General features: G+C 67.9%; 76 protein-coding genes and 1 tRNA gene (1 of these 77 only partly in view). 27 read left to right on the top strand and 50 right to left on the bottom strand.

The window, feature by feature from the left end; translation table 11 throughout:
• Positions 1 to 665 carry the 5' portion of a tyrosine--tRNA ligase gene (gene tyrS / locus DTA22_RS20650; RefSeq protein WP_112300755.1) on the bottom strand. The gene continues 613 nt to the left of window position 1, outside the view, so only the first 665 of its 1,278 coding nucleotides appear in the window; it begins with the start codon at positions 663 to 665; its stop codon lies off the left edge, out of view.
• Between the two features lie 8 nt (positions 666 to 673).
• Positions 674 to 1,345: a DNA-3-methyladenine glycosylase gene (locus DTA22_RS20645; RefSeq protein ID WP_112300737.1), complete on the bottom strand. Its 672-nt coding sequence runs from the start codon at positions 1,343 to 1,345 to the stop codon at positions 674 to 676.
• 39 nt (positions 1,346 to 1,384) lie between these two features.
• On the opposite strand from DTA22_RS20645, the gene DTA22_RS20640 reads away from it, so the two are divergent.
• From DTA22_RS20640 to DTA22_RS20630, 3 genes are read left to right on the top strand one after another with little or no spacing between them, the layout of a single operon-like run.
• Positions 1,385 to 2,116, top strand: a complete 732-nt coding sequence (locus DTA22_RS20640) for an ABC transporter ATP-binding protein (RefSeq protein ID WP_112300736.1) — start codon at positions 1,385 to 1,387, stop codon at positions 2,114 to 2,116.
• Entirely contained in the window at positions 2,116 to 2,871 is a 756-nt protein-coding gene (locus DTA22_RS20635) for an ABC transporter permease (protein ID WP_037237320.1), read from the top strand. The genes DTA22_RS20640 and DTA22_RS20635 overlap by 1 nt, the downstream gene beginning before the upstream one ends.
• On the top strand, positions 2,868 to 3,494 hold the full coding sequence (locus tag DTA22_RS20630; RefSeq protein ID WP_037237323.1) for a TetR/AcrR family transcriptional regulator: 627 nt from the start codon (positions 2,868 to 2,870) through the stop codon (positions 3,492 to 3,494). The genes DTA22_RS20635 and DTA22_RS20630 overlap by 4 nt, the downstream gene beginning before the upstream one ends.
• Here DTA22_RS20630 and DTA22_RS20625 read toward each other — a convergent pair whose 3' ends face one another.
• From DTA22_RS20625 to infC, 17 genes are all read right to left on the bottom strand, one after another.
• Positions 3,495 to 3,707: a Trm112 family protein gene (locus DTA22_RS20625; protein WP_005247353.1), complete on the bottom strand. Its 213-nt coding sequence runs from the start codon at positions 3,705 to 3,707 to the stop codon at positions 3,495 to 3,497. It lies immediately after the preceding gene.
• 38 nt (positions 3,708 to 3,745) lie between these two features.
• On the bottom strand, positions 3,746 to 6,736 hold the full coding sequence (locus DTA22_RS20620; RefSeq protein WP_112300735.1) for an acyl-CoA synthetase: 2,991 nt from the start codon (positions 6,734 to 6,736) through the stop codon (positions 3,746 to 3,748).
• A gap of 106 nt (positions 6,737 to 6,842) precedes the next feature.
• The gene (gene argH / locus DTA22_RS20615; RefSeq protein WP_112300734.1) at positions 6,843 to 8,261 is read right to left on the bottom strand and encodes an argininosuccinate lyase; all 1,419 of its coding nucleotides are present in this window, start codon (positions 8,259 to 8,261) and stop codon (positions 6,843 to 6,845) included.
• A 2-nt stretch (positions 8,262 to 8,263) separates the two neighbouring features.
• Positions 8,264 to 9,463 (bottom strand): argininosuccinate synthase, encoded by a 1,200-nt coding sequence (locus tag DTA22_RS20610; RefSeq protein ID WP_005247359.1) that lies wholly within the window; start codon positions 9,461 to 9,463, stop codon positions 8,264 to 8,266.
• A gap of 47 nt (positions 9,464 to 9,510) precedes the next feature.
• Positions 9,511 to 10,053, bottom strand: a complete 543-nt coding sequence (locus DTA22_RS20605; protein ID WP_037237329.1) for an arginine repressor — start codon at positions 10,051 to 10,053, stop codon at positions 9,511 to 9,513.
• On the bottom strand, positions 10,050 to 10,997 hold the full coding sequence (gene argF / locus DTA22_RS20600; protein ID WP_112300733.1) for an ornithine carbamoyltransferase: 948 nt from the start codon (positions 10,995 to 10,997) through the stop codon (positions 10,050 to 10,052). The genes DTA22_RS20605 and argF overlap by 4 nt, the downstream gene beginning before the upstream one ends.
• A complete protein-coding gene (locus DTA22_RS20595) occupies positions 10,994 to 12,193 on the bottom strand; it encodes an acetylornithine transaminase (RefSeq protein ID WP_112300732.1) in 1,200 nt (399 codons plus the stop codon). The genes argF and DTA22_RS20595 overlap by 4 nt, the downstream gene beginning before the upstream one ends.
• Positions 12,190 to 13,116, bottom strand: coding sequence for an acetylglutamate kinase (gene argB / locus DTA22_RS20590; protein ID WP_112300731.1), 927 nt, complete (start codon positions 13,114 to 13,116; stop codon positions 12,190 to 12,192). The genes DTA22_RS20595 and argB overlap by 4 nt, the downstream gene beginning before the upstream one ends.
• Positions 13,113 to 14,357, bottom strand: a complete 1,245-nt coding sequence (argJ, locus tag DTA22_RS20585; protein WP_112300730.1) for a bifunctional glutamate N-acetyltransferase/amino-acid acetyltransferase ArgJ — start codon at positions 14,355 to 14,357, stop codon at positions 13,113 to 13,115. The genes argB and argJ overlap by 4 nt, the downstream gene beginning before the upstream one ends.
• Positions 14,354 to 15,409, bottom strand: coding sequence for an N-acetyl-gamma-glutamyl-phosphate reductase (argC, locus tag DTA22_RS20580; RefSeq protein ID WP_037237343.1), 1,056 nt, complete (start codon positions 15,407 to 15,409; stop codon positions 14,354 to 14,356). The genes argJ and argC overlap by 4 nt, the downstream gene beginning before the upstream one ends.
• Before the next feature lie 68 nt (positions 15,410 to 15,477).
• On the bottom strand, positions 15,478 to 15,876 hold the full coding sequence (locus tag DTA22_RS20575) for a hypothetical protein (RefSeq protein ID WP_112300729.1): 399 nt from the start codon (positions 15,874 to 15,876) through the stop codon (positions 15,478 to 15,480).
• Between the two features lie 44 nt (positions 15,877 to 15,920).
• Positions 15,921 to 18,407, bottom strand: a complete 2,487-nt coding sequence (gene pheT / locus DTA22_RS20570) for a phenylalanine--tRNA ligase subunit beta (RefSeq protein WP_112300728.1) — start codon at positions 18,405 to 18,407, stop codon at positions 15,921 to 15,923.
• A 67-nt stretch (positions 18,408 to 18,474) separates the two neighbouring features.
• Positions 18,475 to 19,560 carry a phenylalanine--tRNA ligase subunit alpha gene (pheS, locus tag DTA22_RS20565; RefSeq protein WP_037237508.1) on the bottom strand — a complete coding sequence of 362 codons (1,086 nt, stop codon included), beginning with the start codon at positions 19,558 to 19,560 and terminating at the stop codon, positions 18,475 to 18,477.
• A 94-nt stretch (positions 19,561 to 19,654) separates the two neighbouring features.
• Entirely contained in the window at positions 19,655 to 20,464 is an 810-nt protein-coding gene (locus DTA22_RS20560; protein ID WP_112300726.1) for a TrmH family RNA methyltransferase, read from the bottom strand.
• 41 nt (positions 20,465 to 20,505) lie between these two features.
• Positions 20,506 to 20,895 (bottom strand): 50S ribosomal protein L20, encoded by a 390-nt coding sequence (rplT, locus tag DTA22_RS20555; protein ID WP_005247385.1) that lies wholly within the window; start codon positions 20,893 to 20,895, stop codon positions 20,506 to 20,508.
• A 63-nt stretch (positions 20,896 to 20,958) separates the two neighbouring features.
• Positions 20,959 to 21,153 (bottom strand): 50S ribosomal protein L35, encoded by a 195-nt coding sequence (gene rpmI, locus DTA22_RS20550; protein ID WP_005247390.1) that lies wholly within the window; start codon positions 21,151 to 21,153, stop codon positions 20,959 to 20,961.
• Positions 21,154 to 21,210: 57 nt separating this feature from the next.
• Entirely contained in the window at positions 21,211 to 21,867 is a 657-nt protein-coding gene (gene infC, locus DTA22_RS20545) for a translation initiation factor IF-3 (RefSeq protein ID WP_081792551.1), read from the bottom strand.
• Positions 21,868 to 22,244: 377 nt separating this feature from the next.
• Here infC and DTA22_RS20540 point away from each other — a divergent pair, with 377 nt between their 5' ends.
• Both DTA22_RS20540 and DTA22_RS20535 read left to right on the top strand, forming a co-directional pair.
• The gene (locus tag DTA22_RS20540) at positions 22,245 to 22,628 is read left to right on the top strand and encodes a DUF1844 domain-containing protein (protein ID WP_005247396.1); all 384 of its coding nucleotides are present in this window, start codon (positions 22,245 to 22,247) and stop codon (positions 22,626 to 22,628) included.
• Between the two features lies 1 nt (position 22,629).
• A complete protein-coding gene (locus DTA22_RS20535; RefSeq protein WP_112300725.1) occupies positions 22,630 to 23,043 on the top strand; it encodes a DUF1801 domain-containing protein in 414 nt (137 codons plus the stop codon).
• 7 nt (positions 23,044 to 23,050) lie between these two features.
• Here the strand turns inward: DTA22_RS20535 and DTA22_RS20530 are convergent, their stop codons facing one another.
• Positions 23,051 to 23,752: a helix-turn-helix transcriptional regulator gene (locus DTA22_RS20530; protein ID WP_037237368.1), complete on the bottom strand. Its 702-nt coding sequence runs from the start codon at positions 23,750 to 23,752 to the stop codon at positions 23,051 to 23,053.
• A gap of 119 nt (positions 23,753 to 23,871) precedes the next feature.
• Between DTA22_RS20530 and DTA22_RS20525 the strand changes: the two genes are divergently transcribed.
• The gene (locus tag DTA22_RS20525) at positions 23,872 to 24,618 is read left to right on the top strand and encodes an alpha/beta fold hydrolase (RefSeq protein WP_112300724.1); all 747 of its coding nucleotides are present in this window, start codon (positions 23,872 to 23,874) and stop codon (positions 24,616 to 24,618) included.
• Positions 24,619 to 24,624: 6 nt separating this feature from the next.
• On the opposite strand, the gene uvrA is transcribed toward DTA22_RS20525, so the two are convergent.
• Complete coding sequence (gene uvrA, locus DTA22_RS20520) at positions 24,625 to 27,621, bottom strand: excinuclease ABC subunit UvrA (protein ID WP_176572849.1); 2,997 nt, start codon at positions 27,619 to 27,621, stop codon at positions 24,625 to 24,627.
• A gap of 151 nt (positions 27,622 to 27,772) precedes the next feature.
• Between uvrA and DTA22_RS20515 the strand changes: the two genes are divergently transcribed.
• From DTA22_RS20515 to DTA22_RS20500, 4 genes are all read left to right on the top strand, one after another.
• A complete protein-coding gene (locus DTA22_RS20515) occupies positions 27,773 to 28,462 on the top strand; it encodes an MBL fold metallo-hydrolase (protein WP_037237381.1) in 690 nt (229 codons plus the stop codon).
• Between the two features lie 168 nt (positions 28,463 to 28,630).
• On the top strand, positions 28,631 to 29,593 hold the full coding sequence (locus DTA22_RS20510) for a DoxX family protein (protein WP_112300723.1): 963 nt from the start codon (positions 28,631 to 28,633) through the stop codon (positions 29,591 to 29,593).
• Between the two features lie 159 nt (positions 29,594 to 29,752).
• On the top strand, positions 29,753 to 32,035 hold the full coding sequence (locus DTA22_RS20505) for a HelD family protein (RefSeq protein ID WP_112300722.1): 2,283 nt from the start codon (positions 29,753 to 29,755) through the stop codon (positions 32,033 to 32,035).
• Positions 32,032 to 32,418 (top strand): DUF732 domain-containing protein, encoded by a 387-nt coding sequence (locus DTA22_RS20500; RefSeq protein ID WP_037237385.1) that lies wholly within the window; start codon positions 32,032 to 32,034, stop codon positions 32,416 to 32,418. The genes DTA22_RS20505 and DTA22_RS20500 overlap by 4 nt, the downstream gene beginning before the upstream one ends.
• Positions 32,419 to 32,430: 12 nt before the next feature.
• Here the strand turns inward: DTA22_RS20500 and DTA22_RS20495 are convergent, their stop codons facing one another.
• From DTA22_RS20495 to uvrB, 3 genes are all read right to left on the bottom strand, one after another.
• Positions 32,431 to 32,883, bottom strand: coding sequence for a universal stress protein (locus DTA22_RS20495; protein ID WP_005247414.1), 453 nt, complete (start codon positions 32,881 to 32,883; stop codon positions 32,431 to 32,433).
• 188 nt (positions 32,884 to 33,071) lie between these two features.
• The gene (locus DTA22_RS20490; protein ID WP_112300721.1) at positions 33,072 to 33,944 is read right to left on the bottom strand and encodes an SCO6745 family protein; all 873 of its coding nucleotides are present in this window, start codon (positions 33,942 to 33,944) and stop codon (positions 33,072 to 33,074) included.
• Positions 33,945 to 33,974: 30 nt separating this feature from the next.
• Positions 33,975 to 36,137 (bottom strand): excinuclease ABC subunit UvrB, encoded by a 2,163-nt coding sequence (uvrB, locus tag DTA22_RS20485; RefSeq protein WP_005260403.1) that lies wholly within the window; start codon positions 36,135 to 36,137, stop codon positions 33,975 to 33,977.
• A gap of 77 nt (positions 36,138 to 36,214) precedes the next feature.
• On the opposite strand from uvrB, the gene DTA22_RS20480 reads away from it, so the two are divergent.
• Positions 36,215 to 36,733: a DUF402 domain-containing protein gene (locus DTA22_RS20480; protein WP_037237387.1), complete on the top strand. Its 519-nt coding sequence runs from the start codon at positions 36,215 to 36,217 to the stop codon at positions 36,731 to 36,733.
• 1 nt (position 36,734) lies between these two features.
• Here the strand turns inward: DTA22_RS20480 and coaE are convergent, their stop codons facing one another.
• Positions 36,735 to 37,949, bottom strand: coding sequence for a dephospho-CoA kinase (coaE, locus tag DTA22_RS20475; RefSeq protein ID WP_112300720.1), 1,215 nt, complete (start codon positions 37,947 to 37,949; stop codon positions 36,735 to 36,737).
• Positions 37,950 to 38,119: 170 nt separating this feature from the next.
• On the opposite strand from coaE, the gene DTA22_RS20465 reads away from it, so the two are divergent.
• The gene (locus DTA22_RS20465; RefSeq protein ID WP_005260399.1) at positions 38,120 to 38,338 is read left to right on the top strand and encodes a hypothetical protein; all 219 of its coding nucleotides are present in this window, start codon (positions 38,120 to 38,122) and stop codon (positions 38,336 to 38,338) included.
• Positions 38,339 to 38,484: 146 nt separating this feature from the next.
• Here DTA22_RS20465 and rpsA read toward each other — a convergent pair whose 3' ends face one another.
• On the bottom strand, positions 38,485 to 39,969 hold the full coding sequence (gene rpsA / locus DTA22_RS20460) for a 30S ribosomal protein S1 (RefSeq protein ID WP_037237394.1): 1,485 nt from the start codon (positions 39,967 to 39,969) through the stop codon (positions 38,485 to 38,487).
• A gap of 250 nt (positions 39,970 to 40,219) precedes the next feature.
• On the opposite strand from rpsA, the gene DTA22_RS20455 reads away from it, so the two are divergent.
• Positions 40,220 to 41,113, top strand: a complete 894-nt coding sequence (locus DTA22_RS20455; protein ID WP_112300719.1) for a class I SAM-dependent methyltransferase — start codon at positions 40,220 to 40,222, stop codon at positions 41,111 to 41,113.
• A 39-nt stretch (positions 41,114 to 41,152) separates the two neighbouring features.
• Here DTA22_RS20455 and DTA22_RS20450 read toward each other — a convergent pair whose 3' ends face one another.
• The 4 genes from DTA22_RS20450 to DTA22_RS20435 form a co-directional block, all read right to left on the bottom strand.
• Positions 41,153 to 41,914: an amino acid ABC transporter ATP-binding protein gene (locus DTA22_RS20450; protein ID WP_037237400.1), complete on the bottom strand. Its 762-nt coding sequence runs from the start codon at positions 41,912 to 41,914 to the stop codon at positions 41,153 to 41,155.
• On the bottom strand, positions 41,911 to 42,894 hold the full coding sequence (locus DTA22_RS20445; protein ID WP_037237404.1) for an amino acid ABC transporter permease: 984 nt from the start codon (positions 42,892 to 42,894) through the stop codon (positions 41,911 to 41,913). Before DTA22_RS20445 ends, DTA22_RS20450 begins: the two co-directional genes overlap by 4 nt.
• Before the next feature lie 20 nt (positions 42,895 to 42,914).
• On the bottom strand, positions 42,915 to 43,844 hold the full coding sequence (locus DTA22_RS20440) for an ABC transporter substrate-binding protein (protein ID WP_052033462.1): 930 nt from the start codon (positions 43,842 to 43,844) through the stop codon (positions 42,915 to 42,917).
• A gap of 148 nt (positions 43,845 to 43,992) precedes the next feature.
• A complete protein-coding gene (locus DTA22_RS20435) occupies positions 43,993 to 45,087 on the bottom strand; it encodes an isocitrate/isopropylmalate dehydrogenase family protein (protein WP_037237410.1) in 1,095 nt (364 codons plus the stop codon).
• 19 nt (positions 45,088 to 45,106) lie between these two features.
• On the opposite strand from DTA22_RS20435, the gene DTA22_RS20430 reads away from it, so the two are divergent.
• Positions 45,107 to 45,628: a 2'-5' RNA ligase family protein gene (locus DTA22_RS20430; RefSeq protein ID WP_037237412.1), complete on the top strand. Its 522-nt coding sequence runs from the start codon at positions 45,107 to 45,109 to the stop codon at positions 45,626 to 45,628.
• On the opposite strand, the gene DTA22_RS20425 is transcribed toward DTA22_RS20430, so the two are convergent.
• On the bottom strand, positions 45,629 to 46,534 hold the full coding sequence (locus DTA22_RS20425; protein ID WP_112300718.1) for a DMT family transporter: 906 nt from the start codon (positions 46,532 to 46,534) through the stop codon (positions 45,629 to 45,631).
• Positions 46,535 to 46,728: 194 nt separating this feature from the next.
• Between DTA22_RS20425 and DTA22_RS20420 the strand changes: the two genes are divergently transcribed.
• Together DTA22_RS20420 and trxA are read left to right on the top strand one after the other, a co-directional pair.
• On the top strand, positions 46,729 to 47,727 hold the full coding sequence (locus tag DTA22_RS20420; protein WP_112300717.1) for a helix-turn-helix domain-containing protein: 999 nt from the start codon (positions 46,729 to 46,731) through the stop codon (positions 47,725 to 47,727).
• Between the two features lie 73 nt (positions 47,728 to 47,800).
• Positions 47,801 to 48,169 carry a thioredoxin gene (gene trxA / locus DTA22_RS20415; protein ID WP_005247443.1) on the top strand — a complete coding sequence of 123 codons (369 nt, stop codon included), beginning with the start codon at positions 47,801 to 47,803 and terminating at the stop codon, positions 48,167 to 48,169.
• Positions 48,170 to 48,188: 19 nt separating this feature from the next.
• Here the strand turns inward: trxA and polA are convergent, their stop codons facing one another.
• Positions 48,189 to 50,933 carry a DNA polymerase I gene (polA, locus tag DTA22_RS20410; RefSeq protein ID WP_112300716.1) on the bottom strand — a complete coding sequence of 915 codons (2,745 nt, stop codon included), beginning with the start codon at positions 50,931 to 50,933 and terminating at the stop codon, positions 48,189 to 48,191.
• A 226-nt stretch (positions 50,934 to 51,159) separates the two neighbouring features.
• Here polA and DTA22_RS20405 point away from each other — a divergent pair, with 226 nt between their 5' ends.
• From DTA22_RS20405 to DTA22_RS20390, 4 genes are read left to right on the top strand one after another with little or no spacing between them, the layout of a single operon-like run.
• Positions 51,160 to 52,530, top strand: coding sequence for a branched-chain amino acid ABC transporter permease (locus tag DTA22_RS20405; protein ID WP_112300715.1), 1,371 nt, complete (start codon positions 51,160 to 51,162; stop codon positions 52,528 to 52,530).
• Between the two features lie 3 nt (positions 52,531 to 52,533).
• Positions 52,534 to 53,523, top strand: a complete 990-nt coding sequence (locus DTA22_RS20400) for a branched-chain amino acid ABC transporter permease (protein WP_037237420.1) — start codon at positions 52,534 to 52,536, stop codon at positions 53,521 to 53,523.
• Positions 53,516 to 54,535: an ABC transporter ATP-binding protein gene (locus DTA22_RS20395; protein ID WP_037237424.1), complete on the top strand. Its 1,020-nt coding sequence runs from the start codon at positions 53,516 to 53,518 to the stop codon at positions 54,533 to 54,535. Before DTA22_RS20400 ends, DTA22_RS20395 begins: the two co-directional genes overlap by 8 nt.
• Positions 54,532 to 55,326: an ABC transporter ATP-binding protein gene (locus tag DTA22_RS20390; RefSeq protein WP_037237427.1), complete on the top strand. Its 795-nt coding sequence runs from the start codon at positions 54,532 to 54,534 to the stop codon at positions 55,324 to 55,326. The genes DTA22_RS20395 and DTA22_RS20390 overlap by 4 nt, the downstream gene beginning before the upstream one ends.
• A gap of 68 nt (positions 55,327 to 55,394) precedes the next feature.
• On the opposite strand, the gene DTA22_RS20385 is transcribed toward DTA22_RS20390, so the two are convergent.
• Together DTA22_RS20385 and DTA22_RS20380 are read right to left on the bottom strand one after the other, a co-directional pair.
• A complete protein-coding gene (locus DTA22_RS20385; RefSeq protein WP_037237430.1) occupies positions 55,395 to 56,717 on the bottom strand; it encodes an ABC transporter substrate-binding protein in 1,323 nt (440 codons plus the stop codon).
• A 166-nt stretch (positions 56,718 to 56,883) separates the two neighbouring features.
• A complete protein-coding gene (locus tag DTA22_RS20380; protein WP_037237433.1) occupies positions 56,884 to 57,444 on the bottom strand; it encodes a TetR family transcriptional regulator in 561 nt (186 codons plus the stop codon).
• A gap of 112 nt (positions 57,445 to 57,556) precedes the next feature.
• Between DTA22_RS20380 and DTA22_RS20375 the strand changes: the two genes are divergently transcribed.
• Positions 57,557 to 58,396: an oxidoreductase gene (locus DTA22_RS20375; RefSeq protein ID WP_037237436.1), complete on the top strand. Its 840-nt coding sequence runs from the start codon at positions 57,557 to 57,559 to the stop codon at positions 58,394 to 58,396.
• A gap of 38 nt (positions 58,397 to 58,434) precedes the next feature.
• Here the strand turns inward: DTA22_RS20375 and DTA22_RS20370 are convergent, their stop codons facing one another.
• Positions 58,435 to 59,064 (bottom strand): ANTAR domain-containing response regulator, encoded by a 630-nt coding sequence (locus DTA22_RS20370; protein ID WP_005260374.1) that lies wholly within the window; start codon positions 59,062 to 59,064, stop codon positions 58,435 to 58,437.
• 100 nt (positions 59,065 to 59,164) lie between these two features.
• On the opposite strand from DTA22_RS20370, the gene DTA22_RS20365 reads away from it, so the two are divergent.
• Positions 59,165 to 59,238 (top strand) — tRNA-Leu (locus DTA22_RS20365).
• 84 nt (positions 59,239 to 59,322) lie between these two features.
• Here the strand turns inward: DTA22_RS20365 and DTA22_RS20360 are convergent.
• Positions 59,323 to 59,778: a carboxymuconolactone decarboxylase family protein gene (locus DTA22_RS20360; protein ID WP_037237439.1), complete on the bottom strand. Its 456-nt coding sequence runs from the start codon at positions 59,776 to 59,778 to the stop codon at positions 59,323 to 59,325.
• 97 nt (positions 59,779 to 59,875) lie between these two features.
• On the opposite strand from DTA22_RS20360, the gene DTA22_RS20355 reads away from it, so the two are divergent.
• The 3 genes from DTA22_RS20355 to DTA22_RS20345 all read left to right on the top strand — a co-directional run bounded on the left by DTA22_RS20355 (position 59,876) and on the right by DTA22_RS20345 (position 62,411).
• Entirely contained in the window at positions 59,876 to 60,751 is an 876-nt protein-coding gene (locus tag DTA22_RS20355; protein WP_037237443.1) for a sigma-70 family RNA polymerase sigma factor, read from the top strand.
• A gap of 105 nt (positions 60,752 to 60,856) precedes the next feature.
• Entirely contained in the window at positions 60,857 to 61,360 is a 504-nt protein-coding gene (locus tag DTA22_RS20350) for an SRPBCC family protein (protein ID WP_005260370.1), read from the top strand.
• Positions 61,361 to 61,385: 25 nt separating this feature from the next.
• Positions 61,386 to 62,411, top strand: a complete 1,026-nt coding sequence (locus tag DTA22_RS20345) for a DUF4185 domain-containing protein (protein ID WP_112300714.1) — start codon at positions 61,386 to 61,388, stop codon at positions 62,409 to 62,411.
• A 1-nt stretch (position 62,412) separates the two neighbouring features.
• Here DTA22_RS20345 and DTA22_RS20340 read toward each other — a convergent pair whose 3' ends face one another.
• From DTA22_RS20340 to DTA22_RS20280, 13 genes are all read right to left on the bottom strand, one after another.
• A complete protein-coding gene (locus tag DTA22_RS20340; protein ID WP_112300713.1) occupies positions 62,413 to 64,200 on the bottom strand; it encodes an ABC transporter ATP-binding protein/permease in 1,788 nt (595 codons plus the stop codon).
• A 199-nt stretch (positions 64,201 to 64,399) separates the two neighbouring features.
• Positions 64,400 to 64,648: a hypothetical protein gene (locus DTA22_RS20335; RefSeq protein WP_037237452.1), complete on the bottom strand. Its 249-nt coding sequence runs from the start codon at positions 64,646 to 64,648 to the stop codon at positions 64,400 to 64,402.
• Positions 64,649 to 64,752: 104 nt separating this feature from the next.
• Positions 64,753 to 65,631 (bottom strand): acyl-CoA thioesterase, encoded by an 879-nt coding sequence (locus tag DTA22_RS20330; RefSeq protein WP_112300712.1) that lies wholly within the window; start codon positions 65,629 to 65,631, stop codon positions 64,753 to 64,755.
• Positions 65,632 to 67,050 carry a pyruvate kinase gene (gene pyk / locus DTA22_RS20325; RefSeq protein WP_009473661.1) on the bottom strand — a complete coding sequence of 473 codons (1,419 nt, stop codon included), beginning with the start codon at positions 67,048 to 67,050 and terminating at the stop codon, positions 65,632 to 65,634. It abuts the gene before it with no gap.
• Positions 67,051 to 67,087: 37 nt separating this feature from the next.
• The gene (locus tag DTA22_RS20320) at positions 67,088 to 68,590 is read right to left on the bottom strand and encodes a glutamate synthase subunit beta (protein ID WP_037237456.1); all 1,503 of its coding nucleotides are present in this window, start codon (positions 68,588 to 68,590) and stop codon (positions 67,088 to 67,090) included.
• Positions 68,583 to 73,166 (bottom strand): glutamate synthase large subunit, encoded by a 4,584-nt coding sequence (gene gltB / locus DTA22_RS20315; RefSeq protein WP_112300711.1) that lies wholly within the window; start codon positions 73,164 to 73,166, stop codon positions 68,583 to 68,585. The genes DTA22_RS20320 and gltB overlap by 8 nt, the downstream gene beginning before the upstream one ends.
• 275 nt (positions 73,167 to 73,441) lie before the next feature.
• Positions 73,442 to 74,278: a TM2 domain-containing protein gene (locus tag DTA22_RS20310; protein WP_112300710.1), complete on the bottom strand. Its 837-nt coding sequence runs from the start codon at positions 74,276 to 74,278 to the stop codon at positions 73,442 to 73,444.
• Positions 74,271 to 75,335, bottom strand: coding sequence for a prolipoprotein diacylglyceryl transferase (gene lgt, locus DTA22_RS20305; protein WP_112300709.1), 1,065 nt, complete (start codon positions 75,333 to 75,335; stop codon positions 74,271 to 74,273). The genes DTA22_RS20310 and lgt overlap by 8 nt, the downstream gene beginning before the upstream one ends.
• Positions 75,332 to 76,135: a tryptophan synthase subunit alpha gene (gene trpA, locus DTA22_RS20300; RefSeq protein ID WP_005247486.1), complete on the bottom strand. Its 804-nt coding sequence runs from the start codon at positions 76,133 to 76,135 to the stop codon at positions 75,332 to 75,334. The genes lgt and trpA overlap by 4 nt, the downstream gene beginning before the upstream one ends.
• Positions 76,132 to 77,451 carry a tryptophan synthase subunit beta gene (trpB, locus tag DTA22_RS20295; RefSeq protein WP_005247488.1) on the bottom strand — a complete coding sequence of 440 codons (1,320 nt, stop codon included), beginning with the start codon at positions 77,449 to 77,451 and terminating at the stop codon, positions 76,132 to 76,134. Before trpB ends, trpA begins: the two co-directional genes overlap by 4 nt.
• A 62-nt stretch (positions 77,452 to 77,513) precedes the next feature.
• Positions 77,514 to 78,323: an indole-3-glycerol phosphate synthase TrpC gene (gene trpC, locus DTA22_RS20290; RefSeq protein WP_005247490.1), complete on the bottom strand. Its 810-nt coding sequence runs from the start codon at positions 78,321 to 78,323 to the stop codon at positions 77,514 to 77,516.
• A gap of 86 nt (positions 78,324 to 78,409) precedes the next feature.
• The gene (locus DTA22_RS20285; RefSeq protein ID WP_112300708.1) at positions 78,410 to 79,114 is read right to left on the bottom strand and encodes a TIGR02234 family membrane protein; all 705 of its coding nucleotides are present in this window, start codon (positions 79,112 to 79,114) and stop codon (positions 78,410 to 78,412) included.
• The gene (locus DTA22_RS20280; RefSeq protein ID WP_112300754.1) at positions 79,111 to 80,697 is read right to left on the bottom strand and encodes an anthranilate synthase component I; all 1,587 of its coding nucleotides are present in this window, start codon (positions 80,695 to 80,697) and stop codon (positions 79,111 to 79,113) included. Before DTA22_RS20280 ends, DTA22_RS20285 begins: the two co-directional genes overlap by 4 nt.
• Positions 80,698 to 80,756: 59 nt before the next feature.
• Here DTA22_RS20280 and DTA22_RS20275 point away from each other — a divergent pair, with 59 nt between their 5' ends.
• Complete coding sequence (locus tag DTA22_RS20275; RefSeq protein ID WP_037237464.1) at positions 80,757 to 81,221, top strand: peroxiredoxin; 465 nt, start codon at positions 80,757 to 80,759, stop codon at positions 81,219 to 81,221.
• Here the strand turns inward: DTA22_RS20275 and DTA22_RS20270 are convergent.
• Positions 81,209 to 81,988, bottom strand: coding sequence for a dioxygenase family protein (locus tag DTA22_RS20270; protein ID WP_112300707.1), 780 nt, complete (start codon positions 81,986 to 81,988; stop codon positions 81,209 to 81,211). The two genes, DTA22_RS20275 and DTA22_RS20270, sit on opposite strands and share 13 nt — an antisense overlap.
• A 178-nt stretch (positions 81,989 to 82,166) precedes the next feature.
• On the opposite strand from DTA22_RS20270, the gene DTA22_RS20265 reads away from it, so the two are divergent.
• A partial coding sequence (locus tag DTA22_RS20265; protein ID WP_112300706.1) for a MarR family transcriptional regulator occupies positions 82,167 to 82,500 on the top strand: 334 nt, incomplete at its 3' end.

Raw genomic sequence — 82,500 nt, 5'->3', positions numbered from 1 at the left:
GGGACGGTCAGACCGTGCACCGACTCGGCGTCGATGCGACGGTTCAGTTCGACGCCGGCAATGATGTTGCCCCACTGGTCGGATCCGCCGACCTGCAGCGAGCAGCCGTGACTGCGCCGCAGGTGCAGGTAGTCGTTGGCCTGGAGCAGCATGTAGCTGAACTCGGTGTAGGACATGCCGTCGGATTCGAGGCGCCGCTTCACGGTGTCTCTCGCGAGCATCACGTTGACGGAGAAGTGCTTGCCCACGTCGCGCAGGAAGTCGATGGCCGACAGCTTGCCGGTCCAGTTCATGTTGTTCTCGATGATCGCGCCGCTCGGCGAGTCGTCGAAGTCGACGAATCGTTCGAGCTGACCCCGGATCCGATCGGCCCATTCGGCCACGGTGTCGGCGGAGTTCATCGTCCGCTCACCGACGTCGCGGGGGTCGCCGATCAGACCGGTCGCTCCGCCGGCCAGCACGATGGGGCGGTTGCCCGCACGCTGGAAGCGCTTCAGCGCGAGCAGGGGCACGAGATGGCCGGCGTGCAAACTCGGTCCGGTCGGATCGAAACCGGCATAGAGCGTGACCGGTCCGGCATCGAGATCACGACGCAGCGCGTCCAGATCGGTTGATTGGGCAATGAGCCCGCGCCAGGTCAGTTCATCGATGATGTTCTCAGTCACGGTTTCGATCATCCCATCTGCTCGTCGGCGGACATCGCACGCGGGCTTCTCCGGTACGCGGACACGGCCGGCGACTCCGGAATCCAGAAGCGCCACGGCCGGTCGGCGGCCGTACTGACACCGACGCGGGGACCACTCACCCAGCCGTCCGACTCCGCGACCTCCAGTCGAACCGGCGAATCGGACTCGAACAGCGCCGCACCGTTCTCCGCGAGGGTCACGCCCGTCGCGGACCCCAGGTTGCCGGGACCGCGCGCCCACTCCGCGGGTCGCGTGACGTGGGGCCTGCGCGCCTGGACCGTCGCGCAACCGTCGAGCACTTCGCCCGCACGGAGAAGCACCCCGCCCGCGACTCCGACCGGCCCGTACGACACGTTCATGCAGAAGTGCATCCCGTAGCTGCGGTAGACGTACAGGTGCCCGGCCGGTCCGAACATCACCTCGTTGCGCGGCGTCCTCCCCCGGTACGAGTGCGATGCCGGGTCGGGCCACGGGCCGTCCTTCTCCCCGCCGTACGCCTCCACTTCGACGATGCGGATGCGGACGTCTCCGACGACCAGCGTGGATCCGAGGACGATTCGCGCGGCGTCGACGGGTTCGGCCCGGTCAAGTCGATCGATGGTCACGTCCCGATTCTCCACAACCGTTGACGACGCCACCCCGGCGGTCGCATAATTCATCAAGCAATGAATTCACCCTGTGATGAATTGAGGCCCGCCATGACCGGCAGCCCGGCGATCGACATCCGAGATCTGCACGTGCGCAGAGGCAAGAACGAAGTGCTGCACGGCATCGACGTCGAGGTGCCGAGCGGTTCCATCACCGGCCTCCTCGGACCCTCCGGTTGCGGAAAGACCACGCTGATGCGGTGCGTGGTCGGCACTCAGATCGTGGAATCGGGGACGGTCACGGTGCTGGGCTCCCCCGCAGGCTCGGTCTCGCTGCGGAGCCGCGTCGGATACGTCACCCAGTCACCCAGCGTGTATGCCGACCTCACGGTCAAGAAGAACGTCGCCTACTTCGCCGCGCTCTACGGTCAGCCGTCGAACGCGGTCACCGAAGCCATCGACGCGGTGGGGCTGACCCGGTTCGCCACCCAGAAGGCGGCGGACCTGTCGGGAGGACAGCTCGGACGGGTCAGCCTCGCCTGCGCCCTGGTGGCGCGCCCCGAAATCCTCGTCCTCGACGAGCCGACCGTCGGCCTGGACCCACTCCTACGCGTCGAACTGTGGGAACGGTTCGACGCTCTCGCCGAGGCCGGTACCACCCTGCTGGTCTCGAGCCACGTCATGGACGAGGCCGAACATTGCGCTTCGCTGCTCCTCATGCGCGACGGTTACGTTCTCGCGCAGGTCTCCCCCGGCGAACTCCGGGAGCAGACCGGTGAGACGAGCCTCGAAGACGCCTTCCTGAACCTCATTCGCGCATCACATGTCGGGAGCGAGAACTGATGAACGTCACGATCTTCGCGGCCACTGCGGGCCGGATCCTCGCGCAACTGCGAACGGATCACCGCACTGTCGCCATGATTCTGGTGGTACCCAGCCTGCTGATGGTGTTGCTGTACTTCCTGTACCAGAACGTTCCGGCGCCCCCCGGTCAGCAGTCGCTGTTCGAGCGCGTCGCGATCACGATGCTCGGCATCCTTCCGTTCGTCGTGATGTTCCTCGTCACATCGATCGCGATGCAACGCGAACGCACGTCGGGAACGCTCGAACGCCTCCTCACGACCCCGCTGGGCAAACTCGACCTGCTCGGCGGGTACGCGGCGGCGTTCTCCACCGCCGCGGCTGCCCAGGCGGCGCTGGCTTGCGTCGTCTCGTTCGGATTCCTCGGCCTCACCACCGAGGGCAGCGTGACGTGGGTGCTGCTGATCGCCGTGCTGAACGCGATCCTCGGCGTCGCCCTCGGCCTACTGTGCAGCGCCTTCGCGCGGACCGAGTTCCAGGCGGTGCAGTTCATGCCGGTGGTCGTGGTTCCCCAGCTCTTCCTGTGCGGGCTCCTCGTTCCACGGGATCAGCTCCCCACGTGGCTCGAGTGGATCAGCAACGTCCTCCCGCTGAGCTATGCGGTAGACGCACTGCAGCAGGTCGCCACCCATCCCGGCGCGACGGGCGTCATGTGGCGAGACCTGGCCGTGGTCGCCGCCTTCGCGCTTCTCGCACTGTCGCTGGGCGCCGCGACCCTGAGGCGTCGCACACCATGACCGAGCCCGCGACACGCGCAGACGCCACCCCCGGGCTGCGCACGGGACGACGCCCGGGCAACCCGGACACCCGGTCACGAATCCTGACGACTGCACGGAAGATGTTCGCACAGAATGGCTTCGACAAAACCAGCGTGCGCTCCGTGGCCACCGGGGCCGGCGTCGACTCCGCCCTGATCCACCACTACTTCGGAACCAAACGTGAACTGTTCCTCGCCTCGGTCGACATTCCCGTGGATCCGACGCAGGTGATCGCGCCGGTGCTCGACATTCCGACGGGCGAGGTCGGCAGCCACCTCGCCCGGGCCGTCTTCTCCGTCTGGGAGTCGCCGCACAAGCCCGCCGTGGTCGCGGCGTTCCGGTCCGCGATGGCGGGGAACGAACCCAATCTCATTCGCACGTTCCTCCTGGAGGTCGTGCTCCGAGACCTCGGACCACGCGTCGACGATCCGCCGGGAACCGGGATGCTGCGCATGCAGCTGGTGGCATCCCAGATGGCCGGGGTTCTGGTGACGCGGTACATCCTCGAATTCGAGCCGCTCGCGTCCCTGCCCGTCGACGACCTCGTCGCGATCGTCGGACCGACGTTGCAGCGCTACCTCACCGGCGCTCTGCCGGTGTGATCAGGCCTCGCCGGCAGCCCGCGCGAGCAGTGTCTCGTGCTCGTCCGCGCCGACGTCCCGGGCCTCGTCGATGAGGAGGACGGGAATTCCGTTCTCGATGGGATACGCCCGCCGCAGGCGAGGGTTGTAGAGCAGCTCGTCGCCGACCAACAGCAGAGGACCCTTGTCCTGTGGGCACGCGAGAATGCCGAGCAACGTCGGATCAATAACCACGGAAGTCCTCTCCAACCGTTCGGGTGAGCAGTGTCAGGTTACCGCGCACCGGCAGGCACCCCCGCCGAGCCGTTCTGAAACTCCGCGGCCACGGCCTTGGTCAGTCGCTTGTACTGCTGCGATTCCGGATCGACGTACCACACACGGGTTCCCGGCTTGGGCAGTCCGGCCGCGCTCAGCGCCTCGGCATTCGGACGGTACGAGGACCCCAGCGGGATGTCCTCCACTACCTGGATGATGTCGGGTCGCAGCGCGGGAGGAAGCACCTCGAAGGCGTCGGAGATTTCCGCCAGCCTCGGCGCCCGCCCTTCGCGGAGGGTGAACGCGGCCACGGCCAGTGTCCGGTCTCCGACCTCCACCCCGTAGGCCACCGCGAGGTCGACGCGATCGACGGACACGAGCGCATCGACGATCGGCTGAGTGAACACGGCTCCCCTCGGAGTCGCGATGACGGTCTTCCTGTGGTCGACCAGCCAGTAGTCCCCGTCGGCGTCGCGACGGAAGAGGTTCTCCGTCGGAATCCAGGCGTCGCCCGCGGCGAAGATCCCCCGCATCGCGCCGCCGGACATCTCTGCGTGCACGCCCGCCCGGCCGAGGAGCAGACCGACCTCGTCGTCCTGACATTCCCGGATGAACCCCTGCTCGTCCTCGAGCAGCCGGCCGGCGATCGGGTCGTAGGCCGCGAGCCGCACCTCGGCACTCCCCGGGAGGGGTCGGCCCTTCGCCCCGACCTTCGCGCCTGCGACGTTCGCGAGTACGACGTCGCCCTCGGTGGACGCGTAGAACTCGAGGACCTTCGCCGGTGCGAACCGCTCCGTCGTGCGACGCCACAGTCCCTGCGGCATTCCGGATCCGATGAAGAGCCGGACGGGGTGACTGCCGTCGAGCGCGAGGTTCTCGGCGTCGAGAATCTCGCGCATCATCGTCCACGTGTAGCTCACCACGGTCACCCCGTAGCGGTGGACTTCCTCGGCAAACCGCTCGGGATCGACTCCGCGTGAGAGCGCGATCCGGGAGCCACCTGCCACGGCACCACCGATCGCGGCCAGCAGACTCGACGAATGATGCAGGGGTGCAAGGCAATACACGGTGTCGCCACGGTCCAGATCGGCGGCCGAGGCCGTTCCGAACGCCGACAGCGCCCACCGGTAGTTGGTAATCTGCTTCGTCTCCCAGTGGCCGTTGGACTCACTGCAGATGATGAATGCCAGTTCACGAGCGAGACCGGGATCAGGCCGGTACCAGCCCGGCAGTGTCACGGCGGCGGGGTCGATCTTCTCGAGGTCCACGACGTTCGCCGACGGATCCACATCGAGTTCGCGCTGGTCGCCACCGCCCAGAACCAGGACCTGCATCCCGGTCGCGATCGCCGCGTCGAGATTCTCCGGGTCGGTGACGATGCGTTCGACACCGTCGATGCGGATCGCGGTGTGGACCTCCCGGCCCGGGGGCAGCAAGACAGCCACCGCACCGAGACGGGACAACGCCGCGATGGCGGCGAGCGCACTCGGCCGCGTCTGCATCACGACGCCGACGTGGGCGGCGGGACGGACACCGGCCTGGATCAGGCCGCGCACCACGTTGTCGATCCGCTGATTGACCGCCGCGTAGGTGTGGACGCGATTGTCGAAGAGGAAGCACTCGCCGCCCGGCGCCTTTCGACCCTGTTCGGCCAGCAACCGGCTGAGCGAGATCTGGGTGTGGGGCTGGATCTGACCGAGCCGGGCCAGCCGCGGCAGCGCCCGCGTGGCCTCGCCGGACAGCTCCACCGTTCCCCGCAGCGCCCCCGAAGCGAAATCACTGATCCCTTTGCCGACCCCGACACCGACCTCGGCGACCGATGCCACGGTGTGAATGATGCGGTCGCTGATGGAGACTCCGGATTCGCTGCCGAAATGTTCGTCGTAGCGCATGAGCTCGATGTTGGTGGGCCGCGGCCCGAGACCCTCGTTCCACAGCACCCACTTCCCGGTCGTGGGCCATGTGTGGGTCGCCGCAGCCGAACCGACGACGAGACCGAAATGTCCTGCTCGCAAAGTTGATTCGTACACATTCGCCCGTGGGGCGGCCCGGCGGATGCCGCGGACGGCCAACGGCTGACCGATGTCGTCGACCTCCCCGACGAACGCGAGGATGGGGCAGGTCAACTCCGCGAGCGACACCACCTGGTCCTTGATCACGAACCCGCCGGTCATCATGCGGTTGTGCACGATGAACTGCTTGAGCAACTCCGCGACGGCCGGACCGGACCACGCCACCCAGCCCTCGGTCGCGAGGAATCGTCGCTGCTGTTCCCGCGGCAACAACGCTTCCCGGTCGTGCAGCTGACGCAGGAAGTCGAGCCTCGACTTCAGTGTCTTGACGGGATCGAGGAGCTGAAAACCGGTGCGCGCCATCCACCCCGACACCGCGAGCCGGTTGAAGACGTGGTCGGCGAGGAAGCCGGCGGCGTCGGTGGCGAATCCTGCCGGGATGCCGAACGGCAGCCCGGCGAGCGTGTCGACCGGACTGCCGAACGTCACGAGGCCGGCGATGTTGCGACTGCGGCGGTACGCGGCAGCCTGGTAGGCGAACATACCGCCCTGCGAGTATCCGGACAGGTAGACGTCACGACCGGTGTGCGCCCGCACCTGGTCGATGATCTCGCTGATCGCGACGATGTGGTCGGCGAGATTCCGATCCCACCCGCCCTCTTCGGAATCCGGCGATCCGAAGTCGACAACCCACGGGTCGATTCCCATCGAGTGCAGGATGCCGACCGCACCCTGATCCCGGGTCACGTCGTACACGTCGGCCGACATCATCATCGGCGGGACCAGGACGATCGGGGGCCTTGCGTCGGCAGGGTCGGTGTCGGGGAAATACCGCCGGAGCCGGTACATCGGTGCGCGTTCGACCACCTCGAACGGCGATGTGGTGAGGTCCGTCTCGAGTCCGCCGAGACGAACTACCTCCAACCCGTTCTGCGCCGTCGCCACCACGCGACGGATCGGGCCCATCACCGTTTCGGTATTCAGTCCCACGAACACTCTCCCAGACTCTCGAACCGTGACGCACGTCTCGCTGCCGCCCGCCCTCACCCTACTGCGCTCGACGCGTCACACAGCCCCTAATCCGGGGCGTCCGACGCCGGCGTCATCGACACCACTCACGCAGCGACTCGGACAGCTGACGGACCCCGCCCAACTGTTCGGCCACACGGATACCGGCCGTACCGCCGCGGGCGTTACGCGAGGCGATCGAGCCCTCGACGGTGAGCACCTCCCGCACGTCCGGAGTGAGCGCCACGTCGACCCCGGCGAGTTCGTCGTCGGTGAGATCCTCGAGTCCGACGCCCCGCGCCTCGGCGACGCGGACGCACGCCCCCGCCGCCTCGTGCGCGACCCGGAACGGGACACCCTGACGAACGAGCCACTCGGCGATGTCGGTGGCCAGCGTGAATCCCGCCGGCGCCAGTTCCGCCATCCGGTCCGTGTGGAATTCGAGAGTGGCCACCAGTCCGGTGATCGCGGGGAGCAGCAACTCGAGCTGCGCGACCGAATCGAAGACCGGCTCCTTGTCCTCCTGCAGATCACGGTTGTACGCGAGCGGCTGCGCCTTCAGGGTGGCCAGCAGACCGGTCAGGTTGCCGATCAACCGACCGGACTTGCCGCGGGTGAGCTCGGACACGTCCGGGTTCTTCTTCTGCGGCATGATCGACGAGCCGGTCGACCAGGCGTCGGCAAGCGTGATGTAGCCGAATTCCGGAGTGCTCCAGAGAATGACCTCCTCGGCCATCCGCGACAGGTCGACGCCGATCATCGCGAGCACGAACGCCGCCTCGGCCGCGAAATCCCGCGACGACGTGGCGTCGATGGAGTTCTCGGCGGACGAATCGAAGGCGAGTTCCGCGGCGATCGCCTCGGGATCGAGTCCGAGTGACGAGCCGGCCAGCGCTCCGGAACCGTACGGCGACACGGCCGCCCGCACGTCGAAGTCCCGCAACCGCTGAACGTCACGAAGCAACGGGTGCGTATGTGCCAGCAGATGGTGCGCGAGCAGCACCGGCTGCGCGGCCTGCAGGTGGGTCTTGCCCGGCATCACCGCGGAGGGGTGCGCGGCGGCCTGCGTCGCGAGGGCGTCGACGACGTCGAGCACCCCCGCGGCCACCCGGCGGACGGCGTCCCGCAGCCACATCCGGAACAGCGTCGCCACCTGATCGTTGCGCGAACGCCCGGCGCGCAGGCGTCCCCCGACCTCGGGACCGACCCGATCGATCAGACCGCGCTCGAGCGCCCCGTGCACGTCCTCGTCGGATTCGCTCGGGACGAACTCGCCGATCGCGACGTCGGCCGCGAGCCTGCCGAGACCGTCGAGCATCGCCGCCAGGTCTTCGTCACCGAGCAGGCCCGCCTTGTGCAGCACCCGGGCGTGCGCCTGGGACGCGCGCACGTCGTACGGGGCGAGCACCCAGTCGAAGTGGGTGGACTTGCTCAGCGCCGCCATGGCGGCGGCCGGTCCGGACTCGAACCGGCCGCCCCAGAGGGCTCCTTCGTTGGTGCCGTGAGCACTCATACCTAGAGACCCAGATCGCGCTTCGCCGCGACCTTCGAGGACAGTCCGTGGATCTGCACGAACCCCTTGGCGTAGGACTGGTCGAACGTGTCGCCCTCGTCGTAGGTGGCCAGGTTGAAGTCGTACAGGGACTGGTTGCTGCGGCGGCCGTTGACGATGATCGCACCGCCGTGCAGCACCAGCCGGATGTCGCCGGAGACGCGTTCCTGAGTCTTCTCGATGAACGTGTCCAGCGCGACCTTGAGCGGCGAGAACCAGAGGCCGTCGTACACCAGCTCACTCCAGCGCTGCTCGGTCTGCCGCTTGTAGCGGCCGAGTTCGCGTTCCTGCGTGACGTGCTCGAGTTCCTGGTGGGCGTTGATGAGCACCATGGCTCCGGGAGCCTCGTAGATCTCACGGCTCTTGATGCCGACGAGACGGTCCTCGACGACGTCGAGGCGGCCGACGCCCTGAGCGCCGGCGCGGCGGTTGAGCTCCTGGATCGCTTCGAGGACGCTGACCGGCTTGCCGTCGATCGCGACGGGGCGGCCGGCCTCGAAGCTGATGATCAGCTCGTCGGGGGCCTGCCAGTTGACGGTCGGATCCTGCGTGTAGTCGTAGACGTCCTTGGTCGGCGCGTTCCACAGGTCCTCGAGGAACCCGGTCTCGACGGCGCGGCCCCACACGTTCTGGTCGATCGAGAACGGCGACTTCTTGGAGACGTTGATCGGGATCTCGTTCTCCTCGGCGAACGCGATCGCCTTCTCACGGGTCCACGCGTAGTCGCGGACCGGTGCGATCACGTCGAGGTCGGGAGCGAGCGATCCGAAGCCGACCTCGAACCGGACCTGGTCGTTGCCCTTGCCGGTGCAGCCGTGCGCGACGGTGGTGCCGCCGTGGGCACGCGCGGCCTCGACGAGGTGCTTGACGATCAGCGGGCGGCTGATGGCCGACACGAGCGGGTAGCGGTCCATGTAGAGGGCGTTGGCCTGAATGGTCGGCAGGCAGTATTCGTCGGCGAACTCGTCGCGCGCATCCACCACGACCGACTCGACCGCACCGCAGTCGAGTGCACGCTGACGCACGACCTCCATGTCCTCGCCGCCCTGGCCGAGATCGATGGCGACAGCAACAACTTCCTTGCCCGTCTCCTTGCCGATCCAGCTGATGGCGACTGAGGTGTCCAGCCCGCCCGAGTAGGCGAGTACGACGCGATCGGCCATGGTCCTTGTGCTCCTTAGGTTGAAGATCTGTAGAGATGATTCAGTTGTCAGGCGAGGGATTCGATCTTGGCCGCGAGTTCCGCCCCGCTCAACGGCTCCCGTGCCACCACGAGAATGGTGTCATCCCCCGCGATGGTTCCCACGACGTCAGGTAATGATGCCCGATCGAGTGCACTCGCCAGATAGTGCGCTGCCCCCGGGGGAGTTCGCAGCACCGCCATGTTGCCACTGGCATCGGTCGACACCAGTAACTCCCCCAGCAACCGCGACAGCCGGTCGGTTCCGCCGGAGACGCCGCGGACGGGATTTCCGTCCTCGGGCACCACGTATACCCCGGCGCCGCCGTCTGCGGCGCGAAGCTTCACGGCACCCAGTTCCTCGAGGTCTCGCGACAGCGTCGCCTGGGTGGCGTCGATGCCCTCCGCCGCGAGCAGCGCCGCGAGTTCGGTCTGGCTGCGAACCGGGTTGTTCGACAGGATCGCGACGATGCGCGCCTGCCGTCCCGCCCGTGTCGGTGCCGTCGCCGCGTTGGCGGCGCGCTGCGGCGGTGCCGCACCCGCACCTGCACGCTGCGGAGGGGCCGCACTCACGGACGGTCCCCGGTTCGCTGCGCGAGCAGCCACACGAGCAGTGCCTTCTGCGCGTGCAGCCGATTCTCCGCCTCGTCCCAGACGACGCTCTGCGGTCCGTCGAGGACCTCGTCGGTGATCTCCTCCCCGCGGTGGGCGGGCAGGCAGTGCAGGACCACCGCGTCGGCGTCGGCCTTCGCGAGCAGCGCCTCGTTGATCTGGAAGGGGCGGAACGGACCGACCCGGTCGAGCCCGTCGTTCTCCTGGCCCATCGACGTCCAGGTGTCGGTGACGAGTGCGTCCGCGCCGACGACGGCTGCCTGCGGGTCACCGGAGAGGGTGATGGTCGCGCCGGTCTCGGCGGCCCGCGCCCGGGCCGCCTCGACCACCCACGGCAGGGGTGCGAACCCCTCGGGGCTGGCAATGGTCACGTCGACGCCTGCGGTCACACCGCCCAGCATCAGCGAGTGCGCCATGTTGTTGGCGCCGTCGCCGAGGTAGGTGAGCTTCAGTCCTTTCAGCGAACCCTTGCGCTCCGCGAGGGTCTGCAGGTCGGCGAGGACCTGGCACGGGTGGAACTCGTCGGACAGCGCGTTGACGATCGGGACGTCGGCGCCGGACGCCATCGCCTCGAGCCGCTTCTGCCCGAACGTGCGCCACACCACGGCGTCGACGTACCGCGACAGGACGCGGCCCGTGTCCTGCAGCGTCTCCTCGCGGCCGAGCTGGGTGCTGCGCCCGTCGACGACGATGGCGTGACCGCCGAGCTGGGCGATGCCCATCTCGAACGAGAACCGGGTACGCGTCGAATTCTTCTCGAAGATCACGCCGACCCCGCGGGGGCCTTCGAGCGGGCGCTCGGCGAACGGGGCCTTCTTCAGCCTGGCGGCGAGCTCGAGGACCTCGGCCTGCTGCGCAGGGGTGAGGTCGTCGTCCCGGAGAAAGTGTTTCACCACGGTCGTCACTGCTTTCCCGGCTGAGAAGCCGATTGCGCGTCGTCGAGAATCGCGGGCAGCGCCGCGACGAATCCTTCGGCCTGATCGTCCGTGAGCACCAGGGGCGGAGCCAGCCGGACAACACCCGGCTGCGCGGCGTTGATCAGGTATCCGGCCTCGCGCGCGGAGTTCTCCACGGCGGGGGCCACGTCCTGAGTCAGGACGATGCCGAGCAGCAGTCCGGCGCCGCGGACGTGGTCGATCAACGGATGTCCGAGACCTTCGATGCCGGCGGAGAGCGACTTGCCGAGCGTGTCGGCGCGGGAGATGAGGTCGTCCTCGGCGATCGTCCGCAGCACGGCGAGCGCCGCCGACGCGCAGACGGGGTTCCCACCGAACGTCGTGCCGTGCTTGCCCGGCCCGAACAGGTCCGCGGCCGCGCCGGTCGCGATGCACGCGCCGATCGGCATCCCGCCACCGAGACCCTTCGCGAGGGTCATGACATCGGGCACGATCCCGACCGCCTGGTGTGCGTAGAACCATCCCGTGCGGCCGATCCCGGTCTGCACTTCGTCGAGCACGAGCAGGGCGCCGCGATCGGCGGTGATCTGCCGTGCGCCCGCGAGGTACCCCTCCGGCGGGACGACGACTCCGCCCTCGCCCATCATCGGCTCCAGGAACACGGCCGCGGTGTCGGCGTCGACGGCACGATCGAGTGCGTCGAGATCGCCGTACGGCACGTGCACGACACCCGGAGGCATCGGCTCGAACGGCGCCCGCTTGGCGGCCTGCCCGGTGAGCGCGAGAGCACCCATCGTCCGGCCGTGGAAGGAGTTCTCGGCGGCGATGATCTTCGATCGTCCGGTGGCCCGCGCGAGCTTGAACGCCGCCTCGTTGGCCTCCGTGCCGGAATTACACAGGAAGACACGCCCGGGGGCGCCCAGGTGGGAGAGCAGCTTCTCGGCCAGTTCGATCGCCGGCTCGCTGGCGTACAGGTTCGACACGTGCCCGAGGGTCGACAGCTGCGTCGTGACGGCCTCGATGATCGCCGGGTGTGCGTGCCCGAGGATGTTGACGGCGATGCCGGCGAGGAAGTCGACGTACTCCTTGCCGTCGGCGTCGGTCAGCACCGCTCCCTGACCGCGCGTGAGTGCCACCCGGGGGACGCCGTACGTGTTCATCAGAGCGCCGGACCAGCGCTGCTGGAGTTCCGGGGTTCCGGTCATGAGGCAACTCCCTCGTTAGGTGACGTCGGGCCGGGCGTGACCATCGTGCCGATGCCCTCGCCGGTGAACAGTTCGAGCAGAACGGAATGCGCGACGCGGCCGTCGATGACGTGCGCGGTGGGCACACCACCGCGGACCGCGCGCAGGCAGGCCTCCATCTTGGGCACCATGCCGGCATCGAGGCTGGGCAGCAGTTGCGCGAGCGCGTCCACGTCGATCTCGGTGGCCAGCGAATCGCGGTCCGGCCAGTTCGTGTACAGCCCTTCGACATCCGTGAGGACCACGAGCTTCTCGGCGCCGATGGCCTCGGCGAGTGCGGCGGCAGCAGTGTCCGCGTTGATGTTGTGCACCACACCGTCCGCGTCGGGGGCGATGGTGGACACCACGGGAATCCGGCCCGCTCGGATGAGATCCAGGACGGCCTCCGGGTTCACCGTCGTGACGTCGCCGACGAGGCCGATGTCGGTCGGCCTGCCCTCGACCATCACGGTGCGCTTGGTGGCGGTGAACAGGTGCGCGTCTTCGCCGGAGATGCCGACGGCGTACGGTCCGTGCGCGTTGATCAGTCCGACCAGTTCGCGGCCGACCTGGCCGAACAACACCATCCGGACGACGTCCATCACCTCGGGGGTGGTGACGCGGAATCCGCCCTTGAATTCACCTGTCATGCCGAGCTTTCCGAGCATGGCATTGATCTGGGGGCCGCCGCCGTGCACGACGACCGGCTGGATTCCGACCGTCCGCAGAAACGCCATGTCGGCGGCGAATGCCGTCTTCAGCGCGTCGTCGACCATGGCATTGCCGCCGTACTTCACGACGACGACCTTGTCGCGGAACTGCTGCAGCCACGGCAGCGCCTCCGCCAGGACGTGGGCCTTCTGGTGATCGGTGATGCCGCTGAGGGCTTCGCTGGTCGCTGTCATGACGAGTACGCCGAGTTCTCTTCGACGTACGCGTGTGAGAGGTCGGTGGTGCGGATGCTCACCGCGTGCTCGCCCAGACCGAGGTCGATGTCGAGGGAGATGTCGATGTCGCTCAGGTCCACGTCCCGCGCACCCGGTGCGCCGACGCCGTCGATGCAGACGGGGGCGCCGTTGAACGACACCGAGATCTTGTCTGGGTCCAGTTCGATCGGCGCGATGCCGATCGCCGCAAGCACCCGGCCCCAGTTGGGGTCGGAGCCGAACAGCGCCGTCTTGACGAGGCTGTCCCGCGCCACCGTCCGGGCGCCGATCAGGGCGTCGTCCTCACTGACCGCGCCGCGGACCGTGACCCGCACCCGCTTGGTGACGCCCTCCGCGTCGGCCATCATCTGATCTGCCAGATCGTCGCAGACGGCCGTCACCGCGGCGTTCAGCTCTTCCTGGGTCGGTGTCACGTTGCTCGCACCGGACGCCAGCAGCAGCACAGTGTCGTTGGTCGACGTGGCACCGTCGACGTCCAGCCGATCGAACGTCACCCGGGTGGCCGCCCGCAGCGCGGCGTCGAGTTGCGCGGCGGTCGCGACGGCGTCGGTAGTCACCACGCACAGCATCGTCGCCAGCGCGGGGGCCAGCATGCCTGCGCCCTTCGCCATCCCGCCCACGTTCCACTTGTCCGCATGATGCAGGGCGGCCTGCTTCGGCACCGTGTCGGTGGTCATGATGGCGTACGCGGCGTCGGTGCCACCCGAGATTCCCCCGGCGAGTTCGTGCACGGCCTCGGTGACCCCGGCCAGGACCTTGTCCATGGGCAGGCGGTCGCCGATCAGACCGGTGGAACACACCGCGACCTCGACGGCGCCGGTCTCGGTTCCCCAGTTGCTCAGCGCGGACGCCACTTCCTCGGCCGTCTTGTGCGCGTCCTGGAACCCGCCCGCACCCGTGCACGCGTTGGCCCCACCGGAATTGAGCACGACGGCGCGCAGCCTGCCCGTGGTGAGCACCTGCTGCGACCACAGCACCGGCGCGGCCTTGACCTTGTTCGCGGTGAAGACTCCCGCGGCAGCGAGTTCGGGTCCCTCGTTGACGACGAGAGCCAGGTCGGCGTTGCCGCTCGCCTTGATACCCGCCTTGATCCCGGATGCGCGGAAGCCCGCTGGGCCCGAGACTCCCTGGGTTCGGACCAGGGCGCCGCCGGCGACCTCCCGGGTCGGGTGCGGATCGATCGTGCTGTCACTGCTCACGGGGCAACTCCCACTGTCGAGAGACCGGCGGTCTCGGGTAGTCCAAGCGCAAGATTCATCGATTGCACGGCTCCCCCGGCGGTGCCCTTCGCAAGGTTGTCGATCACCGCGACCACGACGATCTGACCGGCGTCGGCGTCGACCGTCACCGCGATCTGGACGGCGTTCGATCCGACGACCGCACCGGTCTGCGGCAGCACGCCCTGGGGCAGCACGTGCACGAACGGTTCGTCCGCGTACGCCTTTTCGTAGATCGCGCGCACCTCGTCCTCGGACGCCGTGGTGGCCGCGGTGCACGTGGCGAGGATGCCGCGCGGCATCGGCGCCAGCACGGGGGTAAACGACACGGTGACACGCTCACCGGCGAGTTCGGAGAGGTTCTGGATGATCTCCGGGGTGTGGCGGTGCACGCCGCCGACACCGTAGGCACGGACCGAACCCATTACCTCGGAGCCGAGCAGATCGGCCTTGGGTGCGCGTCCCGCGCCGGAGGCACCGGTGACGGCGACGATCGTGACCCGCGGTTCGACGACACCCGCGGCGACCGCCGGGGCCATCGCCAGGCTCGACACCGTCGGGAAGCACCCGGGGACGGCGATGCGTGTGGCGCCGGCCAGCTTCTCGCGGGCACCCGGGAGTTCCGGAAGTCCGTAGGGCCAGCTACCCGCGTGCGGGCTCTTGTAGTACCGCTCCCAGTCCTCGGCGTTCGTCAGCCGGAAGTCGGCGCCGCAGTCGATGATGACCGTGGACTCGGGCAGCGCCTTCGCGTACTGCGCCGAATTGCCGTGCGGCAGACCGAGAAACACCACGTCGTGTCCGGCGAGCGTCTCGACGGTGGTGTCCTCGAGCACTCTGTCTGCGAGGGGAAGCAGGTGCGGATGGTGCGAGCCCAGAGTCGATCCGGCGTTGCCGCCTGCTGTGAGCGCGCCGATGACGAGCGAACCGTCCGCATACGACGGGTGCCCCAGCAGCAGACGCAGCACCTCGCCACCGGCGTATCCGCTCGCGCCGGCGACGGCAATCCTGATCGGTTTTCCCGCGTGCTCAGTCATACGATTGATTATGCATCATCATGCAAGCTAATACACACCGCGGTCTCTCGGCGGGACGGAAACCGTGGTCACTGCTTGCCGAGCGACCGCCGAATCTCGTCGAGTTTGGCCTTTCCCGCCTTCTCCCGCTTCTCCCACGCCTCGTCGAGCGACTGCCCCGAGGGGCTGTCGTGCGCGAGTTCGGAGGAGCCCATCGCCGTCCCGAACCGTCCCTCGATCCGCTCACGTACGCGGTCGAACGTCGGGACACCCCCCGGCGTGTAGTCCGGCTCGGGCACCCCGGGCGCGATGTGGGACACAACCTCCGCGGTCACCGGATCCTCGACCGGGATCGCCGCCCCCACGTCCACCGCCGCGAGCAACGCCCCGAGGCCCGGTCGACCCGCGGCCACCGCACGCACCACCTCGAGGAACTCGGCGTCGGTCAACTGACTCGCCGCCGCCACGACGTCGCGCACTTCGGTCATCGCACCGCTCCTCACCGTCCCGGGCCCTCCACCCAGGCTACGGCTCAGCTGCGCAGTTCGGCACCCACGGCAGCGGACGCCGCGGCCACGGCGGCGTCGCGGGCGGCGCTTGCCTCGTCCTCGGTCAGGGTGCGGTCGACGCCTCGGAATCGCAGCGCGAACGCCAGCGACTTCCGGCCCTCCCCGACCTGCTCACCTTCGAACACGTCGAACAGTCGGATGTCCTCGAGGAGCTCCCCTCCACCCGACCGCAGGGCGGCCTGGACCTCGGCGGCGGGTACCGCGGTGTCGACCACGACCGCCACGTCCTGGAGGACCGCGGGGAAGGGCGAGACCTTCGGCGCGGGCAGGTTCTCCACCAGCGGCAGGGCGTCCAGATCGATCTCGACGGCACTCGTCCGCGGGGGAAGCCCGGCGCGCTCGAGCACGGCGGGATGCAACTCGCCCGCATGTCCGACGACGACACCGTCCACGATCAGCTCCGCGCCGCGTCCCGGGTGCCACGGCAGGTACTGCGTCGCGCGGAATTCGACCTCGACCCCGGCCGCGGCAGCGACCGTCCGGGCGGCGGCGAACGCGTCGGTGGCGTCCGCTGCGCGGCCCGCGCCCCACGGACCGCTCGGCTCACGCTGCCCCGTGAGGACCGCCGCCACGTGCACCGGCTGGTCCGGCAACGACTGGAGCAGTGCCGTGATCTGTTCGTCGGTCGGGCGCCGGTCCACCGGCAGCGCCTCGACCGGCTTGGTGTCGGCGCCCGGCAACACGACCTGCGCGATACCGAACAGCGACAGGTCGCGCTGACCGCGGGAGACGTTGCGGGCGAGGACCTCGAGAAGTCCGGGCAGCAACGTGGTGGCCAGTTCCGGCCGATCCGATTCGAGCGGGTTGAGCACCGTGCTGGTGTTCCTGCGCGGATCCTCGGCTCCGAGCCCCCACGTGTCGAAGATCGCGGTGGGCAGGAAGACGGGGGGAAGGATCTCGACGTATCCCGAGAACGCCAGTGCACGGCCGACGGCGCGTTTGCGGCGCTGCGCAGGAGTCAGCCCACGACCCGCGGGGGCTGCGGGCAGCACCGACGGAATCTTCTCGAGCCCCTCGAGGCGCAGCACCTCCTCCACCAGGTCGGCGGGCTGCACCAGGTCGGGCCGCCACGACGGCGGGCCGGCAACGAGCTGGCCGTGGCCGCTGTCGCTGACCCCGACCTCGACGTTGCAGCCGATCTGCGTCAGCCGGCGCGCAGCGGTGCCGTTGGGGTAGTCGACCCCCGCCACGCGGTCGGGGAGGTCGATGTCCATGTGGATGGGCTCGTGCGGGGTGACCTCACCGATGTCGGTGAGCGCCGGCTCGACCCGCCCGCCGGCGATGTCGACGAGCAGCGCGGCCGCCCGGTCCAGTGCCGCGACCGGGATCTCGGGGTCGACCACGCGCTCGAAACGCTTGCCGGCCTCGCTCGACAGCTTGTGCCTGCGCGCGGTCTTGAACACCGCAAGCGGATCCCATGTGGCCGCCTCGAGCAGGATGTCGGTGGTTTCCGACCCGACCTCGGTGGACGCGCCACCCATGATCCCGGCCAGCGACACGACGCCCGAATCGTCGGCGATCACGACGTCCTCGGGGTCGAGGACGCGCTCGGTCTCGTCGAGCGTCGTCAGCTTCTCCCCCGCCACCGCGCGGCGCACGACGAGTTCGCCGCTGATCTTCGCGGCATCGAACGCGTGCAACGGCTGGCCCAGTTCGAGCAGAACGTAATTGGTGACGTCGACGGCCGGCGAGATCGGGCGGACCCCCGACAGCAGCAACCGGCGCTGCAGCCACCACGGGCTGACCGCTTTCGGATCGATACCCGTCACCCGGCGAGCGGCGAATCGCGTCGCCTTGGATTCCGGTTCGACGCGGATCGGCCACGCCTCCCCCTCCGCCGGGTACGGCGCCACCGACGCCGGGTCGGCGAAGTCGAGGTCGAACCCGCACGCCAGTTCACGGGTGAGCCCGCGGACGGAGAAGCAGTAGCCGCGGTCCGGGGTGATGTTGAGTTCGATGACGGTGTCGTGCAGGCCCATCAACTCGTTGGCGTCCGCGCCGGGGAGCGCGGTGCCCGGCTCGAGGACGAGGATGCCCGAGTGGTCCTTGCCGATGCCGAGTTCGGCCACCGAGCAGATCATCCCGTCGGAGACCTGCCCGTACGTCTTGCGGGACGCGATGGCGAAACCACCGGGAAGGACTGCGCCGGGGAGTGCGACCACCACGAGGTCGCCTTCGGCGAAGTTCCGGGCGCCGCACACGATGCCCTGCGGCTCGGCCGCCCCCACATCCACCTTGCAGAAGCGGATCGGCTTCTTGAACTCGGTGAGCTCGGTGATCTCGAGAACCTTGCCGACCACGAGGGGGCCGTCGACGGGCTCGAGCCGGTCGACTTCCTCGACCTCGAGCCCGACCCGGACGAAACCTGCGTCGAGTTCCTCGGCGGTGACGTCCCAGTCCGGGGTGGCACGCTGCAGGATCTCGGTCAGCCAGGATTGCGCTACTCGCACGTCTGCTCAGCTCTCTCGTTCGTGAAAATGTCGTGACTGTGGTGGACGGGATTCGGGTGACGCGGGGTCAGCCCTGGACACCGAAGGGCAGCGTGAAACGCACGTCGCCCTCGACGATGTCGCGCATGTCCGGGATCCCGTTCCGGAACTGGAGTGTGCGCTCGAGCCCCATGCCGAACGCGAACCCGGTGTACACGTCGGGGTCGATTCCGGAGGCGCGCAGCACATTCGGGTTGACCATTCCGCAGCCGCCCCACTCGACCCAGCCCGCGCCGCCCTTCTTGTTCGGGAACCAGACGTCGACCTCCGCGGACGGTTCAGTGAACGGGAAGTAGTTCGGGCGCATCCGGGTGCGGGTCTCGGGACCGAACAGTGCGCGGGCGAACGCGTCGAGCGTGCCGCGCAGGTGGGCCATGGTGAGGCCCTTGTCGACGGCGAGTCCCTCCACCTGAGAGAACACCGGGGTGTGGGTCGCGTCGAGTTCGTCGGTACGGAACGTTCGCCCCGGGCACACCACGTAGATCGGCACTTCGCGGGAAAGCATCGTGCGCACCTGAACCGGCGACGTGTGCGTGCGGAGCACCTGGCGCGAGCCCTCCGGTGCGATGTGGAACGTGTCCTGCATGGTCCGCGCGGGGTGATCGGGCAGGAAGTTCAGGGCATCGAAGTTGAAGTGCTCGGTCTCCACCTCCGGCCCCTCGGCGACCTCCCAGCCCATCGCGACGAACACGTCCTCGACCTGCTCGGAGATGATGCTGATCGGGTGGCGGGCTCCCACCGGCTGACGCTGCGACGGCAGCGTCACGTCGATGGCCTCGGCCACGAGGACGGCCGCGTCGCGCTCGGCGAGCAGGACGGCGCGGCGCTCGTCGAACGCCGCACTGATCCGGGTGCGGGCGACGTTCACGCGCTTGCCTGCGTCGGCTTTCTCCTTGCCCGGCAGGGCTCCGAGTCCGCGGCGGGCGAGGGCGATCGGCGACCTGTCACCCATGTGCTCGACCTTGACCTTCGCCAGGTCGTCGAGATCCGCCGCCGACGCGAACGCCTTTTCCGCGCTCTCGGCTGCCGCAGTCAGAGCGTCTTCGGTGAGCGCACTCGCATCGACCGCGCCGCCTTCGACCCCCGTGGAGGCAGCGCCCTCTTTTTTAGCCACGACCGGTGCCACTCCTTAAGTTCTTTCAGTCAACACTCTCGACGAAACCGAAACAGCTCGCCGTCAAATCCTATGCGATCCGATTTTCGCCGTTTCAGCTGTCGGTTCGCCTGCGGTTCTGGACCCGCGCGCTCGAGTACAGGCAGATCGACGCCGCCGTCGCCAGGTTGAGGCTCTCGGCTCGGCCGTGGATCGGAATCCGCACCCGGTGATCGGCTCGCGCCGAGGTCGCTGCGTCGAGGCCGTGGGCCTCGTTGCCGAACAGCCACGCCGTGGGGCGGGCCAGCAGCTCGTCGGCATCGTCCAGATCGACTTCGCCGTCGGCCGCCGTGGCGAGCAACTGAATCCCCGCCGCGCTGATGCTGTCGAGGACCGCCGCGGTGTCCCGCTCACGCACCACCGGGAGGTGGAAGAGGCTTCCGGCGGACGCACGGACGCATTTGCCGTTGTGCGGGTCGACGCTGTCGCCCGCGAGAATCGCCGCGTCCGCGCCCACCGCATCGGCTACCCGGATGACGGTGCCCGCGTTGCCGGGCTCCGCGACCGCGACCGGAACCGCGAGCAAACGAGTTCCGGGGCCTATCGCCTCCGCCAGCGGAACGTCGAGGAGATCGCACACCGCGACGAGACCCGGCGGGGTCACCGTGTCGCTGAGCGCTCGAACCGCACGGTCCGTCACCAGCGACGTCCGGACGCCGGCAGAATGCGCCCGGTCGATCAGTGTCGAGTACCGCTGCTCCGCATCCTCGGTGTAGAAGAGGTCGTGCACGGGGCGGGTGCCGAGTGCCTCGCCGACGGAGTTCTCGCCCTCCACCAGGAAGCGCCCGACCTTGCGGCGTTCCGCGGTGCGGAGCAGCTTGACAGCAGAAACGACCCGTGGGGTGCGCTCGGTGAGCGGGTCCACGGGTCGTTTCCGAGGCTCTGAAGGCCGGGGTGCTGCGAGACTCAGGCTGCTTCTCCGGCCGGAGCGTTCACGTCGGCCGGGAGCGCCGCCTTGGCGAGGGCCACGAGGCCGGCGAATGCCGCCGCGTCGGAAACGGCCAGCTCGGCGAGGTTCTTACGGTCGACCTCGATCTCGGCCAGACGCAGACCCTGGATCAGGCGGTTGTACGTGATGTCGTTCGCCCGTGCAGCAGCGTTGATACGCGTGATCCACAGCTTGCGGAAGTCGCCCTTGCGCGCGCGGCGGTCACGGTAGGCGTAGGTCAGCGAGTGGAGCTGCTGTTCCTTCGCCTTGCGGTACAGGCGCGAGCGCTGTCCGCGGTAGCCGCTGGAGGCTTCGAGAATCGAACGACGCTTCTTCTGGGCGTTTACCGCCCTCTTTACGCGTGCCACTGAAAAATCCTGTCAATCTTGGGGCGGTGAGCTGCCCCGGGTGGTCAGTAAAAGGGTGTCGACTCAGATGTCGAGCAGGCGCTTGATGCGAGGAGTGTCAGCCTTGCTGACGACTGCCACGCCATCGAGGCGACGGGTCACCTTCGTGGCCTTGTGCTCGAGCAGGTGGCGGCGACCGGCCTTCTGGCGCAGGATCTTTCCGCTGCCGGACACCTTGAATCGCTTCGCGGTGCCGCTGTGGGTCTTCGACTTGGGCATGGAGTCCTCAGTTCTCTGTATCCGGACCGTGATCCGGGTCGTGCTGGTGTAGTCGGACTAGCTGGTCGGCGCTTCGCCGGGCGCACTGTCGCCCGCCTGCTCCGCGGGTGTCGCCGGAGCCTGTGCCGGTGCGGCCGGCGCGGGAGTTGCCCGCTGCGCCGGCGGCGCGGCGGCGCTTTCCTGCGCCTTCACACGGGTCTTCGCGCCCTTGTGCGGAGCGAGCACCATCGTCATGTTTCGACCGTCCTGCTTGGCGGACGTCTCCACGAACCCGAGATCCGCGACGTCTGCACCGAGACGCTGCAGCAGCCGGAATCCGAGCTCCGGACGTGACTGCTCACGTCCGCGGAACATGATCGTGACCTTGACCTTGGATCCGGCTTCGAGGAAGCGCACGACGTTGCGCTTCTTCGTCTCGTAGTCGTGATCGTCGATCTTGGGGCGGAGCTTCTGCTCCTTGATGACCGTGAGCTGCTGGTTCTTGCGCGACTCACGCGCCTTCTGCGCGGCCTCGTACTTGAACTTGCCGTAGTCCATGATCTTGCAGACCGGCGGGCGAGCGTCGGGGGCCACCTCGACCAGGTCGAGATCGGCCTCGAGGGCCAAGCGGAGTGCATCTTCAACACGCACGATGCCAACCTGTTCACCTCCGGGTCCGACGAGGCGGACCTCGGGAACTCGGATGCGATCGTTGATGCGGGTCTCAGTGCTGATGGGGCCTCCTAGGTTGAACGGTCTTGTCTCGAGACCGCCAGCAGCCCGTACGCCCGGATTCCCAACAAAAAAGCCCCGCTGCGGTGAATGACTCTCACCATGCGGGGCCCGATGTCGACCGATCAGACGAACTCACGGCTCACGCCGATCCCTCATCTCCTCACACTCGAGGAACTCGAACCGAGTAACCTCGGGCCGAGCGACCGGACCACTGAACTGCAGTTTTACCTGCCGCGCAGAGGTGGGAGTCGGACTCCACTTGCTGCCCCCGACAAATCCGAAGGCGGTCGTTGGGTCAAGAGTAACATTTGCGCACGTCGTGAGCTAATCGATACCGGGACGTTGCGCCGGCGGACGCTGGTGGAATCCTCTAAGGCATGACGGACAACATCGATGACACCCCGAACGACGGCACCCTGACCGGCGGTGACCAGAATACCGACGTCCGGGAACTGGCCGACGTGCCCTCGGTCGAGGTCATCAGCCGCGCCGCGGTCATGCTCATGAGTTCGGCAGCCGAGAAACTCGGTCTCTCCGACGCCGACCCCGACTCCAGCCCCCACCGCGACCTCGACGAGGCCCGCCGGGTCATCACCGCCCTCGCCGGCCTGGTGACCGCGTCCATCGAGTACCTCGGACCGCACGCGGGACCGATCCGGGAAGGCCTCCAGGCGCTGCAGCGCGCCTTCCGCGAAGCGTCCTCGCACCCGGACGAGCCGGGCAAGGGTCCGGGCGAGAAGTACACCGGCCCCGTGTACTGACATGGCGAGCCGCAACAAGACCGCGCAGACACCGGCCGACGTCGACGAGTTCCTCGCCACGATCGCCGACCCGGTCAAGCGCGCCGACAGCACACACCTGGTGGAACTGCTCACCGCCGCGAGCGGGGAGCCCGCCGCGATGTGGGGCACCAGCATCGTCGGGTTCGGCTCGCGCCACTACAGGTATGCCAGCGGACACGAGGGCGATACCGCACTGATCGGCTTCTCGCCCCGGGCCGCGGCACTCACCCTGTACCTCTCGCTCGACTTTTCCGAGCACGAGGCCGAACTCGCCGCGCTCGGCAAGCACACACTCGGCAAGGGCTGCCTGTACGTCAAGAAGCTCGCCGACGTCGACGAGTCGGTTCTCGTCTCGTTGCTGAACCGATCCGTGGCCGCCGCCCGCGCGCTCTGATCGAATCTCAGCGCTCGAACACGCTGCGCGCGTCGGCCGGCGGTTCGCCGAAGAGACTCGGATCGCGCGGGACGAACGACCGGCCGGTGAGGGTGGCGTCGGACACCCGGTCCAGCCGGAACCACCGCACACCCGCGCGGCTCAGGCACCACGCGACGAGGAACCACGATCCCCTCGTGTGAGCGAGAAGGTGCGGTTCGACGACGCGGTCGGTGCGCTCACCGTCCCGGTCCACATATCGGAGCGACACCAGCAGTTCGCGCTGCACTGCGTCTTCGACGACGCGGCGGATGCGTGGTTCCGCGCTCGCCGTGTCGTCGTCTCGCCGGATCCACACCTTCGCGCCGAGTCGGTGCACCCGCTCCCTCGACTCGGCATCCATCACGTCGAGCAGCTTGGCCAGCGCGGCGCGGCCGTCGGTCGCGAACGGCGCATCGCGAAACGCCGTGAGGGCCAGGGCCACCGAGACCGCTTGCGCGGGCGTGAAATTCACGGGCGGCAACGTGCCGTTCCCGATGATCCCGTATCCCCCACCCGGCCCGGCAGTGGCCCAGATCGGGGCACCCGAGGACTGCAGCACGGCGATGTCCCGCTTGATCGTCCGGGTGGTCACCTCGAACTGCGCCGCCAACTGCTCCGCGGTCCGGCCCCGGTCACCCGCACGGCGCAGTTCTTCGGTCAGGGCGTGGAGGCGAGCGGCGCGGTCCATGAGGGCAGTCTGCCGAACGACCCCGGCAAAGTCCCGATTCTGACCGACCGATTCCGTTATGCGACTGTGACACATACGGTGACACGCAGATGTCACCGTTACGGGTTCACTCTTGTCTCATGACCCAGACAAGCGAAGCACACGACAGCACAGACACTCACATCATCCTGGCTCCCGGATTCTGGCTCGGCGCATGGGCTTGGGAGGCAGTGGCTTCCGACCTGGTCCGGCGAGGACACCACGTCACCGCGGTGACGTTGCCCGGACTCGGCTCCGCGGACAGCGACCGCGCCGGCATCCGACTGGACGATCACATCTCCGCAATCGCTGACGTCGTCGCGAACACACCGTCGTCGGAGCGGGTTGTGCTCGTCGCGCACAGCGGTGCGGGACCGGTGGCCTACGCGGCGAGCGATCGGGTGCACGGCCGACTGGCCCGCATCGTCTACGTCGACTCGGGACCACTGCAGAACGGCACCGCACTCCGTGAGGATCTCGATCCTTCGGTCACCGAGATCCCGCTTCCGTCGTGGTCCGAACTCGAGGCCGAGGGCAGCAGTCTCGACGGACTCGACGACGTCGTGCTCGAGACGTTCCGTAACCGCGCAGTGCCCGAACCGGCCGGTCCCGCGAGGGACAGGATCGAACTCCGCGACAGCGGCCGGCTGGACGTGCCTACCACGGTGATCTGCACCAGCTTCCCGTCGGAGGTCATTCAGCAGATGGCAGGCGCGGGCCATCCGATGGCCGCCGAACTCGCTCAGATCGCGAAGGTCGAGTACGTCGATCTGCCGACCGGTCACTGGCCGATGTGGTCACGGCCCGCAGACCTCGCGACCGCGATCGACGCGGCCGCGAGGGACTGACCGAACTCAGCTGACTGCCGCGGCCTTCTTCGGCGCCCGCTTGCGCGGTGTCGCCGTGGCGGCCGCGGCAGTCTTCTTCGTCGAAGCGGACTTCCGTGTCGCCGACGACTTGGCCGCCTTCGATTTCGCCGCAGCGGGAGCCGCCGGCACCTCGAGGACGTTTTCCAGGAACCGACCCGTGTAACTCTCCGGAACCTGCGCCACCTCCTCGGGGGTGCCCTGCGCGACGACGGTTCCACCGCCGGACCCGCCCTCGGGCCCCATGTCGACCACCCAGTCGGAGGTCTTGATCACGTCGAGGTTGTGCTCGATCACGATCACCGTGTTGCCCTTGTCGACCAACCCGTTGACGACACCGAGCAGCTTACGGATGTCCTCGAAGTGCAGACCCGTCGTGGGCTCGTCGAGGATGTACACCGTGCGGCCGGTCGAACGTTTCTGCAGTTCGGCAGCAAGTTTCACGCGCTGCGCCTCACCACCGGACAACGTCGGCGCGGGCTGACCGAGCCGCACGTACCCGAGTCCGACCTCGACCAGGGTCTTGAGGTAGCGGTGGATCGAGGTGATGGGCTCGAAGAACTCCGCGGCCTCCTCGATCGGCATGTCCAGGACCTCGGCGATGGTCTTGCCCTTGTAGTGGACCTCGAGAGTCTCGCGGTTGTACCGGGCGCCGTGGCAGACCTCGCACGGCACGTACACGTCGGGCAGGAAGTTCATCTCGATCTTCAGCGTGCCGTCGCCCGAGCAGGCCTCGCACCGGCCGCCCTTGACGTTGAACGAGAACCGGCCCGGCTGGTAGCCGCGCACCTTCGACTCCGTGGTGGCGGCGAACAGGGTGCGGATCTTGTCGAACACCCCGGTGTAGGTGGCCGCATTGGACCGCGGGGTACGGCCGATCGGCGACTGGTCGACCTGCACGAGCTTGTCCAGCTGGTCGAGCCCGTTGATGCGGGTGTGCCGGCCCGGCACCTGGCGGGCGCCGTTGAGTTTGTTCGCCATCACCGTCGCGAGGATGTCGTTGACGAGCGTCGACTTACCGGACCCGGACACGCCGGTGACCGACGTGAGCACACCCAGCGGGAAACTGACGTCGATACCCCCGAGGTTGTGTTCGCGCGCGCCGATCACCGTGACCTGCCGCTTGCGATCGACCGGTCGGCGGATGGCCGGAATCTCGATGTGACTGCGCCCCGACAGGTACGCGCCGGTGAGGGATTCCTCGCAGTCGAGCAGTTCCTCGTACGGCCCGCTGTGGACGACCTTGCCTCCGTGCTCGCCTGCGAGCGGTCCGATGTCGACCACCCAGTCGGACGTCCGGATGGTGTCTTCGTCGTGTTCGACCACGATGAGTGTGTTCCCGAGGTCGCGAAGACGCGTCAGGGTCTCGATGAGACGCCGGTTGTCGCGCTGATGCAGACCGATCGACGGCTCGTCGAGGACGTACAGGACGCCCACCAGGCCCGAGCCGATCTGGGTGGCGAGGCGAATACGCTGCGCCTCACCGCCGGACAGCGTCCCGGCGGCGCGAGCGAGCGACAGGTATTCGAGGCCGACGTCGAGCAGGAAGCCGAGACGTGCCTGGACCTCCTTGAGCACCTGACCGGCGATGGCCTCCTCGCGACTGCCCAGCGTGAGGCTGTTCAGGAAGTCGGCGCAATCGGAGATCGACAGTTCACAGACCTCGGCGATCGACTTCATGCCGAACTTCTCGTTCGCGATCGTGACCGACAGGATCTCGGGGCGCAGACGCGCACCGCCGCACGCGGGACAGGGGGTGTCACGCATGTAGCCGTCGTAGCGTTCCTTCATCTGGTCCGACTCGGTCTGCTCGAGCCGGCGGTGCAGGAACGGCATGACGCCCTCGAACTCGGCGTAGTAGGAACGGGTACGCCCGTACCGGTTCTTGTATCGGACGTGGACCTGTTCCTCGCTACCCTCCAGGATCGCGCGGCGTGCCTTCGCGGGCAGCTTGTTCCACGGCGTCTTCATGTCGAAGCCGAGAATGTCGCCGAGCCCGGACAGCAGGCGGCCGAAGTATTCGGAACTCTGCCCCATCGACCACGGTGCGATCGCTCCGTCCTCGAGGGACAGCTCGGGGTCGGGGACCACGAGGTCGGGGTCGACCTCCTTGCGGATGCCGAGGCCGGTGCACTCGGGGCACGCGCCATACGGGGAGTTGAACGAGAACGACCGGGGTTCGAGGTCGTCGATGGAGAGCGCGTGTCCGTTCGGGCACGCGAGCTTCTCCGAGAACCGGCGTTCCCGGTCTGCGGCGTTCTCTTCGCGGTCGACGAAGTCGAGGACGACGATGCCCTCCGCCAACCGCAGCGCGGTCTCGACGGAATCGGTGAGCCGCTGCTTGGAGCTGGCCTTGACGGTGAGGCGGTCGACGACGACCTCGATGTCGTGCTTCTCCTGCTTCTTGAGCTTGGGCGGATCGGACAGCGGATGCACCACGCCGTCGACCCGCACACGTGAGTAGCCCTGCATGTTGAGCTGGTCGAACAGGTCGACGAATTCACCCTTGCGGGTCCGCACGACGGGAGCGAGCACCTGGAAGCGGGTGCCTTCCTCCATGTCGAGGACCTGGTCGACGATCTGCTGCGGCGTCTGCCGCGCGATCTGCTCGCCACACACCGGGCAGTGGGCGGTGCCGGCGCGGGCGTACAGCAGACGGAGGTAGTCGTAGACCTCCGTGATGGTGCCGACCGTCGACCGCGGGTTGCGGTTGGTCGACTTCTGGTCGATGGACACCGCAGGCGACAGACCTTCGATGAAGTCGACGTCGGGCTTGTCCATCTGACCGAGGAACTGGCGCGCGTACGCCGACAGCGACTCGACGTAGCGTCGCTGACCCTCGGCGAAGATCGTGTCGAACGCCAGACTCGACTTGCCCGAGCCCGACAGCCCGGTGAACACGATCAGGCTGTCGCGGGGCAGATCGAGATCGACCCCTCGCAGATTGTGCTCACGGGCACCCCGCACGATAAGGCGATCCGCCACTCCAAGTCCCTTCATTGTTCGACAGCCGAGGACACGCATGAATGCTGGGCCCTCTGGCCGTGCCATGGTAAGCCGGGGCACCGACACGTTCTGTGGGACGGATGGCCGCCCTGCCACTCACCTGCCTGTATTCGACGGTAGCCTCCCCATCATGACCGAGCAGCCCATGGTGATAGAAGACTCGTACACCGGCCACGTCTCCCCCGGGTCGGCGCCGCAGCGCCGCACGGTTCCGGGAGCCACGATCACGAAGATGTCCGTCGGCCCCATGGACAACAACGTGTACCTGGTCGTCTGTTCCACAACCGGAAAATCCGTCCTCATCGACGCCGCCAACGAGGCGGACCGCGTCAACCAACTGATCGGCGAACACGCTCCGTCCCTCGAGCTGATCGTCACCACACACCAGCACGGCGACCACTGGCTGGCGCTCGAGGACGTCGCGGCCGCCACCCGCGTGGACACCGCCGCCCATCCGCTCGACGCCGACGCACTGCCCGTCCGGCCCGACCGTCTCCTCGAGGACGGTGACACGGTCACCGTCGGCGACGTCACCCTCGACGTGATCCATCTCGCCGGCCACACCCCCGGCTCCGTCGCACTCGCGCTCACCGAGGCCGGCGGCGGACGCACCCATCTCTTCACCGGCGACTCCCTCTTCCCCGGCGGCGTCGGTAAGACCGCCGACGCCGGCAAGTTCGCATCGCTGCTCTCCGACGTCGAAACCAAGCTCTTCGACCGCTACGGCGACGACACGGTCGTCTACCCCGGCCACGGTGACGACACCACCCTCGGGGCCGAGCGCCCCCACCTCGGGGAGTGGCGCGAGCGCGGCTGGTGACCCCACCCGATCGCCGATTGCGCACCGAACGGTCCGCGATTGGCGATCGGCCTCCCTGGGTACTGGTGAATGGGCAGCACGTCGGTTCGGCAACTCAGTCGTACGCCGACGGCTGCCCAGAACTCTCGTTAGTGTGAGACGGGAGAACTCGAGATTGGGAGGCCAGGAATGCTTGTCCGTCGTATCGCTCGCCCACTGCTGTCCGCAGTCTTCATCAGCGGAGGGATCGATGCACTTCGAAATCCGGCGCAGAGAGCACAGGCCGCCGCACCACTGATCGACAAGTCCACCGAGGCGCTTCCCGGGTCCGTCACGCAGAAGATCCCGTCCGACCCGGAGACGTTGGTCAAGATCAACGCCGCCGTGCAGATCGGCGGCGGAATTCTTCTCGCCACCGGGAAGGCGCCGCGACTCGCGTCCCTCGCGCTTGCCGGCAGCCTCGTGCCCACTACCGTTGTGGGGCACGACTTCTGGAACGAGACCGACCCCGCCAAGAAGGCGGCGCAGCGCACTCAGTTCCTCAAGAACGTCAGCCTGCTCGGCGGACTGCTGATCGCCGCCGTCGACACCGAGGGCAAGCCGTCCCTCGGCTGGCGTGGCCGTCGCGCCGCCCGGCACGCACAGGAGGCCGTGGCAGCGGCTCTGCCGCTCGGATCGGGTCACGACCATCACGGTCCCGAGATCGCGGAGGCGTTGGCTGCGGCGTCGGAGCGCGCACGCATCCTGTCCGGTGAGGCCGCCGAGCGCGGGTCCGGGCTCCTCGAGATCGCGAAAGACCGTGGCGCCGAATTCGCGAAGGTCGCGGCGGACCGCGGCCCCGAGTGGGCGGACGTCGCGAAGGAACACGGCTCCGAGTGGGCCGAAATCGCCAAGGAACACGGCTCCGAGTGGGCCGAGGTCGCCAAGGAGCGCGGCGCGGAACTCGTCGAACTGGCGAGGGAACGCGGAGCGGAACTCGTCGACGTCGCCAAAGAGCGCGGCCCGGAATTGGCCGAGGTCGCCCGCGAGAAGAGCGGCGAATGGGCCGGCACCGCCGCGGAACGCAGTGAGGTGCTGAGCAAGCGGGCCCGCAAGCAAGCGGAAACCGCGCTCGAGAAGGCCCGAGCGAAGCGGGACGAACTGTCCCACTGACCCGATCCGCGGCGCCGACCGGCGCCGGATATTCGATCTGATCGGCCCCGGAGATCGCCCCTGACCTGCACTGTCAGCGGGCCGCCTCCGGGGCCGACTAGACTGTCCAGGCACTTTTGCAGCCGATCCGGTTGCAGCCGAACCAGTCAAGGAGACCTCTTGCCCGACGAGGACACGTCACGCGACGAGCGCGAGCTCGAGCAGCAGTACGTGACGATGCTCTACACCCGACTGGACGGCCTTCGCCAGTACGCGGCGAACCGGCTGAGCCGTGTTCTGCTCGAAACCGGCGGGACCCCGCAAGCCCGCAGCGAGCGGGAGTCGTTCAACCAGCTCTACACCGAAGACCTCGCCAAATACGACGCCGCCGAGAACGGTCTGTGCTTCGGGCGAATCGATCTCGACGGCGAGCACCGCTACATCGGCCGACTCGGCATCCTCGACGAGGAGAACGACTACGAGACGATGCTCCTCGATTGGCGTGCGCCCCTTGCCCGCCCGTTCTACCTCGCCACCCCCGCCGCCCCCGACGGCGTCTCCCGTCGACGGCACATCCGGACGCGGAGCCGCCGGGTGACGGCCGTCAACGACGAGTATCTGGATCTGGCGGCGGCGGAGGCCGCGGGCACGGTCACCGGCTCGGACGGCGTCGCGGGCGAGAGTGCGCTGCTCGCGGCCCTCAACGCGGCCCGCACGGGTCAGATGAACGACATCGTCGAGACGATCCAGGGTGAACAGGACGCCATCATCCGGTCGGAACACAAGAGTGTGCTGGTGGTCCAGGGCGGACCCGGAACCGGCAAGACCGCGGTCGCTCTGCACCGCGCCGCCTACCTGCTGTACACCTACCGTCAGCAGCTCGCCAAGGCCGGTGTCCTCATCATCGGCCCCAACGCCACGTTCCTCGACTACATCGGTCAGGTGCTGCCGTCGCTCGGCGAGACCGGTGTGCTGCTCTCGACCATCGGCGACCTCTACCCCGGTGTCCGCGCCACCGTCGAGGACGGCCTCGACGCCGGCGAGATCAAGGGCTCGCTCGACATGCTAGACGTCCTCAAGAAGGCGGTCCGGGACCGGCAGGAGGTGCCGTCGCGTCCCGTCGAGCTGACGTTCGACACCTACCGGATCACCCTCGACCGCAAGGTCGTCACCCGCGCGCGTGGCCGGGCGAGGTCGTCGCGACGCCCGCACAACCTGGCCCGTCCCATCTTCGTCTCGTCGGTCATCGAGGCACTCGCCCAGCAACTCGCGGACACACTGGGCGCCAACGTCGTCGACGGCGGCAACCTGCTGAGCCGGGACGACATCGCCGATATGCGGGACGAGATGCGCGAAGACCCGGAGATCATGACGGCGATCAGTGCGCTGTGGCCGGAACTGTCGCCGCAGCAGGTCCTCGCCGAACTGTATGCCTCGCCGAAGCGACTGGCCGACGCCGCGCCGAATCTGACCGAAGCGCAACGTGAGTCGCTGCGACGCCCCGTCATGCGCGGCTTCAGTGCCGCCGACGCACCCCTGCTCGACGAGTTGGCGGAACTGCTCGGCGTCGACGACGCCGCCGAACGGGAGCGCGCCCGCCGCCAGTGGCGCGCCCAGATCGCGGATGCCCAGGGCGCTCTGGACATCCTGACCGGTTCGGCGCCACAGGATCTCGAGGACGAGCTGGACCCGGAAATTCTGATGGCCTACGACCTGATCGACGCCAGTCAGCTGGCCGAACGCCACGACGTGGGACAGCACCAGACGACCGCGGAGCGCGCAGCGGGCGACCGAACCTGGACCTACGGCCACGTGATCGTCGACGAGGCGCAGGAGCTCTCGGAGATGGCCTGGCGAATGCTGATGCGGCGCATACCGAATCGCTGGATGACGCTCGTCGGCGACACCGCGCAGACCGGCGACCCGGCGGGAACGTCGTCGTGGCAACGGATCCTCGAGCCGTACGTGGCCACACGGTGGAAGCTGACGGAACTGACCGTCAACTACCGCACTCCGGCGGAGATCATGACGACGGCACGGCGGGTTCTCGCCGAGATCGACGCCGAACAGACAGTGCCGCGGTCGGTGCGCGAATCCGGTTTCGCGCCGTGGGCACTGCAGGTGTCCGAAGGCGAACTCGCAGACACCGTGCGCACCTGCGTGTCCCGGGAAACCGGACCGGGCACCACTGTCGTGATCGGGGGCCACGACCTCGTCGCCGCACTCTCCGACCTGAGGTCGGACACCGTCAGCGTCCTGACGGTTCGGGACGTCAAGGGGTTGGAGTTCGACTCGGTGCTCATCGCCGAACCCCAGGACATTCTCGACGAGTCGCCGCGGGGAATGAACGACCTCTACGTCGCCCTGACCCGCGCGACGCAACGACTCGGTGTGGTGCACACCAAGACCTTGCCCGCGGTGCTGTCCGAACTCGGTCCGGCCGAGGTCGGGATTCTGTCGTGACACCGGGCGGGCGCGGTCGGCTGATGGGGTGTGGGCTCGTCCTCACCGCGATCGTGCTGACCGCGTGTTCGGAGGCCACCGCCTCCGATCCGCCGTCGACGGCCTCGGTTGTGTCCACGACAGCCGCGTCACACCTGGACGCCCGTGGCCTGCGCTACAAGGAGTCGCTGATCGGAGCCGGCATACCGGCGCTGCCCGACGACACGGTCATGGCACTCGCCAACGGGATTTGCGGTCAGCTGTCCGGGGGCACCGACGAGGCGACGATCCTCGCGCATCTGACCCCGATAGCGCAGTTCGCCTCGGCGACGTCGGATATCGGCCTCACCACCGAACAGGTGGCGCAGGTCTATCTCGATGCCGCCGAGGCGAATTACTGCTGATCGAGTCGTGCGTCAGCGCACCGTGTGGACGATGAGGACGTCGGACGTCGACTTGCGTGCGGCATCCGACGGAACCGAGCCGAGGAGACGCCCGGTAAGGGTGTTGAGTCCCCGGTTGCCGATCACCAGAAGACCGGCCTCGACCTCGTCGACCAGGTTCAGCAGCGATTCGACGGGGGCGCCGACGACGGCGCGTTCCACGACCTCCTTGGCGCCGGCGGCGTGGGCGCGCTCCTTCGCGGTGCGGAGGATCTCGTACGTCGGGGCAGAACCGGTGATCTGGTAGGCCTCGTCACCGAGCGCGTCGGCGGCCTGCCCGACGTCCTTCGGATCGGCCGGGTAGTACGCGCAGGCGATGATCAGCTTGGCGCCGGCGTCCCCCGCGATGGCGGCAGCCTTCTCGACGGCCAGAAACGACGACTCGGAGCCATCGGTTCCGACGACAACGGTCCGGTAGGCGCTCATTCATTCCTCCATGTCTGCGGTGGTCAATTGGCCGGGGTCCGGACATCCGTCATGCCTGGACCCAGCAGCCACTGCGCTGACCCTAGCTGTATCGGTGCCCGCATAGGTGCATTTGCAACACATGCCACAGGGGATATCCCCAGTGCATGACGGATCACATTCCGGACGCGCCCGGGCTGTGATCAGCGTCAACGTGACGTGCCGACCTTGGGACCGAACACGCCGGCCGGGAACACCCCCGCCGCGACGATCGCGTCACGCCACGGGGTCGCGAGTTCGACGAGCCGGGCCGCCCCGTCCTCCCCCAGCGCGGCCCACGGGGCCAGCGCGAGATCGTCGGTGAGATCCTCGACCAGTTCGCGCAGTTCCTTGCCGTCTGCGGTGAGTTCACCCCGCGCGTCCAGGATCTCGCGGTCGCGCAGACTGTCGCTCGCCGAGTCCCACTGGTCCTGAGTCCAGGCGCGGCGGGTGATCGCGAACTTCTTCTGGAAGCCGAATCCGGTCGCGGTGTGCGTGATCAGAGATTCGAGTCCGCTGAGCCCCGCCGTCTGCAGGGCGGCGACGTGACCGTCGCCGCGGTACTCCCGCAACAACGTGAGGGCATGCCAGAAGGCGAGGTGCGGTGCGTCCGGCCACTCCACCTCCGCATAACCCGCGTATAGGGGCCTACCCTCGACACCCTGGATCCCCCGGGCGGCGATCGACGCGAGTTCGGCGGCCTCGGCCATCTCCGGAGAATTCGTCACCGATTCGCCGAGAAGTCGCACATACGCCTCCCCGACCGCCCGGTATCGCGCGTCGACGATTGCCGCGGGCGTGGCCAGACCCCAGGCACGCGGAATGACCGACTCGATCACGGCCGGACTGAAGTTGAAGAAGGTCGCAGTGACGACGCCCGCACCGACCGCGCCCATCGCCGCGGAGCGGCCCGCGAAGTAGCCCATCCGACCCGGCTCGAGACCCGCCTCGACCAGACGATCCTCGACCTCGGGAACGAAATAGCTGAGGGAATGAAGCAACTCCAAGGACCGGGCGGTACGACCTGCGCTGTGTGCATCCATGCTTCAGACCGTACTGCCTCGACGCCGCCGCTATTTCAGACCCGCGGCGTCCATGCCGCGCAGCTCCTTCTTCAGGTCGGCGATCTCGTCGCGCAGTCGCCCGGCGAGTTCGAACTGCAGATCGCGGGCGGCGTTCATCATCTGATCGGTCAATTCCTTGACCAGGTCGGCCAACTCCGCCCTGGGCATCGACTTCGTGTCGCGACCCTCGTAGACCCCGGCGCTGACCGAGCGTCCGGCCTCGCCCTGCGCGCGGCGCCCGCGGGTGGCGTTGCGTCCGGAACCGCCGACGTCGACCCCGCTGGCCGTGTCCTCGGCTTCCTCGTAGACCTGGTCGAGGATGTCCGCGATCTTCTTCCGCAGCGGCTGCGGATCGACGCCCATCTTCTCGTTGTAGGCGATCTGCTTCTCACGCCGCCGCTCGGTCTCCTCGATCGCGTGCTGCATCGAGTCGGTGATCTTGTCGGCGTACATGTGGACCTGGCCGGAGACGTTACGAGCTGCACGGCCGATGGTCTGGATGAGGCTGGTCGAGCTCCGGAGGAACCCCTCCTTGTCGGCGTCGAGGATGGCCACCAACGACACCTCGGGAAGGTCGAGTCCCTCACGCAGCAGGTTGATACCCACCAGAACGTCGTACTCCCCGAGCCGAAGCTGCCGGAGCAGCTCGACCCGTCGCAGAGTGTCGATGTCCGAGTGCAGGTACCGCACCCGGATCCCGAGTTCGAGGAGGTAGTCGGTGAGGTCTTCCGCCATCTTCTTCGTCAACGTGGTGACGAGGACGCGCTCGTCGCGGTCCGCGCGTTCGCGGATCTCGTGCACGAGGTCGTCGATCTGCCCCTTGGTCGGTTTGACGACCACCTGGGGGTCGACGAGACCGGTGGGGCGGATGACCTGCTCGACGAACTCCCCGCCTGCCTGTCCGAGCTCGTACTTGCCGGGTGTGGCCGACAGGTACACCGTCTGCCCGATGCGCTGGGTGAATTCCTCCCAGGTCAGCGGGCGGTTGTCGGTGGCGGACGGCAACCGGAACCCGAACTCGACGAGGTTCCGCTTACGCGACATGTCACCCTCGTACATCGCGCCGATCTGCGGGACCGTCACGTGGGACTCGTCGATGACGAGGAGGAAGTCCTCCGGGAAGTAGTCGATCAGTGTGGCGGGCGCGGTGCCCGGCCCACGACCGTCGATGTGACGCGAGTAGTTCTCGATGCCGGAGCAGAACCCGACCTGCTTGATCATCTCGAGGTCGTACTGCGTGCGCATCCGCAGCCGCTGCGCCTCGAGCAGCTTGCCCTTGTTCTCGAGGTCGGCGAGCCGTTCCTCGAGTTCGGCTTCGATGTCCTTGACGGCGCGTTCCATCCGTTCGGGACCCGCGACGTAGTGCGTGGCCGGGAAGATGCGCACCGAGTCGACCTTCCGCACCACGTCCCCGGTGAGGGGGTGCAGGTAGTACAGCGCCTCGATCTCGTCGCCGAAGAACTCGATCCGCACCGCCAGCTCCTCGTAGGAGGGAATGATCTCGACGGTGTCGCCGCGCACCCGGAAGGATCCGCGGGTGAACGCCAGATCGTTGCGGGTGTACTGCACATCGACCAGCAGCCGCAGCAGCGCATCGCGCGGAACCTCCACACCGACCTCGAGCTGCACCGACCGGTCGAGGTACGACTGCGGGGTGCCGAGGCCGTAGATGCACGACACGGACGCCACCACGACCACGTCCCGCCGCGAGAGCAGGCTCGACGTCGCAGAGTGGCGCAGTCGCTCGACGTCGTCGTTGATCGACGAGTCCTTCTCGATGTAGGTGTCGGTCTGCGCTATGTACGCCTCGGGCTGGTAGTAGTCGTAGTACGAGACGAAGTACTCGACGGAGTTGTTGGGCAGCATGTCGCGAAGCTCGTTGGCCAACTGCGCGGCGAGCGTCTTGTTGGGCGCCATCACCAGGGTGGGCCGCTGCACCTTCTCGATCAGCCACGCCGTGGTCGCGGACTTACCCGTACCGGTGGCGCCGAGCAGGACCACGTCCTTCTCGCCGGCGTTGATGCGGCGTTCCAGATCGGCGATCGCGGTGGGCTGGTCGCCGGCCGGCTTGTGGTCGCTGACGACCTCGAACCGCGCTTCCGACCGCTCGATATCCCCGATGGGACGGAACTCGGAATGTGCCACCACGGGGTGCTCGGATGCAAACGCCATGCAACCAGGGTAGGCGCAGGTACCGACAAACTCCCCGACGATCTCCGTCGGCTGAAAAACCCGGTAGGTTCCCCACCATGGCAGGCGCGAGTCACGACATCCACCCACCGAAGGTCGAGTACTTCGACCTACGAGATCACACCAACACCGACCCCAAGGGGTTCGTCCGCCACGTCGATCACTACCGCGTCGAGCCGTGGGGGCTGTACATGGCGCGCACCTCCGACCACCGGCAGTTCCACTACCTGGAGTCGTGGCTGCTCCCCGACCTCGGTCTGCGCGCGTCGATCTTCCACTACCACCCCTACCACCAGCGCGATCAGGACCACTACGTCGACATCGGCACCTTCACCCGAGGTGACGACGTGTGGAAGTCGGAGGACCACTACCTGGACCTGGTCGTCCGCACCGGCCGCGACACCGAACTCCTCGACGTCGACGAGTTGATGGAGGCGCACAGCACCGGACTGCTCGACACCGCGACGGTCGAGCAGGCGATCCTCACCGCCACCACGGCGATCGACGGAATTGCCGCGCACGGCCACGACCTCGGCCGGTGGCTGGCCTCGATCGGGATGCCGATCGACTGGCGGTGACCTACGCGCTCCAGCCGGTACGCTCGGCCCATTCCCACGCCCGGTGGTAGGCGCGGTCGAACCACGGGGACTTCGCGTCGACGTAGGCGGTGATCGCGTCCCGGTAGTCCGTGTGCCCGGCAGCCTTCTCCGCCGCACCTTCCTTGACCGCGAGGTACTCGGTGCGGGCGTCGGTGTCGGCGCGCAGCCAGTCGCGGAACACGAGCGCGAACTGCTGCCCGGGCCACCCGTCGACACGAAGATGGATGTTGACGGGCCGTCCCGGGTCGGCACCGCCGTGGATTCGCTTGCCCCACAGCGCCGGGTCGGTCTCTCCGCCCTGGTACGAGGGCTTCGGGTCGTCGGCGGTGATGTGCTCGATGCGGGGGAACCCGGCGTCGGCGAGTGATTCGGCGAGGTCGTCCGCCGTTTCGAGGTTCGCGACCGTCACCTGCACGTCGAGGACGTCCTTGGCGGGCAATCCCTCGACGGCCGTCGACCCGATGTGGTCGACCCGGACAGCGCGGTCGCCGCACACCAGTCGCAACCGAGCGATCAGCCGGTCCGCCTGCGCCGGCCACTGCGGGTTCGGCGGGGCGAGTTCGGGCAGGACACGGACGACGGTCCGGGTGCGGATATTGGACTCGAACGGCACGAGACGCTCCGACCACAGCGCCCGGATCTCCGGCTCGAGTGCGCCCGGGGCGCCGCTGTTGTCGAGCCAGACGTCGGCCGCCGCCCGCCGCTGATCGTCGTCGGCCTGGGCTGCGATCCGCGCCCGCGCATCGGTCTCGGGCATCCCCCGCGATCCGACGAGCCGCTGCACCCGCTCCTCGGCATCGACGAACACGACGACGACCAGGTGGAAGGCAGCGCCCATTCCGCCCTCGACCAGCAGCGGAATGTCCTGGACGAGGATCGCGTCCTTGGGCGCCGATTCGATGGTCTCGGTGGTGCGCGCCCCGACGAGCGGGTGAACGATGGCATTCAGCGCGAGCCGCGATTCGTCGTCGGCGAAGGCGCGGGCGGCCAGGGCGGGCCGGTCGAGCGCGCCGTCCTCCGTCAGGATCTCTTCGCCGAACCGATCGACGATGGCCGCGAGGCCGGGTGTTCCGGGTTCGACGACCTCCCGCGCAATCAGATCGGCATCGACGATCACGGCCCCGAGTTCGGCGAGGACCTTCGACACGGTGGACTTACCGGCTCCTATGCCTCCAGTGAGGCCGATTCTCAACACGCCCCCCAGTGTTGCACCCGCCGTGCACCGAGTACGCACGTCCCTCGCCGATCTCCACCCTCTTCCCTCCCTGCAGACTCACCTGCCCCAAATACCACAGATGTCCGACACGGTCGGTTATGTTCTAGCGAACGCACCCGACCTGCACCTTCTCGAAGAAGAGGAACGCCATGCGCGATCACCGCAACCAGTTCGGTCGGCACCGCCTCGGCATTGCGGGCGGGGTGCATTGCATCGAGATCCCCGAGGTGGCCTCCGCGCTCGCCGAACATCGCCGGACCTGGCTCACGGCACTCATCGGCCAGGGCAGGCACAGCTTCGCAACGATGCGCAAGCGCGCCGAGGTGCAGTCGTCGTCCGGTTACTGGATTCCCGCCACCGCGAACTGAGCGCCCGCCTCACCCGACACCATTGTGGCCCAACCTCCGAAGAGGTTGGGCCACAGCCATGTTCGGACGTCGTGCAACGACGAGACCCCGCCCCTGCAATGCAGGAGCGGGGTCTTCGGCTTTGCCTGACGAGTCAGGCGGACTTACTAGGCGTTGCCCGACAGCTTCTCGCGCAGTGCGGCGAGCTGTGCGTCGCTGGCGAGCGATCCGCCGGCAGACTCGGACGACGAGGCGCTGGAGGACGCAGCGGCGTCGGCGTCGCCGGCACCCGACTCGGAGGAGTAGCCGGCAGCAGCGGTGGCAGCCTCGGCGGCCTCGTCTGCAGCGGTCTTCTCCATCTGAGCGGTGTGCATCTTGTGACGACGCTCAGCCTCGGCGTAGCGGTTCTCCCACTCTTCACGCTGCTTGTCGAAGCCCTCGAGCCATTCGTTGGTCTCGGGATCGAAGCCCTCGGGGAAGATGTAGTTGCCCTGCTCGTCGTAGCTGTCCGCCATGCCGTACTTGGACGGATCGAACTCGGCGTTGTAGTCCTCGTTGGCCTGCTTCAGCGACAGCGAGATGCGACGACGCTCGAGGTCGATGTCGATGACCTTGACGAGTGCATCGTCGTTGACGCCGACAACCTGGTCCGGGACCTCCACGTGGCGCTCGGCCAGCTCGGAGATGTGGACGAGGCCTTCGATTCCCTCTTCGACGCGCACGAAGGCACCGAACGGAACCAGCTTCGTGACCTTGCCGGGCACGATCTGGCCGATGGCGTGCGTACGGGCGAACTGACGCCACGGGTCTTCCTGGGTGGCCTTGAGCGACAGGGAGACGCGCTCGCGGTCCAGGTCGACGTCGAGAACCTCGACGGTGACCTCGGTGCCGACCTCGACAACCTCGGACGGGTGGTCGATGTGCTTCCAGGACAGCTCGGAAACGTGCACCAGGCCGTCGACGCCGCCCAGGTCCACGAAGGCACCGAAGTTGACGATGGAGGACACGACGCCCTTGCGGACCTGGCCCTTCTGCAGCTGGTGCAGGAACTCGCTGCGAACCTCGGACTGCGTCTGCTCGAGCCATGCGCGGCGCGAGAGGACGACGTTGTTGCGGTTCTTGTCGAGCTCGATGATCTTGGCCTCGATCTCCTTGCCGACGTACGGCTGGAGATCGCGGACACGGCGCATCTCGACGAGCGAAGCGGGGAGGAAGCCACGCAGGCCGATGTCGAGGATCAGGCCGCCCTTGACGACCTCGATGACGGTGCCCTTGACGGCCTCGTCCTTCTCCTTGAGCTCCTCGATGGTGCCCCAGGCACGCTCGTACTGAGCGCGCTTCTTCGACAGGATCAGTCGGCCTTCCTTGTCCTCCTTGGTGAGGACGAGAGCTTCGACCTCATCGCCCACGGAGACGACCTCGTTGGGGTCGACGTCGTGCTTGATGGAGAGCTCACGGGAAGGGATGACGCCTTCGGTCTTGTAACCGATGTCGAGCAGGACCTCGTCACGATCGACCTTGACGATGGTGCCTTCGACGATGTCGCCATCGTTGAAGTACTTGATCGTTGCGTCGATGGCGGCGAGGAAGTCCTCGGCGGAGCCGATGTCGTTGACGGCTACCTGCGGCGAGGTCACGGTGGTGGAGGGCATGTGTTGAGTTGCTCCGGACGGGTTGTGGTCGGTTGATGGTGTTCTGTCGGACAAGCAACCTGAACCGACGGAACATTCCCGCCGAATCAGATCACCGCAAGCGCAGTGAACGACACCCGACTGGAACCGAACAAACTCGAACTGAACCGAATCCGATGCCGCACACATAGACACTCGCGTGCAATAGGCTACGCGCCCGTGGGCAAGCTGGGCAAACCCGGGCACGTTCCCACGCTCTACTCTGTTGCCCATGCCCGATCCTCGCCCCTCCGATTCTCCTCTCTCTCCCGAAGACGACCGTCACGGCACCGCCAACAGCGTGCTCGGAACGTCCGGGGTGAGCAGGGTTCGTGTCGATTCCGAGTCCAGCGAACGCGCGAGCCGCGCCTGGTGGGACGCCGATGCGGACGACTACCACCGCACCCACGGCGAGTTCCTCGGCGTGGACTCGTCCGGGGGCGAGTTCGTCTGGTGTCCGGAGGGACTCCACGAGGGCGATTACCACCTGCTCGGTGACGTGGCGGGCAAGGACGTCCTCGAGGTGGGCTGCGGTTCCGCGCCCTGTGCGCGATGGCTCGCCGGCCGGGGCGCCCGGGCGGTCGGGCTCGATCTGTCCATGTCGATGCTGACCCGCGGGGTCGAGGCCATGCGGGCGGGCGGCGCGACTGTGCCGCTCGTTCATGCGGGAGCCGAGCACCTCCCCTTCGCCGACGCGAGTTTCGACATCGCATGTTCGGCTTTTGGCGCAGTTCCGTTCGTGGCGGACTCACAGCAGGTGATGAGTGAGGTGGCCCGAGTTCTCCGCCCGGGCGGGCTGTGGGTGTTCGCCGTCAACCATCCGATCCGCTGGATCTTCCCGGACGATCCGGGCCCGCGCGGGCTCACCGCGTCGCTCCCCTACTTCGACCGCACGCCCTACGTGGAAGTCGACGGCGACGGCGTCCCCACCTACGTCGAGCACCACCGGACCATCGGCGACCGGGTTCGCGAGATCGTGGCGGCAGGCCTGGAGGTACGCGACATCATCGAGCCGGAGTGGCCCGAGTGGCTCGACCGCGAATGGGGGCAGTGGAGCCCACTGCGTGGACAGATCTTCCCCGGCACCGCCATCTTCAGCTGCCGCAAACCCGTGAGTACTTGTTAACCGCGGGCGGTTGACAAGTACTCACGGGGCCGGAGGCCATTACAGCAGCTTCGACAAGAACAACTTGGTGCGGTCGTGCTGCGGATTGGCGAGCAGCTCGCGAGGGTTGCCCGATTCGACGACGACGCCGGCGTCCATGAACACGAGCTGGTCGGCCACCTCGCGTGCGAAGCCCATCTCGTGCGTGACGACGACCATCGTCATGCCGCCTGCCGCGAGATCCTTCATCACGGTCAGCACCTCCCCGACCAGCTCCGGGTCGAGCGCGGACGTCGGCTCGTCGAACAGCATCAGCTTGGGGTCCATCGCCAGCGCGCGGGCGATGGCGACGCGCTGCTGCTGCCCACCCGACAGTTGCGCCGGGTACGCGTCCGCCTTCTCGCTCAGGCCCACCTGCTCGAGGAGATCCCGTCCCCGCTCGAGCGCCTTCTTCTTGTTGAGCCTCTTCACCTGGATGGGCGCCTCGATGATGTTCTCGAGTGCCGTGCGGTGCGGGAACAGGTTGAAGTGCTGGAAGACCATCCCGATGTCGCGGCGCTGCTTCGCGGCAGCCCTGGGATGGAGTTCGTAGAGCTTGCCGCCCCGCTCGGAGTACCCGACGATCTCGCCGTCGACGTACAGCCGCCCGGCATTGACCTGCTCGAGGTGGTTGATGCACCGCAGGAACGTCGACTTCCCCGAGCCCGAGGGCCCGACCAGGCACAGGACCTGGCCGGCGTCGATCTCCAGCGACACACCCTTGAGTACCTTCAGCGCCCCGAAGTTCTTGCAGACCCGGTCCGCCTTGACCATCGGCGTCATCGTCGTTCCCCTCCGGGTGTGTCGGGCAAGGTCTCCGGCCCGGGCTCGATCACGAGCGGCTTGCCCTGCGCGTCGGCGAGCGCCTGCAGTTGCCGCGGGGTGAGCTTGCGGGACGCACCCTTCGAGTAATACCGCTCCAGGTAGAACTGGCCGATCATGAGCAGGCTGGTGATGGCGAGGTACCAGGTGGCGGCCACCATCAGCAGCGGGATGGGCTGGAAGTTCGCGCCCGAGATGTCTCTGGCACGTCCGTACAACTCCAGGCTGTACGGCACCGCGGTGACCAGCGACGTCGTCTTCAGCATGCTGATCAGCTCGTTGCCCGTGGGCGGGATGATCACCCGCATGGCCTGCGGCAGGACCGTGCGGCGCATAGTCTGCGACCACGTCATGCCGAGTGCCACCGACGCCTCGGTCTGCCCTTCGGCGACCGAGTTCACGCCGGCCCGGACGATCTCGGCCATGTACGCGGCCTCGTTGAGTCCCAGCCCGATCACCGCGAACAGGAACGCCGCGTTAATTCCCTGCAGGTCGATGTGCACGAACTGGTGGACGAACGGGATTCCCAGATCCAGCTGCTTGTAGATCGACGGGAACAGCCCCCAGAACACCAACTGCACGTAGACCGGGGTCCCGCGGAAGATCCACAGGTACCCCCACGACGCCGCCTTCAGCACCGGGTTCGGCGACAACCGCATGACGGCGAGGACGACACCCAGGATGATGGCGATCGCCATCGACAGGATCGTCAGCTGGATGGTGTTCCACGCCGCGGCCGAGATCCGTGCGTCGAACAGATAGCGGGCGTAGATGTCCCACCGGTACGCCTCGTTGGTGCGCGCACCGTTGACGAACAGCGCCAGCAGCAGACCGACGACGATCGCGGCGATCCAGCGGCCGGGCCGCCGCAGCGGGATCGCCTTGATCGGTTCCGGTTCCTGCCCCGTCTCGGTGCCGGACCGGTCCGGAGCCTTCTCCACGTCAGACACTCGTCAACCGCTCAGCTCGTGGCGCCGTTGATCTGGGACGTGGTGATGACGCCCGCCTCGACACCCCAGTTCTCGGCGATCGTCCGGTAGGTGCCGTCGTCGATGAGGTGCTGCAGCGCCTGCTGGAGGGTCTGCGCGAGCGGCGAACCCTTCGCGACGGGCCAGCCGTACGGTGCGGCGTCGAAGACCTCGCCCGCGGCCTCGATCTTGCCGTCGCTCTGCTTGATCGCGTACGCGGTGACGGGCGAGTCGGCGGACATCGCGTCGACCTTGCCGAGGGCGACGGCGTTGGCCGCGTCGTCCTGGCTGTCGAACTTCACGATCTCGATGGGCGGCTTACCGGCCGCGACGCACGCCGCGCTCTTGGCGGGCACCTCCTCGAGATCCTCGATGGTGGTGGTCTGCACGCCGACCCGCAGGCCGCACGCGTTGGTGGGGTCGACGGACTTCCCGGCGGGCTGCGCCCACTGCACTCCGGCGCTGAAGTAGGTGGTGAAGTCGACCGACTGCTCGCGTTCCTTGGTGTCGGTGAACGACGACATACCCATGTCGTAGCTGCCGGCCTGGATCGACGGGATGATCTTGTCGAAGTCCGCCTCGGTGTACTCCGGTGTCACGCCGAGCACCTTGCCCACGGCGTCCACGAGGTCGACGTCGAAGCCGACGATCTTGCCGCTCGGATCCTTGAACTCGTTGGGCGAGTAGGGAATATTGACACCGACGATGATCTTGCCGGACGAGGCGATCTTCTCGGGCAGTGTCGCCGCGATGGCATCCACCTTGTCGACTTCCACGGCGACGGTCTCTTCTCCGGAGGGCGTACCACCGCCCTCGGTGTTGCTGGCGCAGCCGGCGAGCAGCAGAGCACTGCCACCCGCCAGTGCACAGATGGTGCGGGCCACTCGGCCTCGCGCGAAGACGGATCGACCAGACACTGGCATGTCCTCCAAGGAAATCGTGGTACACCGAGCGAGCTACGGCGACGGAGAACTCGCGAACTCCGAATAGTCGAACGGTAGGTTACGGCACCCGCATCTGCGGGCGTCGTTACCGAACATTAACGGCCTGTCCCGGCCCGTGGCGGCGGTTTCAGCGACGGAGTGTCCGGGCGAGGACCGTCTCGGTGAATTCACTGGTCGATGCGAGTCCACCCAGGTCAGCCGTGGCGACTCCGGATGCGATCGTCGCACGGACCGCGTCGCGGATCCGGTGGGCCGCGCCGCCGAGATGCCGGTCCGCGCGGCGGTCCCCGAGCCACTCGAGCATCATCGCGGCCGACAGCATCAGCGCCGTGGGATTGGCCCGGTTGTGGCCCGCGATGTCGGGGGCGGCTCCGTGCGCCGCCTGCGCCATCACCTTGGTCTCGGAACTGTTGATCGACGGGGCCGTGCCGAGCGAGCCGGACAACTCACCCGTCAGGTCCGACAGGATGTCGCCGAACATGTTCTCCGTCACCACGACGTCGAAGTCGCGTCCCCTGCGGACGAGGTGCGCGGTCATGGCGTCGACGTGCTCGTCGTCGATCCGCACGTCCGGGTAGTCGCGCTCCCCCACCTCCCTGCAGACGTCGCGGAACAATCCGGTCGTCATCGACAGCACGTTGGCCTTGTGCACGATCGTGACGTGGCGGCCGCGCGTGCGCGCCAGCGCGAATGCGGTGTGCGCGATGCGCTCACACGCCTTCCTCGTCACGACGCCGACCGCCAGTGCCACGTCGGGAGTCGGCATGAACTCGCCGCTGCCTGCGAACATGTTCCGATCCGCGTACAACCCTTCGGTGTTCTCCCGGACGATCACCAGGTCCATGTCCGGGACCGTCGAGGCGACGCCCTCGAGCGAGCGGGCGGGGCGGATGTTCGCGAAGAGGTCGAACCTCTTGCGCACCACCCCGCCGGGGGTCAACCGGCCGCGGAACGGTTCCGGGTAGGCGGCGCTGTCGTGCGGGCCCAGGATCCACGCGTCGAGTTCGTCCAGCGCGGAGAGCGTGGAGTCGGGGATCGGCGTTCCGTGCGACTCGATGGCGCCCAGGCCGAGGGGCAGATCCACCCAGTCGACGTCGCCTCCCGCCGCGGTCACCGCGGCCGAGACCACCCGCTGGGTGGCCGGGACGATCTCGTGACCGATGCCGTCGCCGAGGAGCACCCCGATCCGGGTATCGGAAATGTTTGCCGTAGCACCGCTCATGAGGCCATCATTGCCTACCATGGTCCAGTCGGTGGAACTGCTGTTCGACGAAGCGACCGACGTTGCCGTGCGCGCGGAGTGGCAACGCCTGTGGGATGCCGGGATGCCCAGCCGCACTCGCGTTCGCGCCGAATCGAATCGGCCCCACATCACCCTGTTCGTGGCACGCCACATCCCACCCGAGATCGACGAATTGCTGGGCCGCCGGATCGCGACGCCCTCGTTCCACATCCGGCTGGGCGGGCTCGTGATGTTCGGCGGCAGGCATGTCACGCTGTCCCGGTTGGTGGTGCCGTCGAAGGCGCTGCTGTCCCTGCACCGCAGCGTGTTCGATCTCGCGGCGCACGCCACGGAGTTCACGCCGCACATCCGCCCGGGCGAGTGGACGCCGCACGTGACTCTCGCGCGGCGACTCCCGGCCGATCAGATCGCGGAGGCCGCGCGACTGCTCGACGGCGGCGACATCATCGGCCGGGCGTCGGTGGTGCGCCGGTGGGACGGGGACGCCAAACGCGAGTGGGTGGTCACGGCACCGCCGTGATCACGATGCGTCCGCGGCGACCGTCTCGGCGGCCTTGCGCGAAGACCGTTGGGTGACGACGATTCCCGCGATCACCGCGAGCGCCCCGACGGGCTGGTTCCAGGAGATGTGCTCGTCGAGTGCGACCGCGCCGAGCACGACGCCGACCACCGGTGTCAGGTAGGTGACGGTGGAGGCCGCGGTGGGCCCCCAGCCGCGGACCACGTTCGTGTTCCACACGAACGCCAGCCCGGTGCCGAACGCCCCGAGCCCGATCATGGACGCGACGATCGCGGGGGTCAGGTGCATCGACGTGCTCGCGACCCACGGGGCGGCGAGGAGCATGGCGGCTGCCGCGATCGACACCTGCATGAACGCGATGGTGGGCGTGCCGACGCCTCGCGGAAGGACGAACCGCCTCAGGTAGACGAGTGCCACGCCGTACGACGCGGTGGCACCGAGGCACGCGAGCTGGGCGGGAACGCTGCCGATGATCCCCGCCTGCCACGGCGCCAGCACCACCACCACCCCCGTGAATCCGAGCAGGAGGCCGAACAGCTTTGCGTCCGTGAGCTTCTCCCCCGGCAGGAACGCCAGGGCCACCGACATCGTCATGAGTGGTGTGGTCGCGTTGTAGATGCTGGCCAGGCCCGAACTGATGCTCTGCTCGGCCCAGCTGAACAGCAACCACGGCACCACGCACTGGGCGACCGCCAGTACCGACAGGTGCGCCCACGTCGCCGCTTCGCGCGGCAACCGTGTTCGGGTGAGTCCGAGGACGGCACCGAGGGTCACCGCCCCGAACACGAGTCGCCACAGCACGACCTGCGTGAAGGACAGGCCCTCGAGACCGACCTTGATGAAGAGGAAACTCGCGCCCCAGGCGAGCGCCGTGCCCGCGTACTGGAGCGCCAGGTTCCCTCTCAAAACCGGAAGTCCCCGTGCTGGATGACTTCGTTGTGCGTGTCGGGCGTGCGGCCGGCGAGCGCCAGCGCGTCGAGCGCCAGGAACACGAGGAGTACCACGACCAGGATTGTCATGTCTTCAGCCTGGTTCCATCGGCCCCTCAGAAAAAGTGGCAGAAACGACATTGTTGACCGTATTTCTGCCATACTGGGGCGGTGCTGAAAAAGGTCGTCGTACCGCTCATGCCGCTCACCGAAGCGTTCGAGCTCGGAGTCGCCTGCGAGGTGTTCGGTTTCGACCGATCCGACGACGGACTCCCCACCTACGACTTCTCGCTCGTCGCCGGCTCACCGGAACCGATCCGCACCCGCTTCGGTTACGGCATCGACGTCCCGTACGACCTCGACCGGCTCGACGACGCCGACCTCATCGTCGTTCCCGCGGGCGGAACCTACGCCGAGGCGGACGGCACCTTCGTCTGCGCGAAGCAGCCCGACCCGTGCATGGATCCCCTGCTCGACAAACTCCGGGCCGCGGTGGACCGGGGCGCCAAGGTCGCCAGCCTCTGCAGCGGCGCCTTCGTGCTCGGTGCGGCCGGACTGCTGGACGGACGCACATGCACCACCCACTGGCGGCACGCCCAGCGGCTCGCCGACCTCCATCCGGCGGCCACCGTCGACCCGAACGTCCTGTACGTCGACGACGATCCCGTCCTGACCAGCGCGGGCACCGCCGCGGGTATCGACCTGTGCCTGCACATCGTGCGGAAGGAACAGGGCAGCCGGGTGGCCAACGGCATCGCGCGGCGGATGGTGGTCCCGCCGCACCGGGACGGCGGCCAGGCGCAGTACGTGGCGATGCCGCTGCCGTCGACGACGATCGACACGCTCGGGCCGCTGCTCGACTGGATGACCGAGCACCTCGCCCTCGACCTGTCGGTGACCGCGGTGGCGGCCAAGGCGAACATGTCGCCCCGCACGTTCGCGCGGCGGTTCCAGGCCGAGACCGGGACCACACCGGCCCGATGGCTCAGCGACCAGCGGGTGCTGGCCGCGCAGCACCTGCTCGAGAACTCGGACCTCTCGGTGGACGTGATCGCCGAACGGGTCGGCTTCGGCGGCGGCGCCGTCCTTCGGCAGCATTTCCTGCGGCTGCGTCACACCACCCCGCAGGCGTACCGCCGCACGTTCCGGGACACGGAGCGCACCGGCTGAGCAAGCCGCAGGGAAGAATCGGCGGCGACGCGGCGTTGCACACGCACAGCAGTAACCGAACGAAAGGACCCTCGTGGCCACCAAGACTCTGACTCAGCAGAACTTCGACGAGACCGTGACCGGCAACGACGTCGTTCTGGTCGACTTCTGGGCATCGTGGTGCGGACCGTGCCGCTCCTTCGCCCCCACCTTCGAGGCCTCGTCGGAGCAGCACCCCGACGTCGTACACGCCAAGGTCGACACCGAAGCGGAACAGGGCATCGCCGCCGCCGCGAACATCCGGTCGATCCCGACCATCATGGCGTTCCGCGAGGGTGTGCTGGTGTTCAGCCAGCCGGGTGCGCTGCCGCCCGCGGCGCTCGAGGATCTGGTCACGCAGGTCAAGGCCCTCGACATGGACGAGGTGCGCAAACAGATCGCCGAGCAGGCGCCGGCCGAATAGGGCGGAGGACCGCCGCCGCCTAGTGTGCGGCGGCGTCCCAACTGCGGCCGGTGCCGACGGACACGTCCAGCGGCACCGACAGCTCGATGGCCGAGGACATCTTGTCGCGGACCAGCTGTTCGACCTGTTCCCGTTCCGAATCGACGACCTCGAGCACGAGTTCGTCGTGGACCTGGAGCAGCATCCGCGACTTCAGACCCGCCTCGCGCAGTGAGCGCTGCACGTTGATCATCGCGACCTTGATGATGTCGGCGGCCGTGCCCTGGATGGGGGCGTTGAGCGCGGCGCGCTCGGCAACCTCGCGACGCTGACGGTTGTCGCTGGTGAGGTCGGGAAGGTAGCGGCGGCGCCCGTACAGCGTCGACGTGTAGCCGTCCTTGCGGGCCTGTTCCACGACCTCGTGCAGGTAGTCGCGTACCCCGCCGAACCGGGCGAAGTACGCCTCCATCTGCGATTTGGCCTCCTCGGTCGAGATCTTGAGCTGCGCAGCCAGACCGAACGCGCTCAGCCCGTACGCCAGCCCGTAGGACATCGCCTTCACGCGGCGGCGCAGCTCCGGCGTGACCTCCTCGATCGGCACGCCGAACGCGCGCGCCCCGACGAAGCTGTGCAGGTCTTCTCCGGTGTTGAACGCCTCGATCAGCCCCTCGTCGCCGGACACGTGGGCCATGATCCGCATCTCGATCTGGCTGTAGTCGGCCGTGAGCAGGGAGTCGTAGCCCTCGCCGACGACGAAACCGTCCCGGATCTGCCGGCCCGCATCCGTGCGCACCGGGATGTTCTGCAGGTTGGGCTCGGTGGACGACAGCCGGCCGGTGGCCGCGACGGTCTGGTTGAACGTCGTGTGAATGCGGCCGTTCTCGGCGACCGTCTTCAGCAGGCCGTCGACCGTCACCTTCAGCCGCGTCGCGTCGCGGTGCGCGAGCAGGTGCTCGAGGAACGGGTGCGACGTCTTCTCGAACAGGTTCTGCAACGCCTCGGCGTCCGTGGTGTACCCGGTCTTCGTCTTCTTCGTCTTGGGCATCTCCAGCTCGTCGAACAGCACGACCTGCAACTGCTTGGGTGACCCGAGGTTGATCTGCTTGCCGATGACCCCGTAGGCCGCCTCCGCCGCCTCGGACACCTCGGCCGCGAACCGGCTCTGCAGGTCGTGCAGGTGGGTGCCGTCGACGGCGATACCGGACGCCTCGATGACGGCCAGCACCTCCAGCAGCGGCAGCTCCATCTCCGACAGCAGAGCCGTCGATTCGATGTTGTCGAGTTCGGTGTCGAGCGCGGCCGCGAGGTCGAGGACGGCGCGGGCGCTGAGAATTTCGGTCTCGGCGGCTTCCGCGTCGACCTGGTCGGCGTCGTCGAGCAGCGACAGCTGCTCCTGGCCGGTCTCCTCCACCCGCAGCTCCCTGCGCAGGTACCGCAACGACAGGTCGTCGAGGTTGAAGGTCCGCTGGCCGGGGCGCACCAGGTAGGCCGCCAGCGCGGTGTCGCTGGTGAGACCACCGAGCACCCAGCCGCGTCCGCGCAGAGCGTGCATCGCCCACTTGGCCTCGTGCAGGGCCTTCGGCTGATCCGCGTCCGCGAGCCAGTCGCCGAGCGCCTTCTCGTCCTCCGGGGTGGCGGAAGCGGTGGCGATATAGGCGCCCTCGCCGTCGGCGGTCGCGAGGGCGATCGCCGTCACGTCACCGCCGTACGGGGTGCGGGTGCCGACCACCGAAACACCGGATCGCTCGCCCGTCGACGCGTGCGCCGCCAGCCAGTCCGCGACCGCTCCGGGATCGAGCGCGCCCCCGCGCACCTCGAAGCCCTCCTCTGCCTCCGCTTCGACCGGGGCCAATGTGGCGAACAGCCGGTCGCGCAGCACCTTGAACTCGAGGTCGTCGAACAGCGCGTGGATCTTCTCCCGATCCCACTGCGCGAGCATCAGCTGGTCCGGGGTGTACGGCAGCGGGACGTCGCGCACCATCTCGGTCAGTTCCCGGTTGAGCAGGACGTTCGGCAGGTTCTCCCGCAACGCGTCACCGACCTTGCCGCGGACCTTGTCGACGTTGTCGACCAGGCCGACGAGATCGCCGTACTCCTTGATCCACTTGGTGGCGGTCTTCTCCCCCACCCCCGGGATGCCCGGCAGGTTGTCGCTCGGGTCGCCGCGCAGCGCCGCGAAGTCGGGGTACTGCGCAGGTGTGAGCCCGTACTTCTCCTCGACGGCCGCCGGCGTGAACCGGGTGAGGTCCGAGACGCCCTTCTTCGGGTAGAGCACCGTCACCCCGTCGGTGACCAGTTGGAGCGAGTCCCGGTCGCCGGTCACCACGAGGACGCGGTAGCCGAGCGCCTCGGCCTGGGTGGTGAGCGTAGCGATGATGTCGTCGGCCTCGAAGCCTTCCTCGGCCATCACCGGGATACCGAGCGCTCCGAGGACGTCCTTGGTGATCTCGACCTGCCCCTTGAACTCGTCCGGAGCCTTGCTGCGATTGGCCTTGTACTCGGGGAACTTCTCCGCCCGGAACGTCTGCCTGGACACGTCGAACGCCGCCGCCACGTGGCTGGGCTGTTCGTCGCGCAGCAGGTTGATCAACATCGACGTGAACCCGTAGACGGCGTTGGTGACCTGACCGCTGTGTGTCTTGAAGTTCTCGGCGGGCAGGGCGTAGAACGCACGAAAGGCCAGCGAGTGGCCATCGAGCAGCATCAGGGTGGGGCGATCGTCGGACGACGCTGCTGCGCCGGACGTCGGGGACGTGGTGGACCGGGGGGTGGTTGCAGGGCTCACGGTTGCCCAGTCTAGGGAGCGGATCCGACACCGATCAGCCGGATGGTTCGATACCCAACCGAAACGTGCCGGAAATCCGAGAACCCCATTTCGCGCGACCGGAGCCGTTAGAGTCCGGAAATTGCGGCACGGGCGGTAGTCGGGTCCGTCGCCGCATGTTCCTGACCGATCTACACGTCCCCGGAGGACCTGCGTGGCCCCAACCGTGAGGAAGCGACTCCCAGCAGTGAGTACGCGACCGAAATCCGCGAGGAAACGCACGAGGCGAGGGTCGGTCACCCGGCAACTCGGCCGTGCGTTCGTCCTCGTCCTGCTCGGCCTCGTCGCGGCGATCGCTCTCGGCGGTCCCGCGGCGGCGCAGGAACCCACCCCGCCGCCCCCACCGCCCGCGACGAGCGCACAACCGGCGCCCCCGGAGAACGCGGTGCGGGTCAGCGGCAATCTGAACAACGCAGGCGAACGGCTCGCGGACGTCGAGGTACGCGCACTCGATTCGTCGGGCAACGAGGTGGCGAAGGCGACGTCGGAGGCGAACGGCCGCTGGGAACTACAGGTCGCGCCCGGCACGTACACGTTCGAGATCGTGGCGGACTCGCTTCCCGACGACGTCAGCGTGCAGGCCACGGTGCAGCGGGAAGTGGTGGCCGGTCGCACCAACACGGTGATCTTCTCGTTCGGCGAGGCCCGCACCGGTTCCGCGGTCCCGTTCTACGAGAAGCTGATTCGCCAGACCATCGACGGACTCCGGTTCGGTCTCGTCATCGCCATCGCCGGTGTCGGGCTGAGCCTGATCTACGGCACCACCGGCCTGACGAACTTCGCGCACGGCGAACTCGTCACCCTCGGCGCGGTCGCGGCGTGGGTGATCAACGTGACGTTCGGCGTGCAGCTGATCCCGGCCACGATCCTCGCGGTCTTCGTGGGAATCCTGATCGGACTGCTGAACAACGCCGGGATCTGGAAACCGCTGCGAAAACGCAAGACCGGCCTGATCGCGCAGCTGGTGGTGTCGATCGGGCTCGCGATCTCCCTGCGCTACCTGATCCTGATCTTCTTCTCCGATCGCGCGGAGCCGTTCGTCGACTACCAGGCCCAGGTGGAGAGGCACTGGGGTCCGATCGCGATCACCGACGCCAACCTCGTGAGCATCGCCATCAGTCTCGTCGTTCTCGTCGGAGTGGCCCTGCTGCTGCAGAAGACGCGCATCGGCAAGGCCATGCGCGCGGTGTCCGACAACCGCGACCTGGCCGCGTCGTCCGGCATCGACGTCGAACGGGTGATCCGCTTCGTGTGGGGTCTCGGCGGCGGTCTCGCCGCGCTCGGCGGCGTCCTGTTCGGCATCTCCGAACTCGGCGGCCGTGTGCAGTGGGAGATGGGCTTCAAGCTCCTGCTGCTGATGTTCGCCGGCATCACGCTCGGCGGACTCGGCACCGCGTACGGCGCCCTGCTCGGCTGCGTGATCGTCGGTCTGCTCGTCCAGCTGTCGACGCTGGTGATCAACCCCGACCTCAAGTACATCGGAGGACTGCTCATCTTGATCGTCATCCTGGTCGTCCGGCCTCAGGGCATTCTCGGCAGCCGGCAAAGGATCGGGTGAGGCATGGACATCACAGGAGCACTCCAGGTCTCGCTCGCCCAGCTGATCGGCCCGTCCGCGATCTTCTACGCGCTGCTGGCGATCGGCCTCAACCTGCACTTCGGCTACGCCGGACTGCTGAACTTCGGTCAGATCGGCTTCGCACTCCTCGGCGGCTACGGCGTCGGGATCATGACCGTCACCTACCAGCAGCCGCTGTGGGTCGGCATCCTCGTCGGTCTGGCCGCGGCCGGACTGCTGGCCGTCGTCCTCGGTATCCCGACGCTGCGGTTACGGGCCGACTACCTCGCCATCGTCACGATCGCCGCGTCGGAGATCCTGCGGCTGATATTCCGCTCCACCGCTTCGGATTCCATCACCGGATCCACCAACGGCCTGTTCGGCTTCGCCGACCCGTTCACCACGCTCAGCCCGTTCGACTCGGGCAAGCAGTACAACATCCTCGGCGTGAAGTTCTACGGCGACGACCTCTGGTCGATGGTCGTCGGATGGACTCTCGTCCTGGTGCTGTGCGGGTTCGTGTACCTCCTGACGCACAGTCCGTGGGGCCGCGTCCTCAAGGCCGTCCGGGAGGACGAGGACGCAGCACGCGCACTCGGCAAGAACGTCTTCGTCTACAAGATGCAGGCGCTGGTCCTCGGCGGCATGATCGGCGGGCTCGGCGGCGTGTTCAACGCGTTGCAGACCAAGTCGATCAACCCCGACTTCTACTCCACCGCGCAGACGTTCTTCGCGTTCGGCGCCCTCATCCTCGGCGGCGCGGCCACAGTCTTCGGACCGGTGGTCGGCGCGATGCTGTTCTGGTTCCTGCTGGCCATCCCCGACGCCTTGTTGCGGCAGGCCATCTCCGGGCCGGAGCCGCTGCTGCCGCTGACCGAACAGCAGGTCGGGGCCATGCGGTTCGTCCTGCTCGGCATCATGATCGCGGTGCTGATGGTCTTCCGGCCGCAGGGCATACTGGGCAACAAGCGGGAGGTGCAGCTCAATGCCTGACCACAGACTGCCGGATCATCTGCAGACCGACACCGTGCTCACCGCCGAGGAACGGGCCTCGATCTTCACGGGCGTCCCGCACTCCCCCGGCGCACCGAAACCCGACCCGATCATGGTGGTCGACAACGTGTCCCGGACGTTCGGCGGGCTCAAGGCCGTCGACGTGGCGCATCTGGAGATCCAGCGCGGCTGCATCACCGGACTGATCGGTCCGAACGGTGCAGGCAAGACCACCCTGTTCAACCTGCTCACCGGTTTCGACCGGCCGGACAGCGGCACATGGTCGATGGATGGCCAGTCCCTCGGCCGGATGTATCCGCACCAGGTGGCCCGCCGCGGCGTCGTCCGCACGTTCCAGCTCACCAAGGCGCTGTCGAAGCTGACGGTGCTCGACAACGTGCGGCTCGGCGCCACCGGGCAACGCGGCGAGCGGATCTTCAACACGCTTCTGCCGTGGACGTGGAAGGCGCAGGAACGGGCCGTCACCGAACGAGCCAACGAACTGCTCGCGCGGTTCAAACTCGACACCAAGTCCGACGATCTCGCCGGCTCGCTGTCCGGCGGACAGCGCAAGCTGCTCGAGATGGCCCGGGCGCTGATGACCGAGCCGACCGTGGTGATGCTCGACGAGCCGATGGCCGGTGTGAACCCGGCGCTCACCCAGAGCCTGCTCGGGCACATCAAATCGCTGCGGGACGAGGGCATGACCGTCGTGTTCGTCGAACACGACATGGACGTCATCCGCGACATCAGTGACTGGGTGGTGGTGATGGCGCAGGGCAGTGTGATCGCCGAATCCACACCGGAACACCTCTCGTCCAACAACGCGGTGGTCGATGCCTATCTGGGCAGCCACCACGATCAGGCACTCGAGTTCGACGACGAGGGGAATCCGGTGGGCGCGACGGCCGTTCTGGCCGAGGCACTCGAGAACGCCGAGGCCGAAACCCTCGAGACCGGCGGCGACCTCTCCGAACCCGACATCACCGAGCTGAGGCGTGAGAACCCATGACCGAACTGACCCCAGCGGAATTCGCGGCCACACCCGAGGAGCATGCCCGGCTCGCCGAGGGTGCCCTCGTCCGCGCGGACGGCGTCGTGGCCGGCTACATCCCCGGCGTCAACATCCTCCGCGAATGCAATTTCTTCCTGCGCGAGGGTGAGATCGTCGGCATCATCGGCCCCAACGGGGCCGGGAAGTCCACGCTCCTGAAGTCGCTGTTCGGGCTGATACCGGTGCGTGAGGGATCGGTGACCCTGCGCGGTGAGGACATCACGTCCAAACCCGCCCACGTTCTCGTGCAGAAGGGTGTCGGCTACGTCCCGCAGACGCAGAACGTCTTTCCGTCGCTCACCATCGAGGAGAACCTCGAGATGGGGATGTATCTGCGGCCCAAGCTCTTCGCGGAGAGGTTCGCGTTCGTCGGCGATCTCTTCCCGCTGCTCGTCGAGCGGAAGAAGGTGAAGGCGGGCGCCCTGTCCGGCGGTGAACGGCAGATGGTCGCCATGGGACGGGCACTGATGATGGATCCGTCCGTGCTGCTGCTCGACGAGCCGTCCGCCGGACTGTCCCCGATGTTCCAGGACGAGGTGTTCATCCGCTGCAAGCGGATCAACGCGGCGGGCGTCTCGGTGATCATGGTCGAGCAGAACGCTCGCCGGTGCCTGCAGATCTGCGATCGCGGCTACGTCCTGGACCAGGGCCGCAACGCCTACACCGACTCCGGACCCAACCTGATGCACGACCCGAAGGTGATCGAGCTGTACCTCGGGACCCTCGCGGGAAGTCAGGAGAAGAAATAGTTCGGCGGTTCCGGACACGACTGTGGGCCAGGTTTCCCTGGCCCACAGTCCGTTTCAGGTGAGTGCGATCACCCGCCGACGACGATGTACCCGTCCGTCGTCAGCTTGTTGTCGGCACCGAACTTCAGCTTGCCGTACGAACCGATCGACGGCTCGCCCGCAGCGGCGAAGTCGAGCTTGCCGGTGATGCCGTTGTAGTCGACGTCCGTGCCGGCCTGCACGAGCGGCAGGCACTCCTGGTACGACGTGCACGGTGTTCCGCCCTCGGTGACGGCGTTGATGTTCGCGGCGATGTCGCGACCGGCCGTCGACTTCGCGGCTTCCGCGGCGAGCGCGGAAACGACTACGGCGTCGTAGGACTCACCGGCGTAGTTGAAGTCGATCAGCCCCGGGTTGATGCCCTTGAGACGATCCTGGAAGGCCGGACCGACGTCCGTGAGGGGCGTGGTGCCCTGCATGCCGTCGAGCAGCGGTGCGGCCACCGACTCGCCGAGCGCGTTACCCATGTTGCCGTCGACGCCGTATACCTTCATGCCGTCGGACGGGCCGATGCCGACCTCGTGCATACGGGTGATGATCTTCGCCGACTCCTCGAATCCGACCACCGCGACGGCGTCGGGGGCGAAGTCCTTGACCTGGTCGACCTCGGAGTTGAAGGACTGCGCGTTGGGGTCGTAGATGATCTTCTGGATCTGGTCCTCGGGGATGCCCGCGTCGACGAGGTTCTTCTGGATGTTGTCGGCGAGCCCGGTTCCGTACGGGTCGTTGAGGGCCAGGATGGACACGCGCTGGCCGCCGTCGTCCGAGATGAGCTGTGACACAGCCTGAGCCTGCAGCACGTCGGTGGGGGCGGTGCGGAAGTACTGGCCCTTGTCCGGGTAGCAGACGAACTGGTCCGACGTGTTGGCCGGGGAGAACATCACGACGCCTGCGCTGGACACCTTGTCGATGACCTTCAGCGACACCGAGGACGATGCCGCGCCGATGATCACCTGGGTGCCCGCGGCCAGTTCCCGGTCCACGGTGGTGTTCGCCGTGTCCGTGGTGGTGTCGCCCGAGTCGCCGGGGATCAGTTGCACAGGCTGGCCGAGAACTCCACCGGCCGCGTTGACGTCGTTGACACCGAGCTGGGTGCCCGCCACCATCGGCGGTCCGAGGAAGGAGAGGCTTCCCGTGTCGGGGAGCAGGGTTCCGATCTTCAGCGGCGCAGTGGACGGGGCACCCGCTGCCGCCGCCTCTTCGGGCGTGCAGTCGGTGGAAACCGTGGTGGCCGAGGCAGAGCTGTCACTCCCACTCGCGGAGTCGTCGCCACTGTCCGAACTACAACCTGCCAGTGCGAGTGATGCCGCGCCGAGAACCGCGGCCGCCCGCACGAGGGTCCGTTTAGCCATCCAAACTCTCCTTAGATCACCTGAGTGCGGGCGCCACCCGAGTTGGCGTCCGCTGTCGGATCAGACGCTAGCCGTCCGGCGGCATTCGCGATCCGTCCAGAAAGGCTCGTGACCTTACTGTGATCTGAATACGACGAGTGTTTACGCGGTCGTAGCGTGGCGAGCCTCAGGTGCCGACGAGAAGGCGCACGGAGTCGACGACCACCTGCCGTCGCCGGGCCCGGTCCGCGGGGGCCGAGGCGCCGAGTTCCGGTGTCTGCGTATGCCACGACATCGCCACGGACCTGACGACGGCGAGCAGTTCCACGGGCTCGAATCGGGTTGGCAGCACGCCACTTCTCTGCGCTCGCTCGATGTCGGCGAGCTTGGACCGGTTGGACGCGACCACCACCTGGAGCGGGTCACCGTCGGGCCGCTCGAGCTGGTACCAGGTGGCGAGCCGGAGCGTCGCCGGGTTGTCCTCGTACAGGTCGAACGAGCGCCCCGCGTAGCCCGGGAGGTCGGTGGCGTCGAACCGCACCTGCTCGGTGAAGGCCACCACGTGGGCGGCGAATACCGCGTCGAACAACTGCCCCTTGTCGCCGAAGTACGCGTAGATCATCGACTTGTTCGCCTTCGCGGCCAGGGCGATGCGGTCGACCCGCGCGCCGGCGATGCCGAATTCGGCGAACTCGGCTGCCGCCGCGTCGAGTAGTCGTTTCTTCGTTGCCTCTGCATCGCGCACCATGCGACCAGGTTATCAACCAAATAGTTGGTTGACAGCACCTCCTCGCCGGTGTTTCATGGAATCCATTCAGCAACCAACCAGTCAGTTGCAAGAGTGTGGGATGGAGTACAGCATGTCGAAGACCTGGCTCGTCACCGGAACCTCACGTGGTTTCGGCAGGGAACTCGCGACCGCGATCCTGGGCAGCGGCGACAACCTCGTCGCCACCGCCCGCCGGCCCGAACAGCTGACCGACCTGGTCGACACGTACGGCGACCGCGTTCGGGCGGTCGCCCTGGACGTCACGGACGCCGAGGCCGCCCGTACCGCGGTCGCCACTGCCGTCGACGAGTTCGGGGGCCTCGACGTGGTGGTGAACAACGCCGGCTACGCCAACAGCGTCCCGATCGAGGAAATGGACGACGAGGACTTCCGGCAGCAGATCGAAGCCAACTTCTTCGGCGTCGTCAACGTCACCCGGGCGGCACTGCCGATTCTGCGCGAGCAGCGCAGCGGCTGCTTCGTGCAGTTCTCCTCCGTCGGGGGTCGCGTCGGTGGCACGCCGGGGCTGAGCGCCTATCAGGCAGCGAAGTTCGCCGTCGAGGGTTTCTCCGAAGTCCTGGCGGCCGAGGTGAAACCGTTCGGCGTGAAGGTGCTCATCGTCGAACCGGGCGCGTTCCGCACCGACTGGCAGGGTTCGTCGATGCGACGCAGCTCGGTCGGCCCCGACTACGAGGCGACGGTCGGCGCGATGAACCGCTACCGGCGAGACACCGACGGCACCCAGCCCGGAGACCCCGCCCGGGCCGCTCGGATCATCCTGGATGTGGTTGCCGCCGAGGACGCCCCGTTGCGTCTGCTACTCGGGGCCGGCGCCGTCGACATGACCGAGAAGTCTTCCCGCGAACGCGCCGCCGAGGCCCACCGGTGGGCCGACGTCAGCCGATCCGCGGACTTCCCCGCCGGCACCTGACGCTTCGAAAGCGCATCGGCTGTCGCCGATCTCGCGGGTCAGCTGGTGGGGGCTTCCCCACCGAGGGTCTCGAGCACCACCTGCGCGACCGCCTTCATCGTCGACCGGCGGTCCATCGCCGCCCGCTGGATCCACTTGAACGCTTCGGGCTCGGTCAGGGACTGCTTCTCCATCAGGACGCCCTTGGCCCGCTCGACGATCTTGCGGGTCTCCAGACGCTCGGACAGATCGGAGATCTCCCGCTCGAGCGCGGTCACCTCCTTGAACCGGCTGGCCGCCAACTCGACCGCAGGAACCAGGTCGGCTGTGGAGAACGGCTTGACGAGATACGCCATCGCCCCGGCGTCGCGGGCGCGCTCCACCAGCTCGCGCTGACTGAACGCTGTGAGAATGACCACGGGCGCAATACGTTTCGCCGCGATCTCGGAGGCCGCATCGATGCCGTCGCGACGGGGCATCTTCACATCCATGATCACGAGGTCGGGTTTGAGCTCCACCGCCAGGTCGACGGCGGCCTGCCCGTCGCCCGCCTCACCGACCACGTCGTAGCCTTCTTCCCGCAGCATCTCGACCAGATCGAGCCTGATCAGCGCCTCGTCCTCGGCCACCACGACCCGTCGCGGCTGCGACGGCACACCTTGCTGCTGGGGAGCGTTCATGGCCACCATTCTCCTCTGCTCGGACGACCCCGGCGCGGGGAGCGAACGTTAGAAGGGTACCGGTGGTTGACTCCCGACGGCGATCTTCTACAGTGGTACAGCGCAACACGCCCTCGTATCCCAATTGGCAGAGGAAACGGATTCAAAACCCGTCCAGTGTGAGTTCGAGTCTCACCGAGGGCACTGCCAGGATTTCTCCGCGAATCGCAGGTCAGATACTTTCTCTGACCTGCGATTCGCGTCTCGTTCCCCGTCAGGGTGTGTGCGTCACCACTGTCCGCCCGCGACCTGCCGGGTGGCGGCGTTGAGACGGTTCCACAGGTTCACGGTGGCGATCGACAGGACCAGCGACGCGAGGGCCTGCTCGTCGTAGTGCCGGGCGGCCTCGTTCCACACGTCGTCGGGGACCGGGTCCGAACGATCGCTCAACCGGGTCATCGACTCGGCCAGCGCCAGGGCCGCGCGTTCGGCGTCGCTGAAGTACGGAGCCTCCCGCCACGCCGCCACCGCGAAGATCCGCTCGTTGGTCTCCCCTTCCTTCTCCAACTCACGCGAATGCATGTCCACGCACACGCTGCAGCCGTTGATCTGGCTAGACCGCAGATGGACGAGTGCGTGGGTCACCGGCGGCACGTCCGCCTTCGTCGCTGCCTTTCCCAGAGCCAGCAGAGACTTCATGGCGTCGGGAACGATCATCGCGGGGTTGGTCATCCGGGCTTTCATGATTGCCTGCCTCCAAAGGTATTCGGGTGATCTGAAGTCACACCGGCTGATCTTCGTTCTCACTGACATGACGAACCACGACGGCAGAATGTGACAGATGAACGACAACGAAGTTCTGGCGCACCGCTTCGAGGAGAACCGGACGCATCTGTCGGCGGTCGCCTATCGGATGCTCGGCTCGATCAGCGAAGCGGAGGACGCCGTGCAGGAGGGCTGGCTCCGGCTCAGCCGTGCCGAGACGTCGGATGTGGAGAACCTGCCGGGTTGGCTGACGACGGTCGTCGCCCGGGTCTGCCTCGACATGCTCCGCTCACGGAAGACTCGCCGCGAGGAGCCCCTGGATGTCCATGTGCCGGATCCGATCGTGAGCGAATTGGACGGGGCCGACCCCGAGCACGAGGCGGTGCTGGGCGACTCCGTCGGACTCGCGCTGCTGGTCGTTCTCGACACGCTGACACCCGCCGAGCGGCTCGCATTCGTGTTGCACGACATGTTCGCCCTGTCCTTCGACGAGATCGCCGCGATCGCCGGACGCACCCCCGCCGCAGCCCGCCAGCTCGCGAGCCGCGCGCGCCGCCGCGTCCAGGGGTCGGGACCCGCCCCGGATACCGATCTGGCCCGGCAGCGGGAGATTGTCGAGGCCTTCATGGCCGCCTCGCGGGGTGGCCGGTTCGATGACCTCCTCGCTCTGCTCGACCCGGACATCGTCCTGCGGGCCGACCGCGGCGCGGAGGGATCCGACGTGGTGCGCGGAGCCCGCGCCGTCAGCGAGCAGGCCCTCACCTTCTCGCGCTTCGCTCCTTTCGCCCGGCTCGCCCTGGTGAACGGCGCAGCCGGGGTCGTGACCGCACCCGGGGGAAAGACCTTCTCGGTCATGGCCTTCACCGTCTCAGGTGGGAAGATCGCCCGGATCGACATCCTCGCCGACCCGCACCGCCTGCAGCGTCTGAGGCTCGCCCACGCCGGCGACTGACGACCCCGCAGGTAGCGGCGGTTTTTTGTGCCGGATCCTGGGGATCTGCGCCGTCCTGCCAGTACCATGGTGGGACAGGTACGCCCTCGAGCACGGAGGTCACCCATGGAGCTCGGCACCGTCACTTTCACCTACGACGGGCGGGTAGCCCTTCGATTCCAGCAGGCGCTCTCGCACTCGCCGGAGAAGGTGTGGCGTGTTCTCACCGACCCGCAGTACCTGAAGGCCTGGTTTCCCGCCGACGTCGAGTTCGACCTCACTCCGGGCGCCGAGCTCGTCTTCCGGGTGACGCCGGAGCAGGTGCGCCGATTCGGATTGCCCGCAGATCAGACCACCACTGGGACGGTCATCTCGGTGCATCCCGCCCACATCCTCGAGTACCTGTGGGACGCCGAGACGCTGCACTGGGAACTCGTCCCCGACGGCAGCGGAGGCTGCTGGCTGACGCTCACCCACACCGTGGAAGAAGAAGAATCCGCCTACGCCCACGCCGCCGGCTGGCACGCGGGACTCGAGGTGGTCGAAGCGCAACTGGACGGCCGCGAGGTCGACTGGTCCCCGTGGGATCGGGCCGACGAACTCGCCGCGTCCTATCGCAAGACGTCCTGACGACCGGATTCACCGACTGCCAGGAGTGCGTATCGCGGGCAGCAAGACCACACCGGCAGCGACCTTCGTGAAGGAGGTCACCGGAGGGGCGACGCGACGATGGGGTGTGCGCGGCACCGACCTCGGCTGTCCCACGCGCCTGGCCGACGGCAGGGTCGCGTTCTTCTTCGGCGACACGTTCAGCTCACGCGGCCGACACGGCAGGCGGTGGCGCAGCCCAGTCATGTTGCGCTCCACCACAACAGATCTGCGCGGCGGCGTCGAGTTCGAATCCGCGGCCGGCGGCCGGACGGCGAGGGAGATCCTGCCGAACGCGCACGACGTCCGCGAACTCCCCGACCGCGAGTCGGCGGGCACCGAGTTCACCGTCGTGCCCGCAGACGCCGTCACGATCGGTGATCGGACGTATCTGTCCGTCGTCAGTGTGCACTCGTGGAGGTCACGGGCGTGGCCGACGAACTTCACGTACCTCGCCTGGTCCGACGACGGCGGCGACAACTGGCACCGCTCACCCGCCCGTTGGGACAACCTCGGCGGGTCGCTCGATCAGCTGTGGACGATGGAACGGCACGACGGCTACGTCTACGTCGTCTCGAGCGCGTTCGACCGCACCCATCCGGGTGGGATGATCCTCCGGCGGGTCCCCGAATCGTGCATCCTCGAGCCCGCAGCCTACGAACACTGGGGCTGGGACCGCGGCACGGGATGGGCGTGGGGGCAGCCCGCGACCCCGATCCTGCCGGGCCCCGTCGGGGAGATGTGCCTGCGACGAATCGACGGCACCTGGGTCCTCGCGTACTTCGATCCCACCGCGTACGCGATCGTCACTCGCACGGCGGCGCGTATCGACGGACTGTGGTCGGAACCGACCGTGCAGATCGCCGGGGGCGACTGGGGAGCGACGGACGGCACGTGGGCGCAAATCTACGGCGGATTCATCCATCCGGCGTCCACGCTGGACGAGCTGCATCTGTTTGTGTCGCAATGGAACACGACGACCGGGAACCCCTACCGCGTCCTGCAGTTCGCGACCCGGCTGGACGCCGGGTAGCTCACCCGACGAGTTCCGACTCCGTCCACCGCCCCTCCCCTTCGAGTTCCACACCGCGGGAATGGAATTGGTTGAGGGTGCTGCGGTGGCCGACACTCACCACGATGCTGTCCGGGAGTTCGGTCCTGAGCAGGGTGTAGAGCGTGTATTCGAGCCCCTCGTCGATGGCCGACGTGGCCTCGTCGAGGAAGATCACCGCGGGGCGCGCGATCAGCACCCGCGCGAACGCGAGACGCTGCTGCTCACCCGGCGACAGGATCCGCGTCCAGTCGGCGGTCTCGTCGAGCCGATCCCCCAGATTGCCGAGCGACACCTTCGACAGCGCACCACGCACGACGTCGTCGGCCGCCGTCGGCTCCTTCGGGTATGCCAGTGCGGTCCGCAGCGAACCGAGCGGCAGGTACGGCCGCTGGGACAGGAAGATCGCCTCCCCCGCCGGCCGCGACACCGTGCCGTCTGCGTACGGCCACAGATCGGCGAGCGTGCGGAGCAGGGTGGTCTTGCCCGAGCCCGACGGGCCCTTGACCAGCAACGACTGTCCGGGGGTCACGGTCAGCTCGAGCCCCTCGATGAGGGTCTGCCCCGTCGGGATGCGCACGTCCAGCTTCTCGACCTGGAGGTCGTCGCCCGACTTGCCGGTCTTCAGGATCGGAAGTTCGGCGGCGTGCTGGTTGTCGTTGGCCAGACCGTTGAGTCGGATCAGGGTGGCGCGGAAACTCGCGAAGTCGGCGTACGACTCACGGAAGAAGGACAGGGAGTCGTGGACCTGACCGAACGCCTGCGACGTCTGCATCACGTCACCGAGCGACACCTGACCGGTGAACAGTCGCGGACCCTGCACGAGGAACGGGAAGATGACGGCCGTCTGGTTGACGGTGAGGTTCCATCCGCTGAATTTCAACGTCCGGAACACGATCTGCCACATGTTCCGGATGACGTCCGCGAACCGCCCGGCAAGGGTGCGGCGCTCGACGTTCTCGCCGCGGTAGAACGCGATGCTCTCGCCGTACTCCCGCACCCGGATCAGCGCGTAGCGGAAGTTGGCGCCCAGTTTCTCGTTGAGGAAGTTCAGCTTGATGAGGGGCTTGCCGATCCAGAACGCCACCACCGTGGTCACCAGCACGTAGATGTAGACGAGGAAGATCATCGCCCGCGAGATCTCGACGCCGAACACCGTCATCGGGCCGGACAGATCCCACAGGATTCCCGTGAAGGACACGATCGACAGCACGGCGGTCACCGCGCCCATCGACAGCGAGCGGGACGTGGTCACGAAGTTGGTGATATCGGCCTGGACGCGCTGGTCCGGGTTGTCGATCGCGTCGTCCAGGAACCGGTCGCGGTAGTAGGCGCGGCTGTCGAGCCAGTCGTCGACGAGATGGTGGTTGAGCCACGTCCGCCAGTCGATGTCGAGGGTCTGCCCGATCAGGTATTCGATCAGTGCCCGCACCACGTGGACCGTCGCCAGAATGGCGAATACGCGGAGGAAGTGCCAGAAAGCCGACTCGTCCAGGTTCTGGATCGAATCGTAGAAATCGTTGTACCAGTAGGAGAACAGCACCGTCATCCGCACCGCGAAGACCGTCGACAGCAGCAGCACCGCCAGGATGGTCAACGGCTTGAGGCTGCGCCGCGGATCGAAGTACGGCGCGGCGAAGCGCCAGAACTGCCTACCCCATTTGGTGAACCGCGCGAGCAGTATCACTACGACGACGAACGCGACGACAGTCATGACGTAGGCCTTGAGCAGCCACATCGAGCTGTCCCAGACGACGTTGTTCCAGTCCACGACCCATATCCCCGATCACGAGGTGAAACTCACCAGAAAAGATGGAGAAGTGTAACCCCGGACCTCGGTCATCGGCGAGAGATACGCGCAGGACACGCATCGATGCTCACCCACACGTCGCCCGATGTCCCATTTGCGCGGTTTCGGCCACACGGGCGGGGCATCCGGGCAGGGAGAACGGGCCCCGCCGACGGGGAGTCTACGAGTCCTTGTCGGGCTCAGGCTTTTTCAGGTTGCCTTCGTCGTCGACGTAGTCGTCGAACGCGGTACCCGACACGGTGCCGTCGGAGCCGGGCAGGACGACCGTCTCCCGGGCGCCCGGCTCGTAGCGGGCGTCGATCTCCTCCACCTTCTTCTTGGCTTCGGCGAGCGCCTCGTCGTCGGGAAGGGGAACTTCGCTCTCGGCCTGCCGGCCGGTGTTCTTCTGCTCGGGTGCGTCTGCGCTCATTGTGCACGTCCGTTCCGTTTCGGAGATTCCAGACCGACCATACGCCGCGGCCCCCAGTTGAACTACCGTTCAAAACCGTTCGGTGGCAAAGGAATGGCGGGGCGCTACTTCCGCGACGGGAAGTGCCGGATGAGACCCTCCTGGACCACGGTGGCCAGCAACTCGCCCTCCAGGGAGAAGAACCGCCCCGTCGCGAGGCCGCGGGACCCCGCCGCGACCGGCGATTCCGTGGCGTAGAGCGTCCAGTCGTCGAACCGGAACGGCCGGTGGAACCAGATGGAATGGTTGACGGTGGCCGCGACGATCCGGTCCAGCCCCCACGACAATCCGTGGGTGGTGATGATGGAATCCAGGACGGTGGTGTCCGACGAGTAGCCCATGACGGCCACGTGGATCAGCGGGTCGTCCGGCAGGTCGCCGTCCGATTTCATCCAGACCCGGTTGTGGGTGAGCTTCTCCCCCGTGCCCTTCATGATCCACGACGGGTCGTTCGCGTACCGCATGTCGATCGGCTTGAGCGCGTCGACGAACATCTTCAGTCGATCCTCGTAACCCAGGAAGTGGTCGCCCAGTGGCGGCAGCGTGTCCGGGAACGGGACGTCGGGCACCTCGACCGCGTGCTCGAGACCCTTACCCCAGTCCTGGAACGCCGCCAGCATGACGAACAGTTCCTCACCGTTCTGCAGCGCCGTGACCTGGCGGTTCGCGAAGGCCCGGCCGTCACGGTGCCGCTCGACGCGGTATTCGATGGGTTCCTTGACGTTGCCGCCGCGGATGAAGTGGGCGTTGATCGCGTGCACGGCGCGTTCGCCGCTCACGGTGCGGCCGGCGGCGACCAGTGCCTGGGAAATCAACTGGCCGCCGAACGTCCGGCTCCCCACCTGCGCGGGATGCCGACCTCGGTACGTGTCCTCCCCGGTCCTCTCGAGATCGAGAAGTTCGAGCAGGGTCTGGAGATCGGTCTTCGCCGCGACTTCGCTCACCTAGTGGTCCTCTTCGCCGATTCTGTGGACGTGGATCAGGTTGGTCGAGCCTACGGTGCCGGGCGGCGACCCGGCCACGATGACCACCAGTTCACCCTTCTGGTACCGACCCAACCCGAGCAGCGCGTGGTCGACCTGCCGCACCATCGCGTCGGTGCTCTCGACCGGGTCGACGATGAACGTCTCGGTGCCCCACGTCAGCGACAACTGGCTGCGCACCTCCGGCAGCGGGGTGAACGCCAGCAACGGCAGCGGCGTGTGCAGACGCGCCAGGCGGCGCACCGTGTCCCCGGACTGGGTGAACGCGACCAGCGCCTTCGCGTCCAGCCGCTCCCCGATGTCGCGGGCGGCGTACGAGATGACACCGCGCTTGGTACGCGGCACGTGGGTCAGCGGCGGCACCTGGGTGGACTCGTTCTCCACGGCCTCGACGATCCGCGCCATCGTGCGCACCGTCTCCATCACGTACTTACCGACCGACGTCTCACCGGACAGCATCACGGCGTCCGCACCGTCGAGCACGGCGTTGGCGACGTCGGACGCCTCGGCGCGGGTGGGCCGCGAGTTCTCGATCATCGACTCGAGCATCTGGGTGGCCACGATGACCGGCTTCGCGTTCTCCCGGGCGATCTGGATCGCCCGCTTCTGCACCAGCGGCACCTGCTCGAGCGGCAACTCCACACCCAGGTCACCGCGGGCGACCATCACCGCGTCGAACGCCAGCACGATCGCCTCGAGGTTGTCGATCGCCTCCGGCTTCTCCAGCTTCGCGATCACCGGGATCCGGCGACCGACCCGATCCATCACGGCGTGAACCAGTTCCACATCGGCAGGCGACCGCACGAACGACAGGGCGATGAAGTCGACGCCGAGGCCGAGCGCGAACTCGAGGTCCGCGATGTCCTTCTCCGACAGCGCCGGGACCGACACGTTCATCCCCGGCAGGGAGACACCCTTGTTGTTGCTGACCGGGCCGCCCTCGGTGACCCGGCAGATCACGTCGTTGCCGTCCACACCGGAGACGACGAGACCGACCTTGCCGTCGTCGACGAGCAGGCGGTCACCGGCCTTGGCGTCCTCGGCGAGCTGCTTGTAGGTGGTGGACACCCGGTCGTGGGTGCCCTCGACCTCGTCGACGGTGATCCGCACTTCCTCACCGTTGGCCCACGTGGTGCGCCCCTCGGCGAACCGGCCGAGCCGGATCTTCGGGCCCTGGAGGTCGGCGAGGACACCGACCGCCTTCCCCGTCGCGTCCGAGGCCGCCCGGACGCGTTTGTAGTTCTCCTCGTGGTCGGCGTGTTCGCCGTGGCTGAAATTCAGCCGCGCCACGTCCATACCGCTTTCGACGAGCTCGCGAATACGGTCACCGGTGGCGGTAGCAGGTCCAAGTGTGCATACGATCTTCGTGCGTCGGTTCACGGCCTCGAGCCTAGTCGTCCCGCGCGCCCTTCTCCATTTAGACGACTGCCAGCGGGAGCGCCGTCGGATGCACCGGCGACGGGAGGTCCGACGCCCCGGTCAGATACACGTCGACGGCGTGCGCCGCGGACCTGCCCTCCGCGATCGCCCACACCACGAGCGACGCGCCGCGGTGCGCGTCCCCGCAGACGAAGACCCCGGGCGCGGTGGTCTGCCAGTCCGGTCCGCAGGAGAGCGATCCGCGCCGGGTGGGCGACAGTCCGTAGTCGTCGAGCAGCGGACCGAGATCGACACCCTCGAATCCGATCGCGAAAAGCGCTAGTTCGCAGGGTAATTCGATCTCCTCGCCGACCGGCGTGATGATGCGTTTGCCGTCCTCGCGGGTGACCCGGACCTCGGCGAGCACCATGGATCGGACGTTCCCGTTCTCGTCACCGAGGAAGCGCTGCACCGCGACCTGGTATCGGCGGACACCGCCCTCGGCGTGCGCGGGTGACGTGCGCAGCACCATCGGCCACGCGGGCCACGGCGTCGCGGCCTCGTCCCGTTCCGCCGGCAATTCCGGGTTGTAGTCCAGCTGGGTCACCGACAGCGCGCCCTGGCGGTGCGCCGTTCCCAGGCAGTCGGCCCCGGTGTCGCCGCCGCCGATGATGACGACGTGCTTGCCCTTGGCGGTGATGGTCGCGGGACCGTCACCCTCGCATTCCTTGTTCGAGGTGACGAGGTGTTCCATCGCGAGGTGGATCCCATTCAGCTCCCGGCCCTCGACGGTGGTGTTGTCGCGGCCCCGGAGCGCGCCGATCGCGAGCACGACGGCGTCGAAGTTCTCGCGCATCTGCTCCACGGTGAGGTCGACGCCGACCTCGCAGTCGGTGACGAAGTGCGTTCCCTCGGCGCGCATCTGCATGAGGCGCTGATCGAGGATCGCCTTCTCCATCTTGAATTCCGGGATGCCGTACCGCAGCAGTCCCCCGAGCCGGTCGTCGCGCTCGTAGACGGTGACGTCATGCCCCGCCCGGGTCAGCTGCTGCGCCGCCGCGAGGCCGGCCGGACCGGAACCGACCACCGCGACCTTGCGTCCCGTGGCGATCATCGGCGGCTTGGGCACCACCGTGCCGGACTCCCACGCGACGTCGGCGATGGCCTGCTCGATCCGCTTGATGGTGACGCTGCCCGTCGTGTGTGTGTCGGCGAGCGAGAGCACACACGCCGACTCGCACGGCGCCGGGCACACCCGCCCCGTGAACTCCGGGAAGTTGTTGGTGGCGTGCAACCGCTCACTGGCCGCCGACCAGCGGCCGCGCCGCACCAGGTCGTTCCATTCCGGGATCAGGTTGCCCAGCGGGCAGCCCGCACTTCCCGAGTGGCAGAACGGGATTCCGCAGTCCATGCACCGGGCGGCCTGCTCGGACACCTCGGTGGCCCGGTCCGCCGGACTCTGCGGCGCGTACACCTCGTGCCAGTCGTGCACCCGCTCCGCGACCGGACGCTTGCGCGCCTCCTTCTTGACGATGTGCAGAAATCCCTGTGGATCAGCCACGTGCCGCCTCCATGATCGCAGTGTCGACGTCGAGTCCCTCGGCCTTGGCCATCCGGGTCGCGTCCAGCACCCGCTGGTAGTCCACCGGCATCACCTTGGTGAACAGTGCGGAGCGGCGGGGCCAGTCGGCGAGCACCGACGCCGCCACCGCGGAACCGGTCCACCGGTGGTGCCGGGTGACCGCGCCGCACAACCAGTCGAGGTCGTCCGGGTCGGGTTGCAGGAGCTTCACCATCGCCGGGTTCACGTCCTCGGGGTCCAAGTCGAGGACGTACGCGATGCCGCCGGACATTCCGGCCGCCATGTTCCGGCCGGTCGGTCCGAGGATCACGACCCGTCCGCCCGTCATGTACTCGCAGGCGTGGTCGCCGACGCCCTCCACGACGGCCGACGCACCGGAGTTGCGCACCGAGAAGCGTTCGCCGACGCGGCCCCGGAGATACAGCTCCCCCGAGGTGGCACCGTAGAGCAGGGTGTTGCCCGCGATCACCTGGGTTTCCGGGACGAACAGGACGTCGTCGGCGGGACGGACCACGATCCGCCCGCCGGACAATCCCTTGCCGACGTAGTCGTTGGCGTCACCGGTCAGGTCGATGGTGATTCCCGGCGGCAGGAACGCGCCGAGCGACTGCCCGGCCGAACCCGTGAACGTGAGCCGGATCGTGTCGTCCGGCAGCCCGGCGGCGCCGTACCGGCGGGTGACCTCCGCGCCGAGCAGTGTGCCGACGGTCCGGTTGACGTTGCGCACCGGCATCTCGATCTCCACGGCGTGCGCGTCCTCGAGTGCGCCCTCGGCCAGCTGGATGAGCGTGCGATCCAGCGCCCGGTCCAGTCCGTGGTCCTGGTCGCGGTCCCGGCGCCGCTGTGGCAGCGGCGTCCCGTCCGGCCCGGTGGGCATTGCGAAGATCGGGGTGAGGTCGAGTCCGCGGTTCTTCCAGTGGGCGATCCCCTGCGCGGTCTCCAGGACGTCGGCGTGACCGACGGCCTCGTCGATGCTGCGGAACCCGAGGTTCGCCAGGTACTGGCGCACGTCCTCGGCGACGAAGCGGAAGAACTCCTCCACGAACTCCGGTTTGCCGGTGTACCGCTTGCGCAGCTCCGGGTTCTGGGTGGCGACACCGACCGGGCAGGTGTCGAGGTGGCAGACCCGCATCATGATGCAGCCCGCCACGATCAGCGGGGCCGTCGAGAACCCGAACTCCTCTGCACCCAGCAGCGCCGCGACCACGACGTCCCGCGCGGTGCGCATCCCTCCGTCGCACTGGACGGTGATGCGGTCGCGGAGACCGTTGAGGACCAGCGTCTGCTGGGCGTCGGCCAGCCCGATCTCCCACGGCGCCCCGGCATGCTTCATCGACGTCAGCGGGGTGGCGCCGGTTCCGCCGTCGTTCCCGGAGATCAGGACCACGTCGGCGTGCGCCTTGCTGACTCCGGCGGCGACCGTTCCCACACCCACCGAGCTGACCAGCTTCACGTGGACCCGGGCCCGGTCGTTGGCGTTCTTCAGGTCGTGGATCAGCTGGGCGAGATCCTCGATCGAGTAGATGTCGTGGTGCGGCGGCGGCGAGATCAGCCCGACCCCCGGCGTCGAGTGCCGGGTCTCCGCGACCCACGGGTACACCTTGTACGCCGGCAGCTGGCCGCCCTCACCGGGCTTCGCCCCCTGCGCCATCTTGATCTGGATGTCGCTCGCGTTGATCAGGTAGTCGCTGGTGACGCCGAACCGCCCGCTCGCCACCTGCTTGACGGCGCTGCGGCGCGACGGATCGTAGAGACGGTCGACGTTCTCGCCGCCCTCGCCCGTATTGGAGCGTCCGCCGAGGTTGTTCATCGCGACGGCCATCGTCTCGTGGGCCTCGGCGGAGATCGAGCCGTAGCTCATCGCACCGGTGTTGAACCGGGTGACGATCCGCTCGACCGGTTCCACCTCGTCCAGCGGCACCGGCGGGCGCACGCCCTCGCGGAACGTGAACAGGCCGCGCAGGGCGCCACCGGCCTCGGCGAGCCGGTTCACCTCCTCGCTGTACTTCGCGAACACCTCGTGCTGACCGGTGCGGGTGGCGTGCTGCAGCAGGAACACCGTCTCCGGGGTGAACAGGTGCAGTTCGCCGTCGCGGCGGAACTGGTACTCGCCGCCGTCCTCGAGCCGCCGGTGGGCGAACTCGGCCGGGTTGTCGGGGTACGCCTGCCGGTGGCGGACGGTGACCTCCCGGGCGATCTCGTCGAGACCGGCGCCGCCCAGCTTGCTGACGGTGCCCTTGAAGTATTCGTGGACGAGGTCGCGGTCCAGGCCGATCGCCTCGAACACCTGCGCCGCGGTGTACGAGCCGACAGTGGAGATGCCCATCTTCGACATCACCTTGAGAACACCCTTGCCGAGAGCGGTGAGGTAGTTCCGCACAGCGATCGTGTGCTCGACGCCGGTGAGTTCGCCCTCGGACACGAGGTCCTCGATCGACTCCATCGCGAGGTACGGGTTGACGGCCGCGGCGCCGTACCCGATGAGCAATGCCAAGTGGTGGACCTCGCGGGCGTCACCGGATTCGACGACCAGCGCCACCTTGGTGCGCTCCTTGGTCCGCACCAGGTGATGGTGCACCGCCGCCACCGCGAGCAGCGACGGGATCGGCGCGCGGGTGTGATCGGAGTCGCGGTCCGAGATCACCAGCGTCCGGTAGCCCTCCGCGATCGCGGCGCTCGCCTGGGCCCGCAATTCCTCGATCGCCTCGGCCATCCCCGCACCGCCGCGCTCCACGTCGTACAGCGCGCGCAGCACCGTCGCGGCCAGCCCCGGATGGTTGCCGTCCGCGTTCACGTTGATGATCTTGTTCAGCTCTTCGTTGTCGAGCACCGGCCACGGCAGCACGATCTGCCTGCACGACGCCGCGGTCGGCTCGAGCAGGTTCTGCTCCGGGCCCATGACCCGCGACAGCGACGTCACGATCTCTTCGCGGATCGCGTCGAGCGGCGGGTTCGTGACCTGCGCGAACAGTTCGACGAAGTAGTCGTAGAGCAGCCGCGAACGCTGCGACATGACGGCGATCGGCGTGTCCGTCCCCATCGAGCCGAGGGGCTCGCCGCCGGACGCGGCCATCGGCGCGAGCAGGATGCGCAGATCCTCCTCGGTGTACCCGAACGCCACCTGCCGTCGCACCACCGACTCGTGGTTGTGCTGCGCGTGCGGACGATCCGGCAGCGTCTTCAGTTCGAGCAGACCGGCATACAGCCACTCGGCGTACGGCAGCTCCGCCGCGAGCCGCATCTTGATCTCCTCGTCGGGCACGATCCTGCCCTCGGACGTGTCGACCAGGAACATCTGCCCCGGTTCCAGGCGGCCCTTGGCCACGACCTCCGCCTGCGGGACGTCGAGGACACCGCTCTCGCTCGCGAGGACCACCCGCCCGTCGACGGTCTGCCACCAGCGCCCCGGACGCAGGCCGTTGCGGTCCAGCACGGCGCCGACCGCGGTCCCGTCGGTGAACGTCACACACGCCGGTCCGTCCCACGCCTCCATCAGCGACGCGTGGAACTGGTAGAAGGCCCGCCGGTCGGGGCACATCGACGTGTCGTTCTCCCACGCCTCCGGCACCATCATCATCACCGCGTGCGCCACACTGCGGCCTGCGAGGTGCAGCAATTCGAGTACCTCGTCGAACGACGCCGAATCCGACGCGTCGGGGGTGCAGATCGGATACAGCCTGCGCAGATCGCCCGGGATCACCGAACTCGACAGCAATGCCTCGCGGGCGCGCATGCGGTTCCGGTTGCCGCGGACCGTGTTGATCTCGCCGTTGTGCGCGACGAACCGGAACGGATGCGCGAGCGGCCAGGACGGGAACGTGTTGGTCGAGAACCGGCTGTGCACGATGGCGATCGCACTCGCGATCCGCGGGTCGCGCAGGTCCGGGAAGTACCGCGACAGCTGGGACGTGGTCAGCATGCCCTTGTAGACGACGGTCCGGCTCGACAGCGACGGGAAGTACACGCCGCTGTCCTCGGACTCGACCTCGGGAGTGACCTGCTCGGCCCGCTTGCGCAGTGGGTAGACCAGGCGGTCTAGTGCCAGGCCGCCGGGCCGGATCCCGCCGACGGCGGGGGCGGTGACGAACAACTGGCTCATGTGCGGTTCGCAGGCCCGGGCCGTGGAGCCGACGTCCGCGCCGTCGGGGTCGACGGGCACCCGGCGCCAGCCGAGGATCTCGAGCCCTTCCTCGGCCGCGAGGTCGGACACGCGCCGTTGCGCGGCCGCCCGCGCCTGCGGGTCCTGCGGGAGGAAGCAGATGCCCGCCGCGTACGTGCTGCTGCCGTCGTCGAGCGGTGCGGGGAGATCGAAGTCGACGACGCCCCCGAAGAATTCGGCGGGGAGCTGGAGAAGGATGCCGGCGCCGTCTCCGCTGTTCGGTTCCGATCCTGCCGCACCGCGGTGCTGGAGATTCTCGAGGGCGAGGAGTCCGTCGGAGACGATGGAGTGTGAGCGGCGGCCGTGCACGTCCGCAACCATGGCGACGCCACAGGAATCGACTTCCTGGTCCGGGTCGTACAAGCCCTGGGGACCGGGCAACTGAGAGAACAGCACCGATATACCTCCACATCGGCCAGGAAGACCACCAGTGTGTGCGCTCCGCACGTGCTGTCGGCGGCCTCCGCTAGCGGGGTCGCCACGACGGGCGCTAACTGCTTTTCGGGGGTCTACCGGGACAGCTTCGGCCCGTGAAGGTTGTTACCGGACGTACACCCGGCGCGCTCAGCTTACCAGGACCGATACCCCGCGAGATATGCCGAATCCGGCCCCGGAAAGCACTGTGGCCCGTGTCGCATCAGCAACACGGGCCACAGTTCGGTCGGGGATCGTCACTGCTCCCGCAGGGGTCGTCCGTACTTGTCCTTCACGCTCCCGGTCAGCATCATGATGCCGTCGACCAGCGGCCAGATTCCCCCGATTCCACAGGTGAGCCACGTGACGGCGATCTGAGCCACGGCGATGCCGGGCTGGTTCAGGTAGAACCGCCCGACTCCGAAACCGCCGAGGAAGATCTGCAGCAGGCCTGCGGTCAGCTTGGACTTGTCCGAGTACGGCTCACCCGTCAGCGGATGCCTGCCGAACGGCGCCGACGGATCGGCGTACGCGTTGTAGCCGGCGGGGGCGTATCCGGGCGGCGGGAACCCCTGCTGGGGGTACCCCTGCTGCTGCCCGTACCCCTGCTGCTGATACCCGGGCTGCTGGTAGTCCTGCGGCGACTGCGGAGCCGCCCCGTACTGCGCGCCGTAGTTGGGGTCGGGTGCGCCGTAGGTGGGACCGTCCGGTTGCTGCTGGGGCTTCTCGTAGCCGGTGTAGGGCGCGGTCGGCTCGCCGACGTTCGGGAGCGGGGCCGTCGGCTCGGTTCCACTCGGCGACGGGTAGATGGGCGTCGACCCCCAGCCCGGGCCGTTACCGACACCGGAGTAGGTGTCCCAGCCCGGTCCGGTGCCGGACGAACCCGGTGATGGCGTCGCGTCCGACGTGGCCGGCGGCTGGGACAGCGAGGCCTCGGCGGTGGCGTCGTAATCGAAGGGTGAGCCGAACTCGGGCGGCGGGCTCGACTCGGTGCTGTTCTCGGTGCCGTCGCTGCTCTTCCCCAGATCGACCTTGTGTGCGTCCTCGGATGCACCCTTGCCGGAATCGTCGGATGCTTTCCCCGGTTCAGTCATTCGCGTCATCCTTCTTGCTGTCGATGGGCTTCGTGCCCGCCTCGCCGCCGGCACTCGCAGTACTCGCGGCCTTGTCGTCCGATACCGGCTCCGACGCGGACGCGCCCTCGTCCTTGCCCTCGTTCCCGTCCTCGACGTTCTTCTCGGGCTCCTTCTCCGTGGTCTCGCTGTCGACCGGTTCGCCGTCTGCAGGCCGCAATTCGGCCGGGTCCTCACGGCCCTTCGTCGCGGCGAAGAAGTACACCAGGGCCGCGACGAACACCAGGGCGGACGTGAACGAGTTCACGCGGACACCGGCGATGAGGCTCGCGTGATCGCTGCGCATCAGTTCGATCCAGAAGCGGCCGGCGCAGTAACCGGCCACGTACAGGGCGAAGAGTCGGCCGTGACCGATGCGGAAGCGGCGATCGACCCACACGAGCAGGAGGACGATCAGCACGTTCCACAGCGCCTCGTACAGGAACGTCGGATGCACCACGAACGCGACCTCGCCGGTGGACACCCCGTCGATCAGCTGCGGTGACACCTGGCCCAGGTCGTTGCGCCGCTCGAAGATCTCGAGCCCCCACGGCACGTCGGTCTCGCGACCGTAGAGTTCCTGGTTGAAGTAGTTTCCGAGCCGGCCGATCGCCTGCGCCAGCAGGATCGCGGGCGCGACCGCGTCGCCGAGCGCAGGCAGCGGGATGCCGCGGCGACGACAACCGATCCAGGCTCCGACGCCGCCGAGCGCCACGGCGCCCCAGATGCCGAGGCCGCCCTGCCACACCTTCAGGGCGTCGACGGGGTCGCCGCCTTCCCCGAAGTACGTCGGCCAGTCGGTCATCACGTGGTAGAGACGGCCGCCGATCAGGCCGAACGGCACCGCCCAGATGGCGATGTCGAGGACCGTGCCCTTCTCGCCGCCGCGGGCGACCCAGCGACGGTCACCCCACACGATCGCGACGACGATCCCGACGATGATGAACAGCGCGTACGCGCGCAGGGCCACCGGTCCGACATACCAGACACCTTGGGGCGGACTCGGAATGTAGGCCAGTACGTCCACAGTGGAAGTCACGACGCCACGGTAGCGGAGCGAACGCCCTCGGCGAGTTCCTTCGTGAGCGAGCGCACGGCGTCCAGACCGCTCTCCGCGGCCGTGACCAGCGCGGATCCGACGATGACCGCATCGGCGTACGCGGCGATCTCGGCGGCCTGCGCGCCGGAGCGGACACCCAGTCCGACACCCACCGGAATGTCCGAGTGGGCGCGGATGCGGGCCGTCAGCTCGGGTGCCATCGACGACACCGCGTCACGGGCGCCGGTGACACCCATCGTGGACGCGGCGTACACGAAGCCGCTGCTGGCGTCGAGTGTCATCGCGAGGCGTTCCTCGGTCGACGACGGCGCCACGAGGAAGATCCGGTCGAGGTCGTGTTCCTTCGACGCGGCGATCCACTCGCCGGCCTCCTCGGGGATGAGGTTGGGCGTGATCAGCCCGAGGCCGCCCGCGCTCGCCAGGTCGCGGGAGAACTTGTCGACCCCGTACTGCAGGACCGGATTCCAGTAGGTCATCACGACGGCCTTGCCGCCGACGGAGGCGATCGCCTCGACGACGGTGAACACGTCACGCACCCGGACACCGTTCCGCAGCGCCGTCTCGGCCGCCGCCTGGATGGTGGGTCCGTCCATCACCGGGTCGGAGTAGGCGATGCCGACCTCGACGATGTCGCAACCGGATTCGACCATCGCCTTGAACACGTCGATGGACTCCTGCACGGTCGGGAAACCGGCGGGGAGGTACCCGACGAGCGCGGCGCGCTTCTCCTCGCGGCACTGCGCGAACGTCGGGGCGAGGCGCGAGAGTCGTTCGCTCACTTGGCCGAACCTTCCTTGTCAGTCGTGGTGGTCTCGGTCGAGTCGTCGGGATCGAACAGTCCGAACCACTTGGCGGCGGTGTCCATGTCCTTGTCGCCGCGCCCGGACAGGCTGATGACGATGATCGCGCCCTCCCCCAGTTCGCGGCCCAGTCGCAGCGACCCGGCGACGGCGTGGGCGGACTCGATGGCCGGGATGATGCCCTCCCGCTCGGACAGCAGACGCAGCGCGTCCATCGCCTCCGTGTCGGTGACCGGCTCGTAGGTGGCGCGGCCGATGTCCTTGAGGAGTGCGTGCTCCGGTCCGACACCGGGGTAGTCGAGGCCCGCGGAGATCGAGTGCGACTCGATGGTCTGGCCGTCCTCGTCCTGCAGCAGGTACGAGTACGCGCCCTGGAACGCGCCCGGGGTGCCCGCCGCGAACGTGGCGGCGTGCCGCCCGGTCTCGACGCCGTCACCGGCGGCCTCGTAGCCGACCAGACGCACGGCCGGGTCGTCGAGGAACGCGTGGAAGATGCCGATGGCGTTGGAACCGCCGCCGACGCACGCCGTCACCGCGTCGGGCAGGCGACCCGTCAGCGCCTGCACCTGGGCGCGCGCCTCCAGACCGACGACGCGCTGGAAGTCGCGGACGATGGTCGGGAACGGGTGCGGCCCGGCAGCGGTGCCGAAGCAGTAGTACGTGTTGTGGGCGTTGGTGACCCAGTCGCGCAGCGCCTCGTTGATGGCGTCCTTCAGGGTCCTCGACCCCGACTCGACCGACACCACCGAGGAACCCAGCAACCGCATGCGGGCGACGTTCAGCGCCTGCCGCTCGGTGTCGACGGCACCCATGTAGATGACGCATTCGAGGCCGAGGAGCGCACAGGCGGTCGCGGTCGCCACACCGTGCTGGCCGGCGCCGGTCTCCGCGATGATGCGGGTCTTGCCCATGCGCTTGGCGAGCAGCACCTGACCGAGCACATTGTTGATCTTGTGCGAGCCGGTGTGGTTGAGGTCTTCGCGCTTGAGGATGAGCCGCGCCCCACCGGCGAACTCGCTCATCCGTTTCGCCTCGAAGATCGGGGACGGACGGCCGGTGTAGTCGCGCTGGAGACGATCGAGTTCGTTCAGGAACGCGTCGTCGGCGCGGGCCTTCTCGTACTCGGCGGTGACCTCCTCGATCACTGCCATCAGGGCCTCGGGCACGTGCCGTCCGCCGTACACGCCGAAGTGTCCTCCGGCGTCGGGGTCGTGCGTCGTGCGCTCGGCGATTCCGGCGCTGGCAGTCGGCAGATTGCCACCCTTGAAGACGGTTTCCTGATTACGTGAAGTCACAGGACCAGTCTGCCCCAACGCCGGGTTCCGCCGCCGTCCGGGTCAGATCCGCCGACGCAGCGTCAGCGTGACGGCTTGGGGCAGGACGGGTGAGCCCCGGCGTTGACCAGATCGGCGACCGCCTTGCGCGGATCCCCGCTGGTGACGAGGCCTTCGCCGACCAGCACCGCGTCGGCTCCCGCACCGGCGTAGGCCAGCAGGTCGGCCGTGCCGCGCACACCGGACTCGGCGATCTTGATGATCTCGGTGGGCAGCCCGGGAGCGATCTCGCCGAACGTGTTCTTGTCGACCTCGAGCGTCTTGAGGTTGCGGGCGTTGACACCGATCACCTTGGCGCCCGCCTCGAGCGCCCGGTTGGCCTCTTCCTCGGTGTGGACCTCGACGAGGGCCGTCATGCCCAGCGACTCCGTGCGGTCGATCAGCGACGCGAGCGCGTCCTGTTCGAGGGCGGCGACGATGAGCAGCACGACGTCGGCGCCGTGCGCGCGGGCCTCGTGGATCTGATACGGCCCGACGATGAAGTCCTTGCGGAGGATCGGGATGCTCACCGCGCGGCGGACGGCGTCGAGGTCCGCGAGGGACCCCTGGAACCGCCGCTCCTCGGTGAGCACGCTGATCACGCGGGCCCCACCGGCCTGGTACGCGGCGGCCAACTCGGCGGGGTCGGTGATGTCGGCGAGCGCGCCCTTCGAGGGGCTCGCGCGCTTGACCTCGGCGATGACTCCGATGCCCGGCTCGAGCAGGGCGGCCGCGGCATCGAGGGCCGGCGGTGCGGCGGCGGCGGCAGCCTTGACTGCGGCGAAGTCAAGGACGGCTTCGCGGGCGGCGACGTCGGCGCGCACCCCGTCGAGAATCGAGTCGAGAACGGTCATCGTGGCCCGAGTCCTTTCTGGGCAGAAACCCGATGTGAGGAACATCATCAGGGGTGAAGTCAGCCTAGATGGCACTCTGATTCTGTTTACGTTCGGGTCCCCGGGTCTTTGTCCGGTCCGTCAACTTGGTCGACAGGTTCGGCTTTCTTGTCTTCCACCGTCGGGTCCTCCCCGGCGTCCAGGGCGTCCCAGAGCATGCGCTGGGTGACGGGACCCTCGGCCGAATCGGCGCCGGTCTTCTTCGCCGCATCACGTCGCGCACCGGGGCTGTCGTACTTGGAGGAGAGCCCGGCCCGCACGCGCGGACGGCGGACGAGTTCCACCGCGGCGGCGAGCGCCGCCAACGCGCCCACCAGCGCGAGAACGGCGGGGCCGACGTGCACGGACACCGACTGGACCTCGGCGCGGCCCGGCAACTCGGCCAGCCGGCCCGCCTCGTCGTCGGAGGCGCCGGACACGATCAACCCCACGGCGGGGACCGCGGCCGCGACGGCCACGACCGCGACGAGCACACCGAGCACCTGCAGCGCCCAGCCCTTCACGGCGAACGACGCGGCGATCGCGGCGACCAGGGTCAGCGCCAGCGGCGTGAGCGCCGCGGCCCACGTGCCGCCGACGAGCGCGGACGTGCGCTCCTCGCCGAGCCCGTCGGAGGAGGTGACCTCCACCCACGTCATCCGGGAGGCACCCCACAGGCACAGCGCGGCGACGGCGAGCAGCAGCACCGAGATCATCGACCGGCGACGTCCCGCCCGCCCGGGTTCCCGGGCCGTCTCCGACGCGTCACTCACTGCGTGTCGCCTCCCAGGGTCTTCAGCGTGTGTGCCGCCGCGATCGCGCTGAGCACCGCCATCGCCTTGTTCCGCGCCTCGGTGTCCTCGTATTCGGGGTTCGAGTCGGCGACGACGCCCGCACCCGCCTGGACGTACCCGATGCCGTCCTTGATCAGCGCCGTCCGGATCGCGATGGCCGTGTCGGCGTCGCCGGCGAAGTCGAGGTACCCGATGATGCCGCCGTAGATGCCCCGGCGCGTGGGCTCGAGTTCCTCGATCAGCTGCATCGCCCGGACCTTCGGCGCGCCCGACAGGGTGCCCGCCGGGAAGCACGCGGTGACGGCGTCCAGGGCCTGCTTGCCGTCCGCGAGGTGACCGGTGACGGTGGAGACGAGATGCATCACGTGGCTGTACCGCTCGATGTGGCGGTAGTCGTGAACCTTCACGGTGCCCGGTTCGCACACGCGCCCGAGGTCGTTGCGGCCCAGATCCACGAGCATCAGGTGCTCCGCGTTCTCCTTCTCGTCGGCGAGCAGGTCCTTCTCGAGCAGGATGTCCTCCTCCTCGGTGTGCCCTCGCCACCGGGTTCCCGCGATCGGGTGCGTGGTGGCGACGCCTTCCGACACGGTCACCAGGGCCTCCGGGCTCGAACCGACGATCGAGAACGCGGTCTCGCCGTCGCCGTTCGGCACGTTGAGCAGGTACATGTACGGGCTGGGATTGGAGGCGCGCAGCATCCGGTAGACGTCGATCGGGTCCGCCGTGCAGTCGATCTCGAAGCGCTGCGACAGCACGACCTGGAACGCCTCGCCCGCCTCGATGTCTCCCACGAGCTTCTGCACGTCGGCGCCGAAACCTTCGGTGGTGCGCTGACGCCGGTAGTCGGGGGCGGGCTTCGCGAACGTGGACACGGTGGACGACGCCGGGGCCGACAGGGCGTGCGTCATCCGGTCCAGCCGCTCGACCGCGGAGTCGTAGGCTTCGTCGACGCGTTCGTCGGTGCCGTCCCAGTTCACGGCGTTGGCGATCAGCGTGATGGCGCCCTCGTGGTGGTCGACGGCAGCGAGGTCCGTCGCCAGCAACATGACCATCTCGGGGATCTGCAGATCGTCGGTGGCGTGCTCGCCGATCCGCTCGATCCGGCGCACCGCGTCGTATCCGAGGAAGCCGACCATGCCGCCGGTCAGCGGCGGCAGGTCGGGCAGCCGCTCGGTGCGGAGCAGTTCCAGCGTCTGGCCGAGGGCCGCGATCGGATCGCCGCCGGACGGGACACCCGCGGGGACGTTGCCGTACCACGCGGCCTCACCGTCGACGACGGTGAGCGCGGCGGGGCTGCCCGCGCCGATGAACGACCATCGCGACCACGATCGGCCGTTCTCCGCCGACTCGAGCAGGAAGGTCCCCGGCCGGTTCGCCGCCAGCTTGGTGTACGCCGACAGCGGAGTTTCCGCGTCAGCCAGCACCTTGCGCGTCACCGGGACCACCCGGTGTTCGGCGGCGAGAGCGTGGAACTGCTCGCGCGTGGTGGTCGAGTCGGACCCGCCGTCGGCCGGGGTTGCGGCGGACTCGGGTGCGGAAATCGTGGTGGGCTCGCCGTGCATGCCGACCATCATCCCAGGCGCACTCGTCGTGTCTGCGTGCGCGGGTAGCCTCGGCTCTCATGAAGCCAGGTCAGCTCGCACCGGAATTCACCCTGCCCGATCAGGACGGCATCGCGCGATCGCTGTCGAGCCTCCTCGAGGACGGCCCTCTGGTGCTGTTCTTCTACCCTGCGGCGTCGACGCCGGTCTGCACCGCCGAGGCCTGCCATTTCCGTGACCTCGGCATCGAGTTCTCCGCGGTGGGCGCGTCCCGCGCCGGGATCAGCACCGACGCGGTGGAGAAGCAGGCGTCATTCGCGCAGGCGCAGTCGTTCGACTACCCGCTGCTGTCGGACACCGACGGAGCCGTCGCGGAGAAGTTCGGGGTCCGCCGCGGACTGCTCGGCAAGCTCGCCCCCGTCAAGCGGTCGACGTTCGTCATCGACACCGACCGCACCGTGCTCGAGGTCATCTCGAGCGAGTTCCGCGCCAACACGCACGGCGATCAGGCGCTCGCCTTCCTCCGGACGCGTCAGTCCACCTGAATCGACCGTTTGGCCAGCCCCATCCAGAAACCGTCGATCACCTGCCGGGGAATCTGCTCGGGATCGCTCGAGGCGCCCAGCGTGACGAACAGCGGCGCGAAGTGCTCGATCGTCGGGTGGGCGTACGGCATGCCCGGCGCGAGCGAGCGGAAGTCGACGAGCGAATCGACGTCGCCCGCGGCGAGCCGCTCGTCCGCCCAGGCGTCGAACTCCGACGACCAGCCGGGTGCCTTCGCGTCGGGTGACGGGTCGCGCAGGAACGGCAGCCCGTGGGTGGTGAATCCGGAACCGACGATCAGCACACCCTGCTCGCGCAGGGGACGCAGCCGCTCACCGAGGTGCAGCAGTCGCTGCGGGTCGAGCGTGGGCAGCGAGATCTGGAGGACCGGGATGTCGGCGTCGGGGTACATGACCGTCAACGGCACGTAGGCGCCGTGGTCGAGGCCGCGGTGCGGCTGATGCGACACGGTCTCGTCGTCCGGCATCAGGGCCGCGACCTGCGCCGCGAGTCCGGGGGCGCCGGGCGACTCGTACGTGGTCCGGTAGAAGCGTTCGGGGAAGCCCCCGAAGTCGTAGACCAGGGGCGTGCCGGTGGTGGTGGATCCGATCGTGAGCGGCGCGGATTCCCAGTGTGCCGACACCATCAGGATGGCCTTCGGCCGCGGCAGGTCGCCCGCCCACTTCGCCAGCTGCGCGACCCACAGTTCACTGTCGACCAGCGGAGGCGCACCATGGCTGAGGAACAGTGCGGGCATGGTGGCGGTCATCGCGACTCCTTCGGATCGAGATCCAGCATTGAACTCTCAATGTTGAACCTTCAAGTTACTATAGGAGTCAACCCGGGGGCGCGGCAACTAATCCCCGGACACGATCCGGTCCGCGACGTGCTAACTATGTTGGACACGCTGCACGCGTGGATCGACGTACGGATGGAGGACACCACTGATGAGTGGTAACGACGAAGGCAAGTCGGCCGAGCCCGGCACCCGATGGCTCGACGCAGAGCAGCAGGAGGCCTGGCTCACCCTCATCGCCCTGGTCACCCGGCTCCCCGCCGCACTCGACACCCAGCTCCAACGCGACTCCGCACTCACCCACTTCGAGTACTTCGTCCTCGCCTCACTGTCCGGCGAAGCGAACCGGCGCCTGCAACTGTCCCTGCTCGCCCAGCGCGCCAACGCGTCACTGTCCCGGCTGTCCCACGTCGTCACCAAGATGGAAAAAGCCGGCTGGGTACGCCGCGAGAGCATCCGCGGCAGCCGCGGCTCCGACGCCGTCC

The organism is Rhodococcus wratislaviensis, assembly GCF_900455735.1.
GTDB classification, from domain to species: domain Bacteria; phylum Actinomycetota; class Actinomycetes; order Mycobacteriales; family Mycobacteriaceae; genus Rhodococcus_F; species Rhodococcus_F wratislaviensis.
The sequence above is the reverse complement of the archived record's forward strand: the minus strand, read 5'-3'. Positions and strand labels throughout refer to the sequence as shown.

Coding starts and splice junctions, on each gene's coding strand:
- DTA22_RS20630 (WP_037237323.1), top strand. CDS start 2,868: ATGACCGAGCCCGCGACACGCGCAGACGCCACCCCCGGGCTGCGCACG.
- uvrB (WP_005260403.1), bottom strand. CDS start 36,137: ATGGCGTTTGCATCCGAGCACCCCGTGGTGGCACATTCCGAGTTCCGT.
- DTA22_RS20510 (WP_112300723.1), top strand. CDS start 28,631: ATGCTTGTCCGTCGTATCGCTCGCCCACTGCTGTCCGCAGTCTTCATC.
- DTA22_RS20490 (WP_112300721.1), bottom strand. CDS start 33,944: ATGGATGCACACAGCGCAGGTCGTACCGCCCGGTCCTTGGAGTTGCTT.
- DTA22_RS20355 (WP_037237443.1), top strand. CDS start 59,876: ATGAACGACAACGAAGTTCTGGCGCACCGCTTCGAGGAGAACCGGACG.
- DTA22_RS20360 (WP_037237439.1), bottom strand. CDS start 59,778: ATGAAAGCCCGGATGACCAACCCCGCGATGATCGTTCCCGACGCCATG.
- DTA22_RS20440 (WP_052033462.1), bottom strand. CDS start 43,844: ATGCCAGTGTCTGGTCGATCCGTCTTCGCGCGAGGCCGAGTGGCCCGC.
- DTA22_RS20370 (WP_005260374.1), bottom strand. CDS start 59,064: ATGGTGGCCATGAACGCTCCCCAGCAGCAAGGTGTGCCGTCGCAGCCG.
- argC (WP_037237343.1), bottom strand. CDS start 15,409: ATGACTGAGCACGCGGGAAAACCGATCAGGATTGCCGTCGCCGGCGCG.
- DTA22_RS20390 (WP_037237427.1), top strand. CDS start 54,532: ATGACCGAACTGACCCCAGCGGAATTCGCGGCCACACCCGAGGAGCAT.
- DTA22_RS20430 (WP_037237412.1), top strand. CDS start 45,107: ATGGTCCAGTCGGTGGAACTGCTGTTCGACGAAGCGACCGACGTTGCC.
- DTA22_RS20465 (WP_005260399.1), top strand. CDS start 38,120: ATGCGCGATCACCGCAACCAGTTCGGTCGGCACCGCCTCGGCATTGCG.
- DTA22_RS20395 (WP_037237424.1), top strand. CDS start 53,516: ATGCCTGACCACAGACTGCCGGATCATCTGCAGACCGACACCGTGCTC.
- DTA22_RS20610 (WP_005247359.1), bottom strand. CDS start 9,463: ATGGCCGATCGCGTCGTACTCGCCTACTCGGGCGGGCTGGACACCTCA.
- DTA22_RS20375 (WP_037237436.1), top strand. CDS start 57,557: ATGTCGAAGACCTGGCTCGTCACCGGAACCTCACGTGGTTTCGGCAGG.
- DTA22_RS20400 (WP_037237420.1), top strand. CDS start 52,534: ATGGACATCACAGGAGCACTCCAGGTCTCGCTCGCCCAGCTGATCGGC.
- DTA22_RS20535 (WP_112300725.1), top strand. CDS start 22,630: ATGGCGAGCCGCAACAAGACCGCGCAGACACCGGCCGACGTCGACGAG.
- DTA22_RS20635 (WP_037237320.1), top strand. CDS start 2,116: ATGAACGTCACGATCTTCGCGGCCACTGCGGGCCGGATCCTCGCGCAA.
- DTA22_RS20385 (WP_037237430.1), bottom strand. CDS start 56,717: ATGGCTAAACGGACCCTCGTGCGGGCGGCCGCGGTTCTCGGCGCGGCA.
- DTA22_RS20280 (WP_112300754.1), bottom strand. CDS start 80,697: ATGCACGGCGAGCCCACCACGATTTCCGCACCCGAGTCCGCCGCAACC.
- DTA22_RS20335 (WP_037237452.1), bottom strand. CDS start 64,648: ATGAGCGCAGACGCACCCGAGCAGAAGAACACCGGCCGGCAGGCCGAG.
- DTA22_RS20480 (WP_037237387.1), top strand. CDS start 36,215: ATGGCAGGCGCGAGTCACGACATCCACCCACCGAAGGTCGAGTACTTC.
- DTA22_RS20275 (WP_037237464.1), top strand. CDS start 80,757: ATGAAGCCAGGTCAGCTCGCACCGGAATTCACCCTGCCCGATCAGGAC.
- DTA22_RS20310 (WP_112300710.1), bottom strand. CDS start 74,278: ATGACTGAACCGGGGAAAGCATCCGACGATTCCGGCAAGGGTGCATCC.
- rpmI (WP_005247390.1), bottom strand. CDS start 21,153: ATGCCCAAGTCGAAGACCCACAGCGGCACCGCGAAGCGATTCAAGGTG.
- DTA22_RS20575 (WP_112300729.1), bottom strand. CDS start 15,876: ATGACCGAAGTGCGCGACGTCGTGGCGGCGGCGAGTCAGTTGACCGAC.
- DTA22_RS20380 (WP_037237433.1), bottom strand. CDS start 57,444: ATGGTGCGCGATGCAGAGGCAACGAAGAAACGACTACTCGACGCGGCG.
- DTA22_RS20270 (WP_112300707.1), bottom strand. CDS start 81,988: ATGACCGCCACCATGCCCGCACTGTTCCTCAGCCATGGTGCGCCTCCG.
- DTA22_RS20350 (WP_005260370.1), top strand. CDS start 60,857: ATGGAGCTCGGCACCGTCACTTTCACCTACGACGGGCGGGTAGCCCTT.
- DTA22_RS20455 (WP_112300719.1), top strand. CDS start 40,220: ATGCCCGATCCTCGCCCCTCCGATTCTCCTCTCTCTCCCGAAGACGAC.
- DTA22_RS20530 (WP_037237368.1), bottom strand. CDS start 23,752: ATGGACCGCGCCGCTCGCCTCCACGCCCTGACCGAAGAACTGCGCCGT.
- DTA22_RS20435 (WP_037237410.1), bottom strand. CDS start 45,087: ATGAGCGGTGCTACGGCAAACATTTCCGATACCCGGATCGGGGTGCTC.
- DTA22_RS20495 (WP_005247414.1), bottom strand. CDS start 32,883: ATGAGCGCCTACCGGACCGTTGTCGTCGGAACCGATGGCTCCGAGTCG.
- DTA22_RS20450 (WP_037237400.1), bottom strand. CDS start 41,914: ATGACGCCGATGGTCAAGGCGGACCGGGTCTGCAAGAACTTCGGGGCG.
- rpsA (WP_037237394.1), bottom strand. CDS start 39,969: ATGCCCTCCACCACCGTGACCTCGCCGCAGGTAGCCGTCAACGACATC.
- DTA22_RS20515 (WP_037237381.1), top strand. CDS start 27,773: ATGACCGAGCAGCCCATGGTGATAGAAGACTCGTACACCGGCCACGTC.
- DTA22_RS20595 (WP_112300732.1), bottom strand. CDS start 12,193: ATGACCGGAACCCCGGAACTCCAGCAGCGCTGGTCCGGCGCTCTGATG.
- DTA22_RS20645 (WP_112300737.1), bottom strand. CDS start 1,345: ATGAATTATGCGACCGCCGGGGTGGCGTCGTCAACGGTTGTGGAGAAT.
- trpC (WP_005247490.1), bottom strand. CDS start 78,323: ATGACCGTTCTCGACTCGATTCTCGACGGGGTGCGCGCCGACGTCGCC.
- argH (WP_112300734.1), bottom strand. CDS start 8,261: ATGAGTGCTCACGGCACCAACGAAGGAGCCCTCTGGGGCGGCCGGTTC.
- argB (WP_112300731.1), bottom strand. CDS start 13,116: ATGACAGCGACCAGCGAAGCCCTCAGCGGCATCACCGATCACCAGAAG.
- DTA22_RS20540 (WP_005247396.1), top strand. CDS start 22,245: ATGACGGACAACATCGATGACACCCCGAACGACGGCACCCTGACCGGC.
- DTA22_RS20525 (WP_112300724.1), top strand. CDS start 23,872: ATGACCCAGACAAGCGAAGCACACGACAGCACAGACACTCACATCATC.
- DTA22_RS20640 (WP_112300736.1), top strand. CDS start 1,385: ATGACCGGCAGCCCGGCGATCGACATCCGAGATCTGCACGTGCGCAGA.